Source organism: Sphingobacterium thalpophilum (genome assembly GCF_038396785.1).
GTDB classification, from domain to species: domain Bacteria; phylum Bacteroidota; class Bacteroidia; order Sphingobacteriales; family Sphingobacteriaceae; genus Sphingobacterium; species Sphingobacterium thalpophilum_A.
Window position 1 is genome coordinate 4,383,034 of record NZ_CP151087.1, and the last position, 115,343, is coordinate 4,498,376.

Here is a 115,343-nt window from a genome sequence, read left to right on the forward strand (position 1 = left end):
TTAAAGATTTCCCTGTCAGTGCAAATGCTAAAGCGGCTTATTTTCAAATCGGTAAATCCTATTATGCTAAAAAAGATTATGTTAAGGCCTTAGAGTGGTTTAACAAGATCGATAGCAAAAATTTAGCAGGTAAAGAAAATGTAGAATATCGCTTTAAATATGGATATGCTTCCTTTATGACAAAGGATTATAAAACGGCGAAACCATTATTTGAAGGATTGAAAGATCAGAAAACTGAATTTCAGGAAGCTTCAATCTATTATTACGCGTATCTTTCTTACTTAGACGCCGAGTACAAAACGGCGCTGAATGAATTTGAACGCCTAAATGGATCGAAACAATTCGAAAATAGTTACCCTTATTATATTACTGCTTTGTATTTCTTGGATAAACGCTACGACGATGTGTTGGATTATGCGTTGCCAATTTTGTCGCGAACAAAACAAGAAAATGAAACAGAGATGTTTCGTATTATCGCGGCAACATACTTTATCAAAGGTGATTTAAAAACATCAAAAGAGTATTACGATAAATTTCAGGCACAGGACCAAGGTAAGACCCAGAATAATCAGGATAGCTACCAAATCGGTTACATCGCCTACAAGTTGAAAGATTACGATAAAGCGATCACTGAATTGGAAAAAATGACCGATCCAGACGCATATTATCAATCTGCGATGATTACCCTAGGGGATGCTTTCTTAAAGAAAGGCAATAAGCAATCTGCTCGTAACGCATTTTTTCGTGCTTCGAAATTGGATTTTGATCCAGCAATGCAAGAAGAGGGCTTATTCAACTATGCTAAGCTTTCGTATGAATTGGAATTCCACCAAGTGGCTTTGGCTTCGACACAAGAATACCTGAAAACGTACCCAAAATCGAAACGCTTAGAGGAAGCAAAAACTTTGCTTGCTGAAGTATTGTTGAGTACAAAAAACTATCGTGAGGCAGTTGATATTTTGGAATCTATTCCTAAACGTGGAAAAGAAGCAGACGCTGCTTATCAAAAGGTAACCTACTACAGAGGTTTGGAGTATTATAACGAGCGTGCTTTTGAAAATGCAATTTCCCTATTCATGCGCTCTGAAGAGTTTCGTTATGACGAGGAAATTTACGCTTTAGCCATCTATTGGAAAGCGGAAGCAATGTACGAAGTGCGTAAATACGGTGAAGCGGTTACAAATTTCAATAAATTCTTACGCTTGCCGGGAGCTAGCAAAACGGATGTGTATGGGTATGCCAATTACGCGTTAGCCTATGCGGCTTTCCGTAATGGTAACTACAGCACGGCGGCCAATTACTTCGAGCGTTTCTTAGCGTCTGGTGGTTCGAAAGGAATAGAAATGAATACACGTAATGATGCAATTGCACGCTTGGGCGATTCTTATTTCTCTTCGAAAAACTACGGCAGAGCATTAACAGAATACAATAAGTTGATCTCTTCTAAAGCGCCTAGTCAGGATTACGCGTTATTCCAGCGTGGTATTATTCAAGGATTACAAGGGGATAACAACGGTAAAATTTCAACATTGAATGCTGTTATTGCACAATTCCCGAGTTCTAATTATGCAGATGATATTGCGTTTGAGATTCCTTACACACGTTTCTTGATGGGAGAAAGTGACCAGGCAATTGCTGGCCTTCAAACAATGGTTGAAAAATATCCGCGCAGCAGTTATGTGCCACGCGCTTTGGTGACGATTGGTCTGGTTCAGTATAATCAAGATAACAATGATGCTGCATTGGCAACTTTCCAACGTGTAGTCGACCAATATGGATCAACAGATGAAGCAAGACAGGCCATGCGATCGATTGAGAACATCTATTTGGATAAAGGCGATGCAACGGGGTATATCAAATATGCAACTGGAACAAACTTAGGGGATGCGTCGAAATCTGAGCAAGATTCTCGTTCATTCTCGACTGCCACAACCCTATTCTCCAGAGGAAATTACCAAGGGGCGGTGGAAGCTGTAAATGCGTATTTCGATAAATTCCCGAAACCAAATCAAGAAAAATATGCGCGTTTTGTTCGTGCTGAAAGTAACGCAGCTTTGGGCAATACAGAAGATGCACTACATGATTACAATATTATCTTGAATGACTGGACATCTCCTTATACAGAACGCACGTTGATTTCGGTGTCAAATTTGTATTTGAAACAAAAGAAATATAACGAAGCAACACAGTTGTTGAAAAAGCTGGAGCTTACCTCTGAATACAAGGCTAACTATGGTTTCGCAATAAATAACTTAATGGTTTCTTACTTCCAAATTGGAGATTATAAAGAAGCATTAAATTATACCAACGCTGTTAAGAACTACGAAAAATCTTCGGAAGAAGAGATTGCAAATGCCTTCTTATATGCCGGTAAATGCTATGTGAAGCAGAATAAGAAAGCTGAGGCAATGAAAGAATTCAGTTTAGCTGCATTGAAGAGCCGTACAGTATATGGTGCCGAAGCAAAATACAATGTTGCGGTATTACAATTGGAAAATAAACAATACGATGCGTGTATCAAAACAGCAATGGATCTATCCGATAATTTCTCTTCGTACGAATATTGGGTGGCGAAAAGCTTTATTACCATGGCTGATGCTTATGCAGGTAAGGGAGATTCTTTCCAGGCGAAAGCTACACTTGAATCGATTGTGGATAACTATGATGCGAAAGACGATATTTTGCCAGCAGCAAAAGAACGTCTAAATAAATTGAACAACAAAAAGAAATAGGATACAATGAAGAAGTTGCAAAATAGAAACGTGAAGAAATATACTTTAGCAGCGCTTTTGATGGGCGTGGGATTGAATTCTTTTGCACAGGAAACAGGCAAGAAGAACGATCCTGAGAAACCGGTCACTATCGATTCTTTTGATGTTGTTCGTGATTATAAGCCAATTCTTGCGGATGCTGTGAAAATCCGCCGCAGTCCGGATATGACCAATAAAAGAGAATACCAGCCCAAATTGTCCTACAACAATATTTTGGACAAGAAATTGGATATCAATACCGGTTTGAAACAATTGAATGTACAGGAGATTCCTTTTGCACAACCTTTTGAACATAGTAGCAACTATGTCAAATTTGGTATCGGAAACTATAACAGTATATTGGGCGAAGCTTATTTGGCTTCTGAACAGTTTGAAAATACACGATTTGGTTTATTTGCAAAGCATTTGAGCCAAAAGGGTAATATTGACGGACAGAAGTTCAGTACACAAGATATCGGTATCTTTGGTCGTCGTGTATTGGATGCGGTAACCGTTAAAGGTACCATCGGATACAATCGTTATGGCACAAACTTCTATGGTCAGACTTTTGATCAATCGGGAACAACCTTGTTGAATACGACTCCGGATAAACAGACCTTTACAGATATCTACTTGAATGGAGAGCTGTCAAGTAATGTGGATCCAAAAAATGAGCAAGCCTTAAGCTATTCCGCAAAAGTTGATGGTTATTTGTTTAAAGACGCTTATAAAGCCAAAGAAAATTCCATCGCATTATCCGGTTATTTGAATAAACGCCTAAGTGCATTCAATGTTGGTGCGAATTTGAGCGTGACAATGAATAATGTGAAAGATAGTGCTGAAGTAAAAAATCATTTGGCGGTCATCAATCCATATATTCGTTTTAAGGGCGACAACTATAACGTAACCTTGGGCGCGAATTTAACTTCTGAATTTGGCGATAGCTCAAGATTCAATATTTTCCCATCCGTAGAAGCTGATTTTGCTTTGGCACCTGAATATATCTCTTTGTTTGCCGGAATCAATGGCGGAGTGAAGCAAGCTTCTTTCCGTAGTTTCGCTAAAGAAAATCCGTATTTGGCTCCTAATGCTAAAATGATAAACTCGATTGAGAAAATGAATGTTTACGCGGGTTTAAAAGGAAATGCTGGCGCAACATTTGGTTATAAAGTAAAGGTATTCTACAAACAGATTGAGGGATTGCCTTTATTTAAAAACAGTGCATTTGGCGATAGTCAAAATGGCTATGTTCCTTGGGCTTTTGATGTCGTTTATGACGGCGTGATCAATAAAGCTAAACATATGGGATTGGAAGGAGAAATCAATGTACGTCTTTCACAACTGGTTAATCTGGGCGGAAAAGTGTATATAGACGATTATAAATTGAGTGATGAGGAAGAAGCTTGGGGATTGCCAAAATTCCGTATGCAGGCTAATGCACGCTTCAATATCTCCGATAAATTTTTCGTAGATGCTGAACTTTCTACACAAGGCAATACCTATGCGTATATTTATGACTATAATGCAGATGGCAGTCGTATTGCCAACAGTGGGCATAAGGCAACAATAGCGTCGTTTGCTGATCTTAATGCAGGCGCAGAATACCGAATCAAAAAACAATTTGGTATTTTCGTCAAAGCAAATAACATTTTTGGAAAAGAATACGAACGTTATATGTATTACCCAAGATTGGGCTTTAATGTAATTGGTGGTCTTAATTATTCGTTTTAACGAATTAAGATTATAAATTTGCATCTTAAAATAGTGCGCGATGAATCTAGGCAAAAACATCAATAGTTTATTAAAACGTTATGCGGAAGTATACGTGCCCGGAATAGGTGTGTTCAAACGAATTCATTCTCCGGCTCAGTTCGATAAACAGAATAATGTATTTTTGCCCCCGATTTCCTACGTCGAACTGGACTATTCTGCTCAACAAGGATTTAATATTGTTCATTATATCCAACAACAGGAAAATTTAGGCCTCAATCAGGCACAGCAGATTTTATCGGAAGCTGTTGATAACCTAAGAGCTGATTTAGGTCAGTTTGGACAGGCTAAACTTGATGATCTTGGCTTATTAATTAGTTATGGCGCAAGTTTAGTCTTCAAACCCCTGGATCTATCGGGATTCGACTTCCAGCCGGTCACAAATCTTGTTGCACCAGAGATTGAAACAGTCGTTTCTTCTTTGGAAGAAACCAAAGAAGAAGAATTTACGACCTTAGCGGTTGAAGAAGACCCTGTTGTGGAAGAAGATCCTGTGGTGGAAGCTAATGATAAGGTGGAGCTTGTGGTAGAGTCTATGCCGGATACGGTGGATCAAGATGAAACGATCGAGGTTGAAGAGGTCAAAGAAGAAACTGAAACAGCACAGGAACCGGTCGTGGTAACGGATCCAGCAGCGGATGAGCTTTCGCAGGAGACAGCACCAACAAACGATCGTACCGGTCTTGAAGCTGAAGAGTCGTCGTTAGCGCAAAAGGAAACTGAAGAGTTTGAACCTGTGGATACAACTGTGATAACTGATAGCAATCATTCGGTTACTCCAGAGGAAGAAATCGCTGAAAAAAAAGAAATCGGTGCTATTGCGTCGGCTAACGCTAATTCAACATACGCGCCAAATATCTATGAGGAAGAGCCGCGTAATTCAAATGCGATCTGGTATTGGATGACTGGAATTATTGTGCTGGCAATGGTTGCTGTTGCGGTCGTTTACACCAATCCTGCGTTGAAGAATTCGTTATTTGGGCCGACCAAACCTGTTGTAAAAGCGGCAGATACGCTTGTTCAAAAACAGCCGATCATGCCTGCTGATACCTTGTCCAATACAATGCAAGCAGATAGTTTAAAGCAAGTCGATTCATTGGCTAAAACTGGTGTGAAAGATTCTGTTAAAAAGACAACAACTGTACCTGCGACCAATGCGGCAGCAAAATCTCCGGTTTTGGAAGCAAATCCTGTGATCAAAGAGTCTATTCCTGTTGCACAACCCAGATATCAATTGGTAATAGGTTCTGCAAAGACAATGGCACAAGCAGAGCAGGAAGCCAAGCGTCTTCGGGAAATGGGCTATAAAACAGCACGAGCTGTAGAGGGAAAGTTCAAAAGAAATAGAAAGAAAATCATCTTAAACACCTACATGACAAAATCGGAGGCAGACCTCGCTAAGAAATCTGTAGAGAAAAAGATTGAAGGTGCTTGGGTAGAAACATTATAGAAACTATATAAAACTATTAATAATTATGTCATTAGTACAAGATACAGCACGGGCTGCTGTGGATTCGTTTAATCAAGCTGCACAACAACCATTACCTGCTGCTGCGCCTACAGAAAACATGAGTTTGATCGATATGATGATCAAAGGGGGATGGATCATGGTTCCAATCCTATTGTTGTTCTTTATTGGATTGGTTATCTTTTTTGAGCGTTATTTGACTATCCGTCGTGCCGCAAAATATGATAACAGCTTAATGTCGCAAGTAAAGGCAAATGTTTTGTCCGGAAATTTGGATTCGGCATTAGCTGTAGTTCGTTCAAGTAACTCCGCTTTGGGACGTATGTTGCAAAAAGGCTTATTGCGTGTCGGCAGACCGATCAAAGATATTGAAGGAGCGATCGAAAACGTGGGTAAATTGGAAGTTGCCAAGTTAGAAAAGAATATCAATATTTTGGGTATTATTGCTGGTATTGCCCCGATGCTTGGTTTCGTAGGTACGATCTTTGGAGTAATTAAGATTTTCCACGACGTCGAATTAGCTGGTGGTATTGATATCGCTTCTGTATCTGGTGGTCTATATGTAAAAATGGTGTCTTCTGCATCAGGTCTTGCGGTGGGTATCTTAGCTTATTTGGGCTACCATATCCTCAATATGATGGTGGAGCGATTGATTTTACGTATGGAAACGGATGCAGTAGAATTTATTGATTTATTGGATGAACCCGGAAGATAATGAACTTACGAAGTAGAAAAAATAAACCATCTGCGGAAGTACATACTTCAGCGCTGAATGACATCATGTTTTTCCTGATGTTGTTCTTCCTGTTGGCTTCTGCAGTTTCTAATCCGCAAGTGGTGAAGCTATTGTTACCAAAGTCAAGTGCGGGAGAACAATCTGTTGCTAAAAAGACCGTTACGGTATCGATTACAAAAGATTTGGGCTATTTTATTGACAAAACTCCAGTTCCCATTGAAGGATTGGAAGCTGCAATTCAATCGCAAATGGCTGCGGGTGAGGAAGTGACCATTATGCTCTATGTCGATAATACGGTTCCCATTCAAAATGTTATTTCTGTAATGGATGTCGCTAATCGATTGAAGATTAAAGTGGTATTGGCAACAGAGCCAAAAAAAGATAAATAGGAGCAATTAAACTTTTTTTAAGTTTATTGGTCAGCTATTAATATAGGAGATTAATGCGATGAGATATCACCTTCAACATGAAGAAAATAATTTCCCCAAAGCATTGGGGATATCGACTTTGGTCATGGCATCGTTGCTCTTGATTGGATTTTTTGTTGTTTTTAAATCTCAGGCACCTGATGAATATGGAATGGGGGGAATGATCGTCAATTACGGTACTTCACCTGAGGGAATGGGAGATGACTATATGAGTGTTGAGGAACCATCGGTGGACCCCAACGCCAATAATGAACGCCCTGACCGTATTGATCCTGTTGAAACACCTACCCCAACTCCAACGCAGCAAGTTGCGGAGAAAGCGGTTGTCACACAGGATTTAGAAGATGCCCCTGCGGTAACAAAAACGGAAAAGAAGGTCGTTTCAAAAGCACCGGAAACAACCAAAGCTGTAAAAGAAGTGGCACCACAGGCCAATGCCAAAGCGCTTTTTAAAGGCAATAAAAATAACGGCACTGGGGCTGGTGATGGTACAGGGACAACTCCTGGAAATCAGGGTTCCAAACTGGGTGATCCTTTAGCAAGTAACTACGGCGAAGGGGGATCTGGAAATGGTAACATGATGTTGTCTATTGAAAACCGAAGTTTTACACAACGACCAAGTATCGACGATAATGGACAGCAAGCAGGAAAGGTTGCTGTGGAGTTTAGAGTGAACAAGCAAGGGGTTATCACTTATGCGCGTGCTGGTGTAAAAGGAACGACGATTACCGATCCATCCTTGTTGGAGAAATGTGAGCGTGCTGTACGTGGCGCTCGGCTAAACCAATTGCCAAATGCTCCCGACTCCCAAACAGGACGGATTGTATTCAATTTTAGATTAAGATAAAAATCATTCACATGAATGCTTATAATGAGGCAATCGAGTATCTGTATACTCGATTGCCTATGTTTACAAGGGATGGCGCCTCTGCCTTCAAAAAAGACCTTGACAATACCATCAAACTTTGCGCTGCTTTGGACAACCCACAGCGAAAATTCAAAACATTACATATTGCCGGTACAAACGGAAAGGGATCGACCTCCCACATGTTGGCCGCTATTTTGGCCGAGGCAGGATATAAGACAGGTCTCTATACTTCACCACATTTACTGGATTTCAGAGAACGTATTCGTGTCAATGGTCAGTTATGTGAGAAAGAATTTGTTGTTGATTTTGTCAATACCCATCGCGAGCTTATAGAAGAAGTCAGTCCATCGTTTTTCGAAATTACTGTAGCCATGGCTTTTGATTATTTCGAGAAGAATAAGGTTGATATCGCTGTCATTGAAGTCGGCCTTGGCGGGCGTTTGGACAGCACCAATATTATTCAGCCTTTGCTGTCGGTAATTACCAATATCGGTTTTGATCACATGAATCTTCTTGGTAATACACTGGTGGAAATTGCTGCTGAGAAGGCCGGAATTATCAAAAGAAATACACCTGTCGTTATTTCGGAATATGCTGAAGAGACAGCAGCTGTGTTTTTGGATAAAGCAGCGATCGAGCATGCACCGATCCAATTCGCTTCCGATAAGTATGCCACGAAAATGCTGGGCGTGGACCAAGATTATTTGACGGTACAAGCGAGGGATACTGCAAGTCATTCAGCAGACTTTCAACTGGATTTAAAAGGCTCTTATCAGGTCAAGAATCTCGCCGGCGTCCTGTTAGCTGTGGATGAGTTACGTCAACAGGGCTTTGAGATCAGTGATCAACATGTGCATCAAGCGCTAAAAAATGTGCAGGCAACCACAGGAATTCAAGGCCGATGGCAACAATTGTCTAAGGATCCATTTATCATCTGTGATACGGGGCACAATGAGGACGGAATTCATGAAGTGCTCAAAAATCTGGCTACAACCGCTTATGATAAATTGCACTTTGTGATAGGGGCCATGCGCGATAAGGATTTATCACATATGTTGCCTTATCTACCCAAGGATGCAACCTACTATTTCTCTGCTCCGGATATTCCGCGTGCAATGCCATCCGAGGAGCTGCGGAAAGAAGCTATGGAATTTGGTCTAACGGGACTTGATTATGCATCGGTAGGAGCTGCGTTTGATGCAGCAAAAGAAGCGTATCAACAAGGGAACCTTATTTTTGTTGGCGGAAGCAATTTTGTTGTTGCGGAAGTGCTTGCTCGTTTGACGCAGGAATAAGAATATCACCTTTCCTCGCAAATAAATCTGCGGGAGGAATTCATAGAAACCGATCACAAAAAGGGAGCTGCGTGAAGTGCAGCTCCCTTTTTTGTGATTTTGTGCCGTTGGTCATTAGTCATTGATCGTCAATTCACCACGGATATCCTTTTCAATCCAATAAGCGACTTCTTTTTGATCTTCTAACTCGCCTTGAAGATACATTAATTTGGTTACTGCCGCTTCGAATGTAAGGTCGTAGCCATTGAGCACGCCGATGGATTTAAGTCCTTGTGAAGTCTCATAGCGACCTAATTCAACAGAGCCTACTTTACATTGCGAAATGTTGAGGATATTTTTACCTTGTTCAATTGCTTCTTTCAATAGATCCAGAAACCAAGTGTCGGTGGTGGTATTGCCTGACCCAAATGTTTCCATCACAATGGAACGGACATCGGAGTCTAAGACGGCTTTGATCGTTTGTGCAGAAATTCCGGGGAATAATTTCAATACCGCAACGCGATTGTCCAGTTTGGTATGTAGGATAAATTCTTTATCAATATTATTTAATAAAGCATCTGTATTATATTTGAGGTGAATACCTGCTTCAACCAATACGGGATAGTTTGGTGATCTAAAGGCCTCAAATTTGGCCGAATTATATTTAAATGAGCGATTGCCACGGAATAATTTATTGTCGAAAAGAATGCATACCTCTTGTATGATAGATACGCCATCTTGTTTTGCTGAAGCAATTTCAAGGGCTGTCATCATATTTTCCCGCGCATCCGTTCGGATCTCTCCGATAGGCAGCTGAGAGCCAGATAAAATGACCGGTTTTTGGAGTCCCTCCAACATAAAGCTCAATACTGAGGCTGTAAAAGCCATTGTATCGGAACCATGCAGAATAACAAAACCGTCGTAATCTGCATAGTTATCCTTAATAATTTGTGCCATTTCAATCCATATCTCGGGCTTCATGTTGGATGAATCGATAATGGGTTCGAAAGAGTGCACGGTCAGCTTATAGTCTAAGCGACTTAAATCAGGGAGATTACGTTTGATCAATTCAAAGTCGAAAGGAACGAATGTTCCTGTTTCATCTTTAACCATTCCAATGGTCCCACCTGTGTAGATAATAAAGATATTATGCATTGAGTTTTGAAATTATATACCAAATATACGTTTTGAATTTTCTGTTGTGATTTCGGCTACCTTCTCGACGGAGATCTGGTGAAGGTCAGCTACTTTTTGTGCGACGTAAACCAAATAGCTACTTTCATTTTCTTTACCGCGAAAGGGGACAGGAGCCAAATAAGGTGCATCTGTTTCCAGAACAATATGTTTTAAATCGATTTCTTTGACCACCTGATCTAAGCCCGCTTTTTTAAAGGTAACGACTCCGCCAATACCAAGCGCGAAACCTAAATCGATAGCCTGTTGGGCCTGCTCCAGGGAGCCGGTAAAGCAGTGCAGAACGCCAAATAATTTGTCGTCGTGAAGTTCTTCCAATAATTCGAACAGTTCAGTGAAGGCTTCCCGGCAGTGGATATCGATCGGTAAATTTAATTCCTTAGCCCATTGAACCTGCGTTCGAAAGGCGTCTTTTTGAATTTCAAGCGTGCTTTTATCCCAATAAAGATCCAGCCCGATCTCACCTATGGCATGGACTTTGTGTGTTTCCAAGCTCTTTCGGATGGTTTCTAACTCTTCCACATAGTTTTCCTTTACATCGCATGGATGTAATCCAAGCATGGGAAAACAATGTTCTGGATAAGCTGCTACGGTATCAAATACAGGTTTTATGGAAGCGCTATTCACATTCGGCAAAAAAAGACGTTGGATGCCATTATCAAAGCAACGTTGTAGATGTTCTTGCAGTTTTTCGGTTCCTGCATGGTAATAAATGTGTGTATGTGTATCTGTAAGCAACATAGTTTTCTGCGTGGAAGCAGCGGGTTAGGGTAAAAACTTGTTTTTATTATTATCGAATAAAGTGGTAGACTTAATTACCAAAATTTCAATTCGCTCTCCAAAGATAACTTATTAATTAGCAAAAATGAAAATTAATACAGGATTCCTTCTACAGAAACGAATTCTTTTTTGTATCTTGGAAAAGCTAACAGGTGGAGTTCAGTCCTTCATGCCATGAATGCATAAGTGACGATTGTTATTGGCTGTTGAAAAGATACGTTTAATTAAAAAGAGTCAGAAGTCAAACATACCGTCCGATTTACTGTTAAACAGATAAAAGAGGCGGTTGTTGTCCTATTTTTATAAGAACAAATGAATCATATGATGAATAAGAGGTTATGCCTGGGTTTCTTGACTTTGGCGTCGGTTATGTTTTTAAACAAACTACATGCGCAATCATTGATTGACCCTTCGGTAAAAGATATTATTCAAAAAGCCTTTCAGACAAATAAAGAATTGAAATTGAAGGCTTACGAAGTCGATAAAGCACGTCTGGAAGCCGACGGGGTAAAAGCAAACCGGCTACCACATGTCTCCGCACTCGGATTATACGGTTATGTACATAGCAATGGGAGTATTGATATTCCTACGGTTAATATCCCTTTATTGAACCTCGGCTTGTTTGAAGGCGCAACAGGATTTAGTATGCATGGTCAAGCGGCCTATGCGGGTGTGTCTGTAAAGCAGATTATTTTCTCGGGATTACAGATTCCGAATGGAATAAAAGCATTGCAGGAGAAAGCTGCGGCTCAACAATATTTAGAATCGGCCGGTCGAGAAACACTTTCAAAGGATATTATTGCTTCTTTTGATCAGCTGATGTTGTTGGATGAGGTGGATAAATTGATTGTCGATTCTGAGAAGCGATTAAAGAAAGAACAGGAAAAGGTCAACAAAGCGATTCAAAACGGCCTAGCAATACCGTATGATAGAGATAAATTGAAATTGGCCTTGCTGGAGCTGGAAGAGAAAAAGGTAGAGGTTTCTGGCAATCGGAATTTGTTGTGTCAAAAGATCGAACAAGAAACAGGGGTATCTTTTCAGGAGGTTGGCGGAATTCATTATGGACTTAAACCTATATTTTTGTCGGATCTTCCACGTGATGTTGAACAAAGATCCGAATTGAAAGCACTGGATGCTTCCTCAAAAGCGTATGAGTACCTGTATAAAAAAGAAAAGGGGGGAGCTCTTCCTGCTGTCTTTGCCTTTGGATCCGCAAACTATCTAAATGTATTCAACTCCAAACTCACGGTGAAAGATCAACCGCTATTTGGGACAGTCAACTTACCGCTTAATTCCATCAAGGGGAGCCCCAATTTAATGGTCGGCGTAGGGGTTAAATGGGATCTCTATACGGGCGGAGAACATCATAATAAGATAAAGCAAGTTAAACTCGATCAGCATATCAATACGACCAAGCGAGAAGATGCGCAAGAAAAATTAAATTTATTACTCAGCAAAAATACCGTTACCTATACGACAGGCAATCAAAAGTTGAAAGTGGGGGAACAGCAATTGAAAGTTGCCGAAAATAACCTTTCCATGGCTGTTAAACAGTACCAAGCGGGCTTAATAGATGTTACTGAGTTATTGGCTGCTGAAAACGATTGGTACAAAGTTAATTTGGGTTATTTTAACAATGTTCTGCAGCAACGTACCGCTGCGGTTGAATTACTACATACATCAGGAAAATTATTACAAACTATACATGAGTAACATGAAGAATTTATATGGGATATTATCTCTGTCTATTTTTGTTTCTTGTACAAATCAAGTGAAAGAGAAGCCTATTGAAGGCAAGGTGGAGCGAGAGCAAGTGACGGTTGTGACAAAGGTTCCGGGGAAAATTGCGAAGCTTCTGGTTGAAGAGGGTGACTTTGTGCATTCGGGTGATACCTTGGCTATTTTGAGTATTCCCGAGGTAGATGCGAAAGAAGAGCAGGCAAAGGGAGCGCTGCAGTCTGCTGACGCTCAATATAATATGGCAGTCAAAGGTGCTACGAAAGGGCAATTGGTACAATTGCAAGCAAAGGTAGATGGACTTAAGGAACAATATGAATTTGCGAAAAAATCAATAGGTAGGCTGGATGCCCTTTTGCAGGACAGCCTGATTCCGCAGCAAAAGTACGACGAGACCTACGCTAAATTTCAGGGGGCTAAAAATCAATATCTTGCAGCACAGGCTGAACTAGCTGAAGCAAAAGGAGGGGCTAGACAAGAACAGCAGATTATGGCCTTGGGGCAAAAAGAACGTGCGCTGGGAGCGGTATCTGAAGTCAATGTTGCTGCCCAGGAGAAATATGTCATTGCTCCACAGGACATGAGTGTGGAAACGATTAATCTGAAAGTCGGTGAATTGGCGATGGCAGGCTATCCGATTATCAATGGTTTCCTCGATCGATCGACCTATTTTAGATTCACATTGCCCGAAAATAAAATGGGAAAATTTCAAAAAGGAGAGGCTGTGGAGGTAGAAATTCCTTATTTGAATCACAAAAAGGTTAAAGCAAAGGTGATCAGTATCAAAGCCTTAAATTCGTACGCAAGCATTGCCTCAGCTTATCCTGATTTCGATCCGCAACAGGCTGTGTTTGAATTGAAAATTGTTCCTGAAGATGTTGCCGGTAGCAAAGATTTGTTAACAAAAACGCTTGTGGTTCTCCATGCGAATTAAAGAGCTTGACTGTGAAAAAATTTTTAGAATTGATCCAACGGGAGTTTAAGCTCTTCTTCAATAATAAAGTGCTATTGATGCTTTTTCTAGGTGCACCTGTATTGTATGGTGTCTTGGTGGGGCATGTTTATAAACAAGGTAAGGTAACTCAGATGCCGGTCATTGTGGTTGATGAGGATAATAGCCCCTTAAGCAGTTCATTTATTGATATGCTTTCAGATAATGAGAGTATTGAAGTTGCCCGTGTATTACCGTCCTTATTTGATTCAAAAGATATTGCTATGCAATATGAGGCAACTACGATTGTACATATTCCCAAGGGTTTTGCATCCGGAGTACAACAGGGGCGTTTGCCCGAAATGACTGTTTTTGTAGACGGTGCCAATACATTGACCTCCAATACCGCCATGATGGCTGTCAATGTGTGTGCCTCGACGTTGAAAGCGGGCATACAGATTCAGGCGCAAATGAAACGTGGTGTTCCGGCAAAGATCGCTGCACAGCAGTACGAACCCTTTAAGACAACTTTTGTTAAGCAGAATATTCGAAGTGGAAATTACCTGTATTTTATGCTACCGGGAGTGCTAATTACTGTGCTGCAGCAGGTATTGCTCTTAGGCTTGGCTTTATCTTTTTCCTCAGAATTTGAAGGCAATACATTTCCGGAGCTGGTACGTAAAATCGGTAATCCCATCGGACTTATTCTTGTTAAGATATTACCTTATGTTTTGATGTCTGTCGGTATTCTGGTTTTATATTGGGGTTTTGGCCAATATTACCGTATGCCTTTACAAGCCGAATTTGGTCGCTTTGTACTCTGTACTTTCGTCTTTTTGCTTGCCGTGTGTTTTATAGGTGTACTCGTCAGTATTCTACTGCCTTCGCAGTTGAAATCGACGGAAGTCCTAATGGTAATTGCGACGCCAGCATTTATCTTGAGTGGCTTTACCTGGCCTTCTAGTCTAATGCCAGGCTGGGTGCAAGCAATTGCAAATGTAATCCCATCGACCCATTATCTACGAATTTTTAGGCTAATGTTTATTCAGCATGCTGAAAATTACCATACCGATAAGGCGTTGATCGCATTGACCATCATTATGATCATCAGTTTTATATTGGCGGTAATAATACTATGGCTGAAAATACGTAAGATCAAAAAAGAAGATAAGAAGATGAGCATATAGTGAATAAAAAAACGAACAACAAAAAAGCGGTTTCATCTCGATGAAACCGCTTTTTTGTTAACTGAAATTTACAGTCGAATTATTTTTTTGCTGCAGGAGCTTTTGTTGCAGGAGCGGTTGCCGCTGGAGCTGTAGTTCCAGTAGGCGCTACCATGCCTGGAGTTGTTGCTGTAGGAGCAGGAACTTTTCCAGGTTTGATATCCAATACTTCTACTTCAAATACTAAAGGAGCATATGGAGGGATAACACCTGAAGGGCGATCGCCATAAGCCAAAGATGAAGGAATGACTAAAGTTGCTTTTGTACCTTTGTTAAACAATTGGAATGCTTCAGTCCATCCAGGGATCACACCATCAACACCTAATTGGAATTTTAATGCTTCATAAGGACGTTGAGGGTTGAAAATTTTCTCTTTTTTAGCTACATCTGGAAGGTTTGTGTCAAATACTTTTCCTGTAGTTAATGATCCTACATAGTTCACGTGAATGGAATCACCTACTTTCGCATTTGTACCTGTTCCAGGTTTAGTAATTACATATTGAAGACCTGAAGCTGTTTTCGTTGTTTTCAAGCTTTTATCCTTGATGTATTTTTCAAGTTTAGCTGGTTCAGCTGCCTTGTGTTTGTTCAATTCTTCTTCAAAATATTTCTGAACTTGTTCACCCAATTGTTGGTCTGTTAACTTTCCTTTTTTGAAGTGTTTTTTGACTTTGATCGAATAAACAATGAATTTATCTGCAAACTCTGGTTTTGGTTGATGTGTTTTAGCAGCCATAGAATCCAAATTGATTTTGAATACCAAGCTATCGCCTTCACCTACGTATTTGAATAAACCTGTAGGGTCACCTGGATTTTTTGCGATGATACTATCTGGATATAATTGAACGATTTGAGGGACTCCCATGTCATACGTACTTTGCATTGTAGAATCTCTGTCCGTTTTCACAACCATGTCAAGTGCTAATAAATCGCCTGATACTGCTTTTTCTTTTGCATTATCATCCACGATTTTATACTCAAGACCACCTTCAGCCTTTTTGAATTTTTGGCATGACGTCATCAAAAGACCGGCAGCCGCGAAAAATAGAATTGCTTTCTTCATTTTCTAATGTATGTTACGATATCTTATTTTGTTAATATTTCTTTATAATTTGGTAAAACCGATTTGAATTTTGCAATCACTGCTTCAAGGCTTTCTTTCGAATTACCTCCTGAAGCGTTAAGATGCCCACCTCCATTGAAATACAATTTACAGATCTCATTGCAAGGAACTTCTCCAATCGAACGCAAAGATAGTTTAATTTGTTCATTTCTGTCAATAATTAAAGCAGCCAATCGAATTCCTTTGATAGAAAGGGCATAATTGACTAATCCTTCGGTATCACCGGTGATCACTTCAAACTGCGTGAGATCCGCTTTGGTTACATGGATAATGGCGGTGTTATATTCATGGATAACCTCTAGACGATTCAATAGACAGAACCCTAAGAATTTCAGGCGGCTTTCTGACGAGCTATTGTAAATCTCTTCGTGAATAGCCCAGTTTTGTGCACCGCAATCAATGAGTGATGCAATGATGCGATGAATTTCAGCAGTGGTAGAACGGAAGCGGAAAGAGCCCGTATCGGTCATAATACCGGTATATAGGCATGTCGCCATGTCAGCACTGATATGGTCTGGATCTTGCATCTCATGGACTAAGAAGCGATAGATCAATTGTGCCGTCGCTGCAGCAGATGGATCCCAAAATGCGTAGTCTTCAAATCCTTCCGGATCTAAATGGTGATCAATCATGCATTTGATTCCTTTCGCTTGACGAATAGGTTCACCCATTTCGTGAATCCGGGCAAGGCCATTAAAATCTAAGCAGAAAATGAATTCAGCTGCGTCAATCTGTTGATTGTGCAGGTCAATATCCTGCGTATAAATTTGTACATTTTCTAAGCCAGGCAACCAATCCAAAAAGGCTGGAAAGTCTGACGGTACAATGAGATTTACGTGGTGTCCTTTCGCGGTCAACCAAAAATATAATCCTAAAGATGAACCCAATGCGTCCCCATCTGGTTTGTAGTGCGTTGTAATTACAATACGTTTTGGTTCAGCTAATAATTCTTTTAATTCTTCCGATTTCAGCATAGTCATATTAAGTCTGCAAACCTACTATAAAAAAATTAGATTAGACAAATTTTTTATAAAGATCTTTTAGCATCTTATAGCGTTTGGTGTTGATTTTAAAAAATTGATTTTCAGGTTTTTAAAACTTATAAACATAGATCTTGAAATCCCGCTTCATGCAGATTAAATAATTGGCATTGTCGCCAAAGTTAATCGGTCCATAATAGAACTTTGAAAAACCTTCTACAGGGAATCCCTCCTGGACCAAGCCATCGGATCCGAAAACATAAATCATGCGGTTGTCAGTTCCAACACCTATGATATCAGATTTACCTATTCGTTTAAAAAACAGCGGTCTGTTACTGGCCTCTTCGATGAATTTATATTCAAAGTAGGAAGACGAGTCTCTTGAACTGTAGGCATTCAGTTTGTTGTTGGCTAGAATAACAAAATCTCTGTCAGCACCACCGCTAATATCTTCAAAATTAAAGAACGCATCTTTACCCCAATCACCTAGTTTTATTTTTTTGGTTTCGCCTTCGAAAGGAATTTTGAATACGCTGCCTTTATTGTTTGCCAAGTAAATGAAGGAGTTTTTTTCATCCGACGCCGCAACTAAACCAATTGGATTTTTAACACTTTCCCCATCGGTATCCATTGTTTTTTTACGGATGATCTTACCATTTTGATCGAAGAAATACACGGAAGCAGTGCTTGTACCGGCAATAATATAATTTGTCTGTCCCAGGCTGGTTGTTTTTAGATCGAATAAAATTCGGCCATCCACGCTATTATTTTCAAAGCCCTCCACTTTTTTGCCATCCAGGGTATACGCAAGAATGCGGTCTGTTGCCGGAATGTAAATACGTTGTTCTTTATTGAAGGTGGCGATTGTAGCTCCGTAAGTTGCCGAGTATGGAAGTTCAACGGAGAAGCCAGTTCTGTTTTTACCATCGGGCATAAAGCGATACAAGCGGTTTTTTGTAACGGCGACAATACTGAGATCCTGTAACTGAATTGGCTCGCCCAAAATTTCACCTTGGAAGAGGTTTTGCCAGAGTTCTTTTCCATCTGGCGAAAATGCATGTACCGTATGATCTTGTTCTTGAATCAGGATAAACTTGTTCTTCCCATCTTGATCGAAAATCCAAGGTTTATTGATCATTCGGTTCTCCAGCTGGACTGTCCATTCTGGTTTGCCGCCTAATCTCGTATCACTCTTAAAGAGGGCATATAAACTAGACGAAAATGTGCCCTGATTGCCACTCAACTGGTAAGACCAGGAGTAGAAATTTTGAAAGCCATATGCATCCTCATCTTTAAAGTTCTTTGCAAAGTCAGCTTTTAAGTTATCTAGAATATTGCTTTTACCAGCTTTAGGTTCTAAATAGAAAGTCACGTTGCTGCGGCTATTCTGCAATGCTGCATGATTTTTGAAAATAGCCGTTCCGGAAAGAAATTGCTTTTCCCGGAAAGATTCCCGATAATCTCTCAAGATGCCCGTCCGTGTAGCTACCACCATAATGTTATCTACAATGGTAAAATAGGGTCGGGTAAAGCTTTTGAAAGGTTCACCAAATAGCGCATGTAAGAGATTCGAATATTTAAATTGATAGATTGAATCACCTACAGATGAGCTGAATTTCTTGAGATTATCAGCAAACTGCGTTGAATCCGAAATGCTGATCAAACCTATTGCATCCTGATTATCCAATTCCGCGAGCGCAAATTCATCGTTGAAAATTGGCGCGATGATACTGTCAAATGATACTTTGCTGTCTTCTTCAAAGTTCTTTATACTTTTAGCCAATCGGCCGTCTTCTTTTTGCTGTACCAACAAGGCTTTCAGTCCGCTTCGAAAACTATGGGGATCTGAAATACTAAAGTCTATATAAGATGCAGCATTTTTAGGCAGATAATTCCCCAGAGCTTGCACTTGAGCCGTCTGCGTTGCAAATAACTGTAGGTAGCTATTTTTGCTCGCCGTGAGATCTGTTTCACCCTTAAAAATAAAAGCATCCTTTTTGAAATTCATGTTCCAGGACGTTTGGCCCTTCAGCGAATCGATTAAGTTGAGATAAGTGCCAAATTTGGATTTCATCAATATTCGAGCAATTTGCGCCAATTGTTCATTGAAAAAATAGAGACTAAGTGGCGTGTTTTTATTGTTATGGTTTACGAAGAACTCGATTTGTTTGGTACTTATTTTCTTAACCTGTTTATCAAAGATCTGGGAAAGTACCTGTTTGGAGTAGCTGGCGAAAATGATTTCGTGGGAATAAGCGCAATAAAGTGTACTATCCTTGCTGCCTTGATTAAGCCCATAAAATCGTTGCCCTAAGGTGTCAAAAGGTTGTATTTTGTAGTTTTTACCGACGTTTCCAAGTAATGTTGCCAGCGAGTTATTATCAATGCTTTGACCAACCTGAACGCTATATAATGGGGTAATCTGGTCTTTTTCCTGGTGAAAGGAGAGTAATATTTGCTGCCCCGCTACAAGAGGTGCTAACTGTTCACTACGTAATAATTCGTCTTTAAGACGCTCCAGGTTGCCAAAATTGCGTTGACCTATAATGGCTTTAAAGAGCTCATAGTCATTGAAGATCGTATCTACAGTCTGATCATTGGCAAAGGAGGCAATTGCTAATGTACTTTCAGGAAGATATTGTAAAGCTTTAGAATCTTGTTTATTGTTTTTATTGAAGTCTCCAAAAAGATAGATCGTGGCCGCGATGACCGCGATGAATAATATAACAGTGATGATGATTGTTTTTTTCATCCTTTTTATTTTTTTCAATGTCTGATAGGAACTCGAATAAATCGCCACTACCACGCTGGTCGATGCGATTAAAAATCCAGTTTGATCAGAACAACTATTTATGAGGTACTCATTTTCTTGTCAGCAGAATAAGTACACTAAATTTGTTTTTTTTATGGTGATGAAGCCATCATGCGGCAGATGTTTATCAAGAATATACAAATCTTGCACCTCGTTCAAGATTTCGGTGAGCTGCACGATGCTCATGATGATTCATACGTAAAACAAACCTAATAAAAATATATGGGAAGAGATAGAAAATCGTTCCTATAATGCGCCTTTGTAATATAAATTTAACAAAAAATTCCTTATTTTGCTCTGTTTTTAATACATTTATCGCTAGAAACTCATTTTCAGCATTCACTTTAACATAATGAATAAGAAAATCATTTTAGCCGCTTCGTTGTTGGGAGCATTAGCTGTAATATTAGGGGCCTTTGGTGCTCATGGTCTAGAAGGAAAGGTAAGTACATATCATATTGAAACTTGGAAAACTGCAAATCAGTATCATTTCTATCATACCTTCGCCCTGCTATTTTTATCCACTTTTTCGCGAGCAAAGACGTACTCCATTAAAGTGTCATTTATAGCTTTCCTCATTGGTATACTTTTTTTCTCGGGATCGTTATATGTCTTAAGCGTGCGCGAAATAACCGGCTTTGGAAATCCGTCTATTTTAGGACCTATCACCCCTTTGGGAGGATTGTCGTTAATCGTTGGCTGGGTTGCATTATTTATTGCTGCACTAAAAAATAAATCGTAATCCTATTTAATTGCCTATGTTCATACGAAATCATATTCGTATCTAATTATAACGGAGCCTTCTTGAATAGATTTCAGGAAGGCTTTTTTAGGTTGCAATTGATTGAGCTTTGATCTCTTGGTTTTTTCACTCCGATATCGCTTTGAGCCCGCATGGGTGTTGTCGGTTTAGGTATCGCCGGGGTCGTTTGACCTCTTTTCCTGAAGTTTTTTTTGTACTTTTATACCATAATTTGAATTTATGTCCAATCCACAATCTACGATTTTTAGTGAAAGAGATACGCTGTTTGTTGATGTGGTCCTACCACTAGCATTGGCAAGAACATATACTTATCGTATTCCGATTGACTGGAATGATCGTGTGCAGGTTGGTGTACGCGTCATTGTGCAATTTGGGAAGAATAAGATCTATTCTGCGGTTGTGAAGTCCATTAGTCAGGAGGCGCCAAAGCACTATGAAGCAAAGTATATTTTGGACATCATTGATGACAAACCCATTGTCAATTTGGCTCAATTTAAACTTTGGGATTGGCTAGCCGATTATTACATGTGTAGTTTAGGCGAGGTCATGCAGGCTGCGCTACCTTCGGCATTGAAGCTGGCCAGTGAGACCAAAGTCGTTTCATCGATTGCGACAGATTTTGACCGTTCTACACTTTCAGATAAAGAGTATCTTATCATCGAGGCTTTGGAGGTGGCGGGAGAACTTAAAGTCAATGATATTGTGAAATTGCTGGGACAAAAAACAGTCTTCCCCATATTGAAGCAATTATTTGACAAAGGAATTGTTTTGATTTCTGAAGAGATTACAGAAAGATATAAACCCAAGACCAAAGCATTTTTACGTTTTGCTCCCGACTTTAGAAATGAAGATGCAAAAAGAGAATTGTTGGATAGCTTAAACCGTGCGCCAAAACAACAAGATGCGGTATTGGCATTTATGCAGCTGGTCAAAAAAACCGAGGAGATCACGCGGCCCATGTTGGCTGAGGCCTCGGGCTGTGGTAACGGTGCTATTACGGCTTTGATTGACAAAGGTGTTTTTGAAATAAAGGAAAAGGTTGTATCCCGGTTCCAGGGGGAAGATATCGAACTGGATGCCAATTTTCAATTTAATGAAAACCAGCAAAGGGCCTATAATGAAATACAAGAGTTTTTTGAAGAGAAGGACGTTACCCTGTTGCATGGTGTCACGGCTTCAGGAAAAACACAGCTTTATATACGGCTTATCGAACAAGCAATCGCAGCGGGAAAATCAGTCCTTTATCTACTGCCTGAGATTGCGCTGACAGCACAGATTACGGCGCGCTTAAAGCTGCACTTTGGCGATAAATTGGGGGTGTACCACTCCAAGTTTAATGATAATGAACGTGCCGAGGTATGGCATAAAGTAATGAAAAATGAATTTCAGGTCGTGATTGGGGCCCGTTCTTCAGTTTTTCTGCCCTTTCAGGATTTAGGGATTATCATCGTTGATGAAGAGCACGAAAGCTCCTATAAGCAGTTTGATCCAGGCCCACGTTACCATGCCCGCGATACGGCTATTTACCTCGGGTTTCTACATCAGACCAAAGTGCTACTGGGATCAGCGACGCCTTCTTTGGAAAGTTATTACAATGCCAAGGCTAAGAAGTATGGTTTTGTGCAACTGCTTGAGCGTTATGGCAACGCACAATTGCCAAGTATTGAGTTGGTGAATATTCCCGAAGAAGGAAGAAAAGAAAATATGTTTTCCTATTTTTCTGGCACCTTGTTAAAGGCAATTGAAGAAGCCGTAAAAAATAAAGAGCAGGTTATATTATTTCAAAATAGACGTGGGCACACGACAATGATCCAATGTAATACCTGTGGATTCGTTGCAAAATGCGTCAATTGTGATGTCAGCTTAACCTATCACAAGAGCTCGAATATGATGCATTGCCATTATTGTGGTCATGTGGAGCCTCCACTTCGTGTTTGTCCGGCCTGTGGAATGCCGCATATCGAAAGTAAAGGGTTCGGTACAGAACGGGTAGAGGAAGAGCTTGAAATCCTGATGCCCGAAATTCGCATCGGTCGGTTGGATCTGGATTCCACAAAAGGTAAATACGGTTTCGACAAAATTATCACGGCTTTTGATGAGCATGAATTTGATGTTCTTATTGGAACGCAAATGGTCGCTAAGGGGCTCGATTTCGGAAGAGTAAGCCTCATCGGTGTTGTCAATGCAGATACGATCATTAACTTTCCGGATTTCCGTTCGTATGAACGATCTTTTTCGTTGTTTTCCCAGGTAGCAGGACGTGCAGGTCGGCGTGAAGCCGGAGGAAAAGTGATTATCCAAAGCTACACCACGAATCATCGGGTGTTAGAACAGGTGGTCAATAACGATTATGAAGGGATGTTTATGACAGAAATTACAGAACGAAAAAACTATCTTTATCCTCCTTTCTACCGTCTTATTCGGATTGATATTAAACATACGGATTTTCAGAAATGCTATGATTCGGCCAATCGTTTTGCCTCGGCGCTGCGTCAACAATTGGGCGCAAGGGTATTGGGTCCGGAGCCGCCTTTAGTTTCACGCGTGCGGAATAATTTTATCCAGACGATTACCTTGAAGATTGAACGCACAAATATTAGTATTGCAAAGGTCAAGGAATTGATCCGTTCGGTTCTCCTGGATTTTGAAATAGATAAAACCAATGCTGGTGTACGCGTTCAGGTCGATGTAGATCCATATTAGTGACAGCTATTACTGGTATTAGCTTTTAAGGATTTGCGTTCTTGGTAAAGTTAAATCACATGTGTTTATAGCTTTTTTTGCGATCAAATTTAAGAAGTTAGCTCAGATTGGGTATAAGGGCAGATGATTTGGAAAATAAAGCAAATTGACTTGAAAATGTGTACTGTATTGGTATTGAATTATTTGTGATTAATTCTGCTTAATATGCCTTTTAAAAGGTAAATTTGAAACATCATGGCGTACAAGTTTATTGATAATTATCGAGAAAAAGGTGCTCGTAAGAAATTGGTTGAACATCTTAAAAGCCGGGGGATTGCGGACCAGAAAGTATTAGATGCCATTGGCAAGGTACCACGTCACTATTTTTTTGATGAAACATTCTGGAATCAGGCCTATCGGGATATTGCTTTTCCAATAGGTGATGGGCAAACAATTTCACAGCCGTATACCGTCGCCTATCAATCTGAACTGCTTCACGTCAAAAAAGGAGATAAAGTACTGGAAATTGGCACCGGATCCGGATACCAAACCTGTATCTTGTTGGAACTTGGCGCAGAGGTGTATACCATCGAACGTCAGGAAAACCTATATCAACGAACCATTCAAGTGTTGCCGTACATGGGCTATAAACCGAATTTCTTTTTGGGCGATGGCTCCAAGGGAATTGAAGAGCACGCTCCTTATGACAAGATTATTGTAACTGCGGGTGCGCCATTCGTGCCAGAGGTTATGTTAAAGCAGCTGAAAATGGGCGGAATTTTTGTGATCCCTGTAGGAGACGAAAAATCACAAAAGATGATGACGATCATTCGTGTCGGTGAAAATGATTTTGACCGTATCGAATTGGATACTTTTCGTTTTGTGCCTTTGGTGGGTGATCAGGCCTGGTAGGATATCCATTCAACCAGCTTAAACGACTTCCCCCAAGGTCTTTAAGCGACGCTAAAACATCCATGATTAAATTGAAATGAACGTGAAAGAATAAATATTCACCTTATGACCCCAACTGCAATATTATATGACCAGAAGCATCGCGAAATCGCTTCAACTGTCCTCAAATTAAATAAACAAGTCAATACGCTCAGCTTGTCACGGCTATTTGTGATACTCGGTGGCGGAGCGTTATTATTTTATACCTTTCAACTGGAATGCCTTCCGCTGGTGTTTTGCTGTTTTTTTGCATTATTGTTCCTATTCGCCTATCTCGTGCGGAAGCAGAGCCAGCTAGAGCTTCAAAAGAACTATTTTGAAGCCTATCTGAAAGTTTTGGCAAATGAACAGGCCTTGGCAGACGGAAAATTAAATATGTATGATCATGGCCAGCATTTTGAAAACGGAGCTCATCCTTATAGCTCTGATATGGATGTCTTTGGAACATACTCCTTATTTGCACAGATAAATCGGGCAACGACCAAACAGGGGATTGATCTTTTGGCTTCTTGGCTTGATGCACCTCTCCAAAGCCATCAAATTCAACGCAATCAAGAGGCTTCCCAGGAACTTGAAAATGAATCGGAATGGATATGGGATTTTCAGGCAAAGCTTTTGGCCAATCTGAACCATAAATTGGATATCAAAGCATTTTTGATAAATTACTTTCAAGATCGAAATTTTCAGTTCGGAAATGCCTTCATGCGAGTCTATCTCAAAGTAGGGCCTGTTTTATTTTTGGTCGCTTTAGTGGGCAGTTTTTTTGTGCCAAAATTGGCTGGGGTGGCAACATTGATAGGGCTATTCCATATTCTTTGGGCCTTGGCCAAAGCAGGAAGTGTTAGCATGTTCTCCTCTCGAATAGACAAGATCGGTGGCGTGCTTGGCTCATACGCAGAGGCGATTCAATCTATTGAAGACCACGCATGGAAGTCTATTGCTATGCAGGAGATCGCGGGAGAGCTTAAACAAAACCAGGGTACTGGATCTATTTCCCTAGCCTTTAAAAAACTTGCTGGTCTTATTAACAATTTGGATGCCCGGAATAACGTCTTTGTTGGGATATTTCTAAACCTGTTTCTGCTTTGGGATTTTAGACAGGTATTGGCTATTGTTGACTGGAAGAATAAGTACGAACACGAGATTCTAAATTCATTCGATACCTTAGCTAAGGTTGAGGCTGTAACTAGCCTTGCCATTTGGAAGAGAAACCATTCGTCGTACATTTATCCAGTAATTTTGGATAACCCACTGGAAAATAAGATTGACGCGCAAGGGGTATATCATCCATTGATTCCAAGCAATCAGGTCGTAGCCAATGATTACAGTAGTATAGATCATCGAGTTGCTTTGGTGACAGGTTCAAATATGGCAGGAAAGAGTACGTTTCTGCGGACAGTTGGTATTAATGCAATTTTGGCTTATGCCGGAGCTGCGGTTGCTGCAGCGACTTCTTTTCAGCTCCCGATTTACAAACTGATATCCTATATGCGAATCAAGGATAATCTGAATGAAAGTACGTCGACCTTTAAAGCTGAATTGAATCGGATGAAATTTATATTGGATACAGTTTCAGCACATAGCGATAGTTTTTTCCTAATCGATGAGATGCTTCGTGGGACAAATTCTGTCGACAAATATCTTGGCTCCCGTGCAATCATAAAGAAACTGGTTCGATTGGATGGTAAAGGCATGGTGGCTACACATGACTTACAGCTGTCCAGTTTACAAGAGGAATTTCCGGGAGATATCAAAAATTACCATTTTGACATTCGTGTCGACGAGGGTCAGATGCTGTTTGATTATAAGCTGAAGATAGGAGAATGTAAAATATTCAATGCTTCGCTTTTATTGAAAGGTATAGGAGTGGATATCGACGAAAATATGGAATAAAAATGACGGAACTGGAGCTAGATTGGTTTACATTTGTCTCCTCTTAAATCCACTTAATAAAAAAATAAATGACTTTACAAGAACGTATTGATTTATCAGAAACACACGTCTGCACGACCGTGTTTCCGTTTTTGACGAATCATCACGATACTTTATTCGGCGGCAAGGCGATGTCCATTATGGACGAAGTATCGTTTATGGCTGCAACACGATTTTGCCGCAAAACGTTGGTGACTGTGTCGACAGATCGTATAGACTTCAATAAGGCAATTCCTTCCGGAAGTATTATTGAAGCTATCGCAAGGGTTCAGAATGTAGGCCGGACCAGCTTGAAGGTGAAGGTCGAGATATTTTTGGAACATATGTACAAGGAGGGAAGAGAACTGGCCATTGAGGGTGTTTTTACATTTGTTGCCCTTGATGAAAACAGACAGCCAATTCCAGTCCTTGAAGGCTTGGATATTGAATAAAATTTTAGCTTCCGAATGCGGAAACTCGAGAGAGATTTTTTTAAAATTATAACATGGAAAAGGGTCGCAGATTGCAATGCGACCCTTTTTGTCATTCGTTTCTCTTGATTGGGCTGAGGTCGTTAAGTTCTTCGGCTGTAAATAAACGATAATGAACTTTGAAAGTTTTACCCAGTGGGGTTTCCAATGAGAATCCCCCCGGACCAAATCCATCCAGCACATCGAGTGTGAAATGCGCATGTTTCCAATATTCAAAGAGATCCCGATCCACCCAAAACTCATATCCTTCGGCTAATCCGATCATGGCGTCATTTGTCCTAGGAAAATAACCTCCTTCCTCAAAACACTGTGGCTGTGTACCCTCGCAGCAACCTCCGGCCTGATAAAACATTAATTTACCATGCTTCGCTTCAAGTTCATGAATGAGCTCCCTGGCTTTTTCAGTGATGTCTAGTCTATTGATCATGGTGAAATTCGTTTATGTGTTTTAGCGTTGACGAATAGGAAATTCAGCTGAAGGGGCAGCATTTGCTCCCCCTAAACTCGGGTATCTAGCTGTTCGAAAAGAATACCCGGTACGCTTCAGTTAAAAGAAACCAAGTTTTTCTTTACTGTAGGAAATCAACATATTTTTAGCCTGTCTGTAATGGGCAAGCATCATTTTATGGTTTTCCCGTCCAATTCCTGATTGTTTGTATCCGCCAAATGGAGCACCGGCTGGGTAGGAGTGGTACTGATTTACCCATACGCGTCCAGCTTGTATAGCACGTGGAACCTGATAAAGCTGATGTGCATCTCGGGTCCATACACCTGCTCCGAGACCATACATGGTATCGTTGGCGATGGCAATTGCTTCTTGTTCGTCTTTGAACGTGGTCACTGCAAGCACGGGGCCGAAGATTTCTTCCTGGAAAATGCGCATGCTATTATCACCTTTGAATAGGGTGGGTTTGATGTAGTAGCCTTCTTCAAAACCAGCACCAACATTGTTTTCATCTCCGCCAGTCAATACTTCGGCTCCTTCTTCTTTGCCAAGTTTAATATAGGACATGATCTTATCTTTTTGAATCTTCGATGCCTGAGCACCCATCATTGTTGTTGGGTCTAATGGATCCCCGACTTTGATCTGATTAACCCGATCGATCACTTTAGCAATGAATTTTTCATAAATATCCTCCTGGATCAGTAGACGAGAGGGGCAGGTGCAAATTTCGCCCTGGTTGAGCGCGAATAATACCGCCCCTTCAACTGCTTTGTCCAAAAATGCATCATCTGCATCCATTACCGAACTGAAGAAAATATTGGGCGATTTTCCCCCCAATTCTAGGGTTACCGGGATGATATTTTCAGTCGCATATTGCATGACCAAACGTCCTGTTGCTGTGGAACCTGTGAATGCTGCTTTGGAAACCTTTGGATTGGTGACCAAGGAACGACCAAGCTCTGCGCCGAAACCGTTGACGATATTGACCACTCCGGCAGGAATCAAATCACCGATGATTTCCATAAGAACAAGAATAGATGCTGGTGTACTTTCAGCGGGTTTTAACACGACAGTGTTTCCTGCAGCAAGGGCCGGAGCTAGTTTCCATACGGCCATCAGAATCGGGAAATTCCATGGAATAATCTGTGCAACAACCCCGATTGGTTCGTGTACAATCAGCGACACCGTATTGCTGTCCAGTTCGCTTATGGACCCCTCTTCAGCACGGATTACACCGGCAAAATACCGGAAATGGTCGATGGCTAATGGGATATCCGCATTGAGTGTTTCACGTACAGCTTTTCCGTTGTCTATCGTTTCAACGGCTGCGATATATTCTAAATTAGCTTCAATGCGGTCAGCGATTTTATTGAGGATAATACTTCGTTCTGTAGCGGAGGTTTTTCCCCAGGTTTCAAAAGCTTCGGCTGCAGTGTTGACAGCGAGATCCAGATCTTCTTTTGTTGAATGGGCAACTTGAGTAAACACTTTTCCGTCTACCGGCGAGATATTATCGAAGTATTTTCCTTGAATCGGTGCGACAAATTTACCGCCAATGTAATTGTCATATCGTTCTTTGAACGATGGTCTTTTGATTGCGCTCATATGGTTTATTATTAATTATTTTTAATCCCTTCTTATCAAAGTTAGCCAGCAATTATTCAATAGCGTAGCAGAATTGATCCAAAACATAGCACAATTGTGGCAGATGAATTTCGGCTACAATTTATTTTTTTATTATATTTGATTGACTGCCAATTATATTTAATTGTTGCACTATGGGAGATAGGACGCTGATTCATACATTGCCATTTTCGCGGGCTGGGGAGCTTAGCACATTAGTGGAGAACCGACGTGCATTTACGTTAGATAGCTTGGAGCTTAATATCTACGAAACATATCGGGTATCGCAGCATGTGCCTTTATGTTTTGATGATTTGGTTATGATTAACATGATCCAAGGTAAAAAGATCATGCATTTGGAGAATGTAAAGGCTTTTGACTATCTGCCCGGTCAGATGATGGTGTTGCCTGCATCGGTGGCTATGCATATTGACTTTCCGGAAGCGACCCTCGACCAGCCCACGCAGTGTACCGCTTTAACGATTCATAAAGAGAAGATAGCAGCAGTCTTGGACTATCTAAATGAGTTTTATCCGAAAGAACAATTTAGTCAGTGGCGGCTTGATCCGGATTTTTTTCATCTGTACAATTCGACTGAGCTCGCCGACCTGGTGAACAAGTTGTTTCAAATTATTATTAGCGAAAATCCGTTGAAAGATGTACTTGCAGATTTGACTTTTAAAGAGCTTACGATTCGGCTACTTCAGTCACAGTCGTTGATTGCATTAAAAATTGGGAAGTCGCCCAACAAGGTACTGTTACATGTGCAGGAATTTATTCAGAAACATATTACCGAGAAAATTTCAATTGGTTTATTGGAGCGGACTGCCCACATGAGCAAAGCGAGTCTTACGCGGATGTTTAACCGTGAACTTGGACTTAGTCCGATGGAATATGTGATCCAACAGCGTATCGAGAAGGCAAAAAAAATGCTTTTACTCACCCGGAATGTAAAGGAGTCTTGCTATGGGGCTGGATTTAATGATGTCAACTACTTTGTCCGGCTTTTTAAAAGCAGGGTAGGAATGACGCCAGGCGCATTTGTCCTGGCGCGTTAATTTAGAATTTCATCACGCGATCAAGCTCACGTTTAATATCTTTTTGTTTGATGTTTTCTCGTTTGTCAAAATCTTTTTTACCCTGTGCCAAGGCAATTTCAACTTTGGCAAAACCCCGGGAACTGATAAAGATGCGTAAGGGTACAATGGTAAAACCACGTTCTTCCCCCTTCTCTTTCAGTTTTTTTAATTCTCTTTTTGTCAATAGCAGTTGACGGTCACGTTTTGCTTCATGGTTATAGAAAGATCCCATGGAGTATTCGGCAATGTGCATGTTACGGATGTATAATCCGTCCTCAAAAAAACTACAGAAACTATCGTTAATATTTGCCTTTCCTTCGCGTATGGATTTTATTTCTGTACCCAATAATCGAATTCCTGCAATGTACTTGTCCAGTAAGTGGTATTCAAAAGAAGCTTTTTTATTTTTTATATTGATATCTGAAGATAAAGCCATATATTGTTGTATATTAGTAAGTCTATACCATTGCTATTGCAATGAACCTAAATGTAACTAATTATAGGATAATTTAAAGTTCGCAAATATAATTATTAAAATTGTCTTATTTTAAAGTAGAATTGTGTGGGCAGATGTTAGCGGAGTATTAAAATAAAATTAACGGTTTTGGGCGATGTGTTAAAAATATGACTAAATTTAAGTGAAAGTCAGATTATGTTTTCGTATGTTTGCAACGTTTTTTGGAATTATTGTGAATATATACAACGTAGCATTTCAACTTACATTGTGGATATAGCAGATTTTTAGTCGGAGACCGAGTTTTTTATATAAAAGTCCAATTCGATAATTTTGTTTGTTACAATAACATCTAAAAGTTAGAAATAGTTTTAGAAATACCTTTTTATCGCATGAGTAAAGGAAAGTTAGGCGAAAAAATATCGCAATTTAAGATTGTTGAGGAGTTGAAAGCTAAGGGCTTATATGCCTATTTTAGACCTATTCAATCAAAACAAGATACCGAAGTAAAAATCGATGGTAGACGTGTATTGATGTTTGGTTCTAACTCTTATTTAGGGTTAACGACTGATACACGTATTATAAAGGCAGCGCAAGATGCTTTGGAAAAGTATGGTACTGGATGTGCTGGATCTCGTTTCTTAAACGGTACGTTGGATATTCACGTGGAACTGGAAGAAAAATTATCTGCTTATGTAGGTAAAGAAGCCGCGATTCTTTTTAGTACAGGATTCCAATCAAATCTAGGCCCTTTGTCATGTCTAATGGGACGTAATGATTATATTTTGTTGGATGAACGTGACCACGCGTCAATTATTGATGGTAGCCGTTTGTCTTTTTCCAAAGTAATCAAATACGGTCATAACAATATGGAGGACTTACGTGCTAAGTTATCACGCCTACCTGAGGATAGTGCAAAGTTAATTTGTACGGATGGTATCTTTAGTATGGAGGGTGATATTGTTAATTTGCCTGAGCTTACATCGATTGCCAATGAGTTTGATGCTGCTGTAATGGTAGACGACGCACACAGTCTAGGTGTTATTGGGCACAAAGGAGCTGGTACAGCTTCTCATTTTGGGCTTAATGATGATGTAGACTTGATTATGGGTACATTTAGTAAATCGTTAGCATCTTTAGGTGGATTTGTGGCCGGTGATGCAGATGTGATTGATTTCTTAAAACATAATGCGCGCTCTGTGATGTTCAGTGCTTCAATGACTCCCGCTTCGGTGGCTTCAACATTGAAAGCTTTGGAAATTATTCAAAATGAGCCCGAGCATATTGAAAAATTATGGAAAAATACAGATTATGCCAAAGCACAATTGCTGGATCATGGGTTTGATTTAGGTGCTACGGAAAGTCCTATTTTACCAATCTTTATTCGTAGCAATGAAAAAACGTTCTGGGTAACTAAAATGCTCCAAGATGATGGTGTATTCGTTAATCCAGTTGTTTCTCCGGCAGTTCCTGCGGAAGAGTCTTTGATCCGTTTTTCATTGATGGCGACACATACTTATGACCAAATCGACGAGGCTATTGAGAAGATGGTTAAAGTATTCAAACAAGCTGAAGTTGAAACATTAATATAAAATCTAATCGTATGATTCAGATTATACCCGTTGAAACAAAGAAACAAAGACGGCTGTTTATAGATTTCCCTCATAGTCTCTATGAGGGAAATCCTAATTATGTACCTGCCTTATTTCTTGAACAAAACGATTTGCTTTCCCCCGACAAGCATCCCTTTTATAAACATTCCCAAGCACAACCTTTTCTAGCTTATCGTAACGATAAGATTGTCGGTCGTATATGTGCCATCTGGAACAACAACCATAATGCCTTTAATCATGTGAATGAAGGACAGTGGGGTTTTTTCGATTGTATAGATGATCAAGAAGTCGCAAACGCGTTATTTGAAACTGCAGAAAAATGGGTTAAAGCTAAAGGAGGGGATACGATCGTTGGGCCGATCAATTTATCGACCAATGATACCGTTGGTTTATTGGTTGACGGTTTTGATAAGCCTCCGGTGGCCATGATGCCCTACAATTCACCGTATTACATCGACTTGATTACCAATTCAGGCTATGGACATAAAGTGGATTTGAGAGCTTATTTGGTTATGGAAAAGTCTGCGGATAAGCGTTCTGTATTGCTTTTGGATAGGCTGGAAGAGCGTTTGAAAAGATCTGGCATTACATTGCGTCAATTCAATGTGAAGGATTTTAAAAACGAGGCAGCAAAAGTTCGTGACATTTATAATAGGGCATGGGATAAAAATTCGGGTTTTGTTCCGATGACAGAGGACGAATTTAATTATACGGCCAAAGATTTAAAAATGATTCTCGATCCACGTTTTGCTATCGTTGCAGAGAAAGACGGTGAGCTTGTTGGCTTTGGTTTAGGGATACCAGATATCAATCAGATCCTTATCAAAGTGAAGCGCGGACGTCTACTTCCTACGGGTATTTTTAAATTGTTATTTGGAAAGAAAAAAATCAACTTACTTCGTGTACTTATGTTAGGGGTATTGGAAGACTACCGTAAGCTTGGTATTGAAGCATGTTTGTACGGCCGAATTATAAAAGAATCAAAAGATTCTAATATTAAGGGGGCCGAATGTTCATGGATGTTGGAGCATAATTACATGATGAACCACGCTATTGAACAGATGAATGGAGAATTGTACAAACGTTATCGTTTGTATCAAAAATCATTATGATAGAAAAAGTATTAATCACCGGAGCGAGTGGTTTTGTAGGCTATCATTTGACAAGAGCAGCGAAAGAGGCGGGGATGGAAGTTCATGCCGCGGTGAGGAAGTCAAGTGATGTTTCGGAAATTCGCTCCGTTGTAGATAAATTTGTTTATCCGGATTTCTCTGATGAAGAGTCTATCAGAGAATTACTGGAAGCGGAAAACTATACCTATGTTGTTCATGCTGCGGCAATGACTCGTGCCAAACATGAAGAAGATCTCGAAAAGGTCAATGTTGGTTATACAAAAAGCTTGGCATCAGCTTGTTTTTCTTTAAAAACTCCCATCAAAAGATTTGTTTTCGTTAGTAGTCTTGCGGCGATCGGTCCTGTTAACTACGATGCTAACCTTATCGATGAAAGTAACCCTTATCGTCCTGTTACGGCCTATGGTCGTAGTAAGCGGCAAGCGGAGCTCGCGTTGAATGATTTTAAAGATCAGCCACTAACGATTTTGCGCCCTACTGCGGTATACGGCCCTCGTGAAAAGGATATTTTTATTGTTTTTAAAACAATGAATGGAGGCCTGGATGCCTATGTTGGTCGCTCTCCTCAAAAGCTTAGCTTTATTTATGTTGCCGACTTGGTACAGGCGATTATTCATGCCTGTCGTTTTGACCAAGGTGGAAAGCAGGTGTATAACCTCAGTGATGGGCAGGTATATGGGCGTTATGAGTTGGCTAGGTTTTTCAGAGAGTTTAGCCAAAAGAAAATGATTCGTATGCATATTCCTTTGGGTGTCGTGAAGACTATCGCGGTTATTTTTGAACGTTTGTATAAAAATTCTAAAGCAATACCTGTACTATATCCTGAACGGCTGAATGAACTTACAGCTGAAAACTGGGGCTGTGATATCTCGGCGGCTCAACGTCAGCTACAATACCAACCTAAATATGATTTGAAGAAAGGCTTAATGGAGGCATTGGCTTGGTATAAAGAAAATAAATGGCTATAATCGCAGATAATGAGTGAGTTAAAAATAAATAAAAAACTTTTTCAGGATAGAAAGAGAACAAATATCTTAAGTGAACCCGAACAAAAACTTATTTCGTACCTCGTTCCTAGAATCCCCAATTGGATTACTTCGGATGGACTTACGGCAATTGGATTTTTAGGTTCCTTAATGATATTGGGGAGTTTTATATTGGCTGAATATGTTGATATTCGCTATTTACTTTTAGGGATCCCTGGTTTCTTTGTACAATGGTTTGGTGATTCATTAGATGGGCGTATCGCATTCTACCGCAATAAATCCCGTCGCTGGTACGGTTTCGCGCTGGATATTGTAATGGATTGGATCAGTACGGTTTTTATCGGATTGGGATATGTGCTGTATACCGTGGGTGACTTTAAGTATCTGGGATTTACATTGGTCGCATTATATGGCTGGGCAATGATCATTTCTCAGCTCAGGTATAGAATTACCGATAAGTATACGATTGACGCCGGAATTTTGGGACCGACTGAAATTCGGGTGATTATTTCATTGGTTATGCTCTTCGAAGTTTTAATGCCAGGATCTATTAATTGGTGTGTACTGGTAATCTGTATTGCACTTTTTATAATTAATACAAATGATACACGCCTACTTCTTAAATTAGGCGATGAAAAAGATAAAGAGGATAAATTGAAAAAACAGCAGGAGGAGGCTATTTAATGATGTCTTCAAAAGTTATTACTTTTTTAAAAGCTCAACTTTCCGCCTTTTTAGGTGGATTGTTTGATTTTGGAGTATACTCTGCTTGTTATAAGCTACTTCATATCAGTGCTCCTTTTTCTAATGCGATTAGTGGTAGCCTTGGTGCTGTTGTTAATTTTTTGATCAATAGATACTGGTCCTTTGGTAGTACGCAAAAGTCTGTAGGGAGTCAGCTATGGAAATTTGTGATTGTCGTCTGTGGTAGTATTACATTGAAGTCTACGGGAATTCATTTTCTGGTGGATGTATATCATGTAAACTTTTTGTTCTCGAAACTAGTCGTTGAGCTGCTCGTTTCTTTGGGCTTCAACTATACACTTCAGCGTTTTTGGGTTTTTAAAGCGGAGGAGAAATAGTAATTTCCTTCTTTTTGCGAATCAGCTTTAGCTGGTTTCAGTTTCTTTTCTTTTTCTGTTTCTTTCGATTTCTCGTGCTCTTATGTTACCAAGATTTGTTTTGATAGGATGTTAGTCGAGCTGTTGGTTTAGGTTAAAAGAGCTTTTTAACAGCCTATAGTTGCGCTAATCCTGCAAGTTGCTGTTAGTGACCGATCTGTAAGGGTAATTCAACTTTGACGCTAGGTTGCATGACGAGCTGCAATATATTGCTCATTGTATAGCTGTCGTGTTTATTTCGCTTTTGTTTACTCTAGATTTTACCTAGTATAAAGTTAGCTTTTGGTTAGCCAGAACCTATACTATACCTAAACAAACCCTAACTAAACCCTAAACTAAACCTAAGTAAACAGGTAGAAAAGTATAGCTACAGAAGAAGGTATTCCGGCAGCCTGTGTTCTGCCATTGTTCTGGCCCTACCGATATCCGTCCGTCCCCTGTTATATCCTGCGTTGCTGTTTCTTTCCGACGGCACAATTTTCCGGTCTTATCAATATTCACCAGTTTATAGGCTGCGCCTATGCGCATCGTCTTCGATTGGGCGTTGAGCCGAGCGGGCTACCAAAGTGATCCCGAGCTTAAGCAGATCGAGCAATACAATGTCCATCCATGTTTCTGCTGCGGAGCCTGTATCGAGTCCCGGTTCCGCGGATGTCCGCGGTACGATCCAATTTCCAGCACCATTCCTTTTTCCCCAGGGAAGCCTGTGCTGAAGCCAGGTTCCCGGTATGTACGCAGCGCGCCGCGGTTCCCCGCGATGTCCAGGTTAGATCCCGGTTCCCGTCCCCATCCTGTGCCGGATCCGGCGTTCCCAGCCTTCCGATCACCTGTTTTACAAAAAGAATCTCGCACCGTTACAGGTAGTTAAGGTGAAAATGAAATAAATAAGAACAAAAGGCTTGGAAGTTTATCTGTAAACTCCCTATCTTTGCACCACTCCGCAAGGGAGGGACGGTTACTTCGAAAGAAGAAACCATGAGAAAAAAGAAGGGTTTAAGGGAGTTTGGCAGGATTTAAAATCCCGCTGATTTTATTTTAAACGCGGAAATCGGAAAAAGAGAAAAGAAAAAAAACTTCAGAAAGTTTTTGGAAGTTCAGAAAAGATTTCTACCTTTGCAGTCCCAACGGAAACGAAGGGAAAAACAAAAAAGATAAAGAGGGCGCAATGCCATCGGAATATAGCGGATACGGAAGTTGAAGCGGCAAAAGTTCTTTAAGAAAACACAATCATGTAAGCGTGACGAGTAGACAAACGAAAGTCATGAACAAATTCAAGTAATTGTTCAATTCGATCCAAGATCAGAGATATAAAAAAAGAATTCTGATTATTATAAATAGTTGGAATCAAAAACTTCATTTTACAATGGAGAGTTTGATCCTGGCTCAGGATGAACGCTAGCGGCAGGCCTAATACATGCAAGTCGGACGGGATCCATCGGAGAGCTTGCTCGAAGATGGTGAGAGTGGCGCACGGGTGCGTAACGCGTGAGCAACCTGCCTCTATCAGGGGGATAGCCTCTCGAAAGAGAGATTAACACCGCATAACATCAACAGTTCGCATGTTCGGTTGATTAAATATTTATAGGATAGAGATGGGCTCGCGTGACATTAGCTAGTTGGTAGGGTAACGGCCTACCAAGGCGACGATGTCTAGGGGCTCTGAGAGGAGAATCCCCCACACTGGTACTGAGACACGGACCAGACTCCTACGGGAGGCAGCAGTAAGGAATATTGGTCAATGGGCGGAAGCCTGAACCAGCCATGCCGCGTGCAGGATGACTGCCCTATGGGTTGTAAACTGCTTTTGTCCAGGAATAAACCTAAATACGTGTATTTAGCTGAATGTACTGGAAGAATAAGGATCGGCTAACTCCGTGCCAGCAGCCGCGGTAATACGGAGGATCCGAGCGTTATCCGGATTTATTGGGTTTAAAGGGTGCGTAGGCGGCCTATTAAGTCAGGGGTGAAATACGGTGGCTCAACCATCGCAGTGCCTTTGATACTGATGGGCTTGAATCCATTTGAAGTGGGCGGAATAAGACAAGTAGCGGTGAAATGCATAGATATGTCTTAGAACTCCGATTGCGAAGGCAGCTCACTAAGCTGGTATTGACGCTGATGCACGAAAGCGTGGGGATCGAACAGGATTAGATACCCTGGTAGTCCACGCCCTAAACGATGATAACTCGATGTTGGCGATAGACAGCCAGCGTCCAAGCGAAAGCGTTAAGTTATCCACCTGGGGAGTACGCCCGCAAGGGTGAAACTCAAAGGAATTGACGGGGGCCCGCACAAGCGGAGGAGCATGTGGTTTAATTCGATGATACGCGAGGAACCTTACCCGGGCTTGAAAGTTAGTGAAGAGTGCAGAGACGCACTCGTCCTTCGGGACACGAAACTAGGTGCTGCATGGCTGTCGTCAGCTCGTGCCGTGAGGTGTTGGGTTAAGTCCCGCAACGAGCGCAACCCCTATGTTTAGTTGCCAGCATGTCATGGTGGGGACTCTAAACAGACTGCCTGTGCAAACAGAGAGGAAGGTGGGGACGACGTCAAGTCATCATGGCCCTTACGTCCGGGGCTACACACGTGCTACAATGGATGGTACAGCGGGCAGCTACATAGCAATATGATGCTAATCTCTAAAAGCCATTCACAGTTCGGATTGGGGTCTGCAACTCGACCCCATGAAGTTGGATTCGCTAGTAATCGCGTATCAGCAATGACGCGGTGAATACGTTCCCGGGCCTTGTACACACCGCCCGTCAAGCCATGAAAGTTGGGGGTACCTAAAGCATGTTACCGCAAGGAGCGTGTTAGGGTAAAACCGATAATTGGGGCTAAGTCGTAACAAGGTAGCCGTACCGGAAGGTGCGGCTGGAATACCTCCTTTCTAGAGTATCGAAGATCGGTGCTCGTCACGTTACATATGATTGCAAGAAGAAAAAACATCAGAAGAAAGTGCCCGCCCCGAAAGGAGCAGGACCGAGAGAAAGAGATGAACAAGATAAGCTAGTCCCGTAGCTCAGTTGGTTAGAGCACTACACTGATAATGTAGGGGTCAGCAGTTCAAATCTGCTCGGGACTACGAAAAGTTAAGGGGAATTAGCTCAGCTGGCTAGAGCACCTGCCTTGCACGCAGGGGGTCAACGGTTCGAATCCGTTATTCTCCACATCTCCGGGAGGAACATCGACAGATGCTCCGAAGAAACAAACCGGAAAAAGAGTTCTTTGACATATTGAAAGAGAAAAAAAATTACAAGAGAAGACAACAGTATAGAGACAATACGTGTATGTGTTTGATGTAGAGAGGAGACCCTCGGTGAATGCCGAACGAATCTTTACGTAGCATATGGGTATATATATCAAAAGCAGCCGCATAGTAGCAAAAGGCTATGCCGGTGAAGAAAGTAAATAAGGGCACACGGGGGATGCCTAGGCTCTCAGAGGCGAAGAAGGACGTGATAAGCTGCGATAAGCTACGGGGATTGGCAAATGCGAACCGATCCGTAGATTTCCGAATGGGGCAACCTGACTATTTGAAGAATAGTCGTATAAAACGCGAACGCGCTGAACTGAAACATCTAAGTAGGCGTAGGAGAAGAAAATAACAATGATTTCCCAAGTAGTGGCGAGCGAACGGGAAAGAGCCCAAACCGTTTATGTTACGGCATAGACGGGGTTGTAGGACCACGACATTGTACAGCGCTATGAACTGGAAGCAGGTGGGAAACTGCGCGACAAGGGTGAGAGCCCCGTACAGGTAAAGAATGTTGACATAGTGGTATCCTGAGTACCGCGGGACCGGAGAAATCCTGTGGGAATCCACCAGCACCATCTGGTAAGGCTAAATACTCCTGAGAGACCGATAGTGAACCAGTACCGTGAGGGAAAGGTGAAAAGAACCCCGAACAGGGGAGTGAAAAGAACCTGAAACCGTGTGCTTACAAGCGGTTGGAGCAGGCAGGTCCTGTGACAGCGTGCCTTTTGCATAATGAGCCTACGAGTTACTCTTGTCTGGCAAGGTTAAGTCCTTCAGGGACGCAGCCGAAGCGAAAGCGAGTCTTAATAGGGCGCATAGTCAGATGAGGTAGACGCGAAACCTTGTGATCTACCCTTGGGCAGGTTGAAGTTGCAGTAACATGTAATGGAGGACCGAACCGATAAACGTTGAAAAGTTTCCGGATGACCTGAGGGTAGGGGTGAAAGGCCAATCAAACTGGGAAATAGCTCGTACTCCCCGAAATGTTTTTAGGAACAGCGTCGGCGTAGAGTTTGATAGAGGTAGAGCTACCGATTGGGTGCGGGGGAGTCAAATCCTACCAAATCCAGACGAACTCCGAATGCTATCAAATATAGCCGGCAGTGAGGCTTTGGGTGCTAAGGTCCAAGGCCGAGAGGGAAAGAACCCAGACCATCAGCTAAGGTCCCCAAATTCGTTCTAAGTTGAACTAACGAGGTCCGGTTGCCCAGACAGCTAGGATGTTGGCTTGGAAGCAGCCATTCATTTAAAGAGTGCGTAACAGCTCACTAGTCGAGCGGCCGGGCGTGGATAATAAACGGGCATCAAGAACGGTACCGAAGCTATGGATTTGCATTGAAAGATATGCATCTGGTAGGGGAGCATTCCATCGCCGGGGAAGCAGTTTGGCAATGAACTGTGGAGGTTATGGAAAAGCAAATGTAGGCATAAGTAACGATAAGGCGGGTGAGAAACCCGCCCACCGAAAGACCAAGGTTTCCTGATCAACGTTAATCGGATCAGGGTCAGTCGGGACCTAAGGCGCACCCGAAGGGGGCAAGCCGATGGACAACTGGTTAATATTCCAGTACTCTTCATAACTGCGATGTGGTGACGGAGTAGTGACACTGCCGCGAACTGACGGAATAGTTCGTTGAAAGGCGTAGGTATTGGAGTTGTAGGCAAATCCGCAACTCTAGCTGAAACCCAATAGTACAGCAAAGCTCCGGTGGCGCTGATAGAGCAGGTAAACAGACTTCCAAGAAAACCCGCTAAGCTTCAGGTTATGAAGACCCGTACCGCAAACCGACACAGGTGGTCGAGGAGAGAATCCTAAGGTGCTCGAGTGAGTCATGGCTAAGGAACTCGGCAAAATGGCCCTGTAACTTCGGGAGAAGGGGCGCTGTCTCGAAAGAGCAGCCGCAGTGAAAAGGCCCAGGCGACTGTTTAACAAAAACATATGGCTTTGCAAAATCGCAAGATGAAGTATAAGGCCTGACACCTGCCCGGTGCTGGAAGGTTAAGAGGGGATGTCATCGCAAGAGAAGCATTGAATCGAAGCCCCAGTAAACGGCGGCCGTAACTATAACGGTCCTAAGGTAGCGAAATTCCTTGTCGGGTAAGTTCCGACCTGCACGAATGGTGTAACGATCTGGGCGCTGTCTCAGCCATGAGCTCGGTGAAATTGTGGTATCGGTGAAGACGCCGATTACCCGCAACGGGACGGAAAGACCCCATGCACCTTCACTATAGCTTAACATTGAGATTGGGTACAGGATGTGTAGGATAGGCGGGAGATGTTGAAGTGGCTTCGCCAGGAGTCATGGAATCAACCTTGAAATACCGCCCTTTCTGTATTCGGTTTCTAACTCCATCATGTGGAGGACATTGTTTGGTGGGTAGTTTGACTGGGGTGGTCGCCTCCAAAAAGGTAACGGAGGCTTTCAAAGGTAAGCTCAGTACGCTTGGTAACCGTACGTGGAGTGCAATGGCATAAGCTTGCTTGACTGTGAGACCGACAAGTCGAACAGGGTCGAAAGACGGACATAGTGATCCGGTGGTTCTGTATGGAAGGGCCATCGCTCAAAGGATAAAAGGTACGCTGGGGATAACAGGCTGATCTCCCCCAAGAGCTCATATCGACGGGGAGGTTTGGCACCTCGATGTCGGCTCGTCACATCCTGGGGCTGGAGAAGGTCCCAAGGGTTGGGCTGTTCGCCCATTAAAGTGGCACGCGAGCTGGGTTCAGAACGTCGCGAGACAGTTCGGTCCCTATCTGTTGTGGGCGTTGGAAGTTTGAGTGGATCTGACCTTAGTACGAGAGGACCGGGTTGGACAGACCTCTGGTGAACCTGTTATGCCGCCAGGTGTACGGCAGGGTAGCTACGTCTGGAATAGATAAGCGCTGAAAGCATCTAAGTGCGAAACTAGCCACGAGATGAGACTTCCTTATAGGGTCGTAGAAGATGACTACGTTGATAGGCCATAGGTGTAAAGGTTGAGAGACCAAAGCCAAGTGGTACTAATAGCCCGAAGCTTTCTCAAGCAGATAACACTGTTGTCTTCCTCTTTAATTTTTAGAAACGAAAAGAATAACAAAACAGAAACGAAGCTCTTTCAATAGATATGTCAGTTGGCCTGATGCTCCTAAAAGGAAGCAGACCAATAAAGATTTTTAGGTGCCTATATCGGCGGTGTCTACCTCTTCCCATTCCGAACAGAGCAGTCAAGCCCGCCAGAGCCGATGGTATTGCCGTAACAGGTGGGAGAGTAGGTCGGTGCCTTTTTTTACACGGAAGCCCTTGCTGGAAACAGTCAAGGGCTTCTTGCGTTTAGGTACTTTCCTTGTGAAGTATCTCGCCTGTTCTAGAACTCCCATATCTAGGTTTTTTGTATATTGCTGTAAATATTACTTACTGGCCATATGAGAAATTGTTTGATCATCGTCTGCCTTCTCTTGTTTAATCTGAGATTAGGTATTTGCCAAGACAGACAGGATTACATTTTTGTTTCCTACCAAAACTATCTTCCAACCCCCAAGATAGGTATTGTTGATTTAACATTTGATCCTGAGAAAGTAATGGTCACATATGATTTTTATTGAGTAACTTTGCAGCGCAATGGGTACATTATTGGACAACGGAATTAAACCGTATAATCATTACGGGGCTTATTTAAAGCAAAAGTATAACGGACAGAAAGTGTTTAAAGTGATTGTGGATGGTAATTTTACTTGTCCCAATCGTGATGGTAGTAAGGGCTATGGTGGTTGTACTTACTGTAATGTAGATTCTTTTACACCGGATACTGCCCGGAAAATTCCTTCTATACGCGAGCAGGTGGAATCGGGTATTGAAAGAGCACGTAATAGCTATGGCGCCGAGAAGTTTATTATTTATTTCCAGCCAAATACAAATACATATGCGCCGACTCATCTACTGAAGATGATGTATGATGAGGCTTTAAGTATTGATCCTGAAAATACTTTGGGTCTTTCTGTGGGTACACGTCCTGATTGTTTGGATTTTGAAAAGATTGCATTGTTGGAGTCTTACACAGATCGTTACGATGTAGATTTGGAGATGGGTATGGAATCTATCTACAATGATACATTGGAGCAGATCAATAGAGGCTGTTCTCACGACGAATTTGTTCAGGCCATGAATATGCTGAAAGATACTCCGTTGGAGCTTTGTGTGCATACCATCTTTGGCTTCCCGTGGGAATCTGAAGAAATGATGTTGAAATATGCAGATGAAATCAACCGCTTTCCACAAATTAAATTTGTGAAGTTGCATCACTTACATATTGTAGAGGGATCTATTATGGGCGTTAAGTTCAAACGTGAGCCTTTTGAACTTTTCTCGATAGAAGGTTATACGGAATTCTTAGCAAAGTTTATTCCTCGATTGCGTCCTGATCTGATCATTCAACGTATTTTCGGGATTGCAGATAAAGAATTGTTAATTGCTCCGAATTGGGGCTTACCGAAATCAGGTATTCAAACATACATCGATAAGGGATTGGAAGCACGTCAGGTCGTGCAGGGGAGTCTTTTTTAGCCGTTCCTAATATTTTTTATACTCTTTTGATAGATCATTGTATGCTATCGCGTTTAATGAATATATTCCGCGTTATAAAAACAGCAAAGGCTTCTCTAATGAAGCCTTTGCTGTTTACCTACAAAAAAAGGGTACGATTACCATATTTATTTAGCCCTCAACAATTGTTTTTAGATCGGCTGGAGAGTAATTGATGGATTTTAACGTTTTATTGTCAGCTGTTCTGAATACCAGAAATTTGCCATCAACTTCTTTATAATAGGATTCTACACCTTTTAATTTATAGTGCTCCTGTGTAGCGATGGCTTCTGCTTCGTCTTTACATGCTTTGCTCATATTGGAACGTTGAACTTCATCAAAAAGAGCAGAGAATTTATCTTTTAAACCAAATTCTAATACCGCTCCAGCAAGTACATATTGAATGTCACATAGCGCATCTGCAATCTCGACCAAATCTTTATCCCGGATGGCCTCTTCTAATTCTTTTAATTCCTCAGCGATCAACGATACCCGTAAGGCACATCTTTGTTCAGATGGAATAGTAGGCGTGTCTAGGATTGGATGTTGGAATGTTTTATGGAACTCCGCAACGGATGAAAGTGTTTTCGGATCAGTCATATTCTTTGTTTTATTATTTGAAAGAGCAAATATAAAAAATAAAGGACGGTTAACTGAATGACCGTCCTTTATTTTTATTTATCTGCTTAAGCGATTAAATCAGGTGCTTTAACTGCACGATTTCACGCTCTTCTAAATATCTCCAACGGCCACGTGGAAGGTCTTTTTTCGTTAAGTTTGCATAAACCACACGATCCAATTTAACGACTTCATATCCTAATGACTCAAAAATACGACGTACGATACGATTTTTCCCCGAGTGGATTTGGATACCGACTTCACGTTTCGATCCGCCTTGAACATAGCTCAAGTCATCTGGTTTAATTACACCGTCCTCTAATTCGATACCAAAGCTGATTTTGTTAAAATCGCCTTGTGTAAGGCTTTTGTTTAACTCGACATTATAGATTTTGCTGATGCTGTTGCGCGGGTGTGAAAGTTTTTCAGCAAGACTACCATCATTTGTCATCAAAAGTAGTCCTGTTGTGTTTCTGTCAAGACGACCAACAGGATAGATTCTTTCTTTTGTCGCTTTAGAAACAAGTTCCATTACGGTATGACGCTCCTGCGGATCATCTGTAGTCGTGATATAATCTTTTGGTTTGTTCAACAAAACATAAACATTTTTTTCACGTTTTAGACGTTCGTTGTTGTAACGGATTTCATCTGTTGCAGGATCCACCTTGGTACCCAATTCCGTAACAGGTTCTCCATTTACCCAAATAACACCAGCAGTGATAAGCTCATCCGCTTTACGTCTTGAACAGATACCAGCATTGGCGATGTAACGATTTAAACGAACTAAGCCGTCATCTTCTGCATCCTCTGCTTTTTTCTTTGGACGTTTAATATATTGTTTATCACCAAAGTTTTTGTTGTCGTCAAAATTTCTACTTTTATCGCCATCAAACTTTCTGTTAGAAGGTCTTGAAGAGTCATTTCTGTCTGAACGTTTGAAACTGTCTCTTTTGTCAAAAGAACGCTCTGATCTATCGAATGATCTTGGGCTGTCATTTCTGTCTGAACGTTTGAAGTTATCTTTTTTATCGAAAGAACGCTCTGAACGGTCAAAAGATCTTGGAGCGTCATTTCTGTCTGAACGTTTGAAACTGTCTCTTTTGTCAAAAGAACGCTCTGATCTATCGAATGATCTTGGGCTGTCATTTCTGTCTGAACGTTTGAAACTATCTCTTTTATCAAAAGAACGCTCTGAACGGTCAAAAGATCTTGAGGAATCATTTCTATCTGTACGTTTGAAACTATCTCTTTTATCAAAAGAACGTTCTGAACGGTCAAAAGATCTTGAAGAGTCATTTCTATCGGAACGTTTGAAGTTATCTTTTTTGTCAAAAGAACGTTCTGATCTATCAAATTTATTGAAGGAATCTTTTTTGTTAAAAGATCTTGAAGAATCATTTTTATCAAATGAGCGGCCTCCTCTACCAAAGGATTTTTCTGAATTATCTTTTGAACGGAAGGAATTGTTATCTCCTCGGAAGGAAGGTTTGTCTGAGAATTTTTTAGATCCGAATGATCTGTTCTCACGATTATCATCTTTTCTGAAAGAGCCTCTTTCAGATTGGTCATTCGACCCATATGATTTTTTTCCGAAACTATTGTTCTTATCGCCTCTAGATTTGAAACTATCTGAGTTGCCTCGTGACTTTCTGGAGTTGTCATCACGACTGTTCCTTTTATTGCTGAATGGCATTGTGTTTTGCTAAAATGTGAACGACAAAGTTAGGTATAATTTTGGGTTTTGCGAAAAAATCCTTATCTTTTTGTCTTTTCTTGAATTTGCTGCGTTTTTACGCTAACAAAGCCGCTTTAAGTTGTCTAGAATGTAACTATTTGTTTTTTAAATAAATAGTGTTTACCTTTGTACCCTTGAATTTGAACCAAGCTATTTTTTGATCGATTGCAGTCGTGGATAGGGTAGCATTAAGGGAGTGAATGATAAGAAAGAAAGTTTTATGTAGTAGTTTGATTTTGTTTGCTTTATTGCTGTCAAAGTTATACTCAACCCCACACAACAATGCTTCAAACGGCGATAAGATCGTTGAACCGAAGCTCGTAGTAGTTCCCGTTCATCATGGGGATGAAGAAGAAAAAAAAGAAAAAAGCAATTCCTTTGAATCGTATATGAATTCATTGACATTTGCCGAAGATTCATTACCGATGGATCGTCCGCTTGTGGAAAGTAAATTGCGTAAATTTTTCAGTCGATTCTCGTTTAAAAAAACAGGATCGTACGATATGCACAAAAAGGCAGAGACCTACTTGCCTATGATTGCAAAGATCCTTAAATCACATGGTATTCCGGAAGATTTCAAGTACATTCCATTGGTGGAAAGTGGCCTTAGTAAAGCTGTTGTTTCATCGAAGGGAGCTGGTGGCTATTGGCAATTTATGCCGGCAACAGCCCGTTTGTATGGATTAAAAGTCAATGGTACGGTAGACGACCGAAAGGATCTTGTTAAATCTACGCATGCTGCAGCGAGATACCTCAAATACCTCTATGGCCAATTTGGTAACTGGACCTTGGTTGCTGCGGCGTATAATGTTGGTGATGGCAGTTTAAGAGGTTCTATAAGAAGACAAAAAAAGGACGACTATTTTGCCTTGAAATTGAATAATGAAACGGGTTCGTATGTGTACAAACTTGTTTCTATGAAGGAAATTATCGAACATCCACAGAAGCATGGCTATTCACGTTATGCCAATAAAGAAAGTGAGACGTTGGATAAGGAACCGAACATGCTGTAAAATAGTGTACTTCACAATAAAAAGGGCTTTCCACTGCATAGTGGAAAGCCCTTTTTATTGTACTGTCTTTAATCAGACCTGTAGCATTGTTCTATTTTTACCTCAGATCGACGATGTCGAAGCCTTTATAATCATTTTTGTTGAATACGAATAGACTACCGGAAAGCGCCTTATTACCTTCCTGAGAAGTTAATGTATACGTATAGCGATTACCACTTTTATCAAATACGGTGGTATCATAGATCAGACTGCTTGCTTTGTTAATGCGCAGCTTGATCTTTGAATAGTTTTTTTTGCTATCAAGAGGACTTAATTCAACAACACTTAGTGTAAGCCCTTTTACCTTTTCTGTATTGGTCAAGGTATATTTAAAACCGGTGGTATAAAAGCTGAATATATTTGTTGGATTGATCTCGTTGGTCGAATTGCTTGCTTCTGAGATTTCAACTTCTTTTTCCGCTTTCATGATATTCCACTGTGTCTTGGAATCCGATATCAATACTTGATTTTTGGTATTGACCTGGTACTTGTTGTTACTCTTGTCCAGGTATATTGTTCCGGCATCAGTATGCGAGCCGCCATTAGCTTGTTTAATATCTAATGAGAAATTGGCCTGTATTGTTTTGTATGCATTGTACTTTTGGCTTACTTTCGTCAGTAGCGCCTTGGCAGCAGCGTCATTTTGTGCATAACTGTTTTGGCTGTATGCCATGATTATCAGACCTACAATAAACCATACTTGTTTTTTCATCTTAGTTGTCCTTTCTTAACGTCTCCAAAAATTGTTCTAATGAATACTCATCTGGATAAAGCACTTCGCGGGCCTTACTTCCTTCAAATGGACCTACAATTCCTGCAGCTTCCAATTGATCGATGATTCGTCCTGCTCTGTTATAACCCAATTTTAATTTACGTTGGATTAATGACGTAGAGCCTTGCTGATGCATGACAATCAATCGGGCAGCTTCTTCGAACAACTGATCGCGGTCTTTGGGATCAAAATCTACACTACCAGAACCATCTCCGTTTTCGTCTACGTACTCCGGAAGCATAAATGCCGAAGGATAGCCTCGTTGCGCACCGATGTAATCGGAAATTTGTTCAACCTCAGGCGTATCCACAAAAGCACATTGAATACGTATCAAATCACTTCCAGTCGCTAGAAGCATGTCACCCCGACCGATCAACTGATCTGCACCGCCTGTATCTAGAATGGTCCGTGAATCGACTTTCGACAACACACGGAATGCCAGACGTGCAGGGAAGTTGGCCTTGATTGTACCGGTAATGATATTGACAGAAGGACGCTGGGTTGCAATAACCAGGTGAATTCCTACCGCACGGGCCAATTGTGCCAATCGTGCAATCGGTGTTTCGACCTCTTTTCCTGCTGTCATCATCAAGTCGGCAAACTCATCAACAATAAGAACGATATATGGTAAGAATCGATGACCCTCCTCAGGGTTTAATCTGCGATTGATAAATTTTGCATTATATTCCTTTAAATTCCGTACCTGCGCATTTTTTAACAAATCATAACGTTGATCCATTTCTATACAGAGGGAATTTAAGGTGTTGATTACTTTCTTCGTATCGGTGATAATCGCATCTCCGTCGTCAGGCAATTTTGCAAGGAAGTGGCGCTCTACTTTTTTGAATAGAGAAAGTTCCACTTTCTTAGGGTCAACAAGGACAAATTTTAGTTCGGCTGGATGTTTTTTATACAGTAGAGAGGTCAGAATCGCGTTAATACCTACTGATTTACCTTGCCCGGTAGCCCCCGCAACCAGAAGGTGAGGCATTTTAGCTAAATCGGCAATATACACTTCATTTGAAATTGTCTTACCTAAAGCGATCGGGAGATCCATATCTGTTTTCTGAAACTTCTCCGTAGCAAGGACCGATCGCATGGACACCATTTCCGGACTGGAGTTTGGTACCTCAATACCAATAGTTCCTTTTCCGGGCATCGGTGCAATGATCCGGATACCTAAGGCCGCAAGACTTAAGGCAATGTCATCTTCCAGATTTTTGATTTTTGAAATCCGTACACCTGGTTTTGGTATAATTTCATACAAAGTCACCGTTGGTCCTATCGTTGCCTTGATGCTTTCGATCTCGATGCTATAGTTTCTCAGTGTATCAACAATCCTATTTTTGTTCGCTTCGAGTTCCTGTTGATTGATGGTAATTTTACCACCACCATAGTCCTTCAATAAATCCAATGCCGGATGTTGGTAGCCAGAAAGATCCAATTTTGGGTCATACTGTCCGAATTGGGCCACAAGATCACTGGCGGTAATTTCTTTTTCCTCTTTGATATCTTCGACCACCAGACCGGGTACTGCATCGGGTTCAATAATAGCTTCTGGCTCTCGTTGGGGTTCTGCTTCGATTTTCGGCGCTTGATATTCCTGGATTAACGGTAAGTCTTCGGCTTCAAATTCTTCATTTGGCTGATCAATTGTAAAACTGATTGAAGGTGTATTCTCTGTTCTTTCAAGCGGACTATCGTCGAAGGTGAGCACCACTTTGTCCTTCGGATCAATTTGTACTTCGGGTACAGGGTGATGCGTAAAGGCAGGACGCTGAAGTTCTTCCTGTACCTCTTTGTCCCGAGCAGATTGAAATCGCTCATTGATTGACGTTGACCGTTGGAAAGATTCTCGCACCGACTGGATGGAATCATCTTCAATATGAATTTTGTTTCTAAGATTTTGTGGAGCGTATTCATCCTCATCCTCTTCGTCCGTATCTTCAGAGAATGACTTGGATTTCCTGTTACTGAATAGGACAAATTTAAAATCGAGGTTGTAAAGTAAGATCAATGTCGTCAGGTAGGCAAAAGCCAATATACAGCCAACGCCGACAATGCCAACTTGTGCTTCCAGTAATTTATTGGTCCAAAAGCCAAATTTACCCTCGAGCATATGCGGTGTATCGGCCATAAATCCATGCAGGAAGCCTAAAGTTACCGAGATAAAAACGATAGCAACAAAAGAATAGACTACAGTACGGTACAAAGGAAGTAATGATTTCTTGAACAACAAGCGATATCCTAAAATGAATAATACGGGGATAAAAAGAAAAGATGCGACGCCAAACCATTCGTACATGAATTGGTTGGCTAGCAATGCGCCAAATTTTCCTAGTTTATTATCGACAACGGGTAGATCAACAGCTTCATCATGAATTTCTTCTGCGGATCGGAATAATGTCGACCATCCACCATTGGTTTTTGCAATATAACTTTGATCGTCTTCCCAAGTGAATAAGTAGGAGACGAAAGCTGTAGCAAATGCCAATGAAAGTAAGATCAATAAAATCCCTAATATCTTGACAGCCTTTTGCTGTGCATCAGAATAATCTCTTGGTACACTGTTTTTTTGACTTTTTTCTTTTTTAAATGTTGTCGATTCCTTTTGAGGGGCACGTTTGCCGGAAACTGAATTCCCTGTCTGCCTAAATGTATTTCCTTTATTTGACATTGAAAAGCTCACAATTATACTGCTTACAAACTTAGTTATTTTGATAGTATTTTAAAGATGCTGATCGCCTATTATTTTAAGTTTGTCGTTTTTTATGAATGAATAAATTTAGATGTAGCTAAAAAGCTTGATAGGTATAATGGCTAGCAAATACTATGCCCTGCAAGTGGGGTGGGCTAAAGAATATGGGATATGGCTAAAGATTGTTTCTGTTTTTGCCTATTCTTTAGAGTTGCTCTAAAATATGTAGTTTTACGAATAAAATAAGAGATAGCATGAACAAGTTTGAAATACGAAAAGCGACATTAGCTGATAAAGGACGGATTTGGGAAATTATACAACAAGCAATTGCCCTCAGGAAAGAACAAGGTAGCCGACAATGGCAAGATGGTTATCCGAATGAAGATGTGGTTCAGTCGGATATTGATAAGGGCTACGGGCATGTCGTTGAAGTGGAGCGTAGGATTGTAGGTTATGTTGCTATTATTTTTGATGTCGAACCTGCATATAATGATATTGACGGAAAATGGTTAAGTGATGGTTCTTATGTCGGTATACACCGACTGGCCTCGGCGCAGGATCCGCATATGAAAGGTGTGGGGACGGCTATTATGTCCGGGGTGGAAGAGATAGCCATCGATCATGGCGTTTATAGTATTAAGGTGGATACTAATTTTGACAATGGGGGTATGCTGCATGTGTTCGAAAAGTTAGGGTACCGCTATTGCGGGGAAGTACATTTTAGGGGAGCGTCACGCAAAGCATTTGAAAAACTATTAAAATAACCGAACCGATTTCTTCTGCGGAGGAAGAATAACATTGGATTTCATAAAAAAGTCCCTTTTACTTTGTTCAAAAGGGACTTTTTTATGTTTATGGATTATTAAATCAGGATACTGCTGATCATTAATCTGCAATAATCAAGTAGTAATTCTTTTTACCGCGTTGTGCAACAATATATTTATTGTTTACAAGGTGATTGTCCGTAATTGACTCTTCAATATCGGTTGCTTTTTCTCGGTTGATAGAAACGCCGCCGCCCTGAAGCATTTTGCGGGCTTCACCTTTTGACGGGAATACCTGTGTCTGAACAGCTAGTAAATCAAGAATATTGATACCTGCTGCGAGATCTGCTTTAGCGACCTGAAACTGCGGAATGCCTTCAAATACCTCTAAAACTGCGTCGTGATCTAAGTTTTTTAAGAATTCTAAAGAGCCATTTCCAAAAAGAAATTCAGAAGTTTTGATCGCAGTTTCGTACGCTTCTTCGGAGTGGGTACGAATGGTGATATCTTTTGCCAGTGCTTTTTGAACTAAACGTAAGTGTGGCGCTGCATCATGTTCTGCAATAATGGACTCAATTTCTTCCTGAGGTTTGAGTGTAAAAATTTTGATCCAGTTTTTAGCATCATCATCTGACGTATTCAACCAAAATTGGTAGTATTTATATGGAGAGGTTTTCTTTGGATCTAACCATATGGCACCAGATTCGGTCTTTCCAAATTTCTGGCCGTCGGCTTTTTTGATTAATTGCGTCGTGATGGCATAGGCTGTTCCCTGATCTTGGCGACGGATCATTTCGCTTCCTGTTACGATGTTACCCCATTGGTCCGACCCGCCCATTTGAACTTTACAGTTGTGGTGCTTCCAAAGATAGTAGAAGTCATATCCTTGAATCAATTGATAGGTAAACTCTGTAAATGAGAGACCATTGTCGCCTTCCAGACGTTTTTTTACAGAATCTTTTGACATCATATAGTTAACGGTAATCATTTTACCGATATCACGAATAAAATCCAAAAATTTAAAATCTTTAAACCAGTCGTAATTATTAACCATTTGGGCGTCATTTTCCCCTTCTCCAAATTCAAGAAATTTGCCTAACTGCTTTTTCAGACAAGCTACATTATGCTGTAAGGTAGCTTCGTCCAACAAGTTACGCTCTGCAGATTTGAAAGAAGGGTCTCCGATCATGCCTGTTGCTCCTCCAACCAGGGCAACTGGTTTGTGGCCTGCATTTTGGAAATGGATCAACGTCATGATTTGCGTCAAGTGTCCTACGTGTAGAGAGTCGCCTGTGGGATCAAAGCCGATATAACCAGCGACTTTTTCTTTATTCAGTAAGTCTTCAGTGCCTGGCATAATATCTTGCAACATGCCTCTCCAACGTAATTCTTCTACAAAGCTCATTGTTAAATGGATTTAATTTTTTAATTTACAAGATGCAAAGATAGGAGATTAAGCGTATATTGAGCGAATAATTTCCCATAAAAGCACACGCTAATAAGCTGGTATGAATTTTTTATCACATTTCTATTTTGAACGGTTTGCAACTAATCCCGAACGTATGGTGGGTGGATTGTTACCCGATCTATTAAAAAATGCGGATAAATCCTTTATGCTAAAACCACGTCAGTATGAAGATGAGCTCTTGGACAATCCTTTACTGGAACAATTGTACATAGGCTGGAACCGTCATATCGAGGTCGATCGTCTATTTCACAATTCACCTTATTTTTTTCATCATACACATCAGCTGAAACTAAAAATCCAGTCTAGTTTAGCCGGGCTGCCTATCCGTCCGTCCTTTATGGCCCATATTGCGTTGGAGCTATTGTTGGATCATATCCTAACACAAAATAAAGCGGTCTCCATCGATAAATTCTACGGTGCACTGGTATATGTCAATGAAGATGCTGTTCGGAAGTTTTTGAAAATTAATCAGCTGAGTGATATTCCTAAGTTTGAAAAGTTCTATCATCAGTTTATTGAGTGGGCGTATATTTATGACTATGCACAGGTAGAAAAAATTGCAGGTGCGCTTTTCAATATTTGTAAGCGATTGTGGAAATTTGAAGTTTCAGTGGAGCAAAGACAGCTTCTGGCAGAACAGCTGATTTCCTATTTACATACGCAGATGACCGATTATCAAGAAATTTACCAGTATATTCAATATGAGCTGGTGGACTTTAATTAGTCTGTCAGAAAATACCAATAGTATAAGACCTTGAAAATATTTATTTTCGCATAATTTTAAGTATCAAAAACTAAATTTACATGTCACATAGACTTTTTCGGAAGAAAAGTGTTGATCAGATTCTGCATGACACTCAAAAAGAGGAGGGGACGGGCCTTGCAAAGGTATTGGGGGTAACAGATCTGGTTTCGTTGGGTATCGCCGCTATTGTAGGGGCTGGAATCTTCAGCACAATTGGATTGGCGAGTTATGAAGGTGGACCGGCGGTATCACTCCTCTTCGTTTTTACGGCTTTTGCCTGTGTTTTTACGGCATTGGCCTATGCGCAATTTGCTAGTACAGTTCCTGTGTCTGGCTCAGCATATACATACGCTTATGTGGCCTTTGGTGAGTTATTTGCATGGATTATAGGTTGGGCATTGGTCTTGGAGTATGCTGTTTCCAACACGGTTATTGCCATTTCCTGGTCGCAGTATTTTGTCTCCATGCTGGAGGGCTTTGGACTCCACATACCGGCTTGGTTGTCCATGGCACCAGGCTATGCTTATGATGCTGTAGAGAAGATGAACCAACATGGTGCGGCTGCACTGACCGCAATCGACCAACATGGTCTGGATGCTTTTAATAATGCACCACGAATAGGAGGACTACCTATTATTTTCGATTTACCAGCAGGTGTCATTACATTTTTGGTTACTTGGTTGGTTTATATCGGAATCAAAGAGTCCCAGAAAGCGAGTATGATTATGGTTATGATCAAGGTAGCGATTATCCTGGCCGTAATTTTTGGGGGTATATTTTTCATTAAACCTGAAAATTGGACACCTTTTGCGCCGAACGGCCTCAAAGGTGTACTCGGAAGTGTGGCCGCGGTTTTCTTTGCCTTTATCGGATTCGATTCGATCTCCACAACTGCCGAAGAGTGTAAAAACCCGCAGCGCGATCTACCTAAGGCGATGATCTATTGCCTATTGATTTGTACTGTATTGTATGTTGCTATTACCTTAGTCTTGACGGGGATGGTTAATTACACCGAATTAAATGTGAAGGATCCGCTTGCTTTCGTGTTTAAATATGTGGGCTTTGACCATATGGCCGGAATTATATCGGTGACCTCTGTGATTGCCATCACCAGTGCCTTGCTGGTGTATCAATTGGCGCAACCAAGAATCTGGATGACGATGAGTCGGGATGGTTTGTTGTGGAAGAAGTTTGCGACCATTCACCCAAAATATAAAACACCTTCGTTTGCAACTATTGTAACGGGTTTGGTGGTTGCTATCCCTTCGTTATTTTTTAAAATGGATTTCTTTGTGGATTTAACGAGCGTCGGTACCTTTTTTGCCTTTATACTTGTGTGCGCCGGTGTATTGTATATGGATTATTCGGGTTTATCGGCAAAATCCAAATTTAAAGTTCCTTACATCAACGGTAAGTATTTGGTTGGTGCAGGGCTACTGATTGCTATTGTATTTATTTTTAGCTATGCGCAAGAAACGATACAGGAGTGGAAATCGCTTACCATCCTTGAAATTCTAGAACATAAAATGTTGGTCATCATATTTTGGTTAACTTGGCTTGGACTGGGGATTTATAGCTTTAAAATGAACTTTTCCCTATTGCCTGTCGTTGGTATTCTGATCAATCTGTATTTAATGACGGAGCTGGGGGCAAGTAACTGGATAATATTTGTGATCTGGCTCGTGATTGGATTGGCTGTATATTTTATGTATGGCTATAAACATTCAAAGTTAAATAAACAGGCGCAAGCCTAGTATAGGAGAAGCGTCGTACAGTAATGGATCAAAGAAAAGGAGCTATCTACATAAAAGATAGCTCCTTTTTTTTAATATCATGGACTTATTAGAATCTCCATAAAAGGATCCGGCTTACCTTATTACCTTGTTCCATGCGGATCACTTCGATCTCTTTTACGTTTATTTTCTTTAGTTTGTGTTGTAGAAAGCGAATGTCTTCGCGGTGGGCAACTAATGTTGTGAACCATTTTACTTGATCTTTGTGAAATTGGCTTTCAAAGATCATGCGTGACAAGAACGCTTTTTCACCACCATCGCACCATAACTCGCTTCCTTGTCCAGAAAATGCCTGTGTGACCGGTTTTTCGTCTATTTTAGCGTCTTTGATACCTGTGGTCTTACGAATGGACTGCTGTAAAGCCTCGGTTTGAGAACTAAAAAATGGGGGATTACAGATCACCACATCATATTTTTCCCCTGGAAGAATAATGTCTTTAAATATGGCCTTCGGATTATTTTGGAGGCGGATCTGTATGCTCTTTTTTAAGCTCATATTTGTCCGTGTTATCTCGATGGCGTTTTTGTATGCGCTCTTGATGATTTCAGACCCTACAAAGCTCCATCCATACTCCTGATGTCCGATGATGGGGTAGATACAATTTGCACCAACACCGATGTCGAGGACGTGGATGTTTCCGCCTTTTGGAATTTCACCATTATTGTCCCTTGCAAGAACGTCTGCGATATAATGAATATAATCTGCCCGGCCCGGAATAGGGGGGCAAAGATTCTCTTTGGGGATATCCCAGTGTTGAATGTGGTAATATTTTTTTAGAAGTGCCTTGTTTAACGTTTTAACAGCATCGGGGTTGTTAAAATCGATGGACTTTACTTTATACGCATTTTCTATAACAAAATCTTTGAGCGAAGGTTCCACTTTGCTCAATTCTTCAAAATTGTAGTTATCGAGATGTCTATTTCTAGGATGTAATTTCTTTTTTGGATTAGCGTCTGCCATGATGTATTATTTGCAACAAAAGTAATGCAATTCTATTGAATAAAAAAGGTGATGCTTGAGCATCACCTTGAGGAGTCTTAATCTTTCCGTATGAGATGGACCTCTGAAGTCTGTGGAAAATTGAGCGGAACCCGTTCAATTGTAACAAAGCTGGAATCTAAACCAAAACCTTTTTCTTCGGACAAACTCATTTTTTTGAGGTAACCATAGATGTCCATAATTACTTTTTCTATCCATGTCATCTGGTTGGTTTTGGAGAGTACTTTTTCCAAAACAACAAACTTAAAGTCACCAGGAATATTGTGTTTACGTAGGGTGTCGTATTGACTGGTGATGTCAATTTCACCTTTTTTCACCATTTCCTCAACTACTTTTCTGAACAGTAGACTGATGCGCTGTTCCTCTCTAAAGCCAAGTTTAAAATCAACCCGTATTAACTTACCGGGGATAAGCTGATCGATTGAATATTCTTTTGTATGTGGATGATCCATCACATCAACGTGGACGAGCCAATATACATCCGCACGCTTTGGCTTTTTATTAATAATTGAATAAATAATTTTAGCCTCTATCTCGGATTTGAAATTTGCACTTGTCAGATAGACCAAATGCGACGCATAGGGAGGGACCGATTTGTCCTCGCTCAATTCGGAGATAATGGGGTAATATTTATTGATGTTAATGAAGTTAACAAAACGATTTTTAATTTTTCGCGCTGTGTACCAGCAATACATTGTTATATATAGCGCAGTGGCAAGCAGAAGAGTCAACCAACCGCCATGGGCTATTTTAACACCATTTCCTATTAAGAAAGTTAGTTCAATAACAAAATAAGCAATCAAAAATACCGCAATTAGTACACGGTTGACTTTTTTCATGGCGAGGAAGTATCCCATTAAAATCGTGGTCATCAATACCGTTAAATTGATCGCAAGACCATAGGCTGCATCCATTCGGCTTGATTCTTCAAAAACCCAGATGACAATCATACAGCCGACCCATAAAATTAAATTGATGGATGGTACATACAACTGACCTTTATGTTCACTGGGGTAGCGGATAGCCACCTTAGGCCATATATTCAACCGTACTGCTTCCGAAATTAGGGTATATGATCCGGATATCATGGCTTGACTGGCGATGACCGCTGCAATCGTCGCGATGGCGATACCGTAGCCTATAAACCAATCGGGCATGATTGAGTAGAACGGATTTTCACCTCCAAGGACACGTCCTTCCTGTGTCAATAACCAGGCTCCTTGTCCGAAATAATTTAGTATAAGTGTGATTTTTACGTAGATCCAGCTGATGCGGATATTGTTTTTACCACAGTGTCCCATATCCGAATACAATGCTTCGGCACCTGTAGTACATAAAAACACGGCACCGATCAGTAATAGCGAATGGGGATAGGTAATCAAAATATGGAAAGCATAATAGGGGTTGATCGCTTTCATCACTTCTGGTGCGAGGTGAAGATGAGATAAACCGATTACACCAATGATTGTAAACCAGATGGTCATCAATGGGCCGAAAACCTTTCCTACAACAGATGTTCCAAATCGTTGGATAATAAACAATAAGGAGATAATTGTAACTACAATAGGTACTGTAGGTAATCCTGGGAATTTGAGATCCAAACCTTCAATAGCCGAGGATATTGTGATGGCAGGGGTGATCATTCCGTCCGCTAACAAGGTCGCTGCACCGATCATCGCCGGGAAAATTAACCAAGGGGCTCGTTTGCGTACCAATGAATAGAGGGATAGGATACCGCCTTCACCTTTATTGTCTGCCCGGAGTGTGATCCAAACATACTTTACTGTTGTCTGGAGCGTCAGTGTCCAAAAAACACAGGATAGCCCGCCCAAGACTAAGTCCTTTTGAATGGCTCCTTGTCCCATGATTGCTTTGAAAACATACAATGGAGAAGTTCCGATATCTCCAAAAACGATTCCTAAACTGATCAATAATCCGGCGAAACTCACCTTATTGATACTGTTGTGATGACTGTTGTCTGCCATTTATCAATTATTTTATTTCAAAATATACTGCAAAAATATACTTTTTGCCTGTACTTTAAGTAGGTACATTTCCTGCGCCAAATTTTAGCATTTACTTTGACATGCGCAAGAGCTGTTAAAATTTGTTAAAAGAAACTTAGAATGAATCTATTTGCTGAAAAACTTTTAAACAAAATACTAACTTTGTTGTTGATAATTCAAATAGTTAGCGTTATATTTGATTAAACCGTAACCAGTATTTGAAGTCTAATTTAACACTATGGGGAGAAATCTACTTAAAGCAGCTTGTTTAACACTTTTATCCGCACTGACATTGTGTAGCGGGTTGACTCGGGTGTATGCAAAGTCTCCTTATGACCATACTATTTCGCAACATATTTGGGACGGCAGTGAGGCATTCGGAGAAGATAATAACATCAAGGAGACAGAGAAACTTATCAATAATGTGAAGGTTTTCTACAATCCGATTGCTGAACAAATAAATCTTTCTTTTAAATTGGCAAAATCGTCGAGTGTGTCTATCAAAGTAATGGATGCATTGGGCAATGAGATTCTCCAATTAATGAATGGTAATCTGGATTCAGGAATTCAAAATCTTTCCTTTGAGCATGGTGGAAAATTAACGACAGGATTTTACTTTGTACGTGTAGTTGCAGGTTCGGAAACCGTGGTGAAAAGATTTTCTATTCGATAAGAAAGTAACATTTTTCGATAAAAAGGTAATTTGTAATGTACGTTCATTCGTATACATAAAACAGCAAAGGGGGTCAAATGATCCCCTTTGCTGTTTTATGTATAGCTTGATTTGTTAATTTTGGTCTTGTTGTAGTTCTTCGATCCACAGTCCATCATCTTGAATGATCTTGATCAATTCATCTAAGGCATGGGCTGAACTCACATTTTTCTTAACCACCTGCTGACCTCTATATAATGTCACTTTATCAGGGCCCGCCCCAACATAACCATAGTCTGCATCTGCCATTTCTCCAGGGCCATTAACAATACAGCCCATGATTCCAATTTTTAAGCCTTTTAAGTGATTGGTACGGCTTCGGATCATCTGCGTGGTTTCTTGGAGATCAAATAAGGTTCTGCCACAGCTTGGACAGGAAATATATTCTGTCTTGGATATTCTGGATCGTGTCGCCTGTAAAATTCCGAACGAAAGTGAGGCGATATTTTCCAATGCCGTTGCCGGAGAGTCAATCCAAATTCCTGAACCTAAACCATCAATTAATAATGCCCCTAGATCTGTAGAAGCGTACAGCTGTATTTTTGATATCGGTTCTTCGGGATTCATAAAATCACCAATGGGTCCTGAGAATTCTTCCGCTAAATAAGAACGCTTGATAATGACAGGATTGTCAATACCGATTTCCTGCAGATTTCGAAAGAACTGTCTTTGATCTGCCATACCGTGCAAGTAATCGGTTTCTACGATAAATACGATTGTTTTGTCTAGCTGTAAGGATTCAAACAATGGGGTTAATAAATCTGAATTACAGATTTTGACCATATTCAGGACTTTATCCTTATTGTCTGACTTTACGAATTCTTCTAAGGTAAAGAGGGGATGAATATTGGTTTGATCGGTAAGTTTTGACCAGGTATTATAGTTATATACTTGCTTCAGATTTGCCGGCATCGTAAAGGATGGTAAACTGTCTGCGAGATAAACAAAGTCTACAGACTGCTCACCCATGTGGTATTTATCTAATAGGATATCGTAGCGATAACCTACTTTGGTAAGGATCTGAGCGTCCTTTAGATTTTCCTTAGAAATGTCGACCACAACCCTAGGTACCAAAGAGCCGCCGATGAAGGTATTTACTTCTTGGCTGGCATAAGGAATATGTGGTGTCTCCGGAGAGAGCTGAACAATCTCTTGTTTGGGCTGACTCGCGATGTTTGCCTTTCTTTTGCTATATCTATTGACAAGTGCTATAGCGACCGGAGCTTCCCGTTCAGGCTCTTCGGTTAGCGATACACGTACCGTATCGCCCAATCCATCTTCCAACAGTGTTCCGATACCGACGGCAGATTTTACACGACCATCTTCACCATCTCCAGCTTCAGTTACACCGAGATGTAGGGGATAGTTCATGTTTTCGGAAACCATTTTTTCGACCAGCAATCGATAGGCTTTGACCATGACCTGCGGGTTGGACGATTTCATGGAGATACAGAGATTGTAGAAACTCAGATCTTCACACATCCGGATAAACTCCATGGCTGATTCGACCATCCCTTCCGGAGTGTCACCATAATGACTCATGATCCTATCCGAAAGTGAGCCGTGGTTGGTACCAATACGCATAGCGGTGCCATTTTCCTTACAGATATTTACGAGCGGAGTGAATTTTTGATAGATGCGATCTAACTCGCGCTTGTATTCAGCATCGGTATAAGATAGCTGATCAAATTTCTTCTTGTCTGCATAGTTACCGGGATTGACCCTTACTTTCTCGACGATGCGCGCAGCGACCTCGGCAGCATTTGGTGTAAAATGAATATCAGCGACTAAAGGGACCTTATAGCCTCTTCTGCGAAGTTCATCTTTTATGTTAGCTAAATTTTGTGCTTCTTTAATACTTGGAGCGGTAATACGAACGTATTCGCAGCCCGCCTCTACCATTCGAATGGTCTGCTCAACTGAGCCCATCGTATCCATTGTATCTACCGTAGTCATACTTTGAATACGAATGGGATTATCGCCACCCATGGGAATATCACCGATCTGAATTTCCCTTGTTTTCCATCTCGAATAATCTACCTTGGAATTGCAATAGATTCCAGGTAATGTCAACATATTACTTGTGTCCATATCTAACACAAAGTTAGCTTTTCTTGACTAAAAATCGGGTGTCAATTAATATCTTCTAATTTTTATTGACGCGATGCCACCGTTGATATCGAAATCGAATTTTTGAGCGGCAGAGTCGTAATTTGTCGATTTTACTTCGCCTTCACTTTTTAGGAAATCGCCCTCATAATCTGTCGAGGATAATGCATTGTCGCTTGTAATACGACAGGCCGCGTTTTTGGGGATGGAGATTTCAATAGAGGAGGCTCCAGCATCCATAGAAATTTTAGTTGTTGCCAGCGGTTGACCTAATTTTAACTTTAGACTAGTCGCTCCAGCATCGATATCCAATGTTTCTATCTTGTAGGGTGAAAGATCTAACCTGGCATCAATTGCACCTACATCAAAATTCAGATTCCATAGGATGTTGGGGTTTAATGCGATAAACGTATTGTTGTTTTTGCTGTTAAAATCCTTGTTTTTGAATTTTCCCTTTAGGTTGATATCTAATTTGTCTGCAGATTCTCCATGCACAGTTATGCCCAGTAGATATTCTTTTGATGTGTTAAATGCCGAGAAGATTTCTGAAGTAGTGCTACTATCATTTCTTAATGAAGTGGCCCCCAAATCGAGGTTTAGGGTAGCACTATGGATTTTATCATCCAGCGGGACGTTTAATTTTTCTGTTGTATAATTTGTTTTATCGTTGGGATCGTCGACATTGATGTTGACGCCTTTACTTTTTAAAAGCTGTGTTAAAAGTGGTTCCTTTGGTGTCGACAGCCCTATGTAAGTCAAAAAACCTAAAATTACGACGGTAGAACCGATGGCGACAAACTGTCCAATCTGTTGGTCTTTGGGTACGAGCATACGAATTCCGGCAAGCACAATAAACAGCGGCCAGTATCTAAAAATACCTACCCAGTTGAAAGAAATTGTGTTGAGCTGTGATAATAATAAGACAACTCCTATAAAGAGAATGGTGATACCAGTTGTTATTCTTCGTGTATTCATAACTAATTCCGTTTGTTAATATGTCTCAAAAGTAAGTCGCTTTGAGAGATACCGTATGAATGTTTAGGCTATTATACATAAAAAATCGGTAAATGTGACTAATTGATCGGTAAGTAATTTCGTTTTTCGTATACTTTTTGGGTTTTCGCTTGTTTATATATTTGCTGAAATTAATTACCTTTAATGGATTACTTGGTTTAGTATAGTCGTAAAATTGGCGTAATACATTGAAATTAAATAGATAATATGATCTTTCATCACATTGGTGCATATCTCATCCTCCTGAAATCAGTTTTTAAAAGACCGGAGAAAGGTCGAATTTATTGGAAGGAAACCGTATTGGCAATGACCGATATTGGTATAGGATCTTTGGGACTTATTGTCATTATTTCTACCTTCATTGGAGCTGTTATGACCATGCAAATTGCCTTTCAGATGGTTTCGGACTTGATCCCAAATTCTATTATTGGTTCGATCAACCGGGATTCAAATATTTTGGAATTGGGACCAACGATTTCGGGGTTAGTTTTAATGGGAAAAATTGGGTCGTCTATATCTTCGCAGATCGGATCCATGCGTGTGACAGAGCAAATTGATGCCTTGGAAATTATGGGGATCAATGCCCCTGGTTATTTGATATTACCCAAAATATTGGCAGGTATCACCATGATTCCGATGTTGGTTATTATTTCCATCGTATGCGCCTTAGTTGGCGGTCTGTTGGGCGGGTCACTTTCGGGTGCTGTGACACAGGCGGATTATATTTTAGGAATTCAAGATGGTTTCAATGGTTTTACGGTGACAGTTGCCCTTGTTAAAGCTGTTGTATTTGGGTTTATTATTACCTCGATATCAGCTTATAAAGGGTATAATGTGAAGGGGGGAGCTTTGGAAGTTGGGCAAGCTAGCACAGAAGCAGTTGTCGTTGGCTGCATCACTATTCTTGCTGCAGATTATGTGATAACCGCATTAATGCTTTAAAAAGATTTTATGATTCAAATCGAAGATATTAACAAGTCATTTGGAGACAATCACGTTCTGAAGGGTATCAGTGCAAATTTCGAACCTGGAAAAGTGAGTTTGATTATCGGGGGGTCGGGTTCCGGAAAGAGTACTTTATTGAAATGTATTGTGGGCCTGCATCAACCGGAAAAAGGAAAGGTGATTTTTGATGGCAAGGATTTTACTCGGATGAATTTTGAAGAGCGCGTTCCTATTCGAAAAGAAATAGGCATGCTTTTTCAAAATTCAGCGCTGTTTGATTCGATGACGGTCGAACAGAATATCATGTTTTCGCTGGACATGTTTACGGAGATGTCTAAAGCGGAGAAATTAGATCGGGCAAATCATTGTCTGGAACAGGTTAATCTAGAGGGAAGAAATAAATTGTTTCCTGCGGAACTATCGGGGGGGATGAAAAAGCGGGTTGGAATTGCACGGGCAATTAGTATGAACCCCAAATACCTTTTTTGTGATGAACCCAATTCGGGATTAGATCCGGAGACTTCGATTGTTATTGACGAATTGGTGCTAAAAATTACGCAAGAATTGAAATGTACGACGGTCGTTGTTACACATGATATGAATTCTGTGATGGGAATCGGTGAGTATATTTTGTTTCTCTATAAGGGACAGAAATTCTGGGAAGGTTCCAATAAGGATATGATGCGATCGGATGTGGAAGAATTGAACAACTTTGTTTTTGCAAGTCCATTAATGAAAAGTGCTAAGGCTTCAATGGGGCAATAACATGTGAGAAGATGGCTTTATTGCGCTTAATTTTAGGTGTTTGATCGGCGTTAGCATCGTGCAGATTTCTTTTCTATTGAAATTTAGCTTAGTTTTGTCGGAAAATTTTGATTTTGGCAGCAACAAATATACAACTATTGACCCCACAGCATTGGAAGGACTATGAACTCATTGACTGTGGTGATTTTGAAAAACTGGAACGTTTTGGTGATTTAATTTTAATCAGACCAGAACCTCAGGCTGTATGGCCTAAGGCATTGAGTGATGCGGATTGGAACAAGCGTTACCATATCAAATTCAAAGGTCGTTCGGCTACTTCTGGAGAATGGTTGAAGAAAAATCCGAAGGTCCAGGACCGTTGGCACATCGAATATAAAAATAACGACGTGGCCATCAAATTTAGATTGGGCTTGACATCTTTTAAACACGTCGGGATATTTCCGGAGCAGGCTGTAAATTGGGATTATATTTCGGAATCTGTTCGTTCATTTAAGACGGAGAAACCGAAGGTTCTAAATCTTTTTGCATACACGGGTGGAGCATCTTTAATAGCAAAGGCTTCCGGCGCGGATACAACGCACGTAGATTCGATTAAACAGGTAGTTACCTGGGCTAATGAAAATATGGAGATTTCCAATTTGGATAACATTCGTTGGGTGGTTGAAGATGCTTTGAAGTTTGTAAAACGTGAGCTGAAAAGAGGTAATACGTATAATGGGATTATTTTGGACCCACCGGCATACGGACATGGGCCGAAGGGAGAGAAATGGAAATTGGAAGATCACATTATGGAAATGATGACTGAGGTCGTTCAATTATTGGATCCTAAAGAACATTTCTTGATTTTAAATACGTATTCATTAGGCTTTTCTTCTGTTATTGTTGAAAATTTAATTAAAACGGCTTTTCCAAAAGTGGAAAATTTAGAAATAGGGGAGTTGTTTTTACAAGCAACTGCGGGACCAAAACTTCCACTTGGCGTATTTGGTAAATTTCGCAAAATTGCGAAGTAAGACTTGTCAAAAGATTCTTTGAAAACAACACGGGGTGCTTATTTAAGCGTCCCGTGTTTGTTTTAAGCTCTATCAGGGAGTTAAATATGTATGTCTTTTAAACGTAGTGATGCAAGTTCGAGCTGTCTGGGTATCGCTGTGCTGATGTTTTGTGGAATGAGCGATAAATGTTGGGTAAGCTCGTTGTAATAGGTTATTCCAGCTTGTAATTGTGCTTTGAATTTGGCTACATATTTTATCTTTTTATCGTTCATGATATTTTTATTGTCTGTGACATATTTTTGAATATGATCGATATAAAGGTTGAGTTCGTTAATTAAAATAAAAGGTCTGTTGTCATTTTCAAAAACCGAAATACGGCCATAGATATGGTCGATCATTTCCCGCAAAGAATATTGTTTTTTGAACCAGACAAGATTTGGGCCTGGGCAGATGGATACAGCGGTCTGTTCTTTGCCCTTTTGGATATTGTACTTGAGATAAGCTGGTGCTGCGAGCCCTTCACAAAGACAGGTTTTTTCCGTAATGGCGTCAAAGGCTTTATCGTATTCCGCAGCGGGCAGGTTTTGTTTTTGGAGTTCCTGGATCTTTTGGTATTGATATGCGCGTGATGCGGTGCAGATCGGTTTATCACCAAACTCTGTGTTCGAAATAAGGTATTCTTTTTTACAAGGGCTACCGGGGCGCCCTTTTTTTATACGTTCCAATCGTAGGTACTCCGCGCCACTTTGTCTGAAATTGTTAAAGGGAATTCCCAAGGGAGATGCCCCACTACAATAGAAGTCTTCTTGCTTGGCCGTTTCCAATGCTTTTAAGGTTTCTTGATCTACCGTGGTTGCTTCGGGAACCATCAGAAATGGGGATCCCCATCCTACGGCATCGAATTCATAATAATTTAACAAGAACTGATGTTCTGAAGCAGTTCCCACACCTCCTTGAACTGTATATTTGATGATGGGGGGAGTTGTTAATGAGCGCTCTTGGGAAGTCCAATATTCGTGGTATATCTCGAAAAGTTCGGTTTTCAGACTTTCTTTTTTCTCTTTAAACTCTTGAAGGATTGGCCCCAGAAGAAAACCATCGGTTGCGAAGGCATGACCACCGCAGTTCAAACCGGATTCTATTCTGAATTCAGATACCCATACACCACGCTTAGCGAGATATTTTGCCTGGATGAGCGCCGATCGAAAGTCACTTACTTTCAAAACGACTTTTTTGTCAAATAGACCTTCACTATTTGGGAAGAAAGCCGGTAATTCAGCGAGGTAAGCGTATAGGTGTGGATTCATCCCTGCGGAAAGAATAAGAGAGGAATGCAGTGTGGAATTTGCAAAACCACGTAAGGCTGCTGAAGCATCAGAATAACGTTGATTCAATAGGTTACCATCCTGGTAATTCATTTTATCGACTTTGGACATAATATTAACATCGATGTCTCCCGCTTTGAGGTAATTGATCAATAGATCTTGCAGCTCGGTTTTAATCGCGCGATTGCTTTCAATTTCCATCGCATGATAAATTGGTTTTGAAGGGTGTGAATCGGGTAGAAGCTGAAAATATTTGGTAAGTTCGGAATTTTCGGTAAAAGGTTGACGCTTTAAGGCCTCGATTTGCCTATTGACCACAAACTGTACAAGATTGAGATAGGCCGTAATTCTTTTTGCTCGGTAATCTTCTTCTGTTTTAGCGATCGGATGATAGGAGATTTGATATTGTCCGCAGTAATAGCGGCGCATGCGCTCAATTAGTTCATCGTCAACAATAGACATTACGGAGGAGATGCCGTATTGTGCGACCTTAAGTGCGGAGTCGATGGAGAAAGCTAAGCCTAATACGGGGATATGAAAAGTATGCGTCATTCTTAAATATTTCTTTTACGAAATAATGGAGAATAACGCTGAAAAAAAGTAACGATTGTTTTATCGGGAAATGATTGTAATCACTATTCAAATACAATTGTCTTGTAGTCGTTGCGCATCACACGATCTTCGCTAAGGAGACGAATTGCTCGACTCAAAACAGCCTTTTCTATTTCTTTTCCGGCAGTTACCATATCTTTTACAGTATAGGTGTGGTTGACATGTCGTATATCCTGTACGATGATGGGACCTTCATCGAGCTGGTCGGTAACGAAATGCGCTGTGGCACCGATGATCTTAACTCCTCTTGCATGAGCCTGCTTGTACGGGTTGGCGCCAATAAAAGCGGGGAGAAATGAATGGTGTATGTTGACCAGTTTATTTTCAAAGATACTGACAAACTGAGGGGACAAGATCCGCATGAACTTCGCTAAAATAATATAATCGAAATTATAGTTTTGGATTTGTGCGATTAGTTGTTTTTCGAATGTTTCCTTTGTCAGGTTTTCATGTGAGATACAATGAAATGGAATATCGAACTTTTCCGTAAAGGAGCGTAGTGATTCATAGTTACCAATTACTGCCTGCACCTCCGCTCCCCATGTTTCGAAGTGTTGTCGTACCAAGATATCGGCGAGGCAGTGATGCTCCTTGGTCACGAGGACGACGATTTTTTTGCGGTTATTGGGGTTTATCTGTATCTGAGCGGATGGGGGAAGTACTTCGGCAAGAGAGTCGGAAAGCTGTTTCTGCTCAGGTACGATACCGTTACACACGACACGCACGAAAAATTTGTTGGCTTCTTCATCCACATATTCACGCATGGTGACAATATTGAGTTGATATTTTGCTAGCGTATTTGAAATGTTGGCGACTAATCCAACGGCATCTTGACATTGGATCAGAATTAAAGTTTGGTTGTGCATGAAAGGTGGTTGTAGGTTGCTAAAAAAGCGGGTTATTTTAACCCGCTTTTTTTGTTAGTTCTTCTTCAAGGTCAACTTCAACACGTAGATTTTCGACAATATGCTTTTGTCGGTCTGGTGTGTTTTTGCCCATGTAATATTCTAATAACTGTTGAATTTTATTGTCTTTGGACAAGATAACCGGGTCAAGTCGGATATCTTTTCCGATAAATAATCCAAATTCGGAAGGTGATATCTCACCTAAACCTTTGAATCGGGTAATTTCAGGTTTAGCGCCTAATTTTGCGATTGCTTTTTGTCGTTCTTCATCGGAATAGCAATAGATCGTTTCCTTCTTGTTGCGGACACGGAAAAGTGGTGTCTGTAAGATGGAAACGTGGCCAGCCTTGACAAGGTCTGGAAAAAACTGCAAGAAAAATGTCAATAATAACAGACGGATGTGCATTCCATCGACGTCGGCATCGGTAGCGATTACGATATTGTTGTAGCGTAACCCGTCGAGACCGTCTTCAATATTAAGCGCATGTTGTAAGAGGTTAAATTCCTCGTTTTCATAAACAATCTTTTTGGACATACCGTAGGAATTTAACGGTTTTCCTTTTAGACTGAAAACTGCTTGAGTCTGCACATCGCGCGATTTGGTAATTGAACCAGATGCCGAATCTCCTTCAGTGATAAACAAAGTTGTTTCTTGGTTACGTTCATTTTTATCGCTGAAGTGCACTTTACAGTCACGTAGTTTACGATTGTGCAAAGAGGCTTTCTTCGCTCTTTCGTTGGCGAGTTTTTTGATCCCGGCGATATCCTTACGTTCACGTTCAGATTGTAGAATACGTTTTTGAAGAGCATCTGCCGTAGCCGGATTTTTATGTAGGTAATCATCCAATGCTTTTTTGACAAAGTCATTGATAAATCCTCTTACAGTAGGACCTTCCGGGCCTACACTTTGAGATCCTAGCTTTGTTTTCGTCTGTGATTCAAAAACAGGTTCCTGCACTTTGATCGCGATGGCGCCGATGATTGATGAACGAATATCCGATGCGTCAAATTCTTTTTTGTAGAACTCTCGGATTGTTTTGACAAGCGCTTCACGGAAGGCAGCCTGGTGTGTTCCACCTTGCGTGGTATGTTGACCGTTGACAAAAGAATAATATTCTTCTCCGTACTGCTGGCCGTGAGTCATCGCGATTTCAATATCATCCCCCCGTAAGTGAATAATCGGATAGCGCATGGATTCAGCATCAATATTCCGTTCCAATAGATCTTTTAGTCCGTGCTCAGAAATAAACTTTTGCCCATTAAAGTTGATCGTAAGACCTGAGTTTAGAAAAACATAGTTCCAAATCATGTTTTCAACAAATTCAGGCCTATATTTATAATTCCGGAAAATAGAATCGTCGGGGTAAAATGTTACGGCTGTCCCATTTCGTTGCGTGGTATCTTTTTGTTCATCGTTGACTAATTCCCCTTTGGAGAATTGGGCGATGCGTGTTATATTTTGACGATAAGACTGTACGGTAAACTGACTGGACAAAGCATTTACGGCTTTTGTACCGACACCATTTAAACCAACTGACTTTTGGAAAGCCTTACTATCATATTTACCACCTGTATTGATTTTAGAAACAACATCAACCACAGAACCAATTGGAATACCACGTCCATAATCGCGTACGGAAACTTTATTTTCGTTTACCGTGATATCAATAATTTTACCAGCGCCCATAACAAACTCATCAATCGAGTTGTCAACGACCTCTTTCAATAAAACATAGATACCATCATCATAGGCCGAACCGTCCCCCAATTTTCCAATGTACATTCCCGGACGAAGGCGAATATGCTCTTTCCAATCCAGGGACCTAATGCTGTCTTCGTTATATGTACTCATAAATTAATGTAGAACTTAGCTAACAAAAGTAAAAAAAATAAACTACGATAAGTAGTTTAAAAGGCTAAATTTTTTAGATATCGATCGTTTGCGTGCCGCCGGAGAAAATTGCTGGTTTGATGGGAAATGTTTACATTTAGTGTAAGTAATTGTAACGAGAATAATTTATGGGATTATTTGATAAAATCAGGAATGAGTTTGTCGATATTATCGAATGGGTCGATAATAGTACAGATACGATTGTGTGGAAGTTTCCACGGTATCAGAATGAAATAAAAATGGGTGCGCAGTTGACTGTGCGGGAAGGACAGGCTGCGGTATTTTTGAATGAAGGCGTGGTTGCGGATGTCTTTCAGCCTGGTCGCTATGAATTGACAACACAGAATATGCCGATCATGACAACCATCAGAGGCTGGAAATATGGGTTCAATAGCCCATTCAAAGCCGATGTCTATTTTGTCAACCTTCGACAATTTGTCAATCAGAAATGGGGAACCAAAAATCCGATTATGCTGCGGGATCCTGAATTTGGACCAATTCGACTTCGGGCTTTCGGTAATTTCTCTTTTCAGGTGAAGGACGTTACTGTTTTTATGAAACAGCTGGTTGCGACGACGCCTGTTTTTACTGTTGAAGATATCACAGAACAGCTTCGAAATATTGCGGTATCGCGTGGGATGGATGCTATTGCTGAGTCGAAGATACCAGCCTTAGACCTCGCATCCAACTATGATGAAGTTTCGGCTTTGATACAACAAAAAATTGGGGTTGATTTTGATGAGTTGGGTTTGAGCTTAACGAAATTCTTAATCGAAAATATTTCATTTCCAGAAGAGGTGGAAAAAGCGCTTGATAAGCGAAGCAGTATGGGGGTCGTTGGTAATCTAGGGGCATATGCCCAATTTCAAGCGGCTAATTCCATGGAGAAAGCTGCTGAGAATCCCAATAGTGGGGGGATCGTAGGTGCTGGATTTGGTGCTGGGCTGGGAGCAGGAATGGTTGGTCAAATGGGTAATGTATTTCAGCAAAACAGTTTTGATGGGAATAATCCTACTGGTATGGGCTCAGCTGCTGTAGCTTCGTCTACCGGGGCCGTTGGACCACCTCCATTGCCCAAAACGGTAGCCTATTACCTGGCCATTAAAGGTAAGCAGGAAGGGCCATTTGATTCGGAACAGCTGCGCGGTCTTGTAAAAGAGGGGACGATGACACTTGCCACCTTGGTTTGGAAAGAGGGACTTGAAAACTGGATTGAGGCTGAAAAGGTAGGCGAATTAAAGGATCTGTTTTCGCAGAACCCGCCACCGATACCAGGAGTTTAGGATAAAACGGACGACCGAGTTTTATGAGTTTTGAAGAAAAAACCTCCGAAATAGAGCAGGGGTTAAAATGCCAGGGCTGTGGTGCTATCTTGACTTATCAGCCTGGTACTTCCTATTTAGCGTGTTCCTATTGTGGAACTAGGAATGAAATAGCGGATCAGCTACCGGAAGATGGGCATATTGAATCTACAGATTATAAAGTTTTTGGACAAGCAATGGAAGGAGTCGCCGATGAGCGCTATAGCTATTTGGCTGAAGTCGTGCATTGCAGTAACTGTGGTGCAAACTCGCGTTTGAATCCTCATGTTACGGCAGATTTATGTGCTTTTTGTGCTTCACCTTTGGTAATTGACCATCAGCAAAAGCGTATTGTGAAGCCACATGGTCTTGTTCCCTTTTCCGTTGATTACAAAAATGCTTTTGGGTTATTGACACAATGGGCCGGTAAGATATGGTTCGCTCCGAATGACTTTAGGCGAATTTTTAATTCAAGAAATGATCGTTTAAAAGGAGTGTATATACCATTTTGGTCCTATGATGCAGATGTACATTCTGAATATGTGGGGTCACGTGGCGAGTATTATTATGTGACGCGTACAAGACGCAATTCGGATGGTGAGACGGAAGAATACGAAGAAAGACGAACAAATTGGTATCCAGCTTCAGGTAGTATCTATAGCCAATTTAAGGATATTGTCATTTCGGGATCAACATCTCTTCCCGAAAAGTTCTCTGATAAAATCGGACCTTGGAATTTGGGCTATCTAAAACCTTTCAATGAGCAATATTTAAGTGGCTTTATCGCTGAAACTTTTAGTGTGGATCATGTAAAAGCGGCGGAGACTGCCCGGACTATTATGGATCGGGAAATCGAACGTCAGGTTGAGAATGACATCGGTGGTGATACACAGGATATTGATTCTATTGATAGCGATTTTAAATCCATTAAATTGAAGTATATCCTTTTACCTGTTTGGTTATCAGCTTATCAGTACAAAGGAAAGAGTTATCAGATCATGGTCAATGCATTTAACGGTAAAGTTTATGGACAACGACCTTATAGCTTTTGGAAAATTGCTTTTTTGGTATTGGCGATCATTATTGTTTTATATCTCTTGAGTTTTATGGGATAACAAAAAAGGTTATAAAAAAAGCGCTGTTCCCAATAAAAGAGAACAGCGCTTTTTTTATGTTAATCGTCTTGACTATTTGTTTAGAGAAAGTAGGAATCCGATCGTGAAATTGGCATCCCAATCAAATACGAAAGTGTCGCAATTGGTTGCATCTTTAATTGCTTTATAGATGTTGACACCGCTTTTTGTTTTTATTTTATCTGTTTTGTAAGATGCTGGATCGTTCAAAACCGTAAAACGCTCTTCACCTTGGCGTGTCTGCGATGCTAATTCAAAAGGAACCCCGCCTATAATAAAACAAACCTCTCTTTTATTTAACGGAATTTTCTCGCCTAATTTTTTTACTTCTGTATAGACCGCGTCATCTTTAAGGTCTTTTTCATAATATTTTGCACCAGGTGCTTCTACCGATTTTGTGTCACCGTCAATCCAGGAAATTTTAGTATTACCGGAGCCAATGTCAACAACAAATGAATTATCTTCGTAAGCTTTCGGCAGGACAGATTTTAACGCTAATTTTCCTTCTTGCTCTGCTGTAACCAAGTTGACCACAAAGCCCATTTTTCTTAGTTCAGCACTAATAACTGAAGTTTTAGGTTCTTTCTGGGCTCCGGAGCTAATGACGAAATGTATGTTTTTGGATTTGACGCCTTTGTCGAGCATCATGCCTATATAATCTTTTAATCCTTTACGGATGTCTTCCGTATTTGCCAATCCTTCGTATGCAAATGACTTTCCAAAGTCTTTGGAAATGATCTCCCAGCGATTTTCTTTGTCCATATTGACGACAAAGGAATTGAAACCCGAAGCGCCCACTTCAACGACACCCTTGTATTCGCCGTCGATTGGTTTTTCGGGTTGATAGTTGAATGAACGGGTCGTTTCTGAGCCTGATGAAGGTGCGGCCGCATGACCATTATTGCTTGTTGAATCTGTTGTTTGGACTGTCGAATTAGCATCAAATTTGCCCGATTGAATGGCCCAATAACCGATTGCGAGAATAGGTAAGGCGATGATAATTGCTTTGATTGGCCATCTTAATCTTGCCCATGTTGATTTTTCTTCCATAATGTTCGTATAATAAGTTTGATTTTAGTTAATGTTAATCGAGTAATGTAAATCCTTTATCTACTTTTTCTTCGGGTTTGAGTTCATAGCTGGCATCGGCCATTTGTGTTACGTTTAATACATTTAGATTACGTTCGTCAACTTTGCGGATAAACTCTTCCAGTTCACCTTGAGTAGGCGTGCCACCCACGGTGATGTTGTTGTTTTGATCCAAGAAATCAAGATTCGATCGGATAGAGGCAATATTTTGACTGATGGCACCTGTTGCTGCATTCATGGCCTCTTGAAATGCCCAGCCATCTTTGATATTGAACACATCGGCTAGGCCATCGGTGGCATTTTTCATCTTTTGAGTGGCTTCTAGCTTCTTGGAAATAATAGAAATGCTGCTATCCAAGGTGCTGACATAGATACGCGCTGCGCTTTCATTATCTTTTAGAACTTCCAATACTTTTGCAAATTGATTGGCATATTGTACGTAACTGCGCGCATTTTGCTCTTCAGATTCACCTTCTTTTCCCAATAGAAATGCTTTGGTACGTGTTTCTTTGGCATCTCTTGCATAAGCATTTGCCTTCTCTGCATTATTTTTGCTCGTTTCCTCCTTTGATTTCTCGTCGAGATTGGCCGCTTCAGCGGTGAAACGTTTCGCATAGGTGTACTTCTCTTCGGCTGTTTTTTGAGCAGTTTCACCGCTTTGAATCATGTCGATGCGGACACCGTCTACATTGCTGATTTTTTCCTTCACACGTTTCAGGGTGTCTTTTGCATCTCTTGATAACAGTTGTAAGGTTTCGATAGGGTTATTTCTAATGATGGATTTTTCACCTTTAAAAAGTAGGACGGTACCCAGTCGGTGCAATAGCGCAATGATCTTTGGGGCTAGCAATAATAAGGTAATCAGGATTATACTGAATATCACAAAAAGTATACTTTTCCCGGCATATTCCAGCATAATCGGTAAGTACTTGAAAAAAGCAAAGGCTCCGCCAAGTAAAAGCGCCCAAAAGAAGATCGACGAAGCTGTCTTCTTCGCTTCTGGTGATTTTAATTGTGCAGGCAAATGATCGCCCAGTACTTGAAATATCGGAAGTTGCGTTTTTATCTCAGCGGGAATATTAACATACTGATCTTTTCTTTCCATTGATTTATTTTTATGTTATTGATTGATTAATCATATGCAATGCAGTGTTGATTTCGGTGACCACTTCATCAACGGCCGCGTTGCCGATGTTTATTTTTTGTTCGATATCTTTAATTCTTGGTTCGTACTTTTCATTAATTTGACCCAAAGCGAGTTGTTTTTTCTGTAGGTCATCTTGCAATTTGGCGATATTCTCCGTTATTGTTTTGATTTCAGTGTTCAGATTTGCAATCTCCACGGTTCGGTCTTGTTCAGTCTTTTTCTTTTCAGCCTGTTTTTGTTCCGATTCTTTGGCAATGGTTTCTTTCAATTTATTAGCATAATTTGTGCCAGTTGCTACCAGTTTATCCTTGGTTAACGAACTGTCTACAAATTTCAGTGAAGTATAGGCTGCTTTTAATGTGTTTTCCTCTACTTTTCCCATTGCGGCAGCAGCATTCCATACTTCGAAAAAATCTACACCCTGTTCGTTGAGTTTTTCAAGAATGGCATAGACCTTTAATTTCATTTCTTTGAGGTCGGTTGTTCCGTCATTGGCTGTTATAGGGATTGGGGGCGGTGTTTTTCCAGTTGGAGCCTGGGCCGTGGGCGATGAATATGCCGGTGGTACAGAGGGGCTTTCTGGAGCAGCGCTAGTAGCTGGCGCCGGAGGGGCTTGTGCCGGTGGCGTTTGCTTTGGCTGATCGTCCTCAAAAATTAATTTCTTCAAACTGTTTAATATACTGGATCCTCTTTTAGTATCGTCGTTGCTCATCATGTCATAGTTGATTATATCTCTACTAAAATAATAAAAATTAATATTCTCTTCTAATGAATTGCGTTATGGAACACCTGAAATGGACATGGGGTGGAGGAGCTTGGTTAAAAGCGATGAAATGCAAAGTAGGGAGAGTGAATCAGCTGCTATGGCACTTTATGTTTGGGGTAAAAACAAAGATTCCCAATCAACAATTGGGAATCTTTGTTTGGACGGTAACGGTCCTGTGGGACTATTATCTGCCAAAATCATCTTGTACGCGAACAATATCGTCTTCGTCAGAAGGGTGGTTAGCATCTGTGTGCTGCCAGATCTCTGCCAAGATACCGAAGCCGTCCAATCCGATTAAACGGTGACGTTGTCCTTGGCGTAATCTGATTGTTTCTCCCTCTTTCAATGTTGAAACAACCGATTCTTCATCTGTGTCAGAAACCATAACGCCTACGTTCCCCTGGATAACACGCCAGATTTCGGCACGACGGTGGTGATATTGCCATGAAAGTCTTTTCTCTGGTGCGACAATTAAAATTTTTGGGCTTAATTTTCCTGAAATTCTTAATTCTTGTACATCCATTCCGCCGAAGTACTCATCGGCAAATTCTTGTGCTTGGGATTCGTCGATAACGAAAAATCCTCCCCAAGGGCGTGCAGCATCTGATTTATCAATACGAAAACCTTTGGATGTCAGCATTTCCTGTACTTTTTCAAACAATGCGATTTTATCTATAGCCATATTAAAAATTCTAAAAATTTGTTATTCGTTAATTCAGTTGCTAAATATAAAAAAAATCCATTAATAATTTAAGTTAACCGTTTTAGCTTTATCTAAATCCGTTATAATGGAGCTGTTTTGGATATCTCTAGCTATAATATGTCGCGTGAAGTTAAAAATGAAATTGCTAATTTTGTGATTAATCTAATTTCAGGATATGTCAAACTTTCAAGTCGATCGGGAAAATACTGCATTTATGCAGGCTGTTGCTTTTGTTAACCAAACGAACCAAAACATATTTATAACAGGAAAGGCTGGTACAGGAAAAACGACGTTCTTGAAGTATATCCGTGAGCATAGCTACAAGAAGATGGCTATTACGGCACCCACGGGCGTGGCTGCGATGAATGCGGGCGGAACCACTTTACATTCTTTATTTTGGCTTCCATTTGGAACCTTTATTGAAGATTATGAGTTACGTTGGGACGAGCAGGATAGTCATATTTACAATAAATCACGTTTATTCAGTACGATTAAACTGACCAAGCAGCGCAGGGCTATCTTGCAGGAACTTGAGCTTTTGGTGATTGATGAGGTCTCAATGGTCCGTGCAGATACATTGGATGCGATTAATGTGATTCTGCAATCTGTTCGTCGCGATATGCGACCTTTTGGTGGGTTACAAGTATTGTTTATCGGAGATTTATATCAGTTGCCACCAGTAGTGAAAGATGCCGAATGGAATGTTTTACGGGATCATTATTCTTCTGTTTTCTTCTTTAACGCTAAAATTTTAAGGGATAATCCGTTGGTGATGTTAGAGCTTAATAAAATCTATCGTCAGCAAGATGAGGGTTTTATTTCCATTTTGAATGCCATACGAAACAATCAGTGTACAAGTGACATGCTAACGACCTTAAATGGTTATTATCAACAGGACTTTGTTCCAAATGAAGAGGATCAGTATATTACATTGACCTCCCATAATCGAAATGCTGATGAAATAAACGGAGCCAAGTTGGCATCATTATCGGGGAAAATGTTAAATCTTAAGGCTGTTGTCAAAGATGATTTTGCGCAGGGTTCCTACCCTGCTGAAGAAACGTTATCCTTAAAGATAGGGGCACAGGTGATGTTTATTCGAAACGATTCGGGAGATGAGCGTAAATATTACAATGGAAAGATTGGTACGGTAAAGGACATCGATACGGTGCAAGGCACAGTAACGGTTACATTTCCTGATGGGTCGGAATCTGTAACGGTAAAAAGGGAGACCTGGGAGAATATTCGGTATAATTACGATAAGGGGCAAGATCAGATTAAGGAGGAGATATTGGGTACATTTTCGCAATTTCCACTTCGACTGGCCTGGGCTATCACCATTCATAAAAGCCAGGGTTTAACTTTTCAAAAAGCGATTATTGACGCAGGTACCTCTTTTGCTGCGGGACAGGTGTACGTTGCATTGAGCCGTTTAACGAGTTTAGATGGGCTTGTATTAAAATCGATCATCCCGTCTTATGCCATCCGTACCGATTACCAAGTTGTCGAATTTGTGCAGCGTGCTCAGGGACAGGCTGATGTAAATGAGATTCTAGAGCAATGCCAGCGGAATTATCTTGGCCAGATTTTAATGCACGGTTTCCGTTGGGACGGTCTATTGGCCGAAACTTCTGAATTACTGAAATCACTTGAGGAGCGTAATATTGATGGAAAGGAACAAGCAGTACTATTTTTTCAACAATTGGTCAAGCACCTTCAGACCCAGGAGAAAGTTGCACATAAGTTTATTGTCGTATTGTATGATTTGTTGCGGGATAAAAACGCGATCGACTATGATGTAATTTGTGAACGTTCTACTGCTGCGGTCAATTGGTTTTTACCGAAAATGGATGTAGATCTGATTGAGGCCTTAACCAAACATATCGAAGAGTACCAGATACGAAAACGTACGAAGAAATATATTGACGAGTTAAAAGCGCTGTTGCTTGATTACAAGCGAAAACGCGAGCAGTTGCAACACTGTCTTCTTATTGCTGATACGCTTTCCAAACGGGAAGATTTTCAAACAGCGATGCTCGATGTTGCTGCCAGTGTGAAGACCAAAGAAAAAGACGAATTGGCTGCACAAAATGCAGATGAAGAGGGGCCTAAGAAGTTGGATACAAAGGAGATTTCCTTAGAAATGTTTAAGGATGGGATGAGCATTGCTGATATAGCGGTTAAGCGCGGGATGGTCGCTGGTACGATATATGGGCATTTAATTAACTTTGTTGGTACGGAAGTGGAAGCAACAGAGTTGATCGAGCAGGAGAAGTTGGATCGTATTCTTGGTGTGATACGTGCAAACCCGGATAAATCCTCTTCAGAACTTAAAATGCTTTTGGGGGCAGATATTGATTATCCGGATATTAAAATTGGACAAAAAGTTTTGGGATTGTAGGCAATAAAAATTTATAGCGTATATTTGTAACAAATTGTGTGATATAGTTTGTTGAAAGCCCATTGATAACCTTAAGATTGCTTATGGAAAACAAGAAAGATCCTAACAAGTGGCTTGTGCTGACGACTATTTCAACCCAGATGGTTTTTACCATTTACGCATTTTATTTATTAGGGGATTGGCTGGACGGTAAGTTTCATGCTGAGAACCAACTATGGATGAAGATCTGTACCCTTGGAGGGATTGGAATTTCTCTATATCAAGTCATTAGACAAGTGAATCGATTAAACGATAGATGATAGTATATATAAAGCAGGCCCTTATTTTATTTTTTGTTGCGGTATTAATTTTTGCCGTTCATTTCTTTTTATTAAAATCTTTTGATGGTATACATTCCCTGGAAGATCTACATTTTCCATTGTATGAAATTTATATTTTTCAATTGATATTATCCGTGCTCATCATGGTGGGGATAAGTTACTGTTCGCAGAAATTTCCGCAATATGTTGGTTTTGTTTTCTTGGGATTATTGACTCTAAAGTTTGTCCTAAATTATGTATATATCCATAATGGGCTGGCAAAACCGCAGGCTGATATTTTAAAATATAACTATTTGATCGTTGTCGTTTTATTCCTTTTTTACGATGTTATATTTGCCTACAAGGCTTTAAACAAATCCTAAGGGTGAAAACGATAGTTTTTTCAAAAAAATGTAATATTAAAGTAGCTTTTGTGCTTTATATGTAGTATTTTCGCAAAAAATTTTAAATAACATAATAGTAGTATCGTGAGTCTTAAAAGAACACTTCAATTTTTAGCAGTTATTCTGTTTGCAGTTGCGCCATTTTTAACAAAGGCGAATGAGGATGCACACGGAGAAAAATCGCAGGCTGAGGAAATCAATAGCCATATTGAGCATCACTTACAAGATGATTATTATTTTAGCTTCTTTTCGGATGAAGAGACAGGTAAACATTATGGTTTTTCATTGCCCGTTATTTTGATCGATAATGGCTTGAAAGTTTTTATGGCTTCGGCATTCGATCATGGTAATAAAGTTGCTGAGGTTGATGGTCAATATTATGCATTGTTTCACGGGAAAATTTATAAGACTGATGCTACTGGTAATTTGACTGGTCATGAGTATCGTAAAAATGCTGACGGTAGCTATGTTATGACTGTAAATGAAGATGGGAAAGAGGAGAAAAAGGAATTTGAAACTTCCTATGTGGTTGGTTCTCATGAAATTCATGATGCTGTTGATTTTCATCCATCTGTAGCGATGCCTTTAGATTTCTCGATCACTAAAAATGTTGTTGGGTTGTTTTTGGCTGCATTTTTAATGTTTTGGGCATTTATTAGTTTGGCTAAAACGTATAAAAAGGGTGCTAATAATTTACCTAAAGGTATTGGACGTGTATTGGAGCCTTTGGTTATCTATGTACGTGACGAAATGGCTATTCCAAACATTGGTCATCGTTACAAGGAATTCATGCCATATTTATTGTCTGTATTCTTTTTGATCTGGATTTTAAACTTGGTTGGTTTGACACCACTAGGGTTTAACGTTACAGGAAACATTACAGTAACTTTATGTTTGGCTCTTTTTACATTCTTAATTGTGAATATCAAAGCAAACGCAAACTACTGGAAGCATATTTTTTGGATGCCAGGAGTTCCGGTTCCATTTAAATTTGTTTTAGCGCCAATTGAGGTGTTGGGAATGTTTACAAAACCATTCTCTTTGATGGTACGTTTGTTTGCAAATATTACAGCCGGTCACACAGTCGTAATGGGACTGATTGCAATTGTTTATTTATTGCAGCATCAATTGACAGTAGTAGGTAGTATCGGTGTTTCCATGTTCTTGACAATCTTCTTGATGGTTATCGAATTATTGGTAGCATTCTTACAAGCATTTATTTTTACGATGTTGTCATCCTTATTTATCGGTATGGCTGTTGAAGAACATCACGATCATTAATTAGTAAATTTTTTAATTATTCAAATCATACATTATGTACAATTTAATTGGAGCCGGTTTAATCGTTATCGGTGCAGGTTTAGGTTTAGGTAAAATTGGTGGTTCTGCAATGGAAGCTATCGCTCGTCAACCAGAAGCAGCATCGAAAATCCAAACTGCAATGATTATCATTGGTGCCTTACTTGAAGGTTTAGCATTCGGTGCTTTATTATTAGGTAAATAGTCACAACGGTTTTACGATATAACCTGCAACGGTTGGTTGCAGGTTGTATTATTCCTGAATCTTAAAAAATAAGAATTATCATTATATAGTATAACAATGGATAAATTAATACATTCGTTTTCGTACGGTTTGTTTTTTTGGATGGTCATCGTCCTTGTGGTTATTATCTTTTTATTAGGTAAATTCGCATGGAAACCAATTGTTGATGCCCTAGACGAACGTGAAAAAGGTATTGCAAGTGCTTTGGAGGCTGCTGAAAAGGCTAAATTAGAGATGGCTCGTTTGACAAATGAGAACGAACAATTACTAAAAGAAGCTCGCGCAGAACGCGATGTTATCCTTAAGGAAGCAAAAGAACTTAAAGATAAGATTGTAGCTGAGGCGAAAACTCAGGCACAGGCTGAAGGTGCAAAATTGATTGCACAAGCAAAAATCGAGATCAACGAACAAAAGAACAAAGCTTTGGCGGAGGTTAAGTCTCAGGTTTCTTCTTTGTCTTTGGATATTGCTCGTAAAGTGTTAAACAAAGAATTTGAGGACCAAGGAAAGCAAGAAGCTTTAGTAGCAGATTTGCTTAATGACGTTAAATTGAACTAATCCGGTCACTCAAATTACGAAATAGAATTATGTCAGTATTTAAAGTAGCATCAAGATACGCTAAGTCATTAATCGACCTGGCTAGCGAGCAAGGCTCACTGGAAACAATCAAGGCAGATATGGATTCATTCATTGCTGTTTTAAAATCCAGTACAGAATTGCAAGCGGTTTTTGCCAATCCTATTGTTCCTTTGGACAAGAAGAAAAACATATTAGATGCGCTATTTAAAGATAAGATCAATCCAAGTATCTTGGCTTTCTTTAAGATCATGATCAACAAAGGTCGTGGCGAGATTGTATATGCCACTGCTCAAGAATTTATTCGTGAGTATAACGAGGTAAAAGGAATTGTGAAAGCTACAGTTACATCTGCGGCGCCACTTTCTGAAGCTAATTTGGCAGCGATGAAAGATGTACTTGCGAAAGAAACCAACGCTCAGGTGATATTGATCAATAAAGTTGATCATAGTTTGATCGGTGGATTTGTAGTCAATATCGGCGATCGCCAAATTGATGCAAGTATTGCTGGTAAGTTGAATAAATTGGAAAGATATTTGAATCAGAATAATTAATTTGTTCTGATACTTGAAGTAAAATAAATCAAAAAACCCCTTATAATAATTAAAATGATAGAGGTAAGACCAGATGAAGTTTCGGCAATTCTAAGAGAGCAATTGTCGGGCTTTAAATCAGAAGCCGAACTAGAGGAAGTGGGTACCGTACTTGCTGTGGGTGACGGTATTGCTCGTATTTACGGCTTAACTAAAGTTCAGTCCGGTGAGTTGGTTGAATTTGATAACGGATTACAAGGTATTGTATTAAACTTAGAAGAAGACAACGTCGGTGTTGTACTTTTAGGTCCTTCTGATGAAATCAAAGAAGGAGATACTATTAAACGTACCAACCGTATTGCATCCATCAAAGTTGGTGAAGGCTTGTTGGGACGTGTTGTAAATACTTTAGGTCAACCGATCGATGGTAAAGGACCTATTCAAGGTGATTTGTATGAAATGCCTATCGAGCGTAAAGCTCCAGGTGTTATCTACCGTCAACCGGTAACTGAACCATTACAAACAGGTATCAAAGCGATCGATGCGATGATTCCAGTTGGTCGTGGTCAACGTGAGTTGGTTATTGGTGACCGTCAAACAGGTAAAACAGCTGTTTGTATCGATACAATCTTGAACCAAAAAGAATTCTATGATGCAGGAGAACCTGTATTTTGTATCTACGTTGCCGTAGGTCAAAAGAATTCTACAGTTGCGAATATCGTGCGTACATTGGAGGAAAGAGGTGCTATGGCTTATACAGTAGTTGTTGCTGCATCTGCTGCTGATCCTGCTCCACTTCAGTTCTATGCGCCAATGGCAGGTGCTGCTATCGGAGAGTTTTTCCGTGATACAGGCCGTCCAGCATTGATCGTTTATGATGATTTGTCTAAACAAGCGGTAGCTTACCGTGAGGTTTCATTATTGTTACGTCGTCCACCGGGCCGCGAAGCATACCCAGGTGACGTATTTTATCTACACAGCCGTTTGTTGGAGCGTGCAGCGAAAATCAACTCTTCAGATGATATCGCACGCAACATGAATGATCTACCTGAATCGATCAAACACTTGGTGAAAGGTGGTGGTTCATTAACTGCGCTTCCGATCATTGAAACCCAAGCTGGTGACGTTTCAGCGTATATCCCAACCAACGTAATTTCAATTACAGATGGTCAGATCTTCTTGGAGTCTAACTTGTTTAACGCAGGTATCCGTCCAGCGATCAACGTAGGTATCTCTGTATCTCGTGTAGGTGGTAATGCGCAGATCAAACCGATGAAAAAGGTATCCGGTACATTAAAGTTGGATCAAGCTCAGTACCGTGAATTGGAAGCTTTTGCGAAATTCGGTTCTGATCTAGATGCTGCTACTAAATCTGTCTTGGATAAAGGTGTTCGTAACGTTGAGATCTTGAAACAAGGTCAATACTCTCCGGTTTCTGTTGAGAAGCAAGTGGCGATCATTTATATCGGAACTAAAGGTTTATTGCGTAATGTTCCTGTAAATAAAGTGAGAGAATTTGAAGAAGAATTCTTGACTCAATTGGAACAACGTCATCCAGAAGTATTGTCAGCTTTTAAAGCGAATAAGTTCTCCGATGAATTAACTGCAGTATTAGAAACAGTAGCTAAGGATTTAGCATCAAAATATTAATAGTAATGAGTATTTGGTATTGAGTCTATCGACAAGGCTCGATACTCAATACTAGGTACTTAATACTTAAAACAAATATGGCAAATTTAAAAGAAGTAAGAAACCGGATTACCTCGGTATCATCAACACAGCAGATCACGAAAGCTATGAAAATGGTTTCGGCTGCTAAATTGAAGCGCGCTACTAACGCTATCTTACAATTGCGCCCATATGCGAATAAACTAAGAGATATTTTGGCGGATGTTTCTGCGAGTGTTGAGGGAAGTAACTCTCCTTTTACAGTGGACCGCGAGCCAAATAAGGTGTTGATCGTTGTTGTTTCTTCGAACAGAGGTTTGGCTGGAGCATTCAACGCAAATGTTATCAAAGCGACTAATAACTTGATCTTTAACAAATATGCCGAGCAACATGCAAAGGGTAATTTGAGTATCATTGGTATTGGTAAAAAGGGTTATGACTTCTACTCGAAACGTAACTTCAATATGGTAGCTAATCACTCTGATTTGTTTTCTGATTTAAATTTTGGTTCTGTATCTGTGGTGACTGAATTTATCATGGAACAATTCAAAGAAGGTAATTTTGATCGTGTTGAAGTGATCTATAATCAGTTCAAAAATGCAGCAGTTCAAGAGTTGACTGCAGAGCAGATTTTACCATTATTACCTGCGGAGGAAAACAAACAACATACGCATAAAGCAAAAATAGAAGCTGAGGTGGATTATATCATCGAGCCTTCCAAAGAGAAGATTATCGAGGAGTTGATTCCTAAAGCAATCAAGATTCAATTATACAAAGCTGTTTTAGATTCGAATGCCTCTGAACATGGAGCACGTATGACGGCAATGGATAAAGCTACAGAGAATGCTGGTGACTTAATCAAATCACTTAAGCTATCTTACAACCAGGCACGTCAAGCTGCAATTACAACAGAATTGACGGAGATCGTATCTGGTGCAGCAGCATTATCAAACGGATAATTTTTTTATTCCGAAATATATAGAAAAAGGGCTAATCACACATGATCAGCCCTTTTTCTATATACGCTATTATCTACCATCGAATTAAGGCTGAACCCCACGTAAATCCTGCTCCAAAAGCTGCCAAACATACGAGATCACCGTCTTTAATCTTTCCTTCTTCCCAAGCCTCGCATAGTGCTATCGGTACAGAGGCTGCAGTGGTATTACCATATTTCTGAATATTGTTGAATACCTGATCCTCCCTTAATCCAAGTGTTTTCTGTACAAATTGTGAAATGCGAAGATTGGCCTGATGTGGAATTAATAAATCGATATCATTAGTTTTTAAATTATTTTTTGCTAGTGCTTCATGAATAACCTCAGGGAATTTGACAACAGCTTTTTTGAAGACGGCCTGTCCATCCATATTTGGAAACGCAGTCCCATCTTCGAGCATCTCCTTGGTCATCAATAATCCTCCCAATTCTTGGTCCGGCCAATCGGGCATTTTATCCAGCCAAATTCCACTGGATGCACCGGGATAATACATAGCTAGCTTTTCGGCATCGTCTCCGTCTGAATGTAAGTGCGTGCTCAGGATTCCTTTGCCGTTTTCGGCTGTGGGTTGCACAACCACTGCTCCGGCACCATCGCCGAAAATAACAGAAACGGCTCGTCCTCTCGTAGAAAAGTCAAGTGCAAAAGAGTGTTTCTCCGAACCAACCACTAGCACATTTTTGTACATCCCTGTTTTGACAAATTGATCGGCAATAGAAAGTGCATATATAAAACCTGAACATTGGTTTCTAATATCCAGCGCCCCGACCTCCTTCATCTTCATTTCCCGTTGCAGTAGAACGGCGCAGCCCGGGAAATAATAATCTGGCGATAAGGTGGCAAAGATGATGAAGTCGACATCTTCAGGTGTAATATGGGCTCGTTCGATGGCAATTTTAGCGGCTTCGACCCCCATAGTGGTGGTGGTTTCGCCTATTCGGTCTGCATATCTACGTTCTTTAATGCCAGTTCGTTCTTGAATCCATTCGTCACTGGTATCCATAAAGCGTGTTAGGTCATTATTGGTATATACATTTTTTGGAACGTAATAGCCAATTCCTGCAATTTTTGACTGTAACATAATAAATTCCTCTAATTGATTGTATTCTTCCCTTTTATATTATCGTTAATTTAGAAAAAAATATTCTATTTTTGCAGCATGGGTACCCAAACTGCTGAAGAAACCTTTACGTTAGAAGAGATATTAGCCTCTGTGAAAGAGTCTAATCGACTCATTTTGTGGAATGATGAAACCAATACGTTTGAACATGTGATTCATTGTCTCATCTATCATTTACAATATACCGAGAAGCAAGCTGAGAAGATTGCCTGGAAAGTACACACTGAGGGGAAATGTGCTGTATTGGAAGGCACCTATACGGAGATGGAAATCTATCGTAAAATTCTGAAAGCCGAGGGATTGACTGTTTCTGTGGAGTAATTTACTATTCTTTTGTTACCGTAATAATATGGTTACGCTTCAATTTTGTCTATAAGTTTTAGTTTTCTTTGCACTATAACTTATAAACTAAGCTGAAGCATGTTTTTTTACGCTAAATCGTTTAAATCTTTCTTATTTGTATTCTTTTTACCTGTTGTCCTTTTTGCTCAAACAGGTCAAATCAAAGCTATTTTAGTTGATAGCGAAACCTCTAAACCTATTTCATCGGCTAGTGTCGCGCTCTTGGACGCCCATAGTAACGTTCTTGTTAAGGGGGGACAGTCTGTATCCCAAGGATTCCTTTTGTTGTCTGATATTAAACCTGGTAAATATATTGTCCGTATCACTTATGTTGGCTACGAGACACAAACTATAGATAGTATAGCGGTCTTAGGGGGTAAAAGTAAGGACTTAGGTCGAATTGCTTTGAAACCTACGGGTAATATGTTGAATGAAGTTGTTATTGAAGGACGAGCTCCAGCCATGCAGATTGGTATAGACCGTAAAATCTTCAATGTAGGTGAGAGTTTGGTCAGCGCGGGTGGAACAGCGACTGATGTGCTTGCTAATGTTCCCACTTTGCAAGTTGATCAGGATGGATCGGTCAGTTTGCGTGGATCAAGTAGTGTGAAGATTTTAATCGACGGCCGGGAGTCTGCTTTAGCAGGAAATGATGTAACTTCTTTGCTTCAGAGTCTACCTGCCAATTCAATTGAAAAAGTTGAAGTCATCACAAATCCATCCTCTAAATATGATGCAGAGGGCCAAACTGGGATTATCAATATTGTTTTAAAGAAAAATATTCGAACAGGGCTGAACGGATCGATAAATACATCCGCTGGTTCTTATGATAATTATATGGCTGGTATAACATTGAATTATCGTGATCGGAAATTCAATTACTTCGGATCCTATAACTTCAATAAACGAAACATGTTGGGAAGTGGGAAAACGGACAACACGTTTTTTGGTGATAGCACGCGTAATTATAGCGAATCCGAATCGTCAAGAAAGGGCAATAGCCATACGGTAAAAGCTGGGTTTGATTATAATATGTCAGATCGAACTTCATTGAGTTTTTCGGGTAATTTAAGTATACGTGATAACAAGCGAATAGAGGACTTGAATTATGAGTTCTTCAAGCAATCGCAGATGACAGGAACGAGTGTTCGAAATTCAACGCAATTTGAGGACGATCTGGGTTATGAATTAAATGCTGATTTTAAACATCAATTTAAGCGAGAAGGAGAGGAGTTGACCGGGAATGCAAGTTATGGAAGAGACAAGGAAGATGGTACAAATGATTTTTCTCAAAATTATACCGATGGACGGAAGGCCACTTCACGGAAGAATGTTACGTCTGAGGATGGCAAGAATATCAACCTTCAATTAGATTATGTTTTACCTTTCTCTGAAGTAAGCAAATTTGAGGCGGGTTACCGTTCTCAAATCAGAAAGTCATTTGATACCCAGTTTTCCAGATCACTCGATTCTATAGGTAACTATGTGCCAGATTATAGAATCAGCAACGATTTTGATTTCACGAGTACAGTCCATGCGATCTATGCGAATTATCAAAATAAATTAACGGATAAAATTGGCTATCAAATCGGACTACGTGGAGAACAATTTGAGCTGAAGTCTACCTATTTCTCCAAGGATCCAGCTGCTGTGGAAACGGAATCCAATGCTAAACAGAAATTTTTCAGGTTATATCCAACACTGTTTTTAACCTACGATGTTGGTGAAAATGGTGATAAAGTTCAATTTAGCTACTCGCGCCGTGTTCAACGGGCTCGTGGTTGGCAAGTTAACCCATTTTTAAACGTATCCGATGATTTGAATTATCGTCAGGGAAATCCGAATCTGAAACCGGAAGATGTGCACAGTTTGGAAATGAGCTTTGCCAAAACCTTTGGTAAAGTAAACCTCATATCTTCGGCTTATTTCAATCACGCAAGTGAGGTTATTCAGCCATTTGTTTACAAGATAGAGGATGGAAGAACATACAGTAGATGGGAGAATATGACCAGTCGTAATCTTTCGGGTTTTGAGTTTATTTCAAAGATCAACGCAACGAAGGATTTTGACTTTACATTTAATCTCAATTTGATCCACATTCAGTATAATGCAAACCCGGACTATGATATTAAAGAACGAAAGGATTTCGCTTATAATGCTAATCTGACCGCTAATTATCGTTTTACGCCAACATTTTCTGCACAAGTGCGCGGCGAGTATAATTCTTCCCGTGTAATGGCTCAGGGACAGATGAATGCAATGAAAGGTATGGATCTGGCCTTGAAAAAAGATGTGTTTAAGAAGAAAGCTTCAATTATGTTGAATGTTAGAGATGTATTTAATTCGCGGAAAATGAATGGTGTGACAGAAACCTCTCAACTTATATCCAATTTTGAGCACCGTTGGATGAAGCGGATGGTAACTTTATCACTTTCCTATCGGTTTGGTAGCCAAGATTTAAACAAATCAAAGAAGAAAGAGTCAAATACAAATGAAATGGGCGGTGGAGAGGAATATTAAAAAATATTCCTCTTTATACACTCAAATGCTTAAATTTAATTTTAAAACAAACCTAAAACTAAAAAGAATGAAGTTATTAAAAACAGTTCTTGCGGTATCGGTGATTGCTTTTTCAGCACATCTTAATACTGCCGTAGCGCAAGCAAAAAAAGAGGTTCCTGCTTACAAAATCTTAGATTTACCTCGTGTAGATATCAAGAAATTTAAAAAGAATAAAGCTGGAGCCTATGTTATTTTTGATGGTACTTCGCTGGAAGGCTGGAGAGGATATGATAAGACCGTAGTCCCGAAAAGATGGGTAATTAATGAGGGGGCGATCAAATTTGATAGCCAAGCTAATGTTGGTAAAGAAGAAGGCGGAGATTTGGTCTTTGCTCATGATTTTAAGAATTTCGAATTGGAGATGGAATGGAAAGTTGCTAAAGGAGCAAATTCGGGTATCTTCTTTTTAGCGAAGGAAGTGGAAGGACAGCCGATTTATATCTCGTCTCCAGAATGCCAGGTCTTGGACAATGAAAACCATCCTGATGCTAAAATGGGGGTAGATGGAAACCGTAAATCGACTTCATTGTACGATATGATTCCTGCCAAGCCGCAGAATGGTAAACCGTATGGCGAGTGGAATAAGGTTAAGATCAGAGTAAACAATGGCAAGGTCGAGCATTTTCAAAATGGTGTAAAGGTTGTTGAATATACATTATGGGATAAGTCGTGGATTGATTTATTGCAAAAAAGTAAATTCAGTGAAGAAAAATGGCCTTTGGCTTTTGAATTGTTGAGTCATGTTGGTGGCGATAGCAAATCAGGGCTTATCGGTCTTCAGGATCATGGAAATGACGTCTGGTTTAAGAATATTACCGTTAAGGTTCTAAAATAGAAAAAGCAGCTTTAAGCTGCTTTTTCTATTTGCTATAGTATCGATTGTAACTCTTTTAAGTCGATAACCATATGTGATACATCGTCCGGTTTTTCAATAACATTTGGGTTAAAGAAAATGGCATCCATGCCTACATTTACGGCTCCACGGATGTCGGCATCCAGGTTATCTCCAATCATCAGTGATTGCTGCGCCCGAGCTTGAGCAGTCGTCATAGCGAACTCAAATATTCGGGGGTCCGGTTTATTCACGCCGATGACTTCCGAAATAAAAATATGTTTGAAATATTTACTGAGGTTGCTCTTTTCCAGTTTGGTCTCACAGGCCTCTTTAAAACCATTCGATATCAGGTGAAGATTGTATCTGTCAGCCAAATAAGCCAAGGTTTCATGTGCATGTGGAAACAGATTTGTTTTTTTTGGACAGATAGCGAGGTATTCCAGTTCGAATTCTTCAGGAAACAACTCCGGATCGACACCGAGCTCAGTAAAGGTGTCGGCAAAGCGTGCTTTCCTGAGTTCTGGTTTTGATATCTTTCCGTGATGATAGAGCCCCCAAAGGCGATGATTGTTAACCGTATAAGTTTCTATAAAACGAGTGGATGACTCTTGATTGAACAAGTGATCAAACTTGTATTTAAAATATAACTCGTGCAGACTTTCTTCGGCATTTTTATCAAAATCCCATATGGTATGATCCAGGTCGAAGAAAATGTCTTTTTTCTCGTGATTAAACATATACAAAATTAAAACAAATTAATTTTAAATTCCAAGTCAGTTGGGTTAGCTAGTGATGAAATTAAAGGTCACTTTTAGCGCTATCGGGTCTCCGATGGTTTATATGAGTCTGTTTGGTGATTTTAGTCTTATTGCGAATCGGTTAATTTTCTTCTTTGTGTCATAATCCTCCGGATATTTCCGAATACATAGGTGAATACCTATTTTTGTCACATGAAGAAAGCGCTGTTACTCTTTTATTTTCTATTGTTCTATGCGGTTATGCAACTGATATGGTGGGGGGTGATGTTTATTCGTTTTGATCCGAGTAAAAAGAACATGATCATAGGGGAGGGAATATTCTTCTTGATTATTTTCTTGTGGGGTGCATGGCGATTGAAGCGACTGGTTGAAAGGGAGCAGAAACTGTTGCAGCAACAGCAGAACTTTCTTTTGGCTATCACACATGAACTTAAATCGCCGTTGGCTTCTGTCAAATTGTATATTCAAACGATTTTGAGACGTGATCTTGACAAGGAGCAACAACAAACGTTCTTGAGAAATTCGCTGAAGGATATCGAGCGTTTGGATGATCTGGTTGAAAATGTATTGATGACAACCAAGTTGGACAGCCGTAACTACAGTATGCCGAAAGAGGATTTTAATTTTACTGCTTTGGTAGAACAGGTTGTGGATAGACTTCAAAAGAATTCCTGTAGTTCGCAAGTCTTGAAACCTTATTTGGAGTCGGATATCATTATTCATGCTGATAAGTTTGCGATTAGTAATGTGGTTACTAATCTGATAGAAAATGCCATTAAGTATTCACCGGCATGTGCTATGGTGGATGTGAAATTATATACGGAGAATAATAAAATAATTTTTTCTGTTGCTGACCATGGTATCGGTATCAGTGATGAAGAGAAAAAACTTATCTTTAATAAGTTTTATCGCGTGGGAAGTGAGGCAACACGAAAAACCAAAGGTACAGGTTTGGGGTTATATATCGTGAAAACCGTATTGCAGAAGCACGACGCGACCATAAAAGTTAAAGATAACACTCCTAAAGGGAGTATTTTTGAAGTAACATTTGAAAGAAATGCAAAGTAAACAAAGAATATTACTTGTCGAAGATGAAGAACACTTGTTAGAAGCTATCAAGTTGAATCTCGAAATGGAAGGTTACCGTGTTACTACGGCTACCGATGGAAAAAAAGCACTAAAAGTCTTCAAGGAGGAACGTTTCAACTTGGTGGTTTTGGATGTGATGATTCCCGAAATAGATGGATTCCAAGTAGCTGAAACTATTCGACTGCAAAACACTGAAGTTCCTATCATGTTTTTAACTGCGAAAAATAGCAGTGAGGATCGAATTACGGGTCTTAAGAAAGGGGCGGATGATTATTTGGTAAAACCTTTCAACTTAGAAGAATTGATCCTTCGCGTTGGAAATTTGGTGCGTCGTGGCATGAAACCGGATGATTTGAAAGAACTAAATTCTTATCAAATCGGTGATAAAACGATCTATTTTAATTCGTATGAGCTACATCATGCGGATGGCACGATCACTTCTTTGACAAAGAAGGAGACTATGCTGTTGAAACTGTTGATTGAACGACGTAATGAGGCAGTATCACGGGAACAAATATTGGAGACCGTATGGAATTACGATGTTTATCCATCTACGCGTACCATCGACAATTTTATCTTAACCTTCCGAAAATATTTCGAACCAGATCAAAAGCATCCGATTTATTTCCATTCTATCAGAGGTGTTGGTTATAAGTTTACCGACAATAACGCATAGGTAGAAAGAGATGATGACAATCAAGGCTAGAATAGTCGTTATTTTTATTGCTGCATTATTTTTAGGCTATGGCTTATACCAGGGGCATTATCAAACTACTGTGCTGATAGCGGGTGGAATAGGCTACTTGATTTGGAGTCATTTTAGAGAAGGGTCCGTTTTTTTGGCAACGCAGGCTTTTCATAGACAAGATTATGAAAAGGCAAAAAACTTGCTTGCTGAGATAAAGAATCCGGATGCACTTCGTAAAGGCAGGCGCAATTTCTATGAATTTATGATGGGAAACATTGCGCTTAAAGAGGAACGTGTCGATGAGGCTGAATATCATTTTCAGCTAGCTTCGCGTCTGCCTTGGAAAAAAGATAATGAAAAGGGTATGGTTATGATTAATCTAGCAAATATAGCGCTGCGAAAGTTGGATTATGAAAGAGCTAGAGCTTATACAGATGTTGCCAATAAGTTACATCTGACGGCTAGGCAGAACAGCATTATTACAAAAATAGAAAACGAAATTTCAAAACATTTATAGTGAGTACTACTTTACAAAACGACTTATTGATTAGAGCTGCGTTCTCGCAGCAAACGGAAAGACCTCCTGTGTGGATGATGCGTCAAGCTGGACGCTTTATGAAGGAATATTGGGATATCAAGAATAAATATTCCTTTTTGGAGATGTGCAAAACACCAGAAATTGCTGCGGATGTCACTATGCTCCCAGTAGATTTGCTAGGCATTGATGCCGCTATTTTATTTTCTGATATTTTAGTTACAGCTGAAGCTATGGGAGGGGATCTGTCCTTTGAGCAAGGTGTCGGTCCTCGTTTTTCTAATCCTGTTCGCTCTGTAAAGGATGCTGAAGCTTTGTCTACCAACTGTTTGGATAAATTGCAGTATGTTGCTGATGCAATCAAGGTCATTCAACAACGTCTTGACAGCCGCATCCCTTTGATTGGTTTTGCGGGCGCACCATTTACAATTTTAAGTTATTTGGTTGAAGGTGGATCTTCAAAAGATTTTAAGTTAACGAAGTTGATGTTGAACAATCAGCCTGAGTTAGCACATCTGATCCTTCAAAAGATTGCAGATGTAACGGTTGAATATCTTAACATGCAGATTGCAGCCGGAGTAAATGCAATTCAATTATTTGATAGCTGGGCCTTGGCCTTATCTTGGAATGATTATCGTGATTTTTCGCATTATTATAATAAGCAGATTATTGCGAAGTTGAACCGTAAGGATATTCCAGTCATTTCCTTTTGCAAAGGATCTTCTGTTTTTGCACCAATGATGGTCGAAGCGCAACCTGATGTTGTTTCTATCGATTGGAATGCAGATTTAAAAAATATTAAACAATCTCTGCCGCAGGGTATTGCTGTTCAAGGGAATTTGGATCCATTTGTTTTGTATGCAGATAAACCTGTTATCAAAAAGAAGATTATCGAACTATTTGAGCGCATGAGAGGTGAAAATGGTTTTATTTTCAATTTGGGTCATGGTATTATGCCGGATATTCCTTTTGATAATGTAAAATATGCCATTGAGGTTGTAAAGGAATTTAGCTATTAGTTTGCTATCCACTTCAACAACAAAAACGACTTGCCTCTGGCAGGTCGTTTTTGTTGTTACATGCTACAATGTCGTGTTTTTGATAGTGTTCTTTTGTATAATGGATGTAAGATTTGTGCAATTGATGTTTGGACGTATTGATTGCTCTTAACTTTTCTTATTTTTGTGCCTATGGTCTATTTATATGCAAAAGCAGTTCATATTATCTTTGTGATTTGTTGGTTGTCAGGTCTGTTCTATATGCCTCGACTCTTTATATATCATACAGAAGCGAAGGACAAGAGTCAGGAAGCATTTGATGTTTTGCATAAAGAATTCAGTAAGATGGAAAAATTACTGTGGTGGGTAATTACTACTCCTGCGATGTACATCACAGTCTTTTCTGCACTAGTTATGTTATGCTATTCCCCTGGCTTATTATCCATGGGGTGGATGCATGTAAAACTGACATTCGTTCTGGGAATGATAATTTATCATTTTACCTGCCAGAAGATTATGTTCAAATTAAGCCGTCAAGAATCCAAATTAACCTCAACAAAACTCCGTTTGTTTAATGAGGTCGCGACAGTTTTATTATTTGCGATTGTTTTTACTGTTGTCTTAAAGTCAGCCCTGAATTGGATATTTGGTGTTTTGGGGCTCTTAATTTTATCCATCGCTTTAATGATGGCCGTAAAACTTTATAAGAAGTACCGGAACAAGAAAGCATAACAAAATGTTAAATTCGTCTGGTTTCTTAATCCTTTTTTATGCTGTGTAGTCGAAAGATTATAAATTGAATCGGATTATGTACAGGAAAATTTTGGTGACGGTCTCGTTGCTTATTGTCGCAACGGCTGGGTTCGCGCAGCGATACAGACCTTTTGGAGGAGCATTAAATATCTATTCTACTGATATTCCATTTTTTCTTTATATCAACAACGTTTTGTATAACAATAGAGCTTCCACGGATATCAGGGTCGCCAATTTGACGAGTCGTCGTTATGATCTGCGTATTGTGTTTGCTGATAGGCAGCAACGAACGTTGAACGGTAGCGGCGTGCAACTTGTCAATAGAAATGGACAATATATGAATGTTGTATTTTCTGTCAGTAGCAGACGTGGAAATAGGGGGATTATCTTGGAGTCCATGAATCCTGTTGATCGGTATAACAACGGTAATTATCGTGAGGATTTACCTTATACTAACCGGGATGGATATCACAATGAACAAGGTAATGATCGATACAGACAATCAGAAGATCGAGACGATTTGCCAGACAATAATCGTGAAGGATATAACAAAGGATGGAATAATGATCGATATAGGCAATTGGGAGACGATAAGGTTTATCGCGACGTTGTAGCGAATCAAAGAGGATATGCTGAAAATGAAGATAATGATCAGTCTGATAACGGAGTAATGAATAAGACGAATTCTAATCGATTGAACGATCTATTGAATCAGAAGGAAAACGATCAGGATAGGCTTGCTGTAGCTGCTCAGGAATTAAAAAGTATGCGCCTAAGTGTTACTGAAATTGTTGATTTAATGGAACTTTTTATACGAGATGATAATAAACTGGCTTTTGCCAAATATGCTTATCCGACCTGTGTGGATAAACAGCATTATGAGAGAGTAGGGGATGCCTTATCGTTCAGTTCAACCCGGGAGAAGCTAGTGGATTTTTTAAAAAAATAAAAGGAGCATTTTGCTCCTTTTTTATTCACCGCCGAAGCAGATATATTTTAATTCCATATATTCATCCAAACCGTGTTTAGAACCTTCACGACCTACACCAGATTGTTTTACTCCACCAAAAGGAGCAGCTGCATTTGAAATAAGACCTGTGTTAATACCTACCATGCCAGCTTCTAGCTGTTCAGCAACACGAAAACAGCGATTTATATTTGTACTATAGAAATAGGAGGCTAGGCCAAATTCAGTAGCGTTGGCCATTGCTATTCCATCATCTTCTGTTTTGAAACTGAAAAGAGCGCAAATAGGACCAAAAGTCTCCTCGCGGAATATAAGTGCTTCTTTCGGGACGTTGGTCAGGACAGTTGGTTGGAAAAATAGGTCTTTGATGACCTTTCCTCCTGTAGCCAATTCGGCACCATGATTTAACGCGTCTTGCACATGATGCTGCACTTTTTCTAGCCCTTTTGTATTGATTAATGGACCTACCTGGACGCCTTTGTCAAGTCCATTGCCAACTTTCAATTTACTGACAGCATGGCTAAGTTTCATCGAAAACTCATCATAGACTTCTTCTTGGATTAGAAACCTATTGATGGAAACGCAAGTTTGCCCTGAGTTTCTAAATTTTCCGGCAATAGCTCCTTCGACTGCAGCATCAATATCCGCATCGTTAAAAACCAAAAAAGGAGCATTACCACCAAGCTCCATAGACACTTTTTTAATGTTAGAGGCTGATTGTTCTATGAGTGTTTTTCCGACTTCGGTTGAGCCTGTGAAAGATAGTTTTCGTATGAGGTTGTTCGTAGCGAGTTCTTTGCCGATACCAGCACTATCTTTTCCAGTAATCACATTAAAAACGCCTTTTGGAATCCCAGCATCTTCAGCCAGTTTAGCCAAAGCTATAGCAGAAAATGGTGTTTGAGATGCCGGTTTTAGCACAATGGTACAACCAGATGCCAAAGCTGGAGCAACCTTTCGGGTGATCATCGCTAAGGGGAAATTCCAGGGTGTAATTGCAGCAACAACTCCGACCCCTTGCCTAATTGTAAGCATTCTAGTTCCTTTTTTTTGAGAAGGTATCGTCTCACCATAGGCCCTTTTTCCTTCTTCTGAAAACCATTCTACGAAGGAACTACCGTAGTCAACTTCTACCCTCGATTCGCTAAGGGGTTTGCCACTTTCTAAGGTCATAATTTCCGCTAGATCGTCTTTATATTGCTGAATAAGATCGTACCACTTTCGGACGGTGTTGCATCGTTCCAGTACAGTTGTGTTTTTCCAGCTTTTCCACGCCTTGTCAGCATCAATTATGGCTTTAGTACAGTCAGCTACTTTTAGATCTGGCAACGAAGCAATAACTTTCCCTGTTGCAGGATTTACCACATCAAAGGTGTGTGTTGACTTGATAAATTTCCCATTGATATAGGCACTGTCAATTAAAAGTGTATTTTTCATCGATGTAAATTTAATTGTCACAAGTATAATTAGAAGATTTCTGAACTAAACTTCACTTCAATATGATCGTTGTTTGTTCAAATGAATCTCTCTCGCTCAGATTTTGACGGTATTGTACAAAACTCATTTTTTCCAAACCATCGATAGCGATTTTTAGCAAAATAATCATAGAGCGCATCTCTCCATTTGAGTGGTAAAATCTTCAGTAAATAACATGTCATGTAGGGGAAGCCCAATTGCTTACAAATCTTTAAAACAGCTTCACTTTTGAGATAGATACCGGTTGGAGATAGGAAAATGATGGAGTCAGTATTTTTGGGAATATTCGTTAGTGTGGTCCGGGCAAATTCAGACTGCAAAGAACTAAATAAGAATTTCTTTCTGCGATCTATTCTTAATAATAGTTGAACAAGGCGATTACAGATCAAGCAATCACCATCGAAAAAGATGATATATCTCCCTTGTTGTTCCATATTATAAAGTTACTTCTATTTATTGAAAGTACTGCCACAACAAGATCATAAAAGGGAGAGATTTTATCATTAACCGAGTTTAGTCCTCCATGTAAAAAAGGCGGTGTTTCTATTGGAAACACCGCCTTTTTTAATTCCTTTTTATAGGTTTTTCATGATTGTATGTCCCATACGATCCCTTTTGGTTTTTAAGTACTCTTCGTTAAAGGGATTTGCAGTTATTTCAATAGGTACATTTTCTATAATTTCAAGACCATAACCTACTAGGCCAGCACGTTTTGTCGGATTATTTGACATAAGACGCATTTTTGTGACACCAAGATTTCGAAGAATCTGTGCTCCGACACCATAGTCTCTTAAATCTGCTTTAAATCCTAATTGTACATTGGCATCTACCGTGTCCAAGCCATTTTCTTGTAACTTGTAAGCATGTAGCTTATTGATCAGTCCAATACCGCGACCTTCTTGATTCATATAGACAATAACACCTTTCCCCTCTTGCTGGATCATTTCCATTGCTTTGTGCAATTGAGGACCACAGTCACAACGGCAAGAACCAAAAATATCACCCGTAACACAAGAGCTGTGCACCCGCACCAAAATAGGCTCATCTTCATTCCACTCGCCTTTGTAAAGCGCTAAATGTTGTTCGCCAGTGTCTTTTTGTGTAAAGGCTTTCATCTTAAAATCACCAAATTGCGTTGGCATATTAACAGTGACTTCTTCATTGATTAAAGAATCGTGCTTAAGACGGTATTCAATTAGATCTTCAATACTAACGATCTTTAAATCAAATTTTTTAGCAACCTCTATTAGTTCTGGAAGTCTGGCCATTTCACCATCTTCTTTTAGAATCTCAACCAATACACCTGCTGGTTCAAATCCTGCTAATCGAGCAAGGTCAACGGTAGCTTCAGTGTGTCCTGTGCGACGTAATACGCCACCATCTTTTGCTATTAGCGGGAAAATATGTCCTGGTCTACCTAATTCTTCATAATGAATATTAGGATCAATCATTGCTTTAATTGTTTTCGAGCGGTCTGACGCAGAAATTCCGGTTGTACAACCGTATCCCTGTAAGTCAATGGAAACTGTAAAGTTTGTTTCATATACTGCTGTATTCTGTCCCACCATTAGATCCAGATGTAATGCATCTGCTCTTTCTTTTGTAATTGGGGCACACACTAGTCCACGACCATGAGTCACCATAAAGTTGATGATTTCGGGAGTTGCATTGCGGGCAGCTGTGACAAAGTCTCCTTCATTTTCGCGATCTTCGTCATCCACGACGATTACTACTTTTCCTGCTTGTATATCAGCGATCGCTTCTTCGATCGTGTTTAATTTGAAATCCATTTATTGATATATTGTAATTGGTACAAAGTTAGTGTAGAATCTAAATTTATTTATAATAGCGTTGTCACAATCTAATGTGATTCTTTCAATTTATTCTTTTTTGCAAGCTTTTCCTTAATCCATTTCCAAGCGGCTTCTACTTTTAATTTATATTGATCAATATCAAATAACGCGGAATCTGTCGTTGACTTGTATGTTAGAAAAGCGGCCAATGGTGTTAAGACAATAATGGCCATCCACATGCCAACGGCTGATGATATGGCACCATCTTTAGCTGTTTTTTCTGCTACTGTAGAGATAATGTGATAGATCAGAAAGAAAATGATGGCCATCACCACAGGAAGACCAAGTCCACCTTTTCTGATAATGGCTCCTAGTGGAGCTCCAATTGCAAATAGTAAGAGACAGGAGACAGCTAGGGTAAACTTGCGATGCCATTCAATACGATAACGGATATCTTTCGATTTGTAATCTTTAAATTCAAGTGTACGGCCGTTTAGATCTTCCTTTAAATAATTCAACTGGTTCAGCGCATTCATAGTGATTTGTGCTCGTTGTTCTTGTGGAACGAGATCGGTAAGCAAATTTTTAAAAGGTTTGATCTTAGCCTCTTTGACCTTTGGCTGTCCGGGTTGATTCACACTAAAATATTTCGAATAGATATTATATCGGGTGTCTAATGTACGGACGATTGCCTTTCCCATGCTGTCTATTTTGATATGATTGGAATCGATGTACATGTCTAACTGTTTCAGGTTTAACATGGCATGGTGGCTCTTGAAGAGGTTTTCGTCAGTTTTACCCTGTTGAAAACTTCCCATATCAAACTTTTGCTCTGTTTCCTTAAACTTAAACCGCGTAAATTGCTGGCGTGGATCGTAGGTTTTGGAGTTTTTAGTCCGTGCTTCCTCGTAGCGGATACCATCCTTAAGTTTAAGGATCATATAATTGTTGTCAGGAGAGTTATAGATATACCCTTCTTTGGCCATAAGTACATTATTGGCTGTATTACCGCCACGATGATCATAGATCATCAAGTCATAGAGAATTGTTCCCGCTTTGTTTTTTCCTCTAGCGCGGATTGAGTAACCTGGAATGGTGTTGTTAAAGATTCCGGGTTTGATGAGGAAATCTGCCTTTTTATTACGTACATCAGTAAGTAGCGTACCCATTTTTAGGTTCACTACGGGGAGAATATAATCGGAGAACAGAAAAGAACTTGTTGCGAAAATTGCAACGAGTATAAATAGCGGGGTCATTGCTTTACGTAAAGATACGCCTGCAGCCTTGATTGCAACTAATTCATAGCTTTCACCCAGATTTCCGAAAGTCATAATGGAGGAAAGGAGCATGGATAAAGGCATTGCCATTTGGATTTGAACAACGCATTGATATCCAATTAGCTCCATGATGGTATACCATTCAAATCCTTTTCCAATCAAATCATCAATGTACTTGAATAGGAAAAGCATCAATAAGACAAACATCACAATAAAGAATGTGACAATAAATGGTTTTATGAAAGCTTGAAGAATAAGTAAATGAACCTTTTTCATCCGTGACGCAAAGCAAATTGATGCCTTTACATTAAGGCATCTCCCAACTAAGAAGCTCCTGCTGGAGCCCCTAGTGGAAATATATTGCAAAGATAGGCTTTTTTATGCACCTATAACACTTTGAAGATAGACTATTGAATTTTTCCAAATTAACTTTCTATTTTCAAGGTCTTCTTCTTTAGCGTAATCTGTTATCTTAAGAGCAACATCATTCGTTAGCTCGTCTTGATCGATCTCCAGATCGAAATAATAGGGATCATCATCTAGCCATTTAAAGCGTACAGATTTATTTTCTTTTGATGCTACAATTTTTGCTCGGTGAGGTTCATCATCCCAAATGAAAGTATAAACGGTGTCTTTATAGTTTACATCATCTGCAAACCATTGTGCCAATTCGTTTGGTTCTTGCAAATACGGAAATAAAATTCTAGGTGAAGAGTTGATGATATATTCTAGTTGGAATTTTATTTTATCTGCCATAAAAATGTTTTTTTAAATTTTAGTTTGTTTAAATCAAAAATAAGCTATATTTGCATTCCCAAAAATGGCGGGGTAGCTCAGATGGTTAGAGCGTTGGATTCATAACCCAAAGGTCGGCAGTTCGATTCTGCTCCCCGCTACAAATCTCTTCCAAAATTGCTTTTTATTGCATCAACTTATTATTTGTAATAATACATATTTATTTTGTTATTGCAAGTTTTTTTGTAAAAAGTTGCTCCCGTTTTTTAATAAACATGTTGTTTTTTGGGCTGTCAATTTTTTTAAGTTCATTTTCTATTTTTCAATGCTAAATTTATTGAGTTAAAAATGAGTTTGTTGTGTTTAATACAAGTTTTAAATAGGCCAGAATCAGTAAAAAAATAAAAAAATCTTTTGAATTGACATACGAAGTGGTATATTTGCATACCGAAACGGCGGGGTAGCTCAGATGGTTAGAGCGTTGGATTCATAACCCAAAGGTCGGCAGTTCGATTCTGCTCCCCGCTACTAAAAGCATCAATCTTAACAAGATTGATGCTTTTTTTATGATTGCATGTATTTCCTTTTTATCGCATTTCCTTTTTTTTCGCTGCTGGCAAGATTACATCTATCTTTGTATTGTTTTATGGATAATATTTAAATAATGAATATAAGACCTATACTAACCCTATTTTGCTTTTTTATCTGCCATCATGTTTTTGCACAACAAGGCACAAAAAGCCACGTCGTTACACATCAACGGAAAACCATTCTATGTGATGCACAGAAAGGCGAGAATTCTTACCCGGCTTGGGGAGTATTTCCAAAAGAAAATTATCCTATACGAAAGGTTACTATGTTTGTTACGCTGGGGAGCCCGGATAGTTTGCGCACGGCGCATTGGGACTATTTGGATCACATCGTATTACGTCGTAAAGGAGGGAAAAATGGACCAGCACTAAATTATGAATTAGGAAGAATGCTTACGCCATATGGTAGTATTTACAATAAGGGATGGAGTTGGAAGTGGCAGGTCGATGTAACTGATTTTGCTCCTTTCTTAAGGGATAGCGTGGAAATTGTCTATACTCATTCTGGTTTTGAGGACAAGACTGTGGGATGGGCACTTACCGTAGATTTTGAAATTTTATCAGGTCCACCAGTTGTTACCCCATTGGGAATAACAACGCTGTGGAATAAAGCCTATAAATATGGGGATGTCAACGAAAAGATAGCAGAAAATCTACTGCCAATAACATATACCTCGAGTGCGGGAGCAGCATTGAGCCGAATACGCATTCAGCATACAGGGCATGGTATGGATAAACCACGTGGCTGTAGCGAATTCTGTAGCCGGTGGCGCGAACTAACCTTCGATGGAAAGACTGTGGACAAACGTGATATGTGGAAGAAATGTGGGGGTAATCCACTTTATCCACAAGGCGGGACCTGGGTACATGACCGCGCATATTGGTGTCCTGGAGATTTACAGCAGCCTGATTTTATTGATGTATTTACTAAAGTTGGTACCCATCAAATTGCCTTACAGATGGAACCTTATACAGCGACTGATAATGTGCAGGCTGTCGAAAATATATCCGCTTACTTGTTTCAATATTCTGCCCCTAAGCAAAAAGTTGATGTTGCCGTTGAGTCAATAATGGTTCCAAGTGATGAACAGCGTTTTTCTCGATTAAAGCCGGCGAGTGTTGGCCCAAGGATCTCTTTCAGAAATTTAGGTGCTGAGCCGATTCGTACCGTAGAAATTGTTTATGGCACGAAGGGATTCCCTGCCAGAACTTTTCATTGGAAAGGTAATCTTTCTTTTAATCAGGTTGCAGAAGTTATACTGCCTGGAGAAATACAAGAAAGAGATCAGGAGAATGTATTTACGGTATCACTTCTAAAACCGAATGGCAAGTCGGATGCGTGGCCTATAGACAATAAGGCGGAAAGCGTCTTTAACGCGCTGCAGCTATTTCCCACTGATTTTGTTTTGGAGTTTATGACCAATAATAAACCGGCGGATAATCGTATATTTCTAATTAATGCAAAGCAGGATACGGTCTTTCGCAAAAATGGCGCCCAACTGGCTGCGGCAACGATGTATAGAGATACTTTACACCTTAATGAGGGAAACCACTCACTCTCTTTGGCCGATACCGCAGGTAACGGACTGCAGTTTTGGGCACAACCTGAAAATGGTGATGGCCATTTACGAATCTTCGATTTGAAAGGAAACCTTATTCATGCTTTTGAAAGCGATTGTGGAAATGGCGAAATGTTTAGTTTCCATGCTAAACGTGGATTTGAGACGGGGCTAAGTTCAACGCAATATGCCTTCTCGCTTTATCCAAGGTCGGTTGTGGATAAGACTCAACTAAGCGTAGTTTCCAATGAACCGAGTGAGATGACTGTGCTTTTTATGGTTGATGGCGTTTTGTGGCAAAAACACGAATACAAATCCATTCAACAGGCTGTGCTGAATTATGATGTGAGTCATTTACCATCAGGAAGAATAATCGTAGAAGTTTTGATGGATGGTATTAGCCAGTTTAAAGGACGAATAAATAAAAGATAACCGGATAAAGAAAAGCGTGAAGATATTTTGTGCTTAGATTTTGAAGAATTTGATAAAAAAAGCTCCATTATGGAGCTTTTTTTCATCTGTTTAATCAATTGTCGTCGTAAGCTAAGCCTTTCCAGTCTTCTCGCTGTAAGTACTTCAGCATTAAAAAGAAGATGAACCATGCAAGTCCAGCTAAGATCCAAATTAGTGTTTCATAGTGGAAAATGATTTTATGTAAGTATCCCAAAATACCCAATAGACCTAATATCAGTAGATTAGTTATTGCTTTTGAATTGGATTGACTAGCCTTCGAAAACGGATAGCTTTTGACAATAAAAAGCATAATCAGAATACTTTCGATACCGCCAATAGCGGAAGATAATAGCAGATCATTAATAGAACTGAGACCAAATAGTGGTACACAGATAGAAAGAAACAGAATGTTGAACGGTAAAACATATTTGATAAGACATGCTTTAAGAACTCCAGTCATCAGTTGTCCTGGTTTTTGTATGGGAGTCACATGGTAGACCCAGGCCGCTTTATATTTATTACTTTGCGTAATAAGCTGGAAAACGGTTAGTATGGTTAATAACGAAAGATAAAACATAATTATATACAAGCCTGAATCACGAAGCTTCGCTATTTTGCCAGCTATTGGGAGATCGTCTCCTGTACGTAGAAATAAAAAAACGAAATAAATAGGTAGATAAGCCAACGAAGGATATAGCTGTTGCTTAAATTCTCTCGTTTTAGAACTTATCAGCCATACAATGCCAAATCCAGCCTCTTCAACAGGGGATGAGCAAACGCTCGAAGAGATCCTTTTATATAAAGGTAATTGGGATGGATTATTTCGAGTTAATTGTGAAGCTTCACCAGGAAGGCTATCGGCGGTTGCAAGTGCAGCTATTTTCGCATTAAATCCACGTGAAAATAGCTTAGTACAAGCGTAAATACCAGCAAGAGGAGTTAGTATTCCTAATGTTGATAAGACGACCATATGTACACTGTGGCTGCCAAAGAGTAATGGTTGAAATGATGCAATCCAGGTACTTGGGAATATCCAAAGAAATCTGAGTTGTTCCATCGTTAAATGAGATTCTACAATAGATTGAATCAAATTAGGGCCAACATAATAGGATAGGAAAAGAACCAGTGAGAGACCGATCTGTATATAAGTAATTACATCTTTAAACTTTTGTATGGGGAGATATTTGATGCTAATCAGATAAAATCCGTTGGCAAATATCAGCGCGATCAATGTGCTTAGTATAAGCTGCAGACATAAAAGAAGGACGGAGACGATATCCCAATTGAAAGATACATAAATAAGCACAGGTAAGGTTAACGCAATTACTTGATTAAAAAGCTTGATTGAAATAAAAGTTATTCGGGAAATAGCTAAAGTCTTATCATTAACTGGTCTGGGCATAATGATATACTGATCCCGAGTATCTAATAGTATGGGCGAAAAATCGGACACCAGTGTAATACTTAACATGCTAATGAAACTGAGTAGCATGATCGAAATGGCTAAGTACCTATCTGGAATCGACAAAATAATGACCATGAATATCAGGCCAAAGATGAGATACAATAAGAATTGTAAAATCGATGACGACGAAGATGATTTTCCCGAGCTACGTTTGCGAAAGCTAATAGGCTTTCGATTATCTAGGATTATTTTGGTTTGTAAGATGATCTTAAACTGTTCATAATTGATGCCTAAGCCTTTCCAAACCCCACGAAAAAGAAGGATAAATTTTAAGATAAATTTTTCCATGTTATTGAATTGCTGTAATGATATTGGAAGCGTCCAATGCGCTGCTGCCCGTATTGGTTAATTTAGCAAATATATGCTCCAATGATTCGTTAGGATCTGTTTTTAGTTCCTCAATCGTACCATCCGCAATGATGCTCCCCTGGTTTATCAGTAAGATTCGATCAGATACTTTTTCAACAACGTCCATCATATGTGAACAATAGAAAATTGTTTTCCCTTCTTTTGCAAGTAATGAGATAAGTTCTTTAACAAAGATAACAGCATTAGCATCGAGTCCAGATAATGGTTCATCCAGCACGATAATTTGTGGGTTATGAATAATTCCTGAAATTAAAAGTACTTTTTGACGCATTCCTTTGGAGAAGGTATCCATCCTATTATTTACATTAGATTCAAGGCCAAACGCCGCTAACAGTTTTAAGGAACGTTCCTGAATGACTTTATCTTCCATTCCATAGAGTTTACCTACAAAATCCAGGTATTCCATGGGAGTCAGTACATCATATAATTCTGCGTTTTCGGGAACATATCCCAATAATGCTTTTACTGCAAGTGGATCTTTTTGAATATTGATGCCATTTATTTCTACAGTGCCTGTGAAGTCCTCGATAAGTCCTGTTAATATTCTAACAGTAGTGGATTTGCCGGCACCATTTGGGCCAATATATCCGATAACTTGACCTGGGAATATGTCGAGGTTGATTCCTTTCAATATTTCTTTTTCTCCGTATGATTTTTTTAGGTCAACAATCCGGATGAGAGGTAATATACTTTCCATATCATTATAATCTTCAAAGTAAACTTACATAAAAAATTGGAGTTATAGTTTCCAATTGAAAAGTATATGATTCCTAATTTTGAGAAGAAAGTCTTTATTTTAATCCATGGAAAAGGGACCTTCCGGTCCCTTCAAAAACTATGTTATTTTCGGAAAAACTATCTATCGTTTTTAGGATATCCCTCTTCATCGAGATCATCTCTCAAATCTTCTTCGTTCTCGGCTAATTTCTTGTCCAAAGGAGATAAACGTTCATGATCAAAAGTCTCGATTCGCATGTTAGCATTATCTAGATCTTCCTCTTTGAGTTCATCTTGTGTTGCATACTCATCTCCGACAAAAGGATTAGAGTCATCGTATGTTGAATCATCATCAATTGCACCTTCAGCTACTGTATCGTAGTCAGCCGGGTGATCGTAGTCTGGATCGTTGTCATCGACATCCATTTCATAACTGTCAAGTTCTTCATTAAAAGCAAGGTCCTGCTCTTTATCTGGATAGTCTTCTTCGACTTTCCCATTTTTACTTTCTTTTTTCGACATAATCCTGCTAATTTTTATTTATCTGTAAAACAGTTCCCGTAAAAAAAAGTTTTTGATTTATCTGTGAAAGCGAATGTTCCAGTGCCACTAGGAGGTCAGGAATGTGAAGATTCTTTTGGAAAGATAAAATCCAAAAAATGGTTAAAGCAGTAAAACAATATAATTATATGTTTGTTTTATTTTAAAATAGGAATTATGATCTTCAAGCGTTTAAATTATCAGACTTTACAGAGTTTACGCCTACAAGGCTACAATATTTTATTGACCATTGGTCGGGCTGAAGATGAGAACCCAATTTATTTCCCAATGAAATTGGAATCTTTTAATTCCAGTAGCTCAAATTTTGACAGTCATGATGCAGCGACCTTTCAAGGAAAGAAGATTCTTATTTTGGATGAAGCCATTCAACGCTCTTTAAATCACGATCTTAATGGTATAATCCAACTCGACAATTAAGCACTATTTTTAGCTCTTTTATAAGAGCTGGGTGTAATATTTCTTTTCTTCTTATAGAAATTGGTTAGGTGACTTTCATCATTAAATCCGAGTTCTTCTACAATTTGTTTCATCGTGTATCTATTGGATGCTAGTCGCTCCTCAATTAGTTTAATACGAATATCGTCTATATACACTTTGTAGCTTTTTGAATATCTTTTTTTAAAAAAGGCCCCAAAATAATTTGCTGAAATTTGGAACTGATCTGCAATCGACTTGATTTGTAATTTATCCGGGAAATAGATATTTTGCTGTATGTATTGCTCGATCTCTTGAGACAATTCATAAGACTCGTTAATAGGTAGCTCCAGATCTGTCAATATATTTTCTACTAAAGCGAAAAGGGACATTGTCTGGTGGAATATAAAAATTGATGCCGCTTCATCTTCACTCTCATATTGTTGAATTAGCGAAATTACCCGCTCGATCAGTTTTTTATTTTCCTTTTTAAGGGATAGGCTCTTATTTAACAATGTCTTCGAGTTAAAGATATCAACCGGGTTGTGAGTAAGTCTAAAATTTTGTTGTATAAAGTGCAGATCTTTAAAGTAGGAGTTGGAGAAATAGAGTACAAATGCAGTTGTATCTTTTTTTGTCTCAAGTGTTTCGAAATCTTTATTCAAAAAAAGTAAATTCTCTTTGGAAAATTTTAAATTATTCCCTTTCGATACGAGTGTGCCTTCGGCTATATAAACTAACGCAAAATCAAAACCCGTTTTATTGAGTTCTAATTTTTCTTTATGCTTGATTTTTTGAGATTCGAAAGATAAATTCATCATATGTACAGAGTCTATTGGAATAATCGCTACAAACCTAAGAAAAATGGATTAAAGACCTTGCTATTTCCTCTTTTAAACCGGCATGTAATACAGTTGCGTATTCACCATAAAATAAATCATTCGTTATTTTAAACGATTATCAGGTGCTTTTTGCATTTCTGGTCATCTGTTCAATAGCATCCCATTGATCTTCAGGAATAATATCCAATCCATTGAACTCACCTGCTCCCTTAAGCCACTCGCCGCCATCTATCGTGATAACATCACCGTTGATATAACTGGCGTAATCGGATACCAGATAGGCCGCGAGGTTGGCCAATTCCTCCAGTTTGCCCAAGCGGCCCAAGGGGATACGTTTGGCAGGCGAGAGAAGTTCGCCTAATTCACCTGGAAGTAGCCGTTCCATGGCACCTGAAGTTTGGAATGGACCCGGAGCTATAGCATTGAGTCTTATCCCTTTTTTTCCCCATTCAACGGCTAACGATCGAGTTAATGCAAGAACTCCGGCTTTAGCTGTTGCAGAAGGAACAACGTAGCCAGAACCCGTCCAAGCATAGGTTGTGACGATACTTAGTATAGCTTTATTATGTTCGTTGGCCTCAATCCAACGCTTGCCCAGTGCTAGGGTATAGTTTATACTACCTTGGAGAACGATACCAATAACAGATTCGAAGGCGCGGTGGCTTAAACGTTCGGTAGGGGAGATAAAATTTCCGGCAGCATTGTTTATGAGTATATCTATCCCGCCAAAATGTTCATATCCACAGGAAACGACGCGCTCGACATCCTCATAATTTCGGACATCTCCAGCTACTGCAAGACATTTCGCCTGATATTTTTCCGACAATTCGTTCGCTGTATGCTGTATAACATCATCTTTACGGCTCGTGATCAGGCAAGAGGCGCCAAGCTCGAGAAAGTAATCTGTCATGGCTTTTCCGAGGCCTGTACCACCACCCGTAATCAAAATTCGTTTTCCTTTTAACGCGTTTTCCTTTAACATACCCATATGCTGTCCAGTTTTTATGTATCCTTAAGTTACACAAATTTGGGATAAAATAAAAGCCAAGGCCAGCGGTGAAAAATAGTTCGGGAATAAATGAAGGAAGAGATATAAACAAAAACAGGAGCCATTCGAAGAATAGCTCCTGTTTTAAAAATTTCCAATTCTGGTAATGGAATGAATTATGCTTATGCGCCCAATTGTACGCGTTTGAAAGCAGTTACAGTTAATCCTTTGGAAACTGAATCTAAGAATTGAGCGATGTTTTTAGAAGAATCTTTTACGAATTCTTGGTTTAACAAAGTTGTGTCTTTGAAGAATTTATTCAATTTACCTTGAGCGATTTTCTCAGCCATTTCAGCAGGTTTACCTTCAGCAATGATTTGCTCTTTAGCAATAGCGATTTCACGCTCGATTGTGTTTTGATCAACACCATCTTTGTCAATTGCGATAGGGTTCATTGCGGCAATTTGCATTGCTACATCTTTACCTGCTTCTTCAGCACCAGCAGCATCTGCAGAAAGACCTACTAATACACCTAAACGGTAGTTACCGTGAATATAAGCGATAACCTTTTCAGCAGTGATAGTTTCGTATTTAGAAACGTCAATTTTCTCGCCAATTACACCAGTTTGCTCGATTAATAAATCAGCGATGTTTTTGCCATCAAGTTCCAAACCTTTTAATTCTTCCAAAGAAGTAGGTTTACTGTTTAATGCAACGTCTGCAATTTTTTCAGCGAAAGCAACGAAGTCTGCGTTTTTAGCTACGAAGTCAGTTTCACAATTAACTTCAACTACGATACCTGATTTACCATCAGCAGTAGCTTTAGCGATGATAACACCTTCGTTAGAGTCGCGATCTTGACGGCTAGCAGCTACTTTAGCGCCTTTTTTACGCAAGTAATCTACAGCAGCTTCAAAGTCACCATTAGACTCAACTAAAGCTTTTTTACAATCCATCATACCAGCGCCAGTTTGTTGACGCAATTTGTTCACATCTGATGCAGAAATTTGTACTGACATGTTTATTTCTTTTTATTATTATTTACGACTGAAATTTGTACAATATTAACTTAAAACATGTTAAGCTAATATGAAGTTTAACATTTCTTGATAAACGAGTATTGTTAAACCAAAAAACCGGACAGAGAGGCTAGTTCAAGAAAAGTAAACTTTTCCAGAAACTAACGCTACGCCATCCGGTTTGGAATAAAAATATTATTCTCCGTCTTTCGCTTTGCGAGGACGTTTAGCTTCTGAAGCATCACTATTATCAACTTTTGCTTTAGCAGCAGCAGCATCTTTTTCAGCTTCTTCTTCTTTGTCGCGTTTGCGCTCGTCCAAACCTTCTTGGATTGCTTGACCAATGATACCGGCGATTAAACTAATAGATTTACTAGCGTCATCATTTGCTGGGATTGGGAAATCAATGTTTGAAGGATCAGAGTTTGTATCTACCATTGCAAAAGTAGGGATGTTCAATTTCATTGCTTCAGAAACAGCGATGTGTTCTTTTTTCACATCGATGATGAATAAAGCAGCTGGTAAACGGTTCAAATCAGCGATACCTCCTAAAAGGTTTTCTAATTTGATACGCTCACGTTGAATCATCAACTTCTCTTTTTTAGACAATACATCATATGTACCATCTTTTTGCATTTTGTCAATGTTAGACATTTTTTTGATAGACTTACGAACTGTAGCGAAGTTTGTAAGCATACCACCTAACCAACGCTCAGTTACAAAAGGCATATTAACCTCTTTTGCTTGTTGTGCGATGATCTCTTTTGCTTGTTTTTTCGTAGCGACGAATAAAACTTTGCGACCTGATTTTACGATTTGTTTGATAGCTGAAGCAGCTTCTTCTAATTTCGTAAGAGTTTTGTTCAAGTCAATGATGTGGATACCGTTGCGTTCCATGAAAATGTACTTAGCCATTTTCGGATCCCATTTACGTGTAAGGTGACCAAAGTGCACACCTGCATCCAATAAATCTTGATAAGTAGTTCTTGCCATTTTTTGATCCTCCTTTGATTAACGTTTACTGAATTGGAATCTTCTACGAGCTTTACGACGTCCTGGTTTCTTACGTTCAACCATGCGGTCATCACGTGTTACTAAACCTTTAGCGCGTAATGCAGGTTTAACTTCTGGGTTAAGCTCAACCAAAGCTTTTGCGATCGCTAAGCGAACAGCTTCTGCTTGACCTTTAACACCACCTCCGTTAACGTTTACTTTTACATCAAAGTTTGCTAATTCACCAGCTACGTTCAATGACTGTGTAGCGATGTATTGCAAAGGTAATGTTGGGAAATACTCTTTGTAGTCTTTACCGTTTATGATAATGTTTCCGCTACCAGCAGTTAAGTAAATGCGGGCAACAGCAGTTTTTCTTCTTCCTGAAGTGTTAGTTGTTGACATGACGATTCTCCTTAAAATTTAACTGGTTTTGGATTTTGTGCTTCATGCTTGTGCTCAGTACCAGCATAAACGTAAAGGTTTTTAAACAATTGACGACCTAAACGGTTTTTAGGAAGCATACCACGAACAGCTTTTTCAATAATGCGTTCAGGAAATTTAGCCATTAACTCTTTAGGAGAAACGAAACGTTGACCACCTGGGTATCCAGTGTAGCGTACGTAAACTTTGTCGCCTAATTTGTTTCCTGTCAATTTAATTTTGTCTGCATTGATAACAATCACGTTATCTCCACAGTCTACGTGTGGGGTGAATGTAGGCTTATGCTTACCACGAATTACTTTCGCGATGTTGCTCGCCAAACGCCCCAAAATCTCTCCTTCAGCGTCAACAACGATCCACTCTTTGTTAACGGTGTTCTTGTTGGCAGAGACAGTTTTGTAACTTAACGTATTCACTTGCTTTTGTTTAAATAATTTATTAAAAAATTTTTCTTCCCCTTATCTCAAGGGTCTGCAAAGGTACATCTATTATTCTATATTTTAAAATCTATTTTGCTTATTTTGTTGAAAACGAGTTGAATTTCAAGCGAGCCCCACTAATCTCAATATTTTTACAACTTCCTCGAATGAATATTGTTACATTAGTTAGTATATTGCAGGAAGAATTTTTAAATTATTATAGCGGAAGTAGATGAGATTGAATTTTTTAGATAAACGATTTTTTTTAAGTTTTATTGGTTTACTCCTAGTAGCACTGGGCTCATTAAAGGCGCAATCTTCGGATAATAAGCCTAAACCTTACGATGCACGACTCAAAAACGTACAGGAAATATTGAAGCAAGGAAAAATTGGCCCCGGGATGGATTCTTTGGATGCTATAATCGCAGATTACCCACAAGCCGATGACATCTATTTTACAAAGGCAATTCTTCTTGCGCAGATGAGAAATCAAGATGGAGCGATCGAAGCTATAAAAGAAGCGCTGAATATTCAGTCGAAGCCGGAATATCTAAGTTTTGCTGTAGATGCATTTAAAAGTAAAAACGACGCGGATAGTGCTTTAATCTATCTCGATAAGTTGATAGATCGAGATGACAATAATACTGCCTCACTAAAACGGGAGCGTATCATGCTCCTTTTCAATGGTGGGTACAAGGATGTGGCTTTGGAGTATTTCTATAAAACCAAAGAGATCGCTGTCGCTTCTGATACATTGGACATGGTTGGCAGTGTGTTGTTAAATGATGCCGGTAATTATAAAGCTGTCATTGATCTTTTGAAGCCCTGGGCAGACAAAGGGACTTCGCTGGCTCAAGTGTATGGACAATTAGCGCAAGCCTATAATCTTTCCAAAAACTCGAAGCTTGCATTGGACTACATTAATAAAGGAATTCAGACGACAAAAGAGGATTTTCTTTATTTCGATTTGGCTGATCTCTATCGATTTGATAAAAAGCTGAAATTATCTTTTGATGCACTTAAGCAAGGATTTCAATCTAAGAAAGTTGATTTTGCAGATAAGAATCGGATTATAATGACCTTGTTGAATCCGAAAGGTCCCTATACAAAAGACCAACTTTTGGAATTGGTGAATATCTTGGTTGAAGTTCATCCACGTATTGCCGAAAGCCATATGGCAAAGGGACAAGTGTTATGGTTGAGAGACGATAAGTCCGCTGCTCAAAGTTCACTAGCGGTAGCCGTGAGTATGAACCCCTACCAGATCGATGCTTGGCGGATGCTGATGAGTTTGGATATGGACAAAGGTGAATTTGATCAAGCCATTGCACATGGTGGGGAAGCGTTACACTATGTGGCCAATAATGCGACCATACTCTATTTTACGAGTATGGCCTATTTGATGAAAAAAGACATGGAAAATAGCCGAAAGTTTATGGAGGCTGCACTTAATAATGCACAGGATGAATCGCCTTTTCTACAAGCAAATATTTATGGGGGATTAGGTGATATTTATAATTCACTTCAGATGTATAAAGCCTCTGACGCGGCTTACATCGAAGCTATTCGATTGGATAGTACAAATGTGACGGCGATGAACAATTTAGCATACTATTTGTCGTTAAGAAAAGAACGACTTGATGAAGCTACAAAGTATGCCGAAATGGCGACGAAATTGCAGCCCAATAATGGAACTTTTGAAGATACCTATGCTTGGGTACTTTTTGCAAATGGAAAATATGATGACGCACTAGTATGGATTCAAAAAGCGTTAAAAAATACAAATCCGCAAACGGCGGTATTACTGGAACACTATGGCGACATTTTGATTAAGTTAGGGAAAACAACGGATGCCGTTAAGCAGTGGAACCTCGCTTTAGAAAAGGGAGCTGATACGGAGGAGGGTAAGCTGAAATTGAAAAAGAAGATTGAGACTAAAAGCTATGTGGAATAAAATTGTTTGGGTTAGTGCTGTTGTGTTGCTGCTTTCTTCTTGTAGTTCTAAGAAGAAACTACTAAAAGGTGCTGACCTTAAAGCTGAAAACGAGTTGACCATAAAAGATAATACAAGGGAGGCGAAAAAGAATAGCTTACGTGATCTTTTTTTGACCAATTTGAATTATTCTACTTTTTCTGGAAAAGCGAAGATGCGTCTCGATCTTGGGAAGGACAATTATGATGTCACTTCTACTATTCGAATAGAGAAAGATAAAAGGATCTGGATTTCCATTTCTGCTACACTGGGTATAGAGGTTGCCCGGGTATTGATCACTCCAGACAGTGTACAAATCTTAAATAAGTTTCAGAGCGAATATATGGTTAAGCCATTTGACTACCTATATCGTTTTGCCAGTCCGGATTTAACTTTCGGAAATCTACAGGATTTGTTGCTAGCCAATCTTTCGGTGAATCTATTGTCCGATATTGATCAGGTTAATTTTAAACAGGACTCGATGTCTGTCCAGTTGGATGGCAAACTGAATGAACTAGATTTTTTATATAAGTTAAATAATAACAATAGGCCTTATCAGTTTAGATTAGCGCAACTTTCAAAAAAACAATTGCTGGAGGCCAATTACGGTGAATATGCCATGGCCTCTGGACAAGAATTTCCGATGCTTTTAAAAATGATCATTTCTGATGGTCGTCAAGAGATAAAAACAGAGATAAATTTTAACAAAGTGACTTTTAATGAACCAGTCGAAATGCCTTTTTCAGTATCGTCACGTTACAAAGTAATCCGATGAGAAGCTGTCTATTTCCTTTAGATTTATTACTTTCGCAATTAGTTTGCTAAAGTATGGGGTGAATTAATAGGATAGAAAGATGGCAAACACAAAAAAATAGTACTGTAAATGAACTTTAAAAAGACAATACTTGGTATAGCAGCTTTCCTATTCATGATTGGGATTTCATCGGCGCAGACTAGGGCTGAACTTGAAAAACAGCGTGAGAAACTCAATCGTGAAATTGCTGAATTACAGAATACGGTCAAAGAGATTGCAAAGGAAAAATCACTTACTCAACAACAAGTGACAGCATTGAGTAAGCAGATTAATTTGCGCGAGCAGAAGATAAATACCATTACTTCGGAAGTAGCTGTAATTAACAAACATATCAATGCCAATACCGCTGCCGTAAATAAGTTAAAGGCCGAATTGGAGAAGATGAAACGTGACTATGAGAAGATGGTGATGTTTGCGTTCAGAAACCGGAATGCCTATAATAAATTGATGTTTATTTTTGCATCCAAGGATTTTAATCAGGGGTTCCGACGGGTTAAGTACTTACAACAGTTTAACGATTCTAGAAAGCTGAAAGCTGCCGATATCGAAAATACAAAGAAACAGATTGAACAAAAAATTGCTCAATTGCAGGCGGACCGAAACAAACAGGTTGCCTTGATGAAAGAGCAGGAAAATGAGAAAAAAACCATATCTCAACAGCGATCTGTTTATTCTGGACAATTGAGTGAATTGATTGTTACAGAGCGCGGCGTGAAGAAAGATATTACCCAAAAGCAAAAAGAGGAGCGTCGTATTAATGCGGCCATCAAGGAGATCATTAGAAGAGAAATTGAGGCTGAACGTCGACGAGCTGAGGCGGCGCGTCGTGCTGCGGAAGCTGCTGCTGAACGGAATCGCAAAGCGAATGAGTCCACATCAACTACAAAGGGTAAGAACAATACAAAAACGAGTACTTCGAAGATGTCAGAATCTGAGGTGCTCCGTAGTACACCAGAAGCAGTTAAACTTTCAAATGACTTCAGATCTAACCGCGGTAGTTTACCTTGGCCTGTTTCCAATGCGAAGATCATGCAAGATTTTGGAGGGGAAAGTGTCGGAAGAAATGTCAATGTGGAACATATATCCGTGAAAATACAAACTTCTAGTGGTGCGGCTGTGAAAGCTGTTTTCGCAGGAGAGGTAAGTAGTGTTTTAACAATGTATGGTCAACGTATCATAATGATTAAACATGGTGAGTACTATACTGTCTACAATAATATGGGAAGTGTAAGTGTTTCTAAAGGGCAAAAAGTAAGCACGGGTCAAACTATAGGAACGGCGGATGTGGACTCCGATACAGGTGTGCCAATGGTTGACTTCTCTGTTTATCAAGGGTCAACACCACTGAATCCGATGTCATGGTTGGCGAGATAAGAAATAATTACTATATTTAATAATTATCATTACATTTGTAAATAGAGAGAGAAGTTTTAGTTTAAAAGAATTGAAAAACAAGAAATTATAGTTATGTCAACATCATTATTAATCATGGGAATCGGGGGGCAAGAGTTAATTGTCATTGTAGTAATATTGTTACTATTATTTGGTGGCAAGAAGATTCCTGAATTGATGCGCGGATTGGGTAAAGGAGTAAAGGAATTTAAAGAAGGCCAAAAAGATGAGTCTTCACCTGAAAAAAAATCTGAAGTAGAAGATAACAAATAAGGGAGGTTTTGATCCCATATAGCATGGATACGATTTTGTGAAGAACAAAATCGTATTTTGTTTTATACGCGACCTATAGCGAAATAGGACGAAAACCATTTTATACTAAAATCCATTTCTAATCGTTTAGATTATTGTTGATTTTTCAGCAGATGAATCAAACTCGGATTTAACAGTAAATTTATGATCGGAAAACAGACGTTAATTTCAATACTAGGAGGGGTATGCTATGTACTACCACTCATGGCCCAAGAAAGCGCTGTAGAAGGTATGAAAGAAGCTGCCCATACCTTCTTTCAAAAAAGCATCGAAAAAGAAAAACAAGAGATTTACCAGTACCTGGACAGTATAAAATCTTCCGGAAGTAACCGACAGCATGATGCTGAAATTACAGATGAAGATATACAGCTTGTACGGAAATTAAAGGCAATAGAACGTGAGGTTCCATTGGACTACTCACCACGAGTGAAAGATCTGATTGCCAAATACACGTCGG

98 protein-coding genes, 4 tRNA genes and 3 rRNA genes (2 of these 105 only partly in view) are annotated in these 115,343 nt (G+C 39.9%); 63 read left to right on the forward strand and 42 right to left on the reverse strand.

What is annotated here, in order from left to right:
- The 7 genes in view from AACH28_RS19295 to AACH28_RS19325 are tightly spaced (at most 58 nt apart) and all read left to right on the forward strand, a layout consistent with a single transcriptional unit that may run on beyond the window.
- Positions 1-2,732, forward strand: the 3' portion of a protein-coding gene (locus AACH28_RS19295) for a tetratricopeptide repeat protein (protein WP_286851286.1). Its footprint begins 307 nt before the window's first position; 2,732 of the gene's 3,039 nt are visible here — the last part of the coding sequence; the start codon falls outside the window, past its left edge; the stop codon is at positions 2,730-2,732.
- 6 nt (positions 2,733-2,738) lie between these two features.
- Positions 2,739-4,481 carry a TonB-dependent receptor gene (locus tag AACH28_RS19300; RefSeq protein WP_075994216.1) on the forward strand — a complete coding sequence of 581 codons (1,743 nt, stop codon included), beginning with the start codon at positions 2,739-2,741 and terminating at the stop codon, positions 4,479-4,481.
- A 40-nt stretch (positions 4,482-4,521) separates the two neighbouring features.
- Positions 4,522-5,970 carry an SPOR domain-containing protein gene (locus AACH28_RS19305; protein WP_286851290.1) on the forward strand — a complete coding sequence of 483 codons (1,449 nt, stop codon included), beginning with the start codon at positions 4,522-4,524 and terminating at the stop codon, positions 5,968-5,970.
- A 25-nt stretch (positions 5,971-5,995) separates the two neighbouring features.
- Positions 5,996-6,703, forward strand: a complete 708-nt coding sequence (locus AACH28_RS19310) for a MotA/TolQ/ExbB proton channel family protein (RefSeq protein WP_046672749.1) — start codon at positions 5,996-5,998, stop codon at positions 6,701-6,703.
- The gene (locus tag AACH28_RS19315; protein ID WP_046672748.1) at positions 6,703-7,113 is read left to right on the forward strand and encodes a biopolymer transporter ExbD; all 411 of its coding nucleotides are present in this window, start codon (positions 6,703-6,705) and stop codon (positions 7,111-7,113) included. Before AACH28_RS19310 ends, AACH28_RS19315 begins: the two co-directional genes overlap by 1 nt.
- A gap of 58 nt (positions 7,114-7,171) precedes the next feature.
- Complete coding sequence (locus tag AACH28_RS19320) at positions 7,172-7,999, forward strand: energy transducer TonB (RefSeq protein ID WP_070561236.1); 828 nt, start codon at positions 7,172-7,174, stop codon at positions 7,997-7,999.
- 11 nt (positions 8,000-8,010) lie between these two features.
- Positions 8,011-9,315, forward strand: coding sequence for a folylpolyglutamate synthase/dihydrofolate synthase family protein (locus tag AACH28_RS19325; protein ID WP_070561235.1), 1,305 nt, complete (start codon positions 8,011-8,013; stop codon positions 9,313-9,315).
- A gap of 114 nt (positions 9,316-9,429) precedes the next feature.
- Here the strand turns inward: AACH28_RS19325 and AACH28_RS19330 are convergent, their stop codons facing one another.
- Positions 9,430-10,449 carry an asparaginase gene (locus tag AACH28_RS19330; RefSeq protein WP_070561234.1) on the reverse strand — a complete coding sequence of 340 codons (1,020 nt, stop codon included), beginning with the start codon at positions 10,447-10,449 and terminating at the stop codon, positions 9,430-9,432.
- A 12-nt stretch (positions 10,450-10,461) separates the two neighbouring features.
- A complete protein-coding gene (locus tag AACH28_RS19335; protein WP_070561233.1) occupies positions 10,462-11,229 on the reverse strand; it encodes a TatD family hydrolase in 768 nt (255 codons plus the stop codon).
- A gap of 360 nt (positions 11,230-11,589) precedes the next feature.
- On the opposite strand from AACH28_RS19335, the gene AACH28_RS19340 reads away from it, so the two are divergent.
- The 3 genes from AACH28_RS19340 to AACH28_RS19350 are packed head-to-tail and all read left to right on the forward strand — an operon-like array spanning position 11,590 to position 15,126.
- Positions 11,590-12,984, forward strand: a complete 1,395-nt coding sequence (locus tag AACH28_RS19340; protein WP_341831261.1) for a TolC family protein — start codon at positions 11,590-11,592, stop codon at positions 12,982-12,984.
- 1 nt (position 12,985) lies between these two features.
- Entirely contained in the window at positions 12,986-13,942 is a 957-nt protein-coding gene (locus tag AACH28_RS19345; protein WP_341831262.1) for a biotin/lipoyl-binding protein, read from the forward strand.
- An 11-nt stretch (positions 13,943-13,953) separates the two neighbouring features.
- Positions 13,954-15,126, forward strand: coding sequence for an ABC transporter permease (locus AACH28_RS19350; protein ID WP_070561230.1), 1,173 nt, complete (start codon positions 13,954-13,956; stop codon positions 15,124-15,126).
- Positions 15,127-15,205: 79 nt separating this feature from the next.
- On the opposite strand, the gene AACH28_RS19355 is transcribed toward AACH28_RS19350, so the two are convergent.
- The 3 genes from AACH28_RS19355 to AACH28_RS19365 form a co-directional block, all read right to left on the reverse strand.
- Positions 15,206-16,228, reverse strand: coding sequence for an FKBP-type peptidyl-prolyl cis-trans isomerase (locus AACH28_RS19355; protein WP_070561229.1), 1,023 nt, complete (start codon positions 16,226-16,228; stop codon positions 15,206-15,208).
- A 23-nt stretch (positions 16,229-16,251) separates the two neighbouring features.
- Positions 16,252-17,262, reverse strand: a complete 1,011-nt coding sequence (locus tag AACH28_RS19360; protein ID WP_070561228.1) for a bifunctional oligoribonuclease/PAP phosphatase NrnA — start codon at positions 17,260-17,262, stop codon at positions 16,252-16,254.
- Positions 17,263-17,380: 118 nt separating this feature from the next.
- A complete protein-coding gene (locus tag AACH28_RS19365; protein WP_070561266.1) occupies positions 17,381-20,020 on the reverse strand; it encodes a hypothetical protein in 2,640 nt (879 codons plus the stop codon).
- A gap of 412 nt (positions 20,021-20,432) precedes the next feature.
- On the opposite strand from AACH28_RS19365, the gene AACH28_RS19370 reads away from it, so the two are divergent.
- The 5 genes from AACH28_RS19370 (at position 20,433) to AACH28_RS19390 (ending at position 26,839) form a co-directional block, all read left to right on the forward strand.
- Positions 20,433-20,822 (forward strand): DUF423 domain-containing protein, encoded by a 390-nt coding sequence (locus AACH28_RS19370; protein ID WP_046672738.1) that lies wholly within the window; start codon positions 20,433-20,435, stop codon positions 20,820-20,822.
- Positions 20,823-21,062: 240 nt separating this feature from the next.
- Entirely contained in the window at positions 21,063-23,546 is a 2,484-nt protein-coding gene (priA, locus tag AACH28_RS19375) for a primosomal protein N' (RefSeq protein ID WP_341831263.1), read from the forward strand.
- Between the two features lie 234 nt (positions 23,547-23,780).
- Entirely contained in the window at positions 23,781-24,437 is a 657-nt protein-coding gene (locus tag AACH28_RS19380; protein WP_046672736.1) for a protein-L-isoaspartate(D-aspartate) O-methyltransferase, read from the forward strand.
- A 105-nt stretch (positions 24,438-24,542) separates the two neighbouring features.
- The gene (locus AACH28_RS19385; protein ID WP_341831264.1) at positions 24,543-26,369 is read left to right on the forward strand and encodes a MutS-related protein; all 1,827 of its coding nucleotides are present in this window, start codon (positions 24,543-24,545) and stop codon (positions 26,367-26,369) included.
- Positions 26,370-26,437: 68 nt separating this feature from the next.
- The gene (locus AACH28_RS19390; RefSeq protein ID WP_046672735.1) at positions 26,438-26,839 is read left to right on the forward strand and encodes an acyl-CoA thioesterase; all 402 of its coding nucleotides are present in this window, start codon (positions 26,438-26,440) and stop codon (positions 26,837-26,839) included.
- A 91-nt stretch (positions 26,840-26,930) separates the two neighbouring features.
- Here AACH28_RS19390 and AACH28_RS19395 read toward each other — a convergent pair whose 3' ends face one another.
- Both AACH28_RS19395 and AACH28_RS19400 read right to left on the reverse strand, forming a co-directional pair.
- Positions 26,931-27,305, reverse strand: a complete 375-nt coding sequence (locus AACH28_RS19395; protein WP_046672734.1) for a DUF779 domain-containing protein — start codon at positions 27,303-27,305, stop codon at positions 26,931-26,933.
- A 120-nt stretch (positions 27,306-27,425) separates the two neighbouring features.
- Positions 27,426-28,928 (reverse strand): aldehyde dehydrogenase family protein, encoded by a 1,503-nt coding sequence (locus AACH28_RS19400; protein ID WP_341831265.1) that lies wholly within the window; start codon positions 28,926-28,928, stop codon positions 27,426-27,428.
- A gap of 173 nt (positions 28,929-29,101) precedes the next feature.
- Between AACH28_RS19400 and AACH28_RS19405 the strand changes: the two genes are divergently transcribed.
- Positions 29,102-30,004: an AraC family transcriptional regulator gene (locus AACH28_RS19405; protein WP_075994201.1), complete on the forward strand. Its 903-nt coding sequence runs from the start codon at positions 29,102-29,104 to the stop codon at positions 30,002-30,004.
- 1 nt (position 30,005) lies between these two features.
- On the opposite strand, the gene smpB is transcribed toward AACH28_RS19405, so the two are convergent.
- A complete protein-coding gene (gene smpB, locus AACH28_RS19410) occupies positions 30,006-30,461 on the reverse strand; it encodes an SsrA-binding protein SmpB (protein ID WP_341831266.1) in 456 nt (151 codons plus the stop codon).
- A 410-nt stretch (positions 30,462-30,871) separates the two neighbouring features.
- Between smpB and spt the strand changes: the two genes are divergently transcribed.
- The 5 genes from spt to AACH28_RS19435 are packed head-to-tail and all read left to right on the forward strand — an operon-like array spanning position 30,872 to position 35,293.
- Positions 30,872-32,071 (forward strand): serine palmitoyltransferase, encoded by a 1,200-nt coding sequence (gene spt, locus AACH28_RS19415; RefSeq protein ID WP_046672730.1) that lies wholly within the window; start codon positions 30,872-30,874, stop codon positions 32,069-32,071.
- 11 nt (positions 32,072-32,082) lie between these two features.
- Complete coding sequence (locus AACH28_RS19420) at positions 32,083-33,204, forward strand: hypothetical protein (protein ID WP_070561222.1); 1,122 nt, start codon at positions 32,083-32,085, stop codon at positions 33,202-33,204.
- Positions 33,201-34,193: an NAD-dependent epimerase/dehydratase family protein gene (locus AACH28_RS19425; protein WP_341831267.1), complete on the forward strand. Its 993-nt coding sequence runs from the start codon at positions 33,201-33,203 to the stop codon at positions 34,191-34,193. Before AACH28_RS19420 ends, AACH28_RS19425 begins: the two co-directional genes overlap by 4 nt.
- 9 nt (positions 34,194-34,202) lie before the next feature.
- On the forward strand, positions 34,203-34,895 hold the full coding sequence (locus tag AACH28_RS19430; protein ID WP_075994198.1) for a CDP-alcohol phosphatidyltransferase family protein: 693 nt from the start codon (positions 34,203-34,205) through the stop codon (positions 34,893-34,895).
- Positions 34,895-35,293, forward strand: a complete 399-nt coding sequence (locus AACH28_RS19435; RefSeq protein WP_317669538.1) for a GtrA family protein — start codon at positions 34,895-34,897, stop codon at positions 35,291-35,293. Before AACH28_RS19430 ends, AACH28_RS19435 begins: the two co-directional genes overlap by 1 nt.
- 369 nt (positions 35,294-35,662) lie before the next feature.
- Here AACH28_RS19435 and AACH28_RS19440 read toward each other — a convergent pair whose 3' ends face one another.
- Positions 35,663-35,860 (reverse strand): hypothetical protein, encoded by a 198-nt coding sequence (locus tag AACH28_RS19440; protein WP_341831268.1) that lies wholly within the window; start codon positions 35,858-35,860, stop codon positions 35,663-35,665.
- A 30-nt stretch (positions 35,861-35,890) separates the two neighbouring features.
- Entirely contained in the window at positions 35,891-36,184 is a 294-nt protein-coding gene (locus tag AACH28_RS19445; RefSeq protein ID WP_341831269.1) for a hypothetical protein, read from the reverse strand.
- 508 nt (positions 36,185-36,692) lie between these two features.
- On the opposite strand from AACH28_RS19445, the gene AACH28_RS19450 reads away from it, so the two are divergent.
- The 6 genes from AACH28_RS19450 (at position 36,693) to AACH28_RS19475 (ending at position 43,132) form a co-directional block, all read left to right on the forward strand.
- A 16S ribosomal RNA gene (locus AACH28_RS19450) occupies positions 36,693-38,222 on the forward strand.
- Between the two features lie 121 nt (positions 38,223-38,343).
- A tRNA-Ile gene (locus tag AACH28_RS19455) sits at positions 38,344-38,417 on the forward strand.
- Between the two features lie 11 nt (positions 38,418-38,428).
- Positions 38,429-38,502 (forward strand) — tRNA-Ala (locus AACH28_RS19460).
- Positions 38,503-38,733: 231 nt separating this feature from the next.
- Positions 38,734-41,615 (forward strand): 23S ribosomal RNA (locus AACH28_RS19465).
- 130 nt (positions 41,616-41,745) lie between these two features.
- Positions 41,746-41,857, forward strand: a 5S ribosomal RNA gene (gene rrf, locus AACH28_RS19470).
- Together the 16S, 23S and 5S rRNA genes with 2 tRNA genes alongside form the textbook arrangement of a ribosomal RNA operon.
- Positions 41,858-42,190: 333 nt before the next feature.
- A complete protein-coding gene (locus tag AACH28_RS19475) occupies positions 42,191-43,132 on the forward strand; it encodes a TIGR01212 family radical SAM protein (protein ID WP_070570068.1) in 942 nt (313 codons plus the stop codon).
- A gap of 150 nt (positions 43,133-43,282) precedes the next feature.
- On the opposite strand, the gene AACH28_RS19480 is transcribed toward AACH28_RS19475, so the two are convergent.
- Both AACH28_RS19480 and AACH28_RS19485 read right to left on the reverse strand, forming a co-directional pair.
- Positions 43,283-43,750 carry a nucleoside triphosphate pyrophosphohydrolase family protein gene (locus AACH28_RS19480; RefSeq protein WP_070570070.1) on the reverse strand — a complete coding sequence of 156 codons (468 nt, stop codon included), beginning with the start codon at positions 43,748-43,750 and terminating at the stop codon, positions 43,283-43,285.
- 94 nt (positions 43,751-43,844) lie between these two features.
- On the reverse strand, positions 43,845-45,461 hold the full coding sequence (locus AACH28_RS19485; protein WP_341831270.1) for a pseudouridine synthase: 1,617 nt from the start codon (positions 45,459-45,461) through the stop codon (positions 43,845-43,847).
- A gap of 242 nt (positions 45,462-45,703) precedes the next feature.
- Here AACH28_RS19485 and AACH28_RS19490 point away from each other — a divergent pair, with 242 nt between their 5' ends.
- Positions 45,704-46,516 (forward strand): lytic transglycosylase domain-containing protein, encoded by an 813-nt coding sequence (locus AACH28_RS19490; RefSeq protein ID WP_112375476.1) that lies wholly within the window; start codon positions 45,704-45,706, stop codon positions 46,514-46,516.
- A 97-nt stretch (positions 46,517-46,613) separates the two neighbouring features.
- Here AACH28_RS19490 and AACH28_RS19495 read toward each other — a convergent pair whose 3' ends face one another.
- Positions 46,614-47,267 carry an outer membrane lipoprotein carrier protein LolA gene (locus AACH28_RS19495; protein ID WP_341831271.1) on the reverse strand — a complete coding sequence of 218 codons (654 nt, stop codon included), beginning with the start codon at positions 47,265-47,267 and terminating at the stop codon, positions 46,614-46,616.
- 1 nt (position 47,268) lies between these two features.
- Positions 47,269-50,004 carry a DNA translocase FtsK gene (locus AACH28_RS19500; RefSeq protein WP_070563219.1) on the reverse strand — a complete coding sequence of 912 codons (2,736 nt, stop codon included), beginning with the start codon at positions 50,002-50,004 and terminating at the stop codon, positions 47,269-47,271.
- A gap of 275 nt (positions 50,005-50,279) precedes the next feature.
- Here AACH28_RS19500 and AACH28_RS19505 point away from each other — a divergent pair, with 275 nt between their 5' ends.
- Positions 50,280-50,789 (forward strand): GNAT family N-acetyltransferase, encoded by a 510-nt coding sequence (locus AACH28_RS19505; protein WP_070563216.1) that lies wholly within the window; start codon positions 50,280-50,282, stop codon positions 50,787-50,789.
- A 121-nt stretch (positions 50,790-50,910) separates the two neighbouring features.
- On the opposite strand, the gene tyrS is transcribed toward AACH28_RS19505, so the two are convergent.
- Entirely contained in the window at positions 50,911-52,194 is a 1,284-nt protein-coding gene (gene tyrS / locus AACH28_RS19510) for a tyrosine--tRNA ligase (RefSeq protein ID WP_341831272.1), read from the reverse strand.
- 103 nt (positions 52,195-52,297) lie between these two features.
- On the opposite strand from tyrS, the gene AACH28_RS19515 reads away from it, so the two are divergent.
- Entirely contained in the window at positions 52,298-52,981 is a 684-nt protein-coding gene (locus tag AACH28_RS19515; protein WP_341831273.1) for a hypothetical protein, read from the forward strand.
- 80 nt (positions 52,982-53,061) lie between these two features.
- Positions 53,062-54,756 carry an amino acid permease gene (locus AACH28_RS19520; RefSeq protein WP_070563207.1) on the forward strand — a complete coding sequence of 565 codons (1,695 nt, stop codon included), beginning with the start codon at positions 53,062-53,064 and terminating at the stop codon, positions 54,754-54,756.
- Between the two features lie 88 nt (positions 54,757-54,844).
- Here AACH28_RS19520 and rlmF read toward each other — a convergent pair whose 3' ends face one another.
- Positions 54,845-55,756: a 23S rRNA (adenine(1618)-N(6))-methyltransferase RlmF gene (gene rlmF / locus AACH28_RS19525; RefSeq protein ID WP_341831274.1), complete on the reverse strand. Its 912-nt coding sequence runs from the start codon at positions 55,754-55,756 to the stop codon at positions 54,845-54,847.
- A gap of 77 nt (positions 55,757-55,833) precedes the next feature.
- A complete protein-coding gene (locus AACH28_RS19530; protein WP_046671947.1) occupies positions 55,834-57,780 on the reverse strand; it encodes a KUP/HAK/KT family potassium transporter in 1,947 nt (648 codons plus the stop codon).
- Between the two features lie 259 nt (positions 57,781-58,039).
- Between AACH28_RS19530 and AACH28_RS19535 the strand changes: the two genes are divergently transcribed.
- Entirely contained in the window at positions 58,040-58,474 is a 435-nt protein-coding gene (locus AACH28_RS19535; protein ID WP_070563202.1) for a T9SS type A sorting domain-containing protein, read from the forward strand.
- 114 nt (positions 58,475-58,588) lie between these two features.
- Here the strand turns inward: AACH28_RS19535 and ispG are convergent, their stop codons facing one another.
- Positions 58,589-60,604: a (E)-4-hydroxy-3-methylbut-2-enyl-diphosphate synthase gene (gene ispG, locus AACH28_RS19540; RefSeq protein ID WP_313234271.1), complete on the reverse strand. Its 2,016-nt coding sequence runs from the start codon at positions 60,602-60,604 to the stop codon at positions 58,589-58,591.
- Between the two features lie 45 nt (positions 60,605-60,649).
- The gene (locus AACH28_RS19545; RefSeq protein WP_112375482.1) at positions 60,650-61,597 is read right to left on the reverse strand and encodes a LiaI-LiaF-like domain-containing protein; all 948 of its coding nucleotides are present in this window, start codon (positions 61,595-61,597) and stop codon (positions 60,650-60,652) included.
- Between the two features lie 246 nt (positions 61,598-61,843).
- Here AACH28_RS19545 and AACH28_RS19550 point away from each other — a divergent pair, with 246 nt between their 5' ends.
- The 3 genes from AACH28_RS19550 (at position 61,844) to AACH28_RS19560 (ending at position 64,359) form a co-directional block, all read left to right on the forward strand.
- Positions 61,844-62,578: an ABC transporter permease gene (locus tag AACH28_RS19550; RefSeq protein WP_046671950.1), complete on the forward strand. Its 735-nt coding sequence runs from the start codon at positions 61,844-61,846 to the stop codon at positions 62,576-62,578.
- Positions 62,579-62,587: 9 nt separating this feature from the next.
- Positions 62,588-63,346 carry an ABC transporter ATP-binding protein gene (locus tag AACH28_RS19555; protein ID WP_075994183.1) on the forward strand — a complete coding sequence of 253 codons (759 nt, stop codon included), beginning with the start codon at positions 62,588-62,590 and terminating at the stop codon, positions 63,344-63,346.
- Positions 63,347-63,453: 107 nt separating this feature from the next.
- On the forward strand, positions 63,454-64,359 hold the full coding sequence (locus AACH28_RS19560) for a class I SAM-dependent methyltransferase (RefSeq protein ID WP_336838092.1): 906 nt from the start codon (positions 63,454-63,456) through the stop codon (positions 64,357-64,359).
- Positions 64,360-64,439: 80 nt separating this feature from the next.
- Here AACH28_RS19560 and AACH28_RS19565 read toward each other — a convergent pair whose 3' ends face one another.
- The 3 genes from AACH28_RS19565 to AACH28_RS19575 form a co-directional block, all read right to left on the reverse strand.
- Positions 64,440-66,218, reverse strand: coding sequence for a hypothetical protein (locus AACH28_RS19565; protein ID WP_341831275.1), 1,779 nt, complete (start codon positions 66,216-66,218; stop codon positions 64,440-64,442).
- 83 nt (positions 66,219-66,301) lie between these two features.
- Positions 66,302-67,144 (reverse strand): formyltetrahydrofolate deformylase, encoded by an 843-nt coding sequence (gene purU / locus AACH28_RS19570; protein WP_341831276.1) that lies wholly within the window; start codon positions 67,142-67,144, stop codon positions 66,302-66,304.
- Positions 67,145-67,181: 37 nt separating this feature from the next.
- Positions 67,182-69,035 (reverse strand): DNA topoisomerase IV subunit B, encoded by a 1,854-nt coding sequence (locus AACH28_RS19575; protein WP_075994179.1) that lies wholly within the window; start codon positions 69,033-69,035, stop codon positions 67,182-67,184.
- Positions 69,036-69,202: 167 nt separating this feature from the next.
- Here AACH28_RS19575 and AACH28_RS19580 point away from each other — a divergent pair, with 167 nt between their 5' ends.
- Positions 69,203-70,357 carry an SPFH domain-containing protein gene (locus AACH28_RS19580; RefSeq protein ID WP_341831277.1) on the forward strand — a complete coding sequence of 385 codons (1,155 nt, stop codon included), beginning with the start codon at positions 69,203-69,205 and terminating at the stop codon, positions 70,355-70,357.
- Positions 70,358-70,380: 23 nt separating this feature from the next.
- Complete coding sequence (locus AACH28_RS19585; protein ID WP_341831278.1) at positions 70,381-71,490, forward strand: zinc finger domain-containing protein; 1,110 nt, start codon at positions 70,381-70,383, stop codon at positions 71,488-71,490.
- A gap of 72 nt (positions 71,491-71,562) precedes the next feature.
- Here AACH28_RS19585 and AACH28_RS19590 read toward each other — a convergent pair whose 3' ends face one another.
- The 4 genes from AACH28_RS19590 to AACH28_RS19605 form a co-directional block, all read right to left on the reverse strand.
- Positions 71,563-72,558: a hypothetical protein gene (locus AACH28_RS19590; RefSeq protein ID WP_341831279.1), complete on the reverse strand. Its 996-nt coding sequence runs from the start codon at positions 72,556-72,558 to the stop codon at positions 71,563-71,565.
- A gap of 34 nt (positions 72,559-72,592) precedes the next feature.
- A complete protein-coding gene (locus tag AACH28_RS19595; RefSeq protein ID WP_088162938.1) occupies positions 72,593-73,702 on the reverse strand; it encodes a hypothetical protein in 1,110 nt (369 codons plus the stop codon).
- Between the two features lie 10 nt (positions 73,703-73,712).
- Positions 73,713-74,411, reverse strand: coding sequence for a hypothetical protein (locus AACH28_RS19600; RefSeq protein WP_341831280.1), 699 nt, complete (start codon positions 74,409-74,411; stop codon positions 73,713-73,715).
- 283 nt (positions 74,412-74,694) lie between these two features.
- The gene (locus AACH28_RS19605; protein WP_286842896.1) at positions 74,695-75,192 is read right to left on the reverse strand and encodes a phosphoheptose isomerase; all 498 of its coding nucleotides are present in this window, start codon (positions 75,190-75,192) and stop codon (positions 74,695-74,697) included.
- Positions 75,193-75,388: 196 nt separating this feature from the next.
- On the opposite strand from AACH28_RS19605, the gene AACH28_RS19610 reads away from it, so the two are divergent.
- The 8 genes from AACH28_RS19610 to atpG all read left to right on the forward strand — a co-directional run bounded on the left by AACH28_RS19610 (position 75,389) and on the right by atpG (position 83,596).
- Positions 75,389-77,614: a helix-turn-helix domain-containing protein gene (locus tag AACH28_RS19610; RefSeq protein ID WP_341831281.1), complete on the forward strand. Its 2,226-nt coding sequence runs from the start codon at positions 75,389-75,391 to the stop codon at positions 77,612-77,614.
- 83 nt (positions 77,615-77,697) lie between these two features.
- Positions 77,698-77,913 carry an AtpZ/AtpI family protein gene (locus AACH28_RS25545; protein ID WP_075994172.1) on the forward strand — a complete coding sequence of 72 codons (216 nt, stop codon included), beginning with the start codon at positions 77,698-77,700 and terminating at the stop codon, positions 77,911-77,913.
- Between the two features lie 488 nt (positions 77,914-78,401).
- Positions 78,402-79,598: a F0F1 ATP synthase subunit A gene (gene atpB / locus AACH28_RS19615; protein WP_341831282.1), complete on the forward strand. Its 1,197-nt coding sequence runs from the start codon at positions 78,402-78,404 to the stop codon at positions 79,596-79,598.
- A 34-nt stretch (positions 79,599-79,632) separates the two neighbouring features.
- Positions 79,633-79,821: an ATP synthase F0 subunit C gene (gene atpE / locus AACH28_RS19620; RefSeq protein WP_021188666.1), complete on the forward strand. Its 189-nt coding sequence runs from the start codon at positions 79,633-79,635 to the stop codon at positions 79,819-79,821.
- Positions 79,822-79,917: 96 nt separating this feature from the next.
- Complete coding sequence (locus AACH28_RS19625; protein WP_046671966.1) at positions 79,918-80,418, forward strand: F0F1 ATP synthase subunit B; 501 nt, start codon at positions 79,918-79,920, stop codon at positions 80,416-80,418.
- A gap of 29 nt (positions 80,419-80,447) precedes the next feature.
- Positions 80,448-80,990: an ATP synthase F1 subunit delta gene (gene atpH, locus AACH28_RS19630; RefSeq protein ID WP_341831283.1), complete on the forward strand. Its 543-nt coding sequence runs from the start codon at positions 80,448-80,450 to the stop codon at positions 80,988-80,990.
- Positions 80,991-81,044: 54 nt separating this feature from the next.
- Positions 81,045-82,619, forward strand: a complete 1,575-nt coding sequence (atpA, locus tag AACH28_RS19635) for a F0F1 ATP synthase subunit alpha (protein WP_075994168.1) — start codon at positions 81,045-81,047, stop codon at positions 82,617-82,619.
- 77 nt (positions 82,620-82,696) lie between these two features.
- Complete coding sequence (gene atpG, locus AACH28_RS19640) at positions 82,697-83,596, forward strand: ATP synthase F1 subunit gamma (protein WP_088162934.1); 900 nt, start codon at positions 82,697-82,699, stop codon at positions 83,594-83,596.
- 73 nt (positions 83,597-83,669) lie between these two features.
- Here atpG and AACH28_RS19645 read toward each other — a convergent pair whose 3' ends face one another.
- Positions 83,670-84,716, reverse strand: a complete 1,047-nt coding sequence (locus AACH28_RS19645) for a 3-oxoacyl-ACP synthase III family protein (protein WP_070563148.1) — start codon at positions 84,714-84,716, stop codon at positions 83,670-83,672.
- A gap of 78 nt (positions 84,717-84,794) precedes the next feature.
- Here AACH28_RS19645 and AACH28_RS19650 point away from each other — a divergent pair, with 78 nt between their 5' ends.
- The 3 genes from AACH28_RS19650 to AACH28_RS19660 all read left to right on the forward strand — a co-directional run bounded on the left by AACH28_RS19650 (position 84,795) and on the right by AACH28_RS19660 (position 88,494).
- Positions 84,795-85,076: an ATP-dependent Clp protease adaptor ClpS gene (locus tag AACH28_RS19650; protein ID WP_046671971.1), complete on the forward strand. Its 282-nt coding sequence runs from the start codon at positions 84,795-84,797 to the stop codon at positions 85,074-85,076.
- Positions 85,077-85,175: 99 nt separating this feature from the next.
- Positions 85,176-87,617, forward strand: a complete 2,442-nt coding sequence (locus AACH28_RS19655) for a TonB-dependent receptor domain-containing protein (RefSeq protein WP_115046647.1) — start codon at positions 85,176-85,178, stop codon at positions 87,615-87,617.
- A 67-nt stretch (positions 87,618-87,684) separates the two neighbouring features.
- Positions 87,685-88,494: a DUF1080 domain-containing protein gene (locus AACH28_RS19660; protein ID WP_083295832.1), complete on the forward strand. Its 810-nt coding sequence runs from the start codon at positions 87,685-87,687 to the stop codon at positions 88,492-88,494.
- A gap of 32 nt (positions 88,495-88,526) precedes the next feature.
- Here AACH28_RS19660 and AACH28_RS19665 read toward each other — a convergent pair whose 3' ends face one another.
- Positions 88,527-89,231 carry a YjjG family noncanonical pyrimidine nucleotidase gene (locus AACH28_RS19665; RefSeq protein ID WP_286709743.1) on the reverse strand — a complete coding sequence of 235 codons (705 nt, stop codon included), beginning with the start codon at positions 89,229-89,231 and terminating at the stop codon, positions 88,527-88,529.
- Positions 89,232-89,444: 213 nt separating this feature from the next.
- Here AACH28_RS19665 and AACH28_RS19670 point away from each other — a divergent pair, with 213 nt between their 5' ends.
- The 6 genes from AACH28_RS19670 to AACH28_RS19695 all read left to right on the forward strand — a co-directional run bounded on the left by AACH28_RS19670 (position 89,445) and on the right by AACH28_RS19695 (position 94,264).
- Positions 89,445-90,320: a sensor histidine kinase KdpD gene (locus tag AACH28_RS19670; RefSeq protein WP_070563141.1), complete on the forward strand. Its 876-nt coding sequence runs from the start codon at positions 89,445-89,447 to the stop codon at positions 90,318-90,320.
- Positions 90,310-91,017: a response regulator transcription factor gene (locus tag AACH28_RS19675; RefSeq protein WP_070563139.1), complete on the forward strand. Its 708-nt coding sequence runs from the start codon at positions 90,310-90,312 to the stop codon at positions 91,015-91,017. The genes AACH28_RS19670 and AACH28_RS19675 overlap by 11 nt, the downstream gene beginning before the upstream one ends.
- Positions 91,018-91,027: 10 nt before the next feature.
- Positions 91,028-91,546 carry a hypothetical protein gene (locus tag AACH28_RS19680; RefSeq protein ID WP_341831284.1) on the forward strand — a complete coding sequence of 173 codons (519 nt, stop codon included), beginning with the start codon at positions 91,028-91,030 and terminating at the stop codon, positions 91,544-91,546.
- Positions 91,546-92,583, forward strand: coding sequence for a uroporphyrinogen decarboxylase (gene hemE / locus AACH28_RS19685; RefSeq protein ID WP_070563136.1), 1,038 nt, complete (start codon positions 91,546-91,548; stop codon positions 92,581-92,583). Before AACH28_RS19680 ends, hemE begins: the two co-directional genes overlap by 1 nt.
- A 171-nt stretch (positions 92,584-92,754) precedes the next feature.
- Positions 92,755-93,294: a CopD family protein gene (locus AACH28_RS19690; protein ID WP_341831285.1), complete on the forward strand. Its 540-nt coding sequence runs from the start codon at positions 92,755-92,757 to the stop codon at positions 93,292-93,294.
- Positions 93,295-93,370: 76 nt separating this feature from the next.
- Positions 93,371-94,264, forward strand: a complete 894-nt coding sequence (locus tag AACH28_RS19695; protein WP_341831286.1) for a DUF4476 domain-containing protein — start codon at positions 93,371-93,373, stop codon at positions 94,262-94,264.
- A gap of 21 nt (positions 94,265-94,285) precedes the next feature.
- On the opposite strand, the gene AACH28_RS19700 is transcribed toward AACH28_RS19695, so the two are convergent.
- The 5 genes from AACH28_RS19700 to AACH28_RS19715 all read right to left on the reverse strand — a co-directional run bounded on the left by AACH28_RS19700 (position 94,286) and on the right by AACH28_RS19715 (position 99,584).
- Positions 94,286-95,719: an NAD-dependent succinate-semialdehyde dehydrogenase gene (locus tag AACH28_RS19700; RefSeq protein WP_341831287.1), complete on the reverse strand. Its 1,434-nt coding sequence runs from the start codon at positions 95,717-95,719 to the stop codon at positions 94,286-94,288.
- Between the two features lie 77 nt (positions 95,720-95,796).
- Positions 95,797-96,192 (reverse strand): thiol-disulfide oxidoreductase DCC family protein, encoded by a 396-nt coding sequence (locus AACH28_RS25550; RefSeq protein ID WP_376745390.1) that lies wholly within the window; start codon positions 96,190-96,192, stop codon positions 95,797-95,799.
- A gap of 141 nt (positions 96,193-96,333) precedes the next feature.
- Entirely contained in the window at positions 96,334-97,548 is a 1,215-nt protein-coding gene (locus AACH28_RS19705; RefSeq protein ID WP_341831288.1) for a bifunctional 3,4-dihydroxy-2-butanone-4-phosphate synthase/GTP cyclohydrolase II, read from the reverse strand.
- A gap of 71 nt (positions 97,549-97,619) precedes the next feature.
- Positions 97,620-99,104, reverse strand: a complete 1,485-nt coding sequence (locus AACH28_RS19710; protein WP_070563119.1) for an LptF/LptG family permease — start codon at positions 99,102-99,104, stop codon at positions 97,620-97,622.
- A gap of 102 nt (positions 99,105-99,206) precedes the next feature.
- Complete coding sequence (locus AACH28_RS19715) at positions 99,207-99,584, reverse strand: START-like domain-containing protein (protein ID WP_070563117.1); 378 nt, start codon at positions 99,582-99,584, stop codon at positions 99,207-99,209.
- 66 nt (positions 99,585-99,650) lie between these two features.
- Between AACH28_RS19715 and AACH28_RS19720 the strand changes: the two genes are divergently transcribed.
- The 3 genes from AACH28_RS19720 to AACH28_RS19730 all read left to right on the forward strand — a co-directional run bounded on the left by AACH28_RS19720 (position 99,651) and on the right by AACH28_RS19730 (position 102,144).
- Positions 99,651-99,724: transfer RNA gene (locus AACH28_RS19720), tRNA-Met, on the forward strand.
- Between the two features lie 293 nt (positions 99,725-100,017).
- Positions 100,018-100,091: transfer RNA gene (locus tag AACH28_RS19725), tRNA-Met, on the forward strand.
- Positions 100,092-100,227: 136 nt separating this feature from the next.
- Positions 100,228-102,144 (forward strand): peptide-N-glycosidase F-related protein, encoded by a 1,917-nt coding sequence (locus tag AACH28_RS19730; protein ID WP_341831289.1) that lies wholly within the window; start codon positions 100,228-100,230, stop codon positions 102,142-102,144.
- Between the two features lie 94 nt (positions 102,145-102,238).
- On the opposite strand, the gene AACH28_RS19735 is transcribed toward AACH28_RS19730, so the two are convergent.
- From AACH28_RS19735 to AACH28_RS19745, 3 genes are all read right to left on the reverse strand, one after another.
- On the reverse strand, positions 102,239-103,918 hold the full coding sequence (locus AACH28_RS19735) for a hypothetical protein (RefSeq protein WP_341831290.1): 1,680 nt from the start codon (positions 103,916-103,918) through the stop codon (positions 102,239-102,241).
- Between the two features lies 1 nt (position 103,919).
- Complete coding sequence (locus AACH28_RS19740) at positions 103,920-104,696, reverse strand: ABC transporter ATP-binding protein (RefSeq protein ID WP_341831291.1); 777 nt, start codon at positions 104,694-104,696, stop codon at positions 103,920-103,922.
- A gap of 158 nt (positions 104,697-104,854) precedes the next feature.
- Positions 104,855-105,238 (reverse strand): hypothetical protein, encoded by a 384-nt coding sequence (locus tag AACH28_RS19745; RefSeq protein WP_070563107.1) that lies wholly within the window; start codon positions 105,236-105,238, stop codon positions 104,855-104,857.
- Positions 105,239-105,433: 195 nt separating this feature from the next.
- Here AACH28_RS19745 and AACH28_RS19750 point away from each other — a divergent pair, with 195 nt between their 5' ends.
- A complete protein-coding gene (locus AACH28_RS19750) occupies positions 105,434-105,694 on the forward strand; it encodes a hypothetical protein (protein WP_312746276.1) in 261 nt (86 codons plus the stop codon).
- Here the strand turns inward: AACH28_RS19750 and AACH28_RS19755 are convergent.
- The 6 genes from AACH28_RS19755 to rplM all read right to left on the reverse strand — a co-directional run bounded on the left by AACH28_RS19755 (position 105,691) and on the right by rplM (position 110,393).
- Entirely contained in the window at positions 105,691-106,512 is an 822-nt protein-coding gene (locus tag AACH28_RS19755; RefSeq protein WP_083295829.1) for an AraC family transcriptional regulator, read from the reverse strand. The two genes, AACH28_RS19750 and AACH28_RS19755, sit on opposite strands and share 4 nt — an antisense overlap.
- Positions 106,513-106,651: 139 nt before the next feature.
- On the reverse strand, positions 106,652-107,515 hold the full coding sequence (locus AACH28_RS19760) for an SDR family oxidoreductase (protein ID WP_083295831.1): 864 nt from the start codon (positions 107,513-107,515) through the stop codon (positions 106,652-106,654).
- Between the two features lie 188 nt (positions 107,516-107,703).
- The gene (tsf, locus tag AACH28_RS19765) at positions 107,704-108,540 is read right to left on the reverse strand and encodes a translation elongation factor Ts (RefSeq protein ID WP_341831292.1); all 837 of its coding nucleotides are present in this window, start codon (positions 108,538-108,540) and stop codon (positions 107,704-107,706) included.
- A 195-nt stretch (positions 108,541-108,735) separates the two neighbouring features.
- A complete protein-coding gene (gene rpsB, locus AACH28_RS19770) occupies positions 108,736-109,533 on the reverse strand; it encodes a 30S ribosomal protein S2 (protein ID WP_070563093.1) in 798 nt (265 codons plus the stop codon).
- 18 nt (positions 109,534-109,551) lie between these two features.
- On the reverse strand, positions 109,552-109,938 hold the full coding sequence (gene rpsI, locus AACH28_RS19775; RefSeq protein ID WP_070563091.1) for a 30S ribosomal protein S9: 387 nt from the start codon (positions 109,936-109,938) through the stop codon (positions 109,552-109,554).
- An 11-nt stretch (positions 109,939-109,949) separates the two neighbouring features.
- The gene (gene rplM, locus AACH28_RS19780; RefSeq protein ID WP_046671993.1) at positions 109,950-110,393 is read right to left on the reverse strand and encodes a 50S ribosomal protein L13; all 444 of its coding nucleotides are present in this window, start codon (positions 110,391-110,393) and stop codon (positions 109,950-109,952) included.
- 235 nt (positions 110,394-110,628) lie between these two features.
- Here rplM and AACH28_RS19785 point away from each other — a divergent pair, with 235 nt between their 5' ends.
- The 5 genes from AACH28_RS19785 to AACH28_RS19805 form a co-directional block, all read left to right on the forward strand.
- On the forward strand, positions 110,629-112,350 hold the full coding sequence (locus AACH28_RS19785) for a tetratricopeptide repeat protein (protein ID WP_341831293.1): 1,722 nt from the start codon (positions 110,629-110,631) through the stop codon (positions 112,348-112,350).
- Positions 112,340-113,143 carry a DUF4292 domain-containing protein gene (locus AACH28_RS19790; protein WP_070563085.1) on the forward strand — a complete coding sequence of 268 codons (804 nt, stop codon included), beginning with the start codon at positions 112,340-112,342 and terminating at the stop codon, positions 113,141-113,143. The genes AACH28_RS19785 and AACH28_RS19790 overlap by 11 nt, the downstream gene beginning before the upstream one ends.
- 108 nt (positions 113,144-113,251) lie before the next feature.
- Positions 113,252-114,556, forward strand: a complete 1,305-nt coding sequence (locus AACH28_RS19795; RefSeq protein WP_286770024.1) for a murein hydrolase activator EnvC — start codon at positions 113,252-113,254, stop codon at positions 114,554-114,556.
- A 93-nt stretch (positions 114,557-114,649) separates the two neighbouring features.
- The gene (tatA, locus tag AACH28_RS19800) at positions 114,650-114,847 is read left to right on the forward strand and encodes a twin-arginine translocase TatA/TatE family subunit (protein WP_046671996.1); all 198 of its coding nucleotides are present in this window, start codon (positions 114,650-114,652) and stop codon (positions 114,845-114,847) included.
- Between the two features lie 183 nt (positions 114,848-115,030).
- A protein-coding gene (locus AACH28_RS19805) for a LysM peptidoglycan-binding domain-containing protein (protein ID WP_313532266.1) crosses the window boundary here: on the forward strand, positions 115,031-115,343 show its beginning. The gene runs 1,154 nt beyond the window's last position; 313 of the gene's 1,467 nt are visible here — the first part of the coding sequence; its start codon is at positions 115,031-115,033; the stop codon falls past the right edge of the window.

Excerpts from the sequence above, each read along its gene's own strand:
- AACH28_RS19300 (WP_075994216.1), top strand. The coding sequence starts at position 2,739 with ATGAAGAAGTTGCAAAATAGAAACGTGAAGAAATATACTTTAGCAGCG.
- AACH28_RS19305 (WP_286851290.1), top strand. The coding sequence starts at position 4,522 with ATGAATCTAGGCAAAAACATCAATAGTTTATTAAAACGTTATGCGGAA.
- AACH28_RS19310 (WP_046672749.1), top strand. The coding sequence starts at position 5,996 with ATGTCATTAGTACAAGATACAGCACGGGCTGCTGTGGATTCGTTTAAT.
- AACH28_RS19315 (WP_046672748.1), top strand. The coding sequence starts at position 6,703 with ATGAACTTACGAAGTAGAAAAAATAAACCATCTGCGGAAGTACATACT.
- AACH28_RS19320 (WP_070561236.1), top strand. The coding sequence starts at position 7,172 with ATGAGATATCACCTTCAACATGAAGAAAATAATTTCCCCAAAGCATTG.
- AACH28_RS19325 (WP_070561235.1), top strand. The coding sequence starts at position 8,011 with ATGAATGCTTATAATGAGGCAATCGAGTATCTGTATACTCGATTGCCT.
- AACH28_RS19330 (WP_070561234.1), bottom strand. The coding sequence starts at position 10,449 with ATGCATAATATCTTTATTATCTACACAGGTGGGACCATTGGAATGGTT.
- AACH28_RS19335 (WP_070561233.1), bottom strand. The coding sequence starts at position 11,229 with ATGTTGCTTACAGATACACATACACACATTTATTACCATGCAGGAACC.
- AACH28_RS19340 (WP_341831261.1), top strand. The coding sequence starts at position 11,590 with ATGATGAATAAGAGGTTATGCCTGGGTTTCTTGACTTTGGCGTCGGTT.
- AACH28_RS19345 (WP_341831262.1), top strand. The coding sequence starts at position 12,986 with ATGAAGAATTTATATGGGATATTATCTCTGTCTATTTTTGTTTCTTGT.
- AACH28_RS19355 (WP_070561229.1), bottom strand. The coding sequence starts at position 16,228 with ATGAAGAAAGCAATTCTATTTTTCGCGGCTGCCGGTCTTTTGATGACG.
- AACH28_RS19360 (WP_070561228.1), bottom strand. The coding sequence starts at position 17,262 with ATGCTGAAATCGGAAGAATTAAAAGAATTATTAGCTGAACCAAAACGT.
- AACH28_RS19365 (WP_070561266.1), bottom strand. The coding sequence starts at position 20,020 with ATGAAAAAAACAATCATCATCACTGTTATATTATTCATCGCGGTCATC.
- AACH28_RS19370 (WP_046672738.1), top strand. The coding sequence starts at position 20,433 with ATGAATAAGAAAATCATTTTAGCCGCTTCGTTGTTGGGAGCATTAGCT.
- priA (WP_341831263.1), top strand. The coding sequence starts at position 21,063 with ATGTCCAATCCACAATCTACGATTTTTAGTGAAAGAGATACGCTGTTT.
- AACH28_RS19380 (WP_046672736.1), top strand. The coding sequence starts at position 23,781 with ATGGCGTACAAGTTTATTGATAATTATCGAGAAAAAGGTGCTCGTAAG.
- AACH28_RS19385 (WP_341831264.1), top strand. The coding sequence starts at position 24,543 with ATGACCCCAACTGCAATATTATATGACCAGAAGCATCGCGAAATCGCT.
- AACH28_RS19390 (WP_046672735.1), top strand. The coding sequence starts at position 26,438 with ATGACTTTACAAGAACGTATTGATTTATCAGAAACACACGTCTGCACG.
- AACH28_RS19395 (WP_046672734.1), bottom strand. The coding sequence starts at position 27,305 with ATGATCAATAGACTAGACATCACTGAAAAAGCCAGGGAGCTCATTCAT.
- AACH28_RS19400 (WP_341831265.1), bottom strand. The coding sequence starts at position 28,928 with ATGAGCGCAATCAAAAGACCATCGTTCAAAGAACGATATGACAATTAC.
- AACH28_RS19405 (WP_075994201.1), top strand. The coding sequence starts at position 29,102 with ATGGGAGATAGGACGCTGATTCATACATTGCCATTTTCGCGGGCTGGG.
- smpB (WP_341831266.1), bottom strand. The coding sequence starts at position 30,461 with ATGGCTTTATCTTCAGATATCAATATAAAAAATAAAAAAGCTTCTTTT.
- spt (WP_046672730.1), top strand. The coding sequence starts at position 30,872 with ATGAGTAAAGGAAAGTTAGGCGAAAAAATATCGCAATTTAAGATTGTT.
- AACH28_RS19420 (WP_070561222.1), top strand. The coding sequence starts at position 32,083 with ATGATTCAGATTATACCCGTTGAAACAAAGAAACAAAGACGGCTGTTT.
- AACH28_RS19425 (WP_341831267.1), top strand. The coding sequence starts at position 33,201 with ATGATAGAAAAAGTATTAATCACCGGAGCGAGTGGTTTTGTAGGCTAT.
- AACH28_RS19430 (WP_075994198.1), top strand. The coding sequence starts at position 34,203 with ATGAGTGAGTTAAAAATAAATAAAAAACTTTTTCAGGATAGAAAGAGA.
- AACH28_RS19435 (WP_317669538.1), top strand. The coding sequence starts at position 34,895 with ATGATGTCTTCAAAAGTTATTACTTTTTTAAAAGCTCAACTTTCCGCC.
- AACH28_RS19440 (WP_341831268.1), bottom strand. The coding sequence starts at position 35,860 with ATGCGCATAGGCGCAGCCTATAAACTGGTGAATATTGATAAGACCGGA.
- AACH28_RS19475 (WP_070570068.1), top strand. The coding sequence starts at position 42,191 with ATGGGTACATTATTGGACAACGGAATTAAACCGTATAATCATTACGGG.
- AACH28_RS19480 (WP_070570070.1), bottom strand. The coding sequence starts at position 43,750 with ATGACTGATCCGAAAACACTTTCATCCGTTGCGGAGTTCCATAAAACA.
- AACH28_RS19485 (WP_341831270.1), bottom strand. The coding sequence starts at position 45,461 with ATGCCATTCAGCAATAAAAGGAACAGTCGTGATGACAACTCCAGAAAG.
- AACH28_RS19490 (WP_112375476.1), top strand. The coding sequence starts at position 45,704 with ATGATAAGAAAGAAAGTTTTATGTAGTAGTTTGATTTTGTTTGCTTTA.
- AACH28_RS19495 (WP_341831271.1), bottom strand. The coding sequence starts at position 47,267 with ATGAAAAAACAAGTATGGTTTATTGTAGGTCTGATAATCATGGCATAC.
- AACH28_RS19500 (WP_070563219.1), bottom strand. The coding sequence starts at position 50,004 with ATGTCAAATAAAGGAAATACATTTAGGCAGACAGGGAATTCAGTTTCC.
- AACH28_RS19505 (WP_070563216.1), top strand. The coding sequence starts at position 50,280 with ATGAACAAGTTTGAAATACGAAAAGCGACATTAGCTGATAAAGGACGG.
- tyrS (WP_341831272.1), bottom strand. The coding sequence starts at position 52,194 with ATGAGCTTTGTAGAAGAATTACGTTGGAGAGGCATGTTGCAAGATATT.
- AACH28_RS19515 (WP_341831273.1), top strand. The coding sequence starts at position 52,298 with ATGAATTTTTTATCACATTTCTATTTTGAACGGTTTGCAACTAATCCC.
- AACH28_RS19520 (WP_070563207.1), top strand. The coding sequence starts at position 53,062 with ATGTCACATAGACTTTTTCGGAAGAAAAGTGTTGATCAGATTCTGCAT.
- rlmF (WP_341831274.1), bottom strand. The coding sequence starts at position 55,756 with ATGGCAGACGCTAATCCAAAAAAGAAATTACATCCTAGAAATAGACAT.
- AACH28_RS19530 (WP_046671947.1), bottom strand. The coding sequence starts at position 57,780 with ATGGCAGACAACAGTCATCACAACAGTATCAATAAGGTGAGTTTCGCC.
- AACH28_RS19535 (WP_070563202.1), top strand. The coding sequence starts at position 58,040 with ATGGGGAGAAATCTACTTAAAGCAGCTTGTTTAACACTTTTATCCGCA.
- ispG (WP_313234271.1), bottom strand. The coding sequence starts at position 60,604 with ATGGACACAAGTAATATGTTGACATTACCTGGAATCTATTGCAATTCC.
- AACH28_RS19545 (WP_112375482.1), bottom strand. The coding sequence starts at position 61,597 with ATGAATACACGAAGAATAACAACTGGTATCACCATTCTCTTTATAGGA.
- AACH28_RS19550 (WP_046671950.1), top strand. The coding sequence starts at position 61,844 with ATGATCTTTCATCACATTGGTGCATATCTCATCCTCCTGAAATCAGTT.
- AACH28_RS19555 (WP_075994183.1), top strand. The coding sequence starts at position 62,588 with ATGATTCAAATCGAAGATATTAACAAGTCATTTGGAGACAATCACGTT.
- AACH28_RS19565 (WP_341831275.1), bottom strand. The coding sequence starts at position 66,218 with ATGACGCATACTTTTCATATCCCCGTATTAGGCTTAGCTTTCTCCATC.
- purU (WP_341831276.1), bottom strand. The coding sequence starts at position 67,144 with ATGCACAACCAAACTTTAATTCTGATCCAATGTCAAGATGCCGTTGGA.
- AACH28_RS19575 (WP_075994179.1), bottom strand. The coding sequence starts at position 69,035 with ATGAGTACATATAACGAAGACAGCATTAGGTCCCTGGATTGGAAAGAG.
- AACH28_RS19580 (WP_341831277.1), top strand. The coding sequence starts at position 69,203 with ATGGGATTATTTGATAAAATCAGGAATGAGTTTGTCGATATTATCGAA.
- AACH28_RS19585 (WP_341831278.1), top strand. The coding sequence starts at position 70,381 with ATGAGTTTTGAAGAAAAAACCTCCGAAATAGAGCAGGGGTTAAAATGC.
- AACH28_RS19590 (WP_341831279.1), bottom strand. The coding sequence starts at position 72,558 with ATGGAAGAAAAATCAACATGGGCAAGATTAAGATGGCCAATCAAAGCA.
- AACH28_RS19595 (WP_088162938.1), bottom strand. The coding sequence starts at position 73,702 with ATGGAAAGAAAAGATCAGTATGTTAATATTCCCGCTGAGATAAAAACG.
- AACH28_RS19605 (WP_286842896.1), bottom strand. The coding sequence starts at position 75,192 with ATGGCTATAGATAAAATCGCATTGTTTGAAAAAGTACAGGAAATGCTG.
- AACH28_RS19610 (WP_341831281.1), top strand. The coding sequence starts at position 75,389 with ATGTCAAACTTTCAAGTCGATCGGGAAAATACTGCATTTATGCAGGCT.
- AACH28_RS25545 (WP_075994172.1), top strand. The coding sequence starts at position 77,698 with ATGGAAAACAAGAAAGATCCTAACAAGTGGCTTGTGCTGACGACTATT.
- atpE (WP_021188666.1), top strand. The coding sequence starts at position 79,633 with ATGTACAATTTAATTGGAGCCGGTTTAATCGTTATCGGTGCAGGTTTA.
- AACH28_RS19625 (WP_046671966.1), top strand. The coding sequence starts at position 79,918 with ATGGATAAATTAATACATTCGTTTTCGTACGGTTTGTTTTTTTGGATG.
- atpH (WP_341831283.1), top strand. The coding sequence starts at position 80,448 with ATGTCAGTATTTAAAGTAGCATCAAGATACGCTAAGTCATTAATCGAC.
- atpA (WP_075994168.1), top strand. The coding sequence starts at position 81,045 with ATGATAGAGGTAAGACCAGATGAAGTTTCGGCAATTCTAAGAGAGCAA.
- atpG (WP_088162934.1), top strand. The coding sequence starts at position 82,697 with ATGGCAAATTTAAAAGAAGTAAGAAACCGGATTACCTCGGTATCATCA.
- AACH28_RS19645 (WP_070563148.1), bottom strand. The coding sequence starts at position 84,716 with ATGTTACAGTCAAAAATTGCAGGAATTGGCTATTACGTTCCAAAAAAT.
- AACH28_RS19650 (WP_046671971.1), top strand. The coding sequence starts at position 84,795 with ATGGGTACCCAAACTGCTGAAGAAACCTTTACGTTAGAAGAGATATTA.
- AACH28_RS19655 (WP_115046647.1), top strand. The coding sequence starts at position 85,176 with ATGTTTTTTTACGCTAAATCGTTTAAATCTTTCTTATTTGTATTCTTT.
- AACH28_RS19660 (WP_083295832.1), top strand. The coding sequence starts at position 87,685 with ATGAAGTTATTAAAAACAGTTCTTGCGGTATCGGTGATTGCTTTTTCA.
- AACH28_RS19665 (WP_286709743.1), bottom strand. The coding sequence starts at position 89,231 with ATGTTTAATCACGAGAAAAAAGACATTTTCTTCGACCTGGATCATACC.
- AACH28_RS19670 (WP_070563141.1), top strand. The coding sequence starts at position 89,445 with ATGAAGAAAGCGCTGTTACTCTTTTATTTTCTATTGTTCTATGCGGTT.
- AACH28_RS19675 (WP_070563139.1), top strand. The coding sequence starts at position 90,310 with ATGCAAAGTAAACAAAGAATATTACTTGTCGAAGATGAAGAACACTTG.
- AACH28_RS19680 (WP_341831284.1), top strand. The coding sequence starts at position 91,028 with ATGATGACAATCAAGGCTAGAATAGTCGTTATTTTTATTGCTGCATTA.
- AACH28_RS19690 (WP_341831285.1), top strand. The coding sequence starts at position 92,755 with ATGGTCTATTTATATGCAAAAGCAGTTCATATTATCTTTGTGATTTGT.
- AACH28_RS19695 (WP_341831286.1), top strand. The coding sequence starts at position 93,371 with ATGTACAGGAAAATTTTGGTGACGGTCTCGTTGCTTATTGTCGCAACG.
- AACH28_RS19700 (WP_341831287.1), bottom strand. The coding sequence starts at position 95,719 with ATGAAAAATACACTTTTAATTGACAGTGCCTATATCAATGGGAAATTT.
- AACH28_RS25550 (WP_376745390.1), bottom strand. The coding sequence starts at position 96,192 with ATGGAACAACAAGGGAGATATATCATCTTTTTCGATGGTGATTGCTTG.
- AACH28_RS19705 (WP_341831288.1), bottom strand. The coding sequence starts at position 97,548 with ATGGATTTCAAATTAAACACGATCGAAGAAGCGATCGCTGATATACAA.
- AACH28_RS19710 (WP_070563119.1), bottom strand. The coding sequence starts at position 99,104 with ATGAAAAAGGTTCATTTACTTATTCTTCAAGCTTTCATAAAACCATTT.
- AACH28_RS19715 (WP_070563117.1), bottom strand. The coding sequence starts at position 99,584 with ATGGCAGATAAAATAAAATTCCAACTAGAATATATCATCAACTCTTCA.
- AACH28_RS19730 (WP_341831289.1), top strand. The coding sequence starts at position 100,228 with ATGAATATAAGACCTATACTAACCCTATTTTGCTTTTTTATCTGCCAT.
- AACH28_RS19735 (WP_341831290.1), bottom strand. The coding sequence starts at position 103,918 with ATGGAAAAATTTATCTTAAAATTTATCCTTCTTTTTCGTGGGGTTTGG.
- AACH28_RS19740 (WP_341831291.1), bottom strand. The coding sequence starts at position 104,696 with ATGGAAAGTATATTACCTCTCATCCGGATTGTTGACCTAAAAAAATCA.
- AACH28_RS19745 (WP_070563107.1), bottom strand. The coding sequence starts at position 105,238 with ATGTCGAAAAAAGAAAGTAAAAATGGGAAAGTCGAAGAAGACTATCCA.
- AACH28_RS19750 (WP_312746276.1), top strand. The coding sequence starts at position 105,434 with ATGATCTTCAAGCGTTTAAATTATCAGACTTTACAGAGTTTACGCCTA.
- AACH28_RS19755 (WP_083295829.1), bottom strand. The coding sequence starts at position 106,512 with ATGATGAATTTATCTTTCGAATCTCAAAAAATCAAGCATAAAGAAAAA.
- AACH28_RS19760 (WP_083295831.1), bottom strand. The coding sequence starts at position 107,515 with ATGTTAAAGGAAAACGCGTTAAAAGGAAAACGAATTTTGATTACGGGT.
- tsf (WP_341831292.1), bottom strand. The coding sequence starts at position 108,540 with ATGTCAGTACAAATTTCTGCATCAGATGTGAACAAATTGCGTCAACAA.
- rpsB (WP_070563093.1), bottom strand. The coding sequence starts at position 109,533 with ATGGCAAGAACTACTTATCAAGATTTATTGGATGCAGGTGTGCACTTT.
- rpsI (WP_070563091.1), bottom strand. The coding sequence starts at position 109,938 with ATGTCAACAACTAACACTTCAGGAAGAAGAAAAACTGCTGTTGCCCGC.
- AACH28_RS19785 (WP_341831293.1), top strand. The coding sequence starts at position 110,629 with ATGAGATTGAATTTTTTAGATAAACGATTTTTTTTAAGTTTTATTGGT.
- AACH28_RS19790 (WP_070563085.1), top strand. The coding sequence starts at position 112,340 with ATGTGGAATAAAATTGTTTGGGTTAGTGCTGTTGTGTTGCTGCTTTCT.
- AACH28_RS19795 (WP_286770024.1), top strand. The coding sequence starts at position 113,252 with ATGAACTTTAAAAAGACAATACTTGGTATAGCAGCTTTCCTATTCATG.
- tatA (WP_046671996.1), top strand. The coding sequence starts at position 114,650 with ATGTCAACATCATTATTAATCATGGGAATCGGGGGGCAAGAGTTAATT.